The following is a 115,343-nucleotide window of genomic DNA, read 5'->3' as shown; positions in this document are numbered from 1 at the left end:
CACTTCTTTGGCATTCCATTTATCTTCAGCATACCGTGCCTGCCACTGGGAAGCAGGAACAGACTTGAGGAAGTCACTCGTCGTATTCTGATGTGATTTAAGTATTTCAATAAAGTTCCCATCAGGCACATGGTCAATATAGTGCTGGAAGGCCTGGGGATATTCATTCATGTCAGGTATATGCAACATATTTTACGCCCTTTCTTTTTCAAATTAAGATATTTGTACCATATAAAGGATCAATCAAGTATGACCGCTTTTCCCTGCTCACGCAATGTCTTTAAAGAGGTAAGCATATGATTTATTTGTTCATCGGAATGTCTTTCCCATGAACCTAATTCAGCAATAATCCTTAGAGATGATTTGGATCTGTAGGAGCGCGTCGGGTTTCCAGGAAACCTTTTGTCAGTAACGTTTGGATCATTTTCAAAATCACCGAGCGGCTCTACGATATAAATTCTTTCTTTTGAATTGGATGCTGCCAGCTCTGCACCCCATTTAGCTGCTTCAAGAGTTGCTGTGAAATAGATATGGTTGGATTTTTTGTCCTGATAGTTTGAAAGGTGCTGAGGTTCTAATAAGTCCCCAATTTTCAATTCAGCTTTTGTGCCATGAAAGAAAGGACCCTGATCCAAGACGTCTTTGTTATCGTGCATAAGTGGTCTGCCTCCTGTATTTTCGGCTTTGTCTACATCAGTATAGGGCAGTATTTTTGAAAAGAGTAGTCTGCAAATGTTAAAAAGAAAGTAGTATAATAAAGGTAGAGAGAAGAATGGGAGATGCGGCTTTGTTTTTACTCAGGTAAGTAACTGTCGCAAGGATCAGCACCATGCCAGCCGTCTGTGGAATAGTGAGGGCGTCACCAAGTAATAGAACACCAAAAAGTGAAGCAGTCACCGGTTCTACCATCGCAACCATTGAAGCAGTAGTGGCCGTTGTATGTCGGATTCCAAATACATACAGGATAAATGAAATCCCCCCGCCTAGCACGCCTATTAATATAAACCAGCCAATGTCTCCTGATGTTACTGCCTTTGCCAGCTGCTGCTGATCACTAATCAGAAACAAAATGATGCTAAAAGTGAAAAAGGCGATCGTCAATGACGTCTGTGGCTTTCCTGCATCAGAAGCATACTTAAAGCCGAAGATGAACATCGCATAGGAGAGTCCTGCAGCAAGACCTGCTGATGCACCGATCACACCTACAGAAAGTGAACCTAGATCATAAGCACCGGTAAGCATGATAATGCCGATCAGCACGCTGCCGATACAGCCCCACTTAAACCACGTGGAGCGCTCTATATGAAAGATAAAAGAGATTAACAGAACAAAGATGGGAGCAGTATACATTAATGTAGCTGCTACAGCCATACTTGAGTTCTCTATACTCAGAAAATAAAAAGTAAAGTTACCTGCAACGCCAACACCTGCAAGGATCGACCATGTTACAAGCTTCACTGACATGCCCCGGCTTTGCTTGAACCGCGAAAAAAACCAGATGGAGAAAAAGATCAGTCCAACAGCACCTCTGAAAAAGGAAATGACAGTTGCTTCCCATTCTTTTTCCATCAGGATATCGGCAATCCCACCACTAATTCCCCAGAGAACAGCTGCAATAATGATTAGCCACACACCTGAAAATTTCATGATTAGCCTCCTAGCAATCCGAAAACACGGGTTTAAATTACGAAAGTTTTACATAAATAAAACGAGTAAATTAATCCGTGTTGTTTTTACCACTTAAATGGTATTAGAGGTAATTCCTTCTAAGATCATTGGTTAAACATTGTATATTGAATTAAAATAAAATTTATGTTAAAGAAACGACAAAAGCTCATTTCCTCAGTGTTTCACTTGAGAAAATGAGCTTTTTTAACTAGAGAGTAGGATATAGACCCCAACAACAAGAACGAATCCTGCTGAAAAGAACAATGTTAAAGCGTATGTGTTCCGGTTTTTAAATTCATTCATACCGTTAATGACGAACGCAACGCCGACAGTCAGTAAGATATAGGGAGCTGTAACACTGACTTGATCTGTGATCATACCATAGGCGCATAGGAACATGCCGATCGCAATTAAAGTAAATTTGAGTATTTTCATTGAATGTTTCCTTTCAGGTCTAATCATTACACAATCAAAAATGCAACGAGGAACATAAATAATGTAGTGATGAGCAGGAGCTTGAAATACTCTTTCTTACCAGTTGCAGCCATCTCTGCCAGAGTGACAGCATTGGACAGTGCCAAAAAGAAGATCATACCCGATAGCATTGTATCTGTAACTCCGTTTGATGCATCCTGACTAAACAATGCGGAGAATGCCAGATAAATAATTTGTACGGAATAAAACAATGCAATCGCGTTAAAAAGAATCTTCAGTACCAGCAGATATTTGTTTCTGTTCTGCATGTTTTCCTGGAGTTTGCTGATCATATACTGCCTCCTTTTGCCTGCTGAGATTCCCGTTCAAGCTCAGCATCCGATTTGTAGTTTAATAACTTTGCAATATGTACGAACCCATAAATCAGCACAGCTGAAATTGTCCAGCTGATGACCTGTCTGAGCACGATGCCTTTATCGAAAGCTTCCACGCCGTAGTTCAGGATCAGCCACACTTTAATTGATGCCGGCAGAATCCCCTGAAAAGCAAAGCCGAGCGTTATCAACTTAAATATAAACAGGATTTTCTTTTGGTAGAATTCCTGTTTAAGAATATTCCGGTCTCTTCCCTGAAGTTCCATAACATCTGTAGCGAATAGCAGATAGAGCGGTTTATTGATGATGATGCTGAAAATGAGCAGGAGAGAAAGCGTAAAGCTGTAAATGACACTGTTCCAGAGCATTTGGATGGCTGATCCTGCCAAAACGTCTATCAGTGTACCAATTGCCAGCGTCACAATCATATAAATCCCTAAAAAGTTGACCTTCTTTAATACCATAAAACGAATTACACTATAGACTAAACCCGGAATTGTCGACACCAGCATGGCGTAGTAATCACCGATATATTCTCTTGAAGCATGCCAGATCACTAATGGAAAGACCGCGTAGCAGATCAAATCCCACAGCACGATATTTTTCTTCATGCTAAACCCTCTAAACTTAGGTGTGTAAGTGAATTAAATATGAAAATTAAGCAATGATTAAAGTTGAAAAGATACAAGACAATTCTAGCACAATTTTCCATCTGAGGATTACGTGTGATGAAAGTTCAATTAAAAGATTAGTTTATTGTGTTTCAATAGGTTAATGAATAGCTGACCTGAAGCGAATTGAAGTCAGATATCGTTTAGCCTGACAAAAACGGGGGTAATGATGAGAGGTATTCACAATCTAATATAAAAAATGCAGAAGTTCTGTTATCAAGGGAAGGCATGTGAGAAAGAGATGGACATTAGCAAGTATAAGGTTGAAAAGAATAAAAAATTGAAATTAAAAGATTATGATACGAAAGAAGATCATGGTATTGAGGAAAAAGAGCTTTCTGAAGAACGCCTGGCGGAAAGTATTGAAAAGCTGAAGGATTTGCATTGGCGCCTTCATGCTGAAGAGAAAAGAGGCATAGTGGTTGTATTACAGGCAATGGATGCTGCGGGTAAGGATGAGGCGATCAGCTATATTTTTTCTAATTTAACAGCACAGGGTTTGACGACGGCATCATTCCAAAAGCCTTCTGAAACGGAGCTTAAGCATGACTACCTATGGCGTATTCGTGAAGGCCTTCCAGCCAGAGGGCAAATCGGGATCCTGAACCGGTCACATTATGAAGAAGTGATATTTCCGAGAGTCCATAAAGATGAGCTGAAAGACGAGATGTATCCTGACGATATGAACAAGGATGAAGTATGGCCAATGCGTTTCCGACAGATTAATGATTTTGAACAGCACCTGTCGGAAAATGGTTTTGAGGTGATCAAATTCTTCTTTAACATGTCAAAAGAAGAACAAAGAGAGCGACTGCTTGAGCGCATGAAAGATCCCAAAAAGAACTGGGAGTTTTCTTTCAATGATGTAAAAGAACGACGACACTGGGATACATACCAGGAAGTTTTTGAAGATATGCTGAACCATACATCAACTGAGTTTGCCCCGTGGTATATCCTGCCGGCAGATGACGAGTTGTATTCCCGTTACATTATTACAGAAGTAATGGTTAATTGTCTGGAAAAAATAGATCCGCAATTCCCGGAGATTTCAGATGAAGATAAAAAGAAAATGGATGAAGCGATTAACGAACTGGAGAATGAAAAGAAATGATTAGACAACGAAAAGACTGTGCAGAGCAGTCTTTTTTTTGTGAAAAATGCTAGAGTGCTACATTGGAGCAATAGATAAATCTAATTCAATTCACATCCTTTTTCCGCAAATAACCTGCAATCTTCTCAATTAAAAACCACCCGAGCATAATCGCTAATACAGACAAAATAATAATACGTATAGATCCAATGGTTACATCAAAATTCTGCTCTGTAATTGAGAGCGTCGTATCCGAATATTTCGCAGTATATTGAAAGAACAGTGATTCGTCGCTGTATTGAAATATAGAAATAATGATTCCAATGACAATTCCGCTTATAAGAAGTATCCAGAATTTTTTCATTGTAATCCTCCTTAATTAGTCAGCTCTTACCTGACGTCTGTATAAAAAAATACTCAAAACTGCACTAATAACGATCGAAACTGCAACCTTTACATAGAAGTGGCTAACGAGTCCTTCTAGCACATATCCTCTTAACTTTTGGAATAATGTTGCCTCTGAAGTCCAGTCGATTACATATCCTATCCCAAGCATGCCGGGAAGGCTCAGTAATATGTAAAAAGCGATAAATGAAGAAGTAAACGTTTTAAGCTTCATATGATCCAATCCCCTAATCTGCTTGACATAAAAAGTAAAGGTGAATATGGTTAATTATACCACTTGTTAACCGTCAAATAAATTGAAGTTAGTTCGTTATATATTTATTCAAAAGAGGGAGGGATGCATAAGTGCCTTTTGATTTAGTAGCAATCATTTTTACATTTGTTGTCATGTTCCTGATTGGGTCCATTCTCAATATTCTTCTAAAGACAACCAGTAAACTGGACTGGAGTATGACGCTTCTTATTAGCCTGGGATTGGCTATTGTATTTGTAGGAATTCTTAATTCAAATTGAACCAAAGAAAAAAGTAAGAGCGAAAAGGTTAAATAAATACTTTTATCTAAAGATTTCAAGTTCTCCGTTTACAATCATTGAGCAAGGGAAATCCCTTAGAAATGAAATGACTGGGGGAGTTGGATGTTTTTTAATGATTGGGAAACGATAGGGAGAACGCTGCTGGTTGGTGTACTGGCTTACATAGGTTTGATCATGATCCTGCGGGTATCCGGTAAACGTACGCTTTCAAAAATGAATGCGTTTGATCTGATTGTAACTGTAGCGCTTGGTTCCACGCTTGCAACGATTCTCCTTAGTAAAGACGTTGCGCTCGCTGAGGGAATCACTGCATATTTTGTTCTGATCGCGATGCAGTACATCTTTACATGGCTATCAGTAAGGTCAGTTACGGTAAGTAAATTGATCAAGTCTCAGCCTGAATTGCTTTTTTATAATGGGGAATTTTACAGAGGTGCGATGAAGAAGTCACGCATCCTGGAGATAGAAATGTTGCAGGCAGCCCGTTCAAATGGTCTTAGTTCTTTTGAAGAAGTACTGGCCGTCGTGCTGGAAACAGATGGAAGTTTTTCTGTAGTGAAGAAAGAAGGTGGAGAGAGTGTTCAGTCCACATTACAAAACATTCAAAATTAAAGCATGTGACTCCACTTTAATCATTTTAAAAGTGGAGTTTTTCTCTGGTCTGAGATCACTCTACAATTACCAGCCCGAGCAGCGCAGCAAACTGAATCGCCTGTTGGGTGGAAACTTTACAACCCCTTAAGTCTTCTAGAGAAAGCATGAGTGAGTCAAAAGTGGAAGAACTTATATCAACCGCTTTGAGTGGAGTTCTTTCAAAATTCGTGCCGTTAAGATTACATACGTTAAATTCTACTTTCTTTAACACGCATTCATAGAAGTCTGAGCTTTCTAATAAAGCGTTTTGAAATTGGACTTTTTCAAGTTTGGAATTCCCGAACGCAGACAGATTCAGAATAGACTCTTCGATTAGCACGTTACCGAGACGTGAGTCCGTGAGGTCAGTGCCAACGAATTTGCAGTTGTTGAAGCTGGTTCGGTGGATCGAAGATTTGCTCAGATTGGCATTAGAAAAATCACAGTTTTCAAACTGAACGTCTGTCATGCTGATATGGCTAAAGTCGGTTCCGATAAAGCGGGAGTTCCTGATCATCATTCCGGACAGATTTACTCTGTGCAGCTCTTTATTTTCAAAATCAGCATCGTGTATCAGGCACTTGTCGAGCTCAGGATAATCCTCATTTAAAATATCGTTAAAATTTCTGATAGGTAGTTCACCTGGAATTTTAGGTTTTTCAATTTTCATGGAATGACCTCTTTCTATTAAACGGACTGAGGACGATTAATCCTTTTAATCTAAGTGTATGGAACAGTTGAATAAAAAAACAGTCTATATTTTTCAGGTTAGTTGTGTGCAAAGAATACGTGACCATTATACCCGCCAAAAAACCTCTCCCGCGACATAAGGAGAGGTCTGAGTGAAGACCGTTTAAAATAATACCCTCACTTTCACTAAATCCACAATGCTGCCATCATTCGCGCTTCTTGCATAGACCCATAGTTCTCCTGTTTGCGCCGAAGGGCTACGATCAAATTTCATCGGGATAGAGTATGATCCGAACGCGGGTCCGCCGGCAGATGTCTGGATCGGTGCTTCATTCGTTACGATCGTTCCTGAGTCATCAACAATTTTATACAGAATGGCACCTTCAAAAGCCCTTGCAAAGCCGGCGAGCATTGTACCCCGGCTGATTCTCGTAGCCGGCAACGGGCGAAAGACGACAATATTATTAGATGAAGGAAGTGGGATCAGCAGCCGGTAGCCCGGGAAGATGACATCCGGCGAGAGTCCAGGCCGCTGTGCATTTGCCTGTAGTAATTCAGACAGTGAAACTCCGAACATAGTGGCAATCCGATTAAGCGTATCTCCTGATTTCACCTGATAAACAAACGCCGGAACGAGAAGCATCTGATCAACAAAAATCAATCCTGGATCAGTCAGCTGCGTGTTAATCCCAAAAAGTAAATCGACAGTGGTGGAATAGCGCTGAGCGAGGCGATAGAGATTATTTCCCGGTGCGATGATATGATTCGTCTGGTTGGTCCCTGGTCTGGTCACGATAAGGACCTGCCCGGGGAAAATTAAACCTGGATCTGTAAATGGAGGATACAGTGCATTAGCAGATTCAATATCAGAAACGCTGCTCCCAAATCTTCGGGCGATCGAATACAGCGTATCCCCTGGCTGGACGGTGTAGACATGATGTGTACCACTAACGATGGGCATGTCATTTCACTCCTTCTCACATTAGATCCATATTCTTTTTAAGGTATTCATATTATTGCTGGATCGTTCCCTAAGTTAAAGACAATTTCCTCCCGATTTTATATGCATATGAAATCGTGTGGACCGCACCTGACACAGACAATATAGCGACCTTGACAGCTATGCTAGTACGTTATACTATATAGTGGTAGTAAGTATTAAATAGTACCGCTTGAATTAAAAAGATATCTAATATGCTTCATCCATAAAGGGAGGATCAAATGGACAATTTCAGGGAGATGCTGAAAGGCGTTCTTGAAGGCTGCGTGCTTGAGATCATCAGCCGTGGAGAAACTTACGGCTATGAAATTACTCAGCAGCTGCGTGAGCTTGGATTTACGGATGTGGTGGAAGGCACCGTTTATACGATCACGATGCGTCTTGAGAAAAATAATCTGGTCACAATCGAAAAAAAGCCTTCAACAATTGGACCGCCGAGAAAATTTTATACGCTTAATGAAGCAGGTCACGAATATCTGGAAAGCTTTTGGAGAAAATGGTCTTTCATCTCGGATAAAATGAATGAGGTTAAAAACCTGAAGAGAGAGGGAGGAGAAATGATATGAATATTTTCGAGAAGGTGGTTGGCAATCTGAATGATAAGCGTGAATGGAGAGCATTAGAAGAACGTAGTAAAGCACTTCCAGCTGAATACAAAAATGCATATGAAGCGATTAAAAAATATTTATGGATTGCTGGTGCACCGTCTGACTGGCAGGATACGAGACGTATTTTTGAAGGAATATTGGATTTATTTGAACAAGGCGCTGCTGAAGGCAGGAAGGTCACTGATCTCACTGGTGAAGATGTAGCTGCTTTTTGCGATGAATTGATTAAAGGTGAAAAAAGCTGGATAGATCTGCACCGTAAGAAGCTGAATGATCGGGTCAACCGCAACTGAGGATGAGAGTCAGAAATAATAGATACTAATAGCGTAGGAATAAGAGGCATGTGATGACTGAACATCACCTGTCTTTTTTTGTGTCTTTCTTTATATTCCAAATATATTTACATTGACTAAAATTTCCTTTGGATATATAGTTATATACAACACTATATAACCATAAAACATAAGGCGGTGATTTACGATTGAGCCACTCACTGAATGATAGTAAGCCGATCTTTATGCAGATCAAGGATCGGGTTGAAGACCAGATTGTGAATGATCAGCTGAAGGCAAATGATCAGATTCCATCAACTACCCAGCTTGTCAGCTTTTATAAAATTAATCATTTAACCGTCGCGAAGGGTATTAATCTGCTTGTAGATGCAGGCGTTATTTATAAAAAAAGGGGTGTTGGCATGTTTGTTGCAGAGGGGGCAAAAGAAATGCTGATTGAACAGAGGAAGAAGGGGTTTGTTGATCAATATATGTTACCTATGCTGCAGGAAGCAGAGAAGCTGGGCATATCTCAGGACGAATTAACAAAAATCATGAAACAGATGAAAGGACGGGGTGAACAGTGACGGCTGATATTCTGATTGACAAGGTTTCTGTTAAATATAAAAATTTCCATGCACTTGACAATGTCTCGCTGAATCTGGATAGAGAAAAGATCTATGGATTAATTGGCCGCAACGGTGCCGGGAAAACGACGCTTCTGTCACTGCTTGCTTCATTTGCAGAGCCGGATGAAGGGTCTATCCAAGTGAACGGACACCCTCTATTTGAAAATGCTGAACTGATGCAACAAGTGACATTTGTCTATGAGAAAGACCTCAAAGAAGAGTCAGAAAAAGTAAAAACCTACCTTAACGCAACAGCTGAATATAAGCCGAATTTTGATGCTGAATATGCGATGGAATTGGTTGAAACCTTTAATCTCCCACTGAATAAGCCAGTGTATAAGCTTTCAAAAGGGATGCAGTCTGTACTCAATGTAGTCATCGGGCTTGCTTCGCGCTCACCAATTACAATTTTCGATGAAGCATACTCCGGGATGGACGCACCGACACGCGAGATTTTTTATCAGCAGCTCCTGGAAGATCACGCACGTCATCCGAGAACAATAATTTTATCTACACACCTCGTATCTGAAATGGATTATCTATTTGAAGAAGCAGTGATTCTTCATAAGGGAAAAGTGCTTCTACATGAGCCTGTTGATGTTGTACTTGAAAAAGGAGCATCTGTCACTGGAGCTGCAGAAGTGGTAGATGAGTTTGTCAGCGGTATGAATCAGATTCACACACAAAAACTCGGCGGTACTAAGTCAGTGATGGTGATTGATCCGCTTAGTGAAGAGCAACAGGCCCGCGCCTCGCAATCTGGACTTGAAATCGGTCCTGTCTCACTTCAGGATCTATTTATTCATCTTACTAAGGAGGAGGGGCAGCATGGATCAAAGTAAACGCAAGGACTTAAAAATTGCTTTCGATATGACATTCATGCAGTTAGGCTGGTCAACGTGGATGATTGGAATTGTGCTGTTATTGTTCGTCGGGTTACAGGTTTTCACTGATTTTAAATTGGTATTAAATGATGAAGAAGCAGCTTTTCAGGGGTTCATTCACTTTATAGAAAATCCTTATAAAATTTTCATGCTGGTTGTCGGCATTCTGTCAGCACCAAAGTTTTTAAGCTGGTTTGTGAAAACGGGTGTCACGAGGAAAGATTATTTCACAGGCGCTGCCATTGCTTCGGCAGCACTATCGGCAATTTTTATGATCATTGCGCTCATCATAGCAGGAATAGAACAGCTGATTGCACCTGTTGATTTTGTGACATTTTTAGGTGAAGGCGCATCCTGGTTTCTGATCTTTATTGTCTATACATTAAATATCTTTGTATACTACCTTGCAGGATGGCTGATCGGAGCCGGGTATTATCGCTTTGACGGCTGGGGATTACTCTTTTATATTATCGGTGCACTTGTACTGATTTTTATGATGGACCTTCTCTGGTCTAATGAACTGGAGACACCACTGCACCGCTTGCTGTCGCTGCAGGCACCTGAAAACCTATCAATATTTATTTCATTCGGCATATCGTTTGTATTCATAGCGTTATCTCTGTGGGTGATTCGGGCGACAACGAAGAGGGTGAGGGTGAAGTTGTAGAGGCAGGTTGCGCAGAGTGATACGATTTACTTTGACTTTCGGACAATAAGCTCATAAAAAAACAGAAAGACCGCAAAACGCTTTTGAGCGCTTTCGGTCTTTCTGTGTGCGTGATTTATTCTAAGTTTGCATGTTTGCCATACATCGTATCAGAATCCAGTCCTTTTTTCTCCATAAAACGCAGAATCACTGCGTCAAAGAATAATAGAAGGGTTTGCTCGAAAAGGGATCCCATCGGCTGAATGGTTTCATATGCACTTTCCGATTGGTCTTTAGGAGAACCTGGCATTTTAATGACCTGGTCCGCGAGTTGTCCAATCGTTGAATCTGGGTTAATCGTGACGGCAATGACCATTCCGCCCAGACTTTTGGCCTTTTCAGCCATTGAGACTAAGCTTTTTGTTTCACCGGATCCGGAAGCGATGATCAGGATATCGTCATGTTCCAGGTTCGCTGTCACTGTCTCGCCAACTACATAAGCATCCAGCCCCATATGCATCATACGCATCACAAAGGATTTGCCCATGAGCCCTGATCTGCCGGCGCCTGCCACAAAGATTTTATTGGTGGCAATGAGCTGATTTACAAGCTGTTCAGCCTGCTCATCTGACAGTAAGTCTGCTGCGCGGCTTAACTCATCAAGAATGTCTTTGAAATAGTGAGTCGTCTGCGTCATAACAGATTACCCCTGTGTGATGAGTTCTTTCATTTTAGCAGCTGCAGCCTGCTTGTCGTCTTCTCCTGTAATGCCACCGCCAACGATGACAAGATCCGGCTGTGCTTTAATGACTTCCGGAAGTGTATCAAGCTTGATGCCGCCAGCAACAGCTGTTTTAGCATTTTTCACAACGCTTTTAATCGTTGCCAGGTCTTCAAATGAATTCTGGCCGGCTGCCTGCAGGTCATATCCAGTGTGAACACAGATATAATCTACACCAAGCTCATCCAGCTCTTTCGCACGAGTGGCAATATCTTTTACAGCAATCATATCAACAAGGATCTGCTTGCCCTGTTTTTTCGCTTCTTCAACGGCGCCTTTAATTGATGCGTCTTCAGCAGCGCCAAGAATTGTCACAATATCAGCACCTGCAGCAGATGCCTGACTTACTTCATAACCGGCTGCATCCATGATTTTCAGGTCAGCAAGTACAGTCAGTTCTGGGAACGCAGCCTTCATTTCTTTTACTGCTTTAAGTCCCTCGTTAATCACAACTGGTGTACCAATTTCTACTACGTCTACATGGTCTTCTACTTCCTTCACCAATTCAATGGCCTCTGGAATATTTACTAAATCTAATGCTAATTGTAATTTCATCGACAATCACTCCTAAACAGAATTTTGTGGTGTAAGGACTGATCATCCTTATTTCTTATCTTTTTGATGCACACTTATATTGCCGGCTTTTATAGTCAATATTGGCTCTACATGAAAAAGATGTTTCTCGTGAAGACCCTCAATATTTAAGCCGTTTTCGTAGTCTAATCCTAATCAGCCACATTATCAAACAAAGTGACTTATGCTATGTGCTGCCTTTATTTAAATGATCAGCTTCGTTTTTTACAGGCGACAATCACCCGTTTAACCATTTTCACACCGGGTAGATATCTACATATATCCTTTGAATCATCAACTATCTGAAAGAGGTGTTTGATCATGAAAAATGACTTAACAATACAGCATAAACTCGGTCTCGGAACCGCGCCGCTTGGCAATATGTTCAGAGATGTACCTGAAGAAGAAGCGCGGGAGACGATTCAATCTGCATGGGATGAAGGCATCCGTTATTTCGATACAGCACCGTTTTATGGAGCGGGATTAGCAGAGATCAGACTTGGAGAGGTTTTGTCATCTTATAAGCGGGATGATTATCTACTAAGCACGAAGATAGGCAGGCTTGTGCTGGATGAAACAGAAGAAAAAGAAGGGCTGTTTGAGTATGGCCGTAAGAATAAGATCCAGACAGACTATACAGAAGAAGGCACGCTTAAATCGATTGAAGACAGTCTGAAGCGTCTGAAAACGGATCGACTGGATATGGTGTATGTGCACGATATTTCACCTGACTTTCTGGGAGATGAGTGGATCACGAAGTTTGATGAAGCGCGACATGGTGCGTTCAAGGTGCTGGATCGCCTGAGAGATGAAGGTGTGATTAAAGCGTGGGGGCTTGGCGTTAATACGACGACTCCGATTGAAGTGGCACTTGAACTTGAAGAAGCACATCCTGATTTAAGTTTATCAGCTACTCAATACACGCTGCTTCAGCATGACCGTGCACTTGAGCGGATGATGCCGCTTGCGGAGAAGAGTGGAGGCGGACTTGTGATCGGCTCAGCATTTAACTCTGGTGCATTGCTGGGAGGAGATCACTTTGATTATCAGGAAATTACACCTGAGATTAAAGCACGTGTCGATAAATTCAATGAAGTCGCACTTAATCACGGGGTGAAGCTTAAGGATGCTGCGCTTCAGTTTTCAACTGCACATCCAGCAGTGAAAGCAGTGGTGACAGGGTCTACAAGGCCTGAACGCATTAAGGAAGATCTGCAGGCACTGAAAGCGGACATTCCGGCTGGTTTTTGGGATGAGTTAGTGGAAAAAGGACTCGTTTCAGCTAGAGCGGTTTTACCGGGGAAATAGTAGAATAAGATATGAAAGGGTTCCGGTATTGTGACCGGGGCTCTTTTTAGGTTGAAGTATCAAAAGCGAGTTGTAAAAATGTTTATATTTGTCGGTGGAGAGAAGGAATATATGGAATTTTAGAGAACTCTAACAGTGTATGGTCGAAAATGAATTTCTCCAGGTAGCGCAATTCACATCAAAATGATAGTGAAGGAGAGAGTATAATTGAAAGCATCATTTATACTCCGTCTTAGAGCTTTTTTGCTGGATTATGTCCTCATAATCTTTTATTTAATTGCACTATTGCTCTTAAGCTTGTTCGTTATACCTGATCTGCAGCACTTTTTTAATGGAGCATCTCTGTTTATGAGACAATTTGCAGGCTTTATGCTCGTGACTTTCCCAGTGTCTCTTTACTTCATTCTCAGTGATTCAAAAATCGGCCGTCAGTCTTTTGGGAAAAAGAAGTTAAGGATACAGGTAGTAGATATAAATGGAAAATCCGTATCAGTCTTACGTATGACATTTAGAACATTCCTTAAGTTTTTGCCATGGGAGCTCTCACATTTTTTTGTCTATCAAATCACTGCCGGTAATGATAATACAGCTTTTTTAATTGTATTCGGTGCATTGATTTATGGACTGATGTTGCTGTATATCCTGACAGCTGTTTTTACGAAAGACAGGCAATCAGTCTATGACACGATTGCGAAAACAAAAGTAATAAAAGTTTGATAAGAGGAGGAGTTATAATGAGTAAATATAGCCTGTTCGGCAAGTTCATAGTGCAGGAAGGGAAGCGGGATTTGCTGGCTGACATTCTATTAGAGGCGGCTGAATCAATGAAAGATCTTGATGAGTGCGAAGTCTACCTTGTGAGTATGTCTGAAAATGAGCCGGATGCAGTATACGTATATGAAACATGGGATAATGAAGAGGCTCATCAGGCTTCATTATCACTTGAAGCGACCCAGACGCTGATCAGTCGTGCAAAACCAATCATAGCTGGCATGGAAAGAATTAGTACACTTAAGACTGTGGGTGGGAAAGGAGTTTGAGTTGGATTGTTCCCTGTGATAAGAAACAATCACAACACAATTTATCCCACTTATAATAGTAAAAGGAATTGTGTTAACATTGTGTTCAGTACAGGGAAAGCATAAAAGGAGCCAACTCGCTTATGGGACAAATTTTACTCGGACTGCTTCTAGTATTCTTTAAAACAAATATCAATTTCTTAGATATCGGTATTGCATATTATTTAACTAACCTGATTGGATATATCCTGGTGTTTTTCGGCGTGAGAGCGTTAGGGAGGAAATATGAAAGCATCGAAAAGGTTCAACCATTAGTCGTCTTCATGATTTTTCATAGTCTTTCATTTCTCATTCTAAATGCTTCCGGAAACTCACCTTTAACACTTCCTCTCGATACATATTTGGCCATTATATCTTATGTGGGACTGGGCTTTGTCATCGCAGGGATGTTTATGGTATTCGTCATTACCTCCCGCCTGCTTGAAGGATTGGAGAATGAACAAGGCGAGACACCTCATACAAGAAGATTAAAAAGACTGTGCGCAGGGATGATGACTACATACGTTCTGGCAGGAATGTTTTATTTCCTTTTTTCAATGGTCCCGGAAATTACGCAAATATTAATGGGTGTTCTAATGCTTTTGAAGATTATATTCTTAGTAGAGTTTTATCATATTTTCCTGAAAAGTGAAGCTGGAGTAATTGAGGAAAGATAGAGGCGGGTCAACCAGCTTCTACCTTTCCATTTATTTGTTATAATAAAAGTGAACAAATCTTTTTAATCAAAGGAGAGATAACGATGAGTAAAAGCAGAGCTAAAAAACGGCGGCAGCATGCGGTAAGGAATGGTGCATTTGATGTGGAAATAAAGCGCGGTACACAGACTGACATCAGCACACATGTGAGAAAAACGAAGACAAAAAAGGAGAAGATTGAGCAGCTGAATCATAAGCATAACAAATCAACATCAGGGTGGAGGGTAGAAAAAGCTGCCTGATGGAATAAGGAGAATGAGGAAAGCAGATCCTGTCAGTGCTGAGCATTGATGGGATCTGCTTTTCTATTAGAAAAATTAGTTATTTCACGTTTATTTTCTTCGGCTCAACATTCCGTCAGAGCAGTTTTTGGAATTGCTTCATTTCCAGTGTCATGAACAGCTATTAATCGTTTAATCAGCTCTGTTGCGCCTGATATACTTCCTCGAAAGGCTGAACAACAACAAATCCATTCCCTTCAAACTTCATCTGCACGGACTCTCCGCTGCCTCGCCCGAATAAGCTTTTCAGCTGAATATCCGTTACAAACTCAGGCTCAAGGTTACCGGACCATGCAACGGTTGCATTTGGGTCTGTGAATACAGGCCTGCCAGGTGTAACGAGTAACGTGAGCGGTTCATAGTGGGATGTGAAAGCAACAAGTCCATTGCCCTCCAGACGGACATTGAACAGACCGCCTGCCATCATACCGGCCACACGGCGCATGAGTTTGATATCCCAATCAAGCCCATCCTGAAAAGCGAGCAGGTCATTTCCGTTAATAAAGATACTTTCGCCTTCCAGATCCAAAACGGTGATTTTCTTACCCATATCAGCTATATAAAGTTTCCCCTGTCCATTTGCCTTCATCAGCTGGGCGCCTTCACCACTAAATGCTTTCTTCATAAACTTACCCAGTCCGTGTTCAAGCATACCTTCACGTTCAAACTTAATCTTACCTTCATAAGAGATCATTGATCCTGCCTTTGCCCAGACCTGCCCATTCAGGTTCACTTCCAGCATACGATCGGTCTCAAGCTCAAAAAAATCACGCGCGCTTTCTTCCTGCTTTGTATTCTGTACAAATTGCTTGATGGAGTACTTTGACATTGAAATTCCTCCTTGGTTTGGATATTAGTCTATACGTTTGATTTGGGAAATGGTTTCGTTTGTTGTGGTGTACTGTTGCTATTAGGATGGCTTACTATGTCACTGTGGGGACGGAGGTTAGAGTGACATGAAATGTGCACGTCGGGGACAGGCTTGAAATACTTAACGTCAACTCTGTCCCAGACGTGCACATATGACGACAATTTCACCTCCGTCCCCAAAAAGTTAAGCGGTTTTTAAGAGGAATTGATTGTGTGCAGCGAGAATTTATAATAAATGGATGCTGAGAAAAGTGAAATCAGATAATAGGAGTTGTTTCTATGAGAATCGAAGATATTTTTACCGAATTACCAGTACTCGAAACAGAACGTCTTATATTGAGGAAATTAACGCCAGAAGATCTTGATGATATGTATCATTACGGCTCAAATGATGAAGTAACGAGATACGTTACGTGGAATACTCACAGGACATTATCCGACACTAAAGAGTTTGTTGAATTTGTCTTGAATCAATATCGAAATCATAAGGTTGCACCGTGGGGAATTGAGTACAAGGAAAACGGCAAGCTGATTGGAACCGTTGATTTTGTTTCCTGGCAGCCAAAAAATCACACAGCTGAGATTGGGTATGTCATTTCGCAGGATTACTGGGGCAAAGGGATTGCAACAGAGGCAGCGAAAAAAATCATCGAATTTGGCTTTGAAAATATGGATCTCGTCCGAATTCAGGCAAGATGTTTCCCAGAGAATGAAGGGTCAGAGAAAGTGATGCAAAAAGCGGGCATGTTGTTTGAAGGGGTTTTAAGGAAAAGCTTATTTATCAAAGGGAAGCACTGGGATGGAAAGGTGTATTCGATTTTGAGAGAGGAATTTACTTCTTCGTGAAGAACAAGGGAGAGGTACGAATGAGAAAATGGTATGGCACAGCTGCAGTTTGTTTGAATGAAAATAATGAAGTGCTAATGGTGAAAAGTCATGACTCGGATGCATGGGCGGTTCCTTCAGGTGGGATTGAAGAGGGTGAAACACCGGAGGAATGCTGTGTGAGAGAGGTGATGGAAGAGACGGGATATGAAGTTAAAATAACAGATCACCTGTTTATGAAGGAAACAATGATTAAAGGGATAGAAGTAAAAACCCATTATTTTAAGGTAGACAAAATCGGAAAAAGCAGAGGGATTGACGATCCTGACAAGATCATAGAATTAGCAGAGTGGATGTCGTTATCTCATGTAGAGGATATGAAACACGTCTACCCGGAGGATAAGAAGTTTTTGCTCGAAGTGATGAAAAGTTGAAACGAATTATTCTAGTTTTATATAAAGCACCTGCTTTTACATACTGTAATCGGAGTTCGAACTCTGGGGACGGAGGTTAGATTTACACGAAGTGTGCACTGCAGGGACAGATTTGAGATATTGAAACAACCTCTGTCCCTGCAGTGTGCATTTCATCGCACTTTAACCTCCGTCCCAGTATGTACATGCCGCTCAAACCTGCCAAAAATCCACCTGTAGATTAAATAGTAAGGAACACCTAAACCTATCCCGAATGTAATATAAATAATTCCCTGCACGACGCCATCCTTGGGCATGAACATACTATAATAGTATGAGAGAATGCTTCCTGTCAGCAGGATGTAGATTATCTTTAGAAACCTCAATTGTTTCATCACTCTTTCGTGGTTACTGATTATGATTTAAAAGCATCTTCTTAATCACTCTGATCTGCCCGCGGTGATTGATTTCATCTTCCATGACGTGATACCAGAACCAGTATTTATTATAGGCTACACCGTTTTCCCATTCACCTTCTTCAAACAGCCATTCTTCATTTTTGGATGCAAGAATGCTTAAAGTCTTTTTCCTAGTCTCTTCAAGTATATCTATGTAATGTTCCAGTGGCTGGTTTTTGATTTCATTGGTAGCTTCAGGATCAAGAAGCAATGCAGTTTTCCATTCAGATAACTCTTCTTCGTTAAAGTCTCTGTTTTCATGTGTGATCAGTTGGTAAACGAATTCTACTGAAGCAATGTGCATCAACAGTGCCGCAATTGAATTCGCACCATCATAGGCAATGAAATCAAGGTCTGACTGACTCAAATCTTTAATATCTTCAAGCAGCACCCCTCGTGAATACTCCAGCATAGAAACAAGCTCACCAACTTTTCCTTCAAATCCGTTTCTTTGTTTAATTCTACAATCCATATAAATCCCTCCTGTATATCAGCACATACATAATATTACCAGTAAATAAATGGAGAACAAGACTAATATTGAAAGTATAAATGATATAGTTTAGTAATATATATTTAGAGATTGAAATTGTATTTCCCGTGACACTATAAATGAAATAAGGTATAGTGGACTTACTAAATTAAAGGAGGGTTGTTAAAAATGTATTCAGTGAGACTACGCCAGCAAACTTTGAACAATCAGTAATTTCATATGTTCAAAGGCTCTGTTTTCATAAGCAGGGTAAACGGGAGAAGTCTGCACATTTTTAATAACCTTCAACGGATCAGTTTTTTGACGATGAAGAAAGGCAGATGAGGTCTGTCTTTCTTTTTGTATATAAAGGGAGACATTTTTTGGTGTACGCCCGTTTACCCGCAACCCGCAGAGCAGTCTGTGGGTTTTTTGTGATTACATTCCTTAAATTATTTTAAAAAAGGAAGTGTTATCATGGAAAGGTTAGTTTTGGAGTTAAAAGAGATAGAGGTATCGTTTTTAGATAAAATCATTCTGGATATAAAAAATCTTCGTATTCATCAGTTTGACCGGATTGGAATAGTTGGAAAGAACGGTAGTGGGAAAAGTACGCTTCTGAAGCTGATGAGTGGTGATTTGAAGCCAGACCTGGGCAGTGTAAATCATCAGATTGAGTTCAACTATTTCGAGCAGAAGGAAGCATCATTTGTAAGAGATGGTATTGATTTTAGACTACTTGGTCAGCTGAATGTTCCTGATCACGAGGAAGAACTCAGTGGTGGTGAGCAGACAAGACTGAAGCTCGCTCAGCTATTATCTGATTATCACGAGGGACTGCTTATTGATGAACCGACTACTCATCTTGATGCAGCAGGTATTGATTTTCTGGTTGAAGAGCTGAAGTATTATTATGGAGCACTTGTACTTGTTAGCCATGATCGCTATGTACTTGATCAACTTGTGACGAAAATATGGGAAGTGCATGATGGTCAAGTAACGGAATACACCGGGAACTACTCTGACTATGAGTTGCAAAAAGAGCTCGAGCGGCAACAGCAGCAGGAGCTGCATGAAAGATATCTGAAAGAAAAGCAGAGGCTGCTGGCGGCTGCAGATGAAAAGATGAAGAAGGCAAGTAAGATTACACAGTCGAAGCAGTCAGGTGCTAAAAAAGAAGTTCATGCCAACGCGAACCGGATGTATATGACAAAGCAAAAGGATACAAGTCAAAAAGCGATTCAAAAAACTGCAAAGGCACTTGAGAAAAGGGTGGAGCAGTTAGAAGAAATATTACCGGTCGAAACAGAAAAGCCTATTCACTTTCAACAGTCTAAATCACTTCGACTTCATAATCGTTTTCCGATTATGGCAGACCAGCTCACACTTAAATCTGGAGAAAAAGTTTTGCTAGAAAATGTGAGTTTTCAGTTTCCACTTGGAGAAAACATTGTAATCAGTGGTGCAAATGGTTCAGGAAAATCAACTTTGCTTAAGCATGTTGTGGGTCAGGGAGAAGGGTTGACGATCTCACCAAAAGCTGAGTTTGGCGTATACCATCAGCTTAGTTATCAAATAAAAGAAAATAAAACAGTGCTCGCTTTTATGAAAGAAAAGAGTGAATTTGAAGAAAGTAATATTCGTGCTATTTTGCATGAGATGAAATTTGTAGGCAATGATTTGATTAAAGAAGTCAACCAGTTAAGTGGTGGAGAATCGATCAGACTTCATCTTTGTCAGCTGTTCTCAGGTGCTTACAACATTCTGGTGCTTGATGAGCCGACTAACTTTCTGGACCTGGACAGTATTAGAGCACTTGAAACTTTTCTTCATTATTATGAGGGAACCGTTTTACTGGTCAGTCATGATCGGGAGTTTGTAAAAAGGGTAGCGGACTCAGTGTATAAGATCAGTGACAGAGATTTAACAAGAGTGAAATAATCATATAAATGGAGGAATGAAACATGAAACAATCTGAGATTATACATTTAGCGAAACAAGAAGGTTTGGTTTTATCAGAAGAGGTGTTCAAGATCAATGAGTCGGGAGTGGATTTCAGAGTTGGGCATGCAACAGATCAGCATGGTGACAAGTGGATATTAAGAGTTCCACGCCAAAAAGAGTCTATGAGACATGCAGATGTTGAGAAGCGTGGGCTGGATATCCTGAGTGAAAATGTCACTTTCGAGGTACCGAGCTGGTCAGTATTTACGAATCATCTGATTGCCTATAAGCAGCTGGAAGGCGTTCCAGCAGCTACAATTGATATGGATGAGCAAGCGTATGTATGGGGGCTGGATGAGCAGAACCCACCTGAGGCATTTTATCGTTCTTTAGGTAAAGCGATGGCGGAACTGCATACTTTGGACATTCGTCAATTCAAAGGTACAGGGATAAACATCATTGAAGGTAAAGGTATGAGGCCTGATATGAAAAAAAGAATGAATCATATTAGGGAGCATTTCAACGTTAACCCCGCACTTTGGGAGCGTTGGGAGGCCTGGCTGGCTAATGAGCGGATCTGGCCTGCACGTGCTGGTGTCAGACATGGCGATCTGCACCCGGGTCACATCCTGATTAATCATCAAAGTGCTGTAACCGGGTTCATTGACTGGACAGAGATTAGCGTGGGCGATGTATCAGTTGATTTTACAGCACATCTTCAAATCTTCGGAAAAGAAGGCCTGCAAAAACTGATTCATGCATATGACAATGCAGGTGGCCGAACCTGGTCCGGGATGCAGGAGCATATCGAAGAGGTCAAAGCTGCAGGCCCAATTATTGTAGCTGAATACGCACTTGTGTCTGGATTAAAGAACATGCACGAGATGGCGGTTCAGATGCTTGGTGCGGATGAGTAAATGATAAAAACGATGCTGCCTCTTCGGGGATCAGCATCGTTTTTCTTTAGCATCGAAAATTCAATTCGTTCTTGGTGGAGATAAGTATGTTCTATTGAATGGCAGAGGCGCAATGGAACGGAAAATAGAATGTTCTTAAAAAGTAAGATACCTTGGGGACGGAGGTTAAAGTTATATGAGATGTACACTGTAGGGACAGACATGATCTTTCTATGCGATCTCTGTCTCTTATGTGCATATTTTACCGCACTCTAAATTCACTCCCCAGCATTCAGTTCTCTCTCAATGTACTCACGGGCATCCTTAACAACGTACTTTAGTGCGATGCCAAGAGATAAGCTGACTATTGAAAAAATGATTAACGCCAATGGGTATAAGTTAGTGTTTCTGATCTCAGATGGATTCATATAACTGATAACTAATAGAAAAATAAATAATCCACTTATTCCGAAAAAAGCCTTGGACAAATTTTTAACTCTCTGGAAATACAGCATTAGTAAATACCTCCTAATATAATGAAAATTACGGGAGAATATACCCTTTAAAAATAACTTGTTTTATAACTTTTTTTCTTACTTAGTGGTATTTGAAATTTTAAAATACATAAGTAAAATCTTAACCCCGCATCGTCCACTAATTTCTTTCATCACTTTGACTAATAGATTTATTTTGTTTGAAACTCCCATAAACACCTATACAGACTCCTAATATCAAAATTAAATATGATGTTATAAGTCCATTATTAAGTAATAAGAACCCACCGACTATAGTTATATGAATGCCGAATAGTTGTATTTGAACTGCGGTAGGGTGTGTGAAATTAAGTGAGCTTAGAAAGGTGAATATCACTACAATTAGGAGAATCAAAATAAAAGTAAATATGCCAAGCAGTTCTGACAAATAAATAACCTCCCTTCCGTCATGTAACAAGATTATCTTAGTTTATCATGAGTTTTCATATGTGGTAATTAAATCCCTTTTCCTAGTAACTTTCAAATTGTTCTGCAATCCATAAAGTTACCAATGTAGTAATATATGAATTTTTCAAAAAATTTCTACCCAGAAGAACTATTGAAAGAGTAGAGATGGAATGAAAAAATGTTTGGACCTGTATTATTGTAAGTCCTGATGCTGGCTGCATGTGAAGACGCGGACTAAGTAGTGCAGGAAGAAAATCTGTCGGCATAGAGCCTGACATATAGATCTCTGGCAACGGCGCAATGGAGCGGCCAGTGGAATGGGCAGAGAATGTTCTGTCCAGTGAGGAATAATGTTTTTAATAGTTTCATCCTTTTAATTGTTACAGGGGAATTCTACAAGCTGTGCACGAAGAACATTCTGGACTATAACGAATAACCAAAATCAGAATGACTCCAATTTAATGTAAAGATATCTTTACTTTGATACGTGGGTTGATTATAATAAATGTAAAGATATGTTTACATTTTAGTTCCGGAAAGTAGTGAGAAGCATGCCGGTTAAGAACAATATCCAGAAGATCCGGAAAGAGAAAGGGATTAAGCAAATTAAAATGGCTGAAGATTTACAGGTCACCCGCCAGACGTTTACAGCAATCGAAAAGAATAAATACAATCCAAGTCTGGAGCTTGCTTTAAAAATCGTACAGTATTTTGATCTTCCTATTGAGGAAGTATTTATCCTGGAAGAGGAGGAATCCTGATGAAAAAGAAGAAACTGCAAAAATGGGGATTTACAATTGCTGCAATGGGAGGACTGGGGGGGATGATCCTTGGAACGCTTATTTTCAGTGGAGCTGACTGGTCAGCGATCCTGGGAGCATTGACAGCTTTCATCATAATCTTCGTAATTAATCTTTTGTATGTAAGATCAAAGAATGACCAGACTCCTGAAGTGGATGAAAGGATCGTACATAATATGCGTAAGTATTACGCTATAATCGCTAATGTGTTCCTGGGGATTCTTTTTCTGGCACTCTCTGCATTGACCTATATGGGTCATGAACAAATTTCACTTCTCTATCTTTGGATCTTTGTTGTGTCTTATATGTTTGTTAGCGGAATTGGCGCGCTTATTGTCAGTCGTAGATAAAAACCTTATAGCTGTTGCCTGTAAAAGAGAACACAACAATCATGCAATTTGATGCTTATAAATTGGTTAAATAAATTGTGTGGGAATTGTTCTAAGAACTGATATAGAACTTTTTTTATCTTACTGAAATTGCAGAAATAAGGAGAGGTTTAATGTCTAAGGAAAATAGAATTAAGAAGTGGGAGAAAGTTCGAGGGAAAGGGAAGAAAAATTACATTCTTTACTATGGGATCATAGGCTGGGGTGTAACAACAGGACTTTTATTTTTCCTCATAGGAGAAATCTTTGACCACGGATTAAGTCTATCGCAATATTTTACTGGTGACTGGATATCTTTATTCTCGAAAGGTTTGGTATCTTTCATGGTTGGTGGACTTTTATTTGGATATATTACTTGGGGAATGAATGAAAGTTACTATCATGATAAACATATTAAAAACAAGCTTTAACTTTTAATAAAGGTTAGAATAAAAAATCAAGATTCCTATTAGTGAAGTTGCATACGCACATGTGTGTGGATTGAAGGACATGAACGAGAAGACAGTTCACATGCTTGGTGAGGACGAGTAATTTATAAAAACTATGCTGTCCTAGCTAATAGAAGGCTTAAGAGATATATCTTTTGTGCGAGTGAGGTACTTTTTGAACGAAGTTCTCTCTAGAGTAATGAAAATGATTTTGAATATTATATTGCGCACGGCTGATTATGATATAAGGCAAAATTCATCTATTAAAAATCTGAAAATTTTGATATATTATTTATGATAAATTGTTTGGTGTGAGTCAGCCAGGATTACTCAGAGAAAGTCTGTTTATTGTTTTATACAATTTCTACATTTAGCATGCAGGGTTTTGCTGTTTTGAAAAGTAGTTTTATGCTTTTAAAAATTGGAGGCCGCAAAATGAAAACTCAGGTAAAGGGTAATCAGCTGATTATCGAGCGTACGCTTTTAGTTTCACAGGAGAGGCTGTTCCAGGCATTTACAACTTCGGAGGAGCTGGAAAATTGGTGGGGACCTGAAGGCTGGCAAACGAAGAATAAACGATTTGAGTTTGAGCCCGGAGGACACTGGCATTACTGCATGAAATGCGAGGATCAAGCTCAGGGTGATTTTTACGGAATGGAATCTTGGGGCCTTGGGCAGTTCAAAGAAATACACGCTCCTGAAAAATTTTCATACCAGGACATGTTCTCTGATGAAGAAGGAAACGTGAACACAGACTTGCCGGCAATGGAAATTGAAGTTGAGTTCATACCAGCAGATGGTGGTACAAAATATGTTGCGACGACAACACTTGACTCAGCAGAGGCACTGGAGAAAATGCTTGAAATGGGTATGGTAGAAGGGTTTAACTCACAGATGAATCGGTTGGAGCAATATTTAGCAAAATAGAAAAAATGGTCATCTGTTTACTGGAATTGAGAAATTTAAACAAAAGAAAATTAATGTAAAAGTTTATGGAGATACACAAATGATGTGGAATACAAAGTAGGGAGTATGCAAGCATGAGCCATAAACATTTAATAAAAGCGATCGGGATTTCATTGTTGATTTCTATATTTGTCTATTTAAATTTGGATATAGGCACAACAAATATGTTCATTTACATGCTTTTTGCATATGTAGTTTCGTTCATAGGCATTTATTTGATTTCTGTGTTGAGTGCAAAAGCTTATCTAAAGTTTATAAGGGAAACTGGAGTTAATTAAAGTACCTTTAATCCAACATTTATAACGCGGAGAAATGTTATTAAATTTTCACAGCCACTATACCGATCAGATTTCGAAAGCCACTTTCATTTGAGAGTGGCTTTTTGCATGACAAGTAAAATCATGCCAGAGATACATTTTGAAATTTATTTTATCTAAACCGCGCTGACATATTCTATATAAAGGTTATGTCGTGAAAAATTGATAATCTGTTTTAATTAAAGCCTGAGTTTTTGAATCGGAGTAACAACTTACTTCGTCTTTATAATCAGTTATTAAAAGGATTTTACTAAGTTAGAACTATGTCTTAAAACTTATAAAATCTACAACTTTAGTTTCCTCTCGTACATAAGAAATGTAATCACTGTTGTATATTTGTTACCATGGAACTAAGAATTCAACTTGGAGGTCTTTGATGAAAATAAAATTGGCAGGATTTATGTTCTTACTGGCTGTCGTGTTTTTGGCGGGGTGTCAGGAGCCGATTACGCCGGAAGAACGGTTAGGTGAATACGTGTCACATTGGAATGATGAAGCATTTGATGTGATGTATGAAGAATATGCAACCACTAAATCGAAGGAAACATTTAAGACGGATGAGATGGTTGATTATTGGAGTAAGGTGTATCAGGATATCGAAGTATCCAGTCTGGAAGTGTCGATGCAGGACATTCCTGAGGATACGGAGTGGGCAGAAGATGAGCCTGCTGAGATAGGGGTCGATGTTTCATTTGAGACCATGGCAGGACCTGTTTCTTTTGAAAAGCAGGTGACACTGATTCAGGAAGAGCGGGAGGAAGAAGTGAACTGGTATGTCGATTGGGCGCCTTCTTTCATTTTCGCTGAATATGAGCAGAATGATTCCATTGATATATCAACTGTACCGGGAGTGCGTGGAGAACTGCATGACCGTAATGGCAACCCGTTAGCGATCAACGGCTCCGGTTATCAGGTAGGCGTGGTGCCGGGTGAGTTGACGGATGAAGCGAAAAGCACATTAGCCGAGGAGCTGTCTATCAGTGTTGAAGCAATCGATGGTGAACTTTCTCAAGCATGGGTTGAGGATGATTTATTTGTGCCATTGAAAAAAGTGTCAGGCACCCAGCAGGAGAAAGTATCAGCGATCACTGAGTTGCCTGGAGTTTATTCACAGTCGGTTGGAATGAGAGAGTATCCATTTGGAGAAGTTGTATCCCATTTAACAGGATATATCGGTCCAGTCACTGCTGAAGATTTAGAGGAGCTTGAAGGTGAAGGGTATACATCCACTGACATGATAGGCAGAAGAGGTCTCGAACAATTATTGGAAGATCGATTGCGGGCAGAGTCAGGTGCCAGTATTGCGATCGTAAAAGAAGACGACACGATCACAGTTGCTGAAAAGGAAGCGCAGGATGGGGAGACGATCAAATTAACAATTGATGCGGATCTTCAGAGAACAGCTTTTGAAGCAATGGAAGGGCAGCCTGGGACAGCTGCAGCAGTTGATCCGGAAACAGGGGAAACGCTCGTACTGGCAAGCTCACCCGGTTTCGATCCGGCAGAGCTGGCACTCGGTATAAGTGGTGAACGCAGAGCCGAGCTTGAAGAAGATCCCGGTGATCCTTTAACGAATCGATTTTCAACTGCTTATGCGCCCGGATCAACGCAAAAGACGCTGACCGCTGCGATTGGAATGGAAGCTGACACGCTGGATCCGGCAGAAGGTTTTACGATTGATGGTGGATTGACCTGGCAAAAAGAAGGCTGGGGTGACTTCCGTGTAACGCGCGTTCATGAGACACCTAATCCGGTTAATCTGAATAAAGGTCTGGTTTTCTCAGACAATATTTATTTTGCTATGGTTGCACTGGATATGGGAAGTGAGACATTGATCGATGGACTGGAATCCTTAGGATATGAAGAAGAAATGCCATTTACCTATCCTATGCGTGTTTCTCAAATATCAAATGATGGAACGATCGGTTCGGAAGGTCAGCTTGTTGATACCTCTTACGGTCAGGGAGAAATGCTGACAAACATTTTGCATCTTGCTTCTATGTACGAAATTGTATTAACGGATGGAACAATGATGAAACCTTTACTGCTTGAAGAAGAAGAGCCTGAAGTATGGAAGGAAGGTCTTCTGTCAGCAGAAAATGCTTCAATTTTAAGAACTGATTTACGAGATGTTGTTACTGAAGGGTTCGCACAGCCTGCGAATATTGAAGAGGTCAGTATCGCAGGAAAAACAGGTACAGCTGAACTGAAACTTGCAGGTGAAGAATCCGGGAAAGAAAATGGATTTTTCGTTGCCTATGATGAAAACAATCCTGAATTCGTTCTTGCGATGATGATTGAAGGCGTTGAAGACCTGGGTGGCAGCACATACGTTTCTGAGCTTGCGACTGAGGTGTTTTTGAATCGATAGATAAGACATTGAGACGCGGTTTTTGCGTCTCTTTTTTTGTGGAAAGGTAGAGGCGGGACAGACCCGGGTCTACTTTTTGAAACGTTTTCCACTCCCTGTGACTCTAATAGACAAAGGAGTTGATCCTGTTGGAGCAAAATCTTGAAACAGTGAGGCGCGCAATTGAAGGTGACCGTTTTGCGCTGCAGGAGTTATTACATATCGAAAAGCCAAAACTGTACCGGATGGCTTACACATATGTGAGAAATGAAGATGAAGCAGTTGAAGTCTTTCAGCAGACTGTTTTGAAATGTATCGAATCTATTCATCAGCTTAAACGCCCCGAATTTTTCTCCACCTGGCTGACCAGGATCTGTATTAATGAGGCGTTGTCATTAAAACGAAAAGGGAAAAAACTGATTCATCTGACCGAGTTAATCAGACAGTCAGGTGCACAGGATTTTTCAGGAGAAGTCGTTCATGGTCTGGATGTGAAGGAAGCACTTGAAGCGCTGCCTGATAAATATAAAACCGTGCTGATCCTCCGCTTTTACAAAGATTTGTCGGTACAGGATATTGCGAATGTCCTGAATTGTCCGCTTGGCACGGTTAAAACCAATATTCACAGAGGGTTATCACAGCTGAAAACTCAATTAAAAGGAGTGTATGAAGATGACGCTGGAAAGAGATTCAATTAAATCTGCAATGGGATCCATTCCGTTACCAGAAGATCGTTTAGACATGATTATTGATCAGTCTGTTTTCAATCATACAGTAAGGAAAAAAAGAGGGAGCAGAGAGCATGTAAAACAACTTTCAGCCGCGGTACTTGTACTGGGATTGAGCGGTACACTGTTGTTTACAACGCCTGCAGGCCAGCAGATGATATCATATTTACCTTTTACAGAATCAGATTTCACAACAGGGTCCGGAGCTGGAGAGCTTAGTAGGCCTAAAGAGGCAGTATATTCACTGGATGAAGAAGTAAATGAGGAATTTGTGAAGATACATTTTACAGAAGTATCACTTATGGGTAATCAGGTTGATATTGCTTACCAGCAGATTGTGGATCCAGAGTTTTTAACGGAAATGATGGCTGTGGAAGCGGAGCTGTTTGCGATTGATAACCTTGGAAACGAATATGAAGTACCTTATAATAGCGGAACTGCTTATGGAGAAGGAACGAGAGAGGATCTTCACTGGACAGCCACATTACATGATTTAAGCCCACTTGCAGAATCAGTGACGTTTATTCCGATGGCTACTGTCAGTGAAGGAACGACTGTCCCGGATGGGTTTCATGAGATTTTTGAGTATGATGCGCTTAAAGTGAATCTTGCAGATGGCAGTGTGGAGATTGTAGAAAGTCCGGGGTTGCCTGAAGGAATGTATGATAGATGGTAAAAGGTGAGAGATGAAAAAACCTCTCACCTTTTTGAAACTTATGCCAGTCTTGAAACGTATTGAAGAAAACAAATATAATTTTGTAATATATGTAAAAACGTAACAAAGGAGAAGTTCATGTACTTATTTGCACTTATAGCGATTGTAATCATATTGTTTATCAGTTCTATTAATATTGAAAAATACTTAAAAGAGAATAACCGGCAAAATGAAGAGATCATACGACTTTTGAATGAGCTGAAGCGACACTCAAGTGGGTAATGATTGATCGATTTCATTTTTCATATTGATGGACTGTCAAAAGAAGTTTATGGATGGAGGAGGTTTTATTGTACATAGCGAAAATAGTGATTAGAATCCTGATGCCTTTTCTGATCTTATTCTTGTCATTTTCAACCATGATGGGATACATAGCTGAAACGATTTACCCTGCTTATCATCTGAAATGGTTTGCCATTGTGTACATGATTGCAGCCTATATTCTTCAATTTTTCAGGCCTGCAGTTGGGCTTGCGATGTTAGTAAGTGGGGGCGTTGTTTGGTTTTTGATCTGACTGAGTGCATGTGAAAGTGAAGTGGTGATGAGATGAGAAAAGTATTCGTATTTGCATTGTTTTATACGTTACTGTTGAGCGGCTGTACGTTCGGCGACCCTGATCATTATACGGTTTTCATCTTCCAGGGTGAAAGTGAGAGCTGGGAGGTTCAGCTTGAATATATTGCACATCATGAAGGAAACCGTCCTGAAGATAAGCTGCTGATTACTTTTCATGGTGAACTGCCTGACATTGAGGCTGAGATTTCTGTGACTGGGTCCGATATCAGTGAACGTGTTTCATTTCAGCAAGCAGAAGAGGATGTTCTGGCTTTGGATAAAAATGCAATAGAAGAAGTCATTCAAGCAAACGTAAATATGGATCATCCTGTGTCAGATCAGCTGGATATAGAAATCAGGTGGGACGGCAAAGAAGAGGTTGTTGTGCTGAGTTATTATACGGCTGTATCAGGTGATGGCAGGTTTCTTTGGTTTGATTGATTGTTTGATTAAATGATAAAAGCGGCACCTATATTCAATCAGGTGCCGCTTTTGCATATTGATTAATGGGCCATCATCTCATGAGCAATCTCTTCTCCACTCATTTCAGACGGATAATAAGTTGGCCAGTTTACGACTTCCTCAAGCAAAGCTTCACGATCATCTCCCCAGTACAGGTGGAAATGGTGAGAATCAGTTGGTGAGATGCTGTGGTCGCTGAATTGAATGTAACCAGGCATTGCTCCTTCTAGTTCATCTACAAGCTTAAGAATATAACGCACGCCGCGATTTCCTGCTTCATACGTTAACACTTCGTAGCCGTCATATACGTATACGCCGGAAGACTGTTCGCCATCTTCATAAAAAGTGAAAGTATCGTCCTCAATGATCATACGATCTATATCAGTCACATAACCTTCTGTGTAATAATTTTTGTATTCTTCATTCGTTTTTTTGCCATCTTCGGCTTTATGTTCAAATACTTCATCAAGAGTGCCGTCCTGAAGATAAGGATAGACTGACTGCCAGTCGCCTTCCCAGTCAGAAAGTGTGCGGTCTTTGATTTGACCATCTTCAAAATATCCATCGTAAATCTTTTGGGCTTCTTCATCGTGTTCGTGACTGTGATCATGATCATGATTTTCAGCTTCCACAGAGGGTGAAGCAGAGAGTGCAATATTCAATTGCTCAAGATTTCTTCTCATCAATGTGAAATAATCCTCATCATTTGCAATGTCATCATCTGTCAGAACTGAGAGGTTATGCAGTCTGAGTGTTTGTGCACCAATTTCATCTCTGACGACTTCGGCGATTTTAGTTGTTATGTTCTGTTCGAAAAATACGTGCCGCAATCCATATTCATCAGCGGTTTCAACTAATGTCTGCAGTTCCTTCTGAGACGGCTCCTGTGTTGGACTTAATCCGGAAACTGCAATTTGATGAATACCATAAGCTTCTTCCCAGTAACCATAAGCAGCATGTGAGACAATAAAATGATTGCCGGATGATGATTCAAATCCAGTTGAGAATTCATGGTCGAGTGCTTCAAGATCCTCTCTTAGTGCTTCGAAATTTTCGCTAAATAAACCTTCGTCTTCCGGTTTCATTTCTATCAGTATATCTTTTATATTCTCAGCCATTTCAATCGAAAGGGTTGGATCAAGCCATATGTGTGGGTCATTGTCTCCGTGGTCGTGGTCGTGGCCATGATCATCTCCATGCTCGTGATCATGTGAACTTTTATTTAATGCAATGCCATCAGCAGCTTCTACAATTTTTACATCTTCGGTATCAATAGCTTCAGCGATACTGTCAGCGTAACCTTCAAGACCGGCTCCGTTCATGATAAAAGCATCTGCTTCAGCAATTTCAATCACATCCTTGGAGGTGGGCTCATATGTATGTGAATCGGAACCGGGTGGAAGAATTGAGTTTACCTCTGCTTCATCGCCGGCAATACGTTCTGCGAAAAACTGTAATGGATAGACCGTAGTATAGATTGTAAGGGAAACTGAAGAATCAGTAGATGAAGCTGAATTCTCACTATTTCCACACGCAGCAAGTGCCAGGGCACTTAATAAACTTAATGACATAAACCATTTTCTATTCATAGTTCTCCTCCTTTTAAAAGTACAAAGAGAACTATATCGTAATCATTACGATTTGTAAATAGGAATGATTCTTTTTTTATAGGGGTTTTACTGTAGACATTTAATAAAATGCGTTGCTCTAGTCAATTGAATTCCTATTAATAGCACTCACTAGACTATGTTCAGGAAACAAAGTTACAATATACAGCAAGAAGATGACAACTAGTCATTTGTTTAGTGAGCTTGCCTGTTCGTTTATCAAGTTATAAATAAGAATAGATAGAGTCCTATCAAAAATTGACCAGGCACCAACAGAGTGTAAATTCCGGAAAGGAGATGATTGTATGAGAGCGGTACAAGTAACAGGATACGGAGATGTTGATCAGTTAAAGTTAGTGGACATTCCCAGGCCGGAACCTAAAGAAAATGAAGTGCTTGTAAAAGTAAAGGCATGCGCGATTAACAATACAGAAATCTGGATGAGAGAGGGCGCATATGGAACAGGCTCTAAATCGGGCTGGCGTCCGGAAGGTGTGCAGTTTCCCCGTACACCTGGATCAGATATAACTGGAGATATTGTTAGTGTTGGTGACCAGGTAGACAAATCGATGGTCGGAAAAAGTGTGGTACTATTTCCGTTTACTTCAAGTGGAGAAGAGGGGACTGAACATATCTCTGAGGATATGTCCTTCATAGGATCAGAATACGACGGGGGTTATGCTGAATATGTAGTTTGGCCAGCTGAGCTCTGTTATGACATGCCTCTTGACACTTATCCTGAAAGCGCCGTTTTTTCAGTGAGTGGTTTAACGGCATGGCACATGGTCAAACAAATTCAGGTTCAACCTGGTGAGACTGTGATGGTAACAGGTGCAAATGGCGGAGTTGGATCCCTGAACGTTCAAATTGCCTCTAAAGTATTTGGCGCTAAGGTGATTGCCATTGTTGGTGATTTAAAAGATGAGGAAAAAATGAAGGATTTAGGCGCAACGCATGTTTTATCTTATCAATCTGATCATCTTCCTGAGGACATTTTAAAAGTAAATGGTGGCCCGGTTGACTCGGTTTTAGATGTGGTGGGAGATGCTTTATTTGAGACATCTCTTCAGGTGTTAAAGAAAGGCGGGAAGTTCTGTACTTCCGGATCTGCAGGCGGTCAAAAAACTAATCTTGATTTCAGAACTTTGTATCTGAAACATATTACGATGTATGGCTCAGTGCTTGGTACAAGATCAGAGTTCAAAGACATGCTTCAGGCGATATCAGAAGAGAAAATAAAGCCAGTCATTGACAAGAGCTTTCCTTTAGAAGAAGCGAAAGAAGCCCAGGTTTATTTTAAAAGTAAGGGGAAGCTTGGTAAGATTTTATTACTGCCTTAAACATTTAGAATGAAAAAGTCTCCCTGTTCTGTAAACAACCGAACCTTTACAGGTCAATCGTTTACGCAGGACAGGGAGATTTTTTTATTAATTAAAACAATACAACGCCAATTACGATCAGATACGAAGCAATTGCCAGTAAAGAAGGCAGAAGATAAGTGAAATTGTTACGTGTATGGTCTCTTTTCACAATTACCATCACTAAAACAGTTAACAGGAAACCAACGATTGAAATATAAATTAATTCATTGCTGGTGTCTCTCCAAATACTTCCCTCGAAGTAAAATACATCCCCAATCGCAATCACTAATATATTGAACACGTTACTGCCGAGGATTGCACCGATTGCCATATTAACATTGCCCAGTCTTAAAGCCATGAATACGCCCATCGCATCTGGAAGTGATGTAGCCAGAGCAACCAGAACGCTTCCTACGACCGTTGCGCTGATGCCGGTACTTTGTGATATCGCATCACCGGAGAGAGAAAGAGCACTTCCGAAAATAAAAATAGCGATGGCGTATATGACAAACCTTTTTACCGCGTGACGAATAGACGGATTATCTGAGAGCTTCGTTGGAGGGATTTCTTCAGATGGCTCTGGTTCTTCCTGTGTTTTAGAAATAAACCACATGCCAAATACATAGATCAGGGTGACGATCAAACTTGTCAGACCAATATTGAATAATGAAATATTAAAACTAGTGATTAAGCCGATTGCCGTGACTACACACAACAGGAGAGCAATCATACCCGTATAGACATGAGTATGGGAGGCACTGAGAAACAGGCGTTTCTTTCGGAAGTAAATATCCAATACAAACAAAACGAGTGTGTTAAATATGATACTTCCCAGGCCATTACCTACTGCAATATCGGCGTTCCCGATCACACTTGCTGAAACTGTCGTCGTTAATTCAGGTAAAGATGTGGCGACAGCAAGAAGAAGCGTTCCAGCTAAGAATCCACCGAGCTTCGTTTGTTTACTAATCGTATCCGCATGTCTGGACAAATGAATCGCAGAATAAGCAGATATGATCGCAGAAATAATAAAAATACTGATATATAACCATGTCATAAGATTGTGAACTCCTTAGATTAATTGCTAGTTACAAATCTGATAATTAAGCAGGGGAGTTTCAAACCCTTATAACTTTTATCGAAATGTAAAGAAGTGAGCATAAGGGGCATATACCCATTCGTATTCGTTCTAACACATTACTGCTTCGAATTGCTCCCTGAGTCACAAACAATTCCACGCAATGTGATTCCTTAGTCAGTCACCAATGGCAGAACCGGGACAGGCACGTGTCTACCTCAACCGCCTGAACCCTTCAAACTTCTCTTGCCAATATGAGTTTCCTAAACTGGTGATTTGTACGCCATCACCATCGTTTGCATGGATAAACTGATCGTTTCCAATGTAGATTCCTACATGGGAAATGCCAGTTTTATAGGTGTTTTCAAAGAAAACTAAGTCTCCAGGCTCCGGAGAGTTGACGGCATAGGAACGCGCGTGTTGATCTTCTGCATTCGTACGACTGATCACTAAGCCAGCTTCTCTGAATACATAATAGACGAATCCGCTGCAATCAAATCCATCAGGAGCAGATCCGCCCCATACGTAAGGGATCCCAAGCTGTATCATCGCAATATCAATCACATTTTGTACCCGCGATGAGTTACTAATAGAATATGTATCTATAGCAGCGGGAGCATTAACATCAAAACTGACACTTAATTGTTGTCCCGGCAAAATTAAATTCCCGGAAAGATGATTCGTTTCCATCAGCTCAGCAACTGTCGTTTCATGTTTTCTGGCAATTGAAGCTAAAGTATCACCGGATTTTACTGTATAAATGCTGCCTCTAACCGTTTCCGGAATATCTCCATTTGAAGTTGCCGGTACCTTCAGTACTTGATTTGTAATAATTACATTTGAGGGAAGGTGGTTAAGCGTCTTAAGCGTATTGACATCTGTATGATGTTCAGTCGCAATACTCCATAATGTATCACCTGAACGTACTTTATATATACTTGTACTCTCTTCAGCTTCAGCCACAAACCCTGCAAAGGAAAAAATAATAGCTAGTGTCATCATAACCGCAGTGATCTTCATTCTAACTCCTCCAATTCGCAGATGATTTGTAAGAGTAGTATAACCAAGTTTTTGAGATTTTAACTATTGTTGGTAGAAAAAGGATAGAGGATGGAATATATCGTAATGAAATTAAAGAAATATACCCTGTGTCTGCTATAACACTTACAAAATCTCACTCGCTTATATCATGCGACTATATTATGAGGGAGTTGTGTTCAGCACAGGGACATATACGATGTTCAAAACAAGCAGGTGAAAATTCGCTGAAGTCTGAAGTATTGAAGGATCAGCCATGCATGACGACCTTCTTTTGAGCGGGGTGATTGCAGGGAGGAAAGTTTTTTAATAAATTCTTTGTCGCAGGCGCAACGATTTCCCGTATCTCTATAACATTCATCATGGGCTTTGCACGCGGCATCAGTTTTATTTATTGGGTCTCCTGGTCCGCTGCATCCCGGTCCGCACCAGCGATAACCCGGAAGTACACAAAATTTAAGCCATTTGTATCTTTTTTTACGGCGCACGAACAATCACCTCCTTTACCGAATGGATATTGAATAACCGGACGTGGATCCCATCCTCTCAGGTTATGTATCTGACTTGTACACCTTCATCTCTATTGATAAAAAACTAGAATAAAATTATTCTCTTTATTAATAAGGTATGATAAGAATTGAAATATGTATGGTTGACTGTCAGTGTCTGTATAAATTATTAACTGTGTAAATCGTATTTAAATGAAAAGCTATGTTAAAGCCCAATGTTGTTTTAGCACAGCTGTGATTGCAGCGTAAGGCGGCGACTCCTGCATGAGAAGACGGTTAGGTGAGACCCCGCAGAGCTTCAGCTCGAGGAGGCTCACCGCCGTCCGTGCGCGTCAGCCTGAAGCGGAAATCAACAGCCAACTTTAACACAGCCAAATGAAAAAAGGTGCAGCCCTCTGCAAGGCTGCACCTTTTACTTATAAGAAAAACACTACAAACCCCTGTAAATAAATCTGCACCATCAAATAAAACGCGATGGCAAATTTATAGTTAAATAGAAAACTATTCTTTACAATACTTAATCCATTCACCGCACTGAGCACGATGGTTGGCAGAATAAGCGGTGAAATCATAATGGAAATTACGCTTCCCGATGTAATGCCAAGTAACACAATCTCAGGTGGATAAGGCACCTCAACACCCTGCAGGATGCCTGATACAAGGACGATCACGGTTAGTGGTCCGAGACCGATAAAGCCTAAGATAATAACGACGAAAGGCAGTACCCACAGGAAATTCAGGAAAGGAACGGCATCAGACACAAAAAATAATCCATCTACTATATATTCCCCGTAACCCGACTGATTCATGGCATCAATTAAAAATCCTGCAGCCAGTAGGATAGAGAACTGCTGCGCCTTGTTTGGAATGCCTGTCTTAGCATATTCTCTTCCATTTTCGATTATTTTGCCTGGTTTATTTCGAATGATAAAGTTCAGAATAACCCAGACAATAATGACGATTGGAATAATCAGCAGAAGACTTGTATCCCAAAGTGCATTTAATAGAAAAATAGATCCGAACAGAGTAACAAATAATATAATAAAATCGGTTACGTTGTGATTCCCTTTAGGATCCTGTCTCTGATTCTCCGTAATTTTCGCAAGCTGTTCCTGAATACCCTCAGTGAGATCAATTCCATAGTGGCGCTCCTGAAAATATGAAAAGAGGACAGCCAGCAGTACTCCGGCAAATGAGATGAAAAAGCCCTGAAGGATCGATAACCCTAATGAGGCGCCGAGTGCATCAACGGCAAAGATAAAACTTGGAATGCTCACAACCCACATGGTGGTTAATGCGAATGCGCGAAGCAATGCAGTTCCTTTATAGTTTTCCCATGCTTCTCCCTGCTGATCACTCAGAAAACCATTGATCATTCCGTAAACCATTGGGATTGCCCCAAACAAGAGGAAGTAAGAGATAATTTGCGTAATCACCAGCATACCAAAATAGAATTTCCGGCTTGTATTGAGAAGATTCTGTGCGTAATTAATCACGGATTCTATATACGGCTTCTCTTCCAATACCCAGCTGATCACCGGCACAATAAGCAAGAGTGCAATCAGTCCGCTCATCACTGTGAACCCGGATACACTTGCTTCTAAAAGAGACGTACCGGCAGTGAAATGGATGATAATTGCAATCATAAAAAGCATAAGTGAAATAGAAGCCTGCTTAATAGGTAGAAAAAAATAACCGATCACGAAAGCTGTAAGTCCGAATATAGAGAGTGGCATTGTCAGAGAATCAGCTTGTATCAGAGAGACAATAAAGTGTGTTAGTACGTATAAAAGTATAAAAAGGGTATAGCCCGATTTAGCGGTTTGTTTCATCACAGATACTCCCATCTGCTTATAATATGTCCTTACATATCGTAGCATATGAATGATAGAGTATCTTGTAAGTTGTTTGAAACAGGTGTTTCAGAGATTTAGAGTAGCTAGTTATTGTGAAAGTATTCAGATCAACCCGTACTTTCATAGTCAAAAATGGTAATATGGAAAATATTATTATGTGAAAAGAGGCTGGATTAATGCTGACAGAGCGCACGATAATCGAAGAGGTGAATGAATTAGATAGTGAAGAAATTAAGGCGCTTTCTACCGACCCTACAGTAAGAAAATATCTTGGCGGTGTTCGAAGTGAAGGAACTATCCCGTTCATTTTAAAAGAAATGCTACGATCAGATGACACATCAATATATCTGACAATCAGAAATAGAGAGACTCATGAATTTATAGGACTCGTGTCTTTGGATCCTCACCATGAGGGAGAAGATATCGAAATTTCATATCAGTTACTACCACAGTGGTGGCGGAAGGGATTTGGGAGTGAGGCAGTAATAGAAGTATTGAAATATGCCTTTAATGAATTGATGCTGGTTAAAGTTGTTGCTGAAACACAGAGCGCAAATCATTCTTCCTGCAGACTATTAGAAAAGGTCGGGATGACCCTGGGCAAAAAGGTAATAAGATTTGGTGAGGAGCAGAGTATTTATTTCATACATAGACATTAATAAAACCCAACCTTAGCTTCTTTAAGCAGAAGCAGAGATTGGATTTTATAGTGATCGTTAATCAGTTTTGTTATTGACTAACTATATCAAAACACCTTCTTTTGATCCCGGTCATCACTAATCAGCATGACAGCTTCCTTAAACCGCTGTGCATGAATAATCTCCCGTTCTCTTAGGAAGCGAAGTCCATCATTTAGATCGGGGTCATCTGACTGATCAATGATCCACTGGTAGGTGGCACGTGCTTTTTCTTCCGCAGCGATGTCTTCGTAGAGGTCAGCAATTGGATCGCCTTTTGCCTGGATATAGGAAGCGGTGAAAGGGACACCCGCAGCGTTGTTGTAAAAGAGGGCGCTGTCATGGCTGACGTAGTGCTCGGCAAGCCCGGCTTCTCTGAGCTGATCCGGGGTCGCGTCTTTGGTTAGTTTGTAGATCATTGTGGCAATCATCTCAAGGTGGGCAAATTCTTCTGTACCAATATCGGTTAATAGTCCGATCACTTTGTCAGGAATCGTGTAACGCTGATTTAAGTAACGCAATGCTGCTGCGAGCTCACCGTCAGCTCCCCCGTACTGTTCCATTAAGTATTTTGCGAGCGTGGGGTTGCAGGTACTTACTTTCACAGGGTACATCAGTTTCTTTTCATAGCTCCACAAATCGCATTCCTCCTAACTGTCTCAGACCTGCCATGGCCAAGGTGCTTCGGCCCAGGCCCAAGGCGGTTGTTCCTGTACTGGCATTCCGAAACGAAGTGGTCCATAACAGGCTTCAAAGTCAGTTTTCAGCCTGTTGCTGTAGGCAGCATAGTAGTTGTATTGCTGTATAGCCTGCGCATCATCCTGATGAGTGTCGAGATATAAAACCAGTTCATAAATGACAAAATCAATTGCCTGTATTGCCTCAAGTTTTACGTAATATTCTTTGGGCAGCTGCTTTGCCAATGGGTGAACCTCCTTTACTTTCTGTAGGGGCTCTCATAATAATCAAAAAACGGCTCCCACAGTGTGCCTTTTTGCAATGCTTCCAGAGGAGGAAACTGAGGATAATCGGGCGGCTGAAAACCGGTTAACACATTCGGCGGGACCACGAACACTTTTGGGCCGAGCGGTGGACAGGGATCGAACCTTCCTCTAAACGGTAAATAATATCGTCTGAACGGATTTTGTTGCTGAGACATAGTAGTCCCTCCTGTGAATTCAGATTACCTGATGAGTATATGCAGGGAGGGTGGGGGATAGAAGTTAGGAAGCAGGGAGACGAGAGGGATATGACCTGTGATTACCGGGGTATGACCTGAAAAACAGTGAATGTGACCTGAGTTTTTTAGTTTCTGACCCAAAAATTCAGTTTTTCGAAAAATGTGACCTAAGGATCGCCGGATATGATCTGAAACCAGAAGAATCTGACCTCTAATTCAGCGGATGTAACCTGAGATACTCCGGGCCTATGAGCAAACAAAAAAGAACCGCCATCACCGGCGGTTCCCAATCAATCTATTATCGCTGTTCCAGACGTGCAATACGTTCATCAAGGTCAGGGTGAGTAGAGAATAATCTCATTACGCCACCTTTACCACTGATTTTCATTGTTGCAACAGCTGAATCATCAGTACGATCTTTTACATTTGCCCGGCTTACTTGCGCTTTCAGTGAACGAAGCGCGTGTGCCATTTTATCGTTACCGGCTAAGTCGCCGCCGCCACGGTCTGCGTGAAACTCACGGTGCCTTGAGTATGCACTTACGACCATGCTTCCAAGAATTGAGAATAGAATCTGGAAGATGATTATTGCTGCGAACTGAACCACAAACTGCAACTCTTCACGTACAAAACGGCTGACAACGATTGCCACGATGCGTGCCAGGAATACAACGAATGTATTCACAACGCCCTGAAGCAGCGTCATTGTGACCATATCTCCGTTTGACACGTGCGCTACTTCGTGTGCGATAACGCCTTCTACTGCATCATCATCCATGTTATCAAGTAACCCCTGAGATACCGCTACAAGTGATTTTTTCTTAGATGGACCTGTGGCAAATGCGTTTACTTCAGGAGAAGGATAGATCCCAACCTGAGGCATATGCGTTAAGCCGGCAGCGCGTGAGAAGCGGTGTACTTTTTCAACAACTTCACGTTCCTGCATTGACAGACTGCCATCCGGGTCTAAAACCTTTACCTTCATCATCCATTTAGCCATCATGCGTGACATAGCGAGTGAAATGAATGCTCCGGCAAAACCTACGAGTAAACTGAATACCCCAAGTGAAATGAAATCAATACCTAGTCCGGGTCCACCTGTCTGGAATGAACCATTAATTCCTGTATATGAAACAATGAGTGACCAGACGATCACAATTGTCGTCATGACAAGGATGTTCGTTAATAAAAAGAGTAAAATTCTTTTGCCCATTTATGCGCCTCCTAATAGCTTAGTTTGTGATAATTGTAGCATAGTTTCTTTTAAAAGGCGTGATTAAAGAATAGCTGAAAGTTCTTTCATTAAAGCGTCTCAATTGTTTGCGTGAAAGATGGTCAGTACAATGAAAACATCTGAACGAACATATTAAACTTTTGCATATAGACAGGAGATTAAAAATGAATAAACCAGTCATTATTGTTGGAGCAGGAATAAGTGGAATATATACTGCATCTTTACTCTCGGCGAAAGGAATCAAGTGTAAAGTCATCGAATCAAGAGACAGAATAGGCGGAAGAATACTGACTGAAGAGGCTGCCGGTGCAAAGTTCGACCTGGGACCAACATGGTTCTGGCCGCAGCACGAGCCTCGCATTACAGCGCTAGTCAAAAAACTTGGGTTGAAAACATTTACGCAGCATACTGCGGGCGACCTTTTATTTGAACAGTATGCTGATCATCCGGCTCAGCATCACACACTGCCGGCTCACGCGGTAGAACGGTCGGAGCGGATTGAAGGTGGAATCTACTCTCTTATTGAGTCGATTGCTGAAACGTTACCTGTTGAGACAATCAAATTGAAGACCCAGGTGACTGCCATCAAAATGAATGCCCATCATGAGATGACTGTAAATGTTTTAAATGATGATGGAGAAGACAGGACATTGGAGGCATCCTCTGTCGTTCTTGCACTTCCCCCACGGCTTACGAAACGCATCTCATTTGAACCTGAACTTCAGGAACTTTCTGATCTGCCAACCTGGATGGCAGGGCAGGCGAAAATGATTGCAGTGTATGATCGTCCATTCTGGCGTGAAAAAAATCTTTCAGGTCAGGCTATGAGCTGGACGGGACCACTTCAGGAAATTCATGATGCCTCTCCAATTAAAGGACCAGGTGCTTTGTTTGGCTTTTTCAGTTTAACGGCCAAACAGCGTCGTGAAATGGGTGAGGAAAAAGTAAAGAAACTGGCCCTCGAGCAATTGATCAGACTTTATGGCAGTGAAGCTGAACAGCCCGTTGCTATATTATACAAAGACTGGTCAGCAGACGCTGATACAGCAACAGTCGAAGATGCGCTTCCGCTGACGGATTTCCCTCAGTATCATCCGCTGGAAATAACGGGAGAATGGCAGGATAATCTTGTCTTCGCAGGAACTGAGACGTCTTCAGATTCCGGCGGTCATTTAGAAGGGGCAATCCGTTCAGCAGAGCGGGCAGTAAGAATCATATTGGAGCGGAATTAACTTGCAAATCAAACAATAAAAAACCCTATTGTACTGGTAGCGCTTACCCATTTACACTGATCTGTGAATTGAATCACAAAATTTACATGGAATTCAGGATGGTGAAGTATGGAAAAGTCTACTATAGATAAGTTATTAAGCGCGGCGGCTTTAAAACGCGATTTACTTAAAGAACAGCCCAATCACTACATCGTACGTGCAATGCTCGCAGGCATGTACGTTGGAATGGCAGTCGTCATGGCGTTTCGTCTGGCACAGCCATTTTATGAAGCAGCATCACCAGCTACTTATTTTATTAATGCGATTTTCTTTGGCGTAGCATTTTGTTTAATTTTATACGGAAAAACTGAACTGTTTACATCGAATACAATGTATATGGTCGTCGGTGCGATGAAGAAAACGACCAACTGGATGGACATGCTGCGCGTATGGGGCGCCTGCTATCTTGGTAATCTTGTGGGTATTATATTTTTCACAGGATTAATTATCATGACCGGGTTATTCGCGACAATGGATCCAACAGAATCTTACTTGATCACAGCAGCTGAAAAGAAGATGAATCTCCCGTACTCAGAGATGTTTTTCAGAGCGATCCTTGCAAACTGGCTCGTCTGCCTTGCCGTCTGGATCCCGCTTCAGGTAAAAGATGATATGTCTAAAATTGTACTGATGGTATTATTCGTTTTCACCTTCTTTATCTCAGGGTACGAACACAGCATTGCCAACATGGCTTTATTCTCGATCGCACTGACTGCACCACATACGGCACTTGTGACAATGCAGGCTGCAGTTGAAAATGTGCTGATCGTCACGCTCGGCAACATCGTCGGCGGCGCGTTCTTCGTTGGGGTACTGTACACGTATCTAAATTCTGCGAAGAAAGAAAAAGAATTAACAGCGAAATCAACTGCTAAAGCATCTTCACCTAAAGCTGCTTTGGAAAAATAAATATCTAAAATAGAACAGCTCAAATCCTGCGGGTTCATTATACGCAAGTGCAGAGCTGTTCTTTTTTTTGTTAAAAATTATTTAAATTATCCGAAACCTTTTCAATTTTTCCACGTAATACCTTTTAAAAAGGGAGGGATTGGATGAAGTTGCGTTGGAAAGCACTTATATTGGGGTTTATTGTTATGTTAGTATCTGCAGGTGTTTATTTAATATTCTTTCAGCAGTCAGTGACCCCTGGGGTAGCTGGAGATATTGAAACTGAAGAAGGACCAGAAGTGCCGGAAGAACTAGTTACTCAGAATTTAGTTGCGTTTGCTAAATTGTACGGATTCATAAAGTATTTCCACCCTAGTGATGAAGTGGCTGATTTTGACTGGGAAGGGTTTGCTTCATATGGAGCTAATCAGGTAAGAAATGCTGAAGATACCGAGGCTCTGATGACACAGCTGGAAACCCTGTTTCAACCGGTTGCTCCAACGTTAATATTGACGACTGATCAATCCTTTGACCCTAATAAAACAGACATAGCAAACTTACTTCAGAAGAATCAAGGCCAATATATTTTCTGGCAGCACAGAGGGATCACTACAGATTTTACAACTGCGATCTACCGCAGTTCTGAAGATGTTTATCAGAGTGACAGAGTTATATTTGAAATGGAAAATGAAGAAGCAGTGCTTGATGATCCGGTTTTTGAAATGGTACCTGCAGAGGAAGAATATCTTGCAGAAAAGCAGTTAACAGATGATATAACAGCTTTCTTTCCAGTAGTGCTTCCTTACGGAGAAGAAGGCAGTTTAGGAACTACGGATGAATCAAAGGATGCATTTAAAGCCTTGAAGGATGAAGTGATTGCTGCGAAATTTGGTGGGACTTCGGTTCAAAGCGTGCATGGGCGTTTAGCGGGTGTGATCCAGACGTGGAATATCTATCAGCACTTTTATCCTTATTTTGATGTGGTGGACGTCAACTGGGAAGAGCAACTGCCTGTATTTCTCAGCCTTGCAGAAGAGGAGCAGGGTCATGAAGATTATACGGCTGTTTTAGAGGACATGATTGAAAAAGCTCAGGACGGACATTCAATGGTGATCTCTCGCAAATCATCATACGGAGATACACTACCGATACGTGTTCATGTTATTAAAGATGAGGTTATTGTTGTTGAAGCTTTAGAGGATTCTCCGTTTAAAGCGGGCGATATTGTTCTGAAAAAAGATGGAACTGCTGCAAAAGAACTGATGAAGAATCTGATGGATAAAACCTCTGGTTCTCCTCAATACAAAGAGGCGTTAGCTGAAAGAATGTTTGTGATTGGAGATTCCCATACAGTAATAGAAGTTAATCGTGATGGTGAAATAATGGAATTAAGTGCTGAAAATGGATCTTCTTATCTAGATTCCACATTAAAGGTTCACGAACCAGTTGTGGAGCTGGAGGATGGTATATATTATCTTCCTCTTTATCAGAATGTGCCGGAGGAGAAATATGCTGAATACTACGAAGAGCTTGCCAGCGCGAAAGCTTTGATTTTGGATTTGAGATATTACCCTTCTTCATCTGCAATTGAACTGTTTGGGCATCTGGTGAAAGAACCGCTCCCAACATCTCAATTCCTTATCCCTCAATATGTGCTGCCTGATCAGGAAGGGGAAATCACATATGAGGATGGTTCATGGGAGCTTGAACCAAAGGAGCCTGTATTTGACGGCGAGATGATCTTTTTATCAGATGGGTTGGCTATAAGCTACGCAGAAACACTGTTAGGCATTGCTGAAAATAATGAGCTGGGTACAATTGTCGGGCAACCATCCGCCGGCACTAATGGAAATGTGAACGGGTTCAAACTGATGGAGCATATTACAATTTACTATACAGGTATGAAAGTGTTAAAAGGAGATGGATCACAGCATCATCTGATCGGTATTCAGCCTGATGTGCCGGTTAATTATACGCTTGAATCAGTGAAGAACGGTAAAGATGATTTTATAGAAAAAGCGCTTGAAGTATTGGAAGAAAAGCTCGGAGATCACGAATAATGTCCTGAATATTAAAAAGCGATTCTGTCACTGATTAGTGACAGAATCGTTTTTCATTTATTAGGTTAAAATACAGTCGGCAGGTAATTTTTGTATAGTTAAAGAATAATCCGAAAAGTATCAACCGAAGAGCAGTTTTTGCCTTTGACCAACATATTTCCCTTGCTTTCAATTCATTTATCACTCTAAAAACTCATGATAAGCGGTAAAAAGGTTTCCATAGACCCACTGAGTCTCTCTCTGTTAGGATAATATAGCTGCAAAAAAATTGCACAGGTGGTGTAGGAATGGACAATCGATTTAAAGAAGCGGAATTTGCCACGTGGGTTGGTATTGTTGCAAATACGCTGTTAACGATATTAAAAGGTATATTTGGATATATTTCCGGAAGCCGTGCGCTTGTCGCTGATGCCGCGCATTCTGCATCAGATGTGGCAGGTTCCGTTGCTGTTCTGGCAGGGCTGCGAACAGCGAAAAAGCCGCCTGATGAAGATCATCCATATGGACATGGGAAGGCAGAAAATATTGCAACGATTATTGTAGCAATTCTGCTCGTTGTTGTAGGTATTGAAATCGCGACATCTTCAGCAGGTGTGTTTTTCGGAGAAGTCCCAAAAGCGCCAGGGGGCATTGCATTAGTCGTAATTGTGTTTTCAATTGTATTAAAAGAGGCGCTATTTCATTATAAGCACCGTCTTGCGAAAAGAATCAACAGCTCAGCTTTAATGGCTGAAGCCTGGCATCACAGATCTGATGCGCTTTCTTCCATTGCTGCATTCCTTGGTGTCTTTGGTGCGATTATGGGGGACATGTTTGACTTGACGTTTTTGCTGTATGCCGATCCGGTTGCTGGATTAGTCGTTTCGCTTGTCGTCATTAAAATAGGTTTCTCTTTAGCAAAAGAAGCAAGTTCGATCATGATGGAACAGGTGCTCGATGCAGATAGAACCGATCCATTTGTAAAAACTGTTCTCAGTATACCGGGTGTTAAAAGAGTAGACAAATTGCTTGCCAGAACACATGGTCACTATATCGTCATCGATATTAAAGTCAGTGTGGATCCTTATATCACTGTAGAAGAAGGGCACCGTATTTCTAAAAATGTAAAACGTATACTCCTTGAGCAGCATGAAGATGTGAATCAGGTGCTCGTTCATATAAATCCATTTAACGAAACTGACTAATACGCTCGTCTATGCATGATGCAGCTGAATAAGGGTATCGATATGGTAAGTTCAATTATTCTGTAAGCTTATCTCAACCGCGAAAAATTCGTGTTAAAAGCGCATGACCAATATATTCAGAATAAATATACCGGACGGATGATGAACGAAAGGAGCTCTTTTTATGGCTGTGATCGAAACAGATGTACTGATTATAGGAGCAGGGCCCGCGGGACTGATGGCTGCGAATGTGATGCAGAAAAGAGGAGTAGACTATGTCTGTCTCGAGAAAAAGCCCGGACGATCTGTCTTATCAAAAGCACTCGGTATACAGGCAAGATCGCTTGAGCTGTTTGAATTTCTCGGTGTCAACAAACCATTTCTCAAAAGAGGATACCCGGGCCCAGGTGCGAAGCTTCATTTAGCCGGAAAGCACCCATCATATGTAGAGATGTATCATATCAAAAGCAGATATCCTTATTTATTAATTATTCCACAGCATGAAATAGAAGAAATTCTTGAAAACCATTTAAACGACAGAGGCGGGGAGATTTCCAGAGAGCATGAAGTGCTGGATATCGTACAGAAAAAAGAAGGCGTATATGTTACTGCTGCTCACCATGGGAAAACAAAAACCTATTTAGCTAAATATTTACTTGCATGCGATGGCGCACATAGTAAAGTACGTAAGGAGCTCGACGTGCCGTTTGAAGGTGAGGATGAAGGCATTACTTTCTTTACGGGCGACGTTGAAGTGCCTGAAATGAAGGAAATTCATATTAATCTTCACCTGAACGACCGTGGAGCAGCTGCGTTCTTTCCATATAAAGATGGAACATACCGCGTTGTGGGGTTTGACCGAACCAGGCAGGGCGGTCCACGTAAGAGAGAGATGAAGCTGCAGGAACTTCAGGATACGCTGGATACGATTTTGGACAAATCTTATAAAGTGGAGAATCCGAAGTGGCTCGCTTATTTTGGGACCGCACACAGACAGGTGCCGAATTATCGTGTAGGGAATGTGTTTTTCGTCGGTGATGCTGCACACGTGAATAACCCACTTGGTGGCCAGGGAATGAATATTGGTTTAGAGGACGTGGGTAACCTGTGCTGGAAAATCGATACCGTGTTAAAAGGCTATGCAGGCAACCCGTTCCTGGATACTTACCACGAAGAACGCGCGCCTGTTGCAAGAGAAGTGATCAGAAATACGACAATGGAACTAAAACTGATCGACATGAAGGGACTGCTCGGTAAAGCGCGAAACTGGTCAGGAAAAGCAGTACTGACACAAGGCTGGGTACAGTCAAGGTTTGCAAATGAGTTATCACATGTTCACAGTGACTATGATAAAACACCAATCAATCAGTCTTTCAAAGATCAGTCATTGTCACGAAAAGCGATTCAGGCAGGAGAGCGTGTGCCTGATCAGATACTTTTTAATGAAGGAACAACAGATGAACGACTTTATCCGTTGATTCAGCGGATTGGTTACGTCTGTCTGATCTATATCGATTGCTATGAGCAGGACCTGATTGACTATGCGTACGAGTTTGCAGAGAAAGCAAACCAGGCATTTCCGGATATGCTAAAGGTGTATCTTGTTGCCAGAGGCGGAACAGTCTTAACAGGACGGGACGAACTCCCAATCATTTACGACGTTCACCGCGACCTGGACAAAAACCTCGGGATGCAAAAAGGAAGCACACTCTTTATCCGTCCGGACGGACACGTCGGCTTCCACGATGGATCAGCCGATGTGAGAAAAGTGATGGCGAAATTGAAGCGGTATTTTATTTAATACGAGTTATTAGTAATTAAGGAGCCGTAACTGGCTTCTTTTTTTGTGGGCTGTTTAGAAGATGGAAAGGACAACGAAAATTGTTGATTGCTACCGGGTGCCGGGATGATTGCTACAAGTTTCCGGGTGTATCGCTACCTCTCAAGCGAGGAATGCTACCGCTCAGGCAGGAATCACTACATCTTCCTCCACGGAAAGAAGCAGCGGTTTAAAAAAACTTTTAAAAAAAGTGATCCAAAACTAAATTGTCTTCGTTAGCTGTTCAGAGTTAAAAAAAACTGTTCAAAAAGGAGACATATCATGAAAAACAAAAAATTACTTAAAAGAATTGCAGCACCAGTATTGGGACTATCATTAATCGCACCAACAACAGGGCTTGCGGCAGAGGAGCCGACAGCCATTACACCGGCTTCAGATTTACGATCAACACTGGATCAGTTACTTTCAGAACACTATGTACTGGCAGTAAACGCAATGGTCAAAGATTACAACGATGCGCCGGATGAAGAACAGGCATATGCCGCACTTGAGCAAAATGCGCTGGATATGACACCTGCCATTGAATCAATCTACGGAGCAGAAGGTGCTCAGCAGTTTGAAGAAATCTTTGTAAATCATAATGATTATTCTCCGGACTTTGTGGAAGCGGCACAATCAGATGACACTGATATGAGAGCAGCAGCAGAGGCGGAAGTTGAAGAATTTACACAGGAATTTGGCGGTTTTCTTGCCACTGCAACTGAAGGGAATCTTCCTGAAGAAGCAGCAGTAGAAGTACTTGTTGCTCACGAACAGGATGTCATCAACGCGTTTGACAGTTATGTAGAAGGTGACTACGAAGCTTACTTCACACACTTTATGGAAGGCTATGACAGAATGTTTGATATCAGTAAAGCATTATCTGTCGCAATCGTTACGCAAATGCCTGATAATTTTGAAGGATCAACAGCAGATTCATCAGCAGCTGATTTAAGATCTACTTTAAACAACGTTGCCGCTGAACACTTTGCACTTGCGGTAATGAGCATGCAAAAAGGTGTAAGTGGAGCTCCTGACTATGACTTCGCAACGTGGGCTGAAGATATGAACACAGAAGAGTTCACTGCAGCAATCGGTTCAATTTATGGTGAAGAAGGTGCTGCACAGTTCAAGCAGCTATGGACTAGCGAACACATTAACGCTCAGGCAGACCTTGTCAGTGCAACGGTAGCAGGAGATGAAGAAGGCGTTACAGCAGCGAAAGAGAGCCTGTCAATGTTTACTGAAGAGTTTGGGATGTTCCTTGCGACTGCAACTGAAGGAAATCTTCCTGAAGACGCAGCGATCTCTTCATTAAAAACGCATGAAGATCAGGTTGTAGCAGCATTTGACGCTTATGTAGCTGAAGACTACCAGACAAGCACAGATACATTCCGTGAAGGCTATGCATTCATGTTTGGTGTAGGTCAGGCGCTTGGAGACGCAATTGTGAAGCAAATGCCTGATCAGTTCGCTTCAGACATGCCAGCTGATATGCCTAACACTGGTCTTGGTGGAGCAGCAGAACAGCAGACACCAGTAGCAGTATGGATTGCACTTGCAGCAGCAATGCTCGCAGCAGCAGGATTTGTTGTGAAAAAGAAAACAGCTAATCAGGAATAAGTAAATCAATGAATGAGCAGAAGAGCGGATTTTCCGCTCTTCTCTATTCATATCATTGGAGGAAACAGCATGAAGAAAAAGTTATTTGTATTTTTATCTGCAATTATATTACTTGGGGTTGTCAGCTATCAGGCGATCGCAATGAATCAGACAGAGGAAGTTAACGTTTCACAGGGAAATCAGGATTCGCAGGACAATTTAAAAGAAGAGATTGAAGAAGAGACTGCCAAAGCCACAAAAGCGGTCGCACATAAGGGAGACGAATTTGTTCTTCTTGACTCTTTAAAAAAGCGCCAGGCAGAGCTTGAAGAACAATTAAAGATTCAAGAAGAGGGAATTACACCTTCACGTATTCAGATTCCAAGCCTTGATATTGACACAGGCGTCATTCCGGTTGGACTTCTTGAAAATGGTGAAATGGAAGTGCCGGAGGAAACAGATGTAACGGGGTGGTATAACCGCGGTGTCCAGCCTGGTGAAACAGGGAACTCCGTCATTGCAGGCCACGTAGACAGTAAAGAAGGGCCAGCGATTTTCTTCTATTTAAAAGACATAGAGCCCGGGGAAGAAATCATCGTAACGGATGAAAATGGTGTTGAACTGACATTTGAAGTAAAAACAAAAGAAAGTTATCCGACAGACGAATCACCGATTGAAAAAATCTTCGGACCGTCTGACAAGAGAAACCTGAATATTATTACATGTACAGGTACATTTGACCGTGACCAGCACCTGTATCCTGACAGACTTGTTATTTATACTGAACTCGTTTCTGAGAACGATCCTTCAGGAGAATTGAAGGTTCCCAAAGCGCCTGAGAACGTAGTGTCTGAAGCAGGCACAGTTTCATGGCACGCAGTCCGTAATGATACGGTCATTGGCTACCGCGTGTACAAAAAAACTGAGAATGATGCACGTTTTGTCCACGTAGCCAGCGTTTCAGCACATGAACGTAAAAGTTATTTTGACGAGGAAGGCCAGGCGGGGGATCAATATTACGTAACCTCTGTGAATCTGGAGAACAAAGAATCTGCTCCTTCTGTAAAGGTTGAGCGATGAATGTATTGATGACCGAAAAGTGTGTTTGTGCACTTTTCGGTTTTTTGATGAATCATCATGATGTGTTTTAAGTCCCGAAGCGTCGAATATCAACTCTTGTAAGGCGAATCGCAACGTTTAAACACTGAACAGTCTCTATTAAGAAGCGAAAAACACTGTTCAAACGCTGAATCAACATTACACCTCTAAATATGAGAGCCCATCATTCACCATTCCATTGATCATCGTTGCCATTTCATTTGTTGATTTGTCGGCATCATTCGCAAGCCATTCTTTGATCACATGAATTGCCCCACTGATGACAAATGTACTTAAATACTTAGATTCTTCTTGGTGTACGCCATTTTCTTTCATCCAGTTATTCATCATATAACGTCGAGTCAGTTCCATGATTTTCTTCTCGAAGGTTGTAGAACTGTTGTGATTCAGCAGCGCCTGAATCACAAGCTTGTGCTCAATCATATAATCCAGTATTTTTTCTGTTATTCGAATGGCTTCTTCATCCAGCTCAGCGCTATATCGCTGAAGATAGCTGTTCATATCTTCGATGATTTCTTCTTCGATCTTATTCAGCAGGTCAAGGTGATCCTGATAATGTGTGTAAAAGGTAGAGCGGTTAATGTCGGCGATTTCACATATTTCTTTCACAGTTACAGATGAAATCGGTTTTTGTGCAAGCAGTCCAATCAGACTTTCTTTCAGTACCCGTCGTGTATATTTTTTTCGCTGATCCAATTTTTTGTTCAAATCATACCATCCTCATGTTAAAAATTTGTGAAAATCCAACATTTAATAGACGACGTGTTGGAAAACTGACAGAACAAAACAGACTGTCTGTTGAATACCCAACACAGTGTCAATATAATAATAGAATGCAAAGATGTGCGATGCAAGAGAGGATGACGCTTTATCGACTGGACATCACGGGTAATTCAACATAAGAAAAGGATCGTCATTACGTTTTTTATCATCACAATCATCAGTGTGGCAGCTCAATTTGCTGTATCTGTAAATTACAATATGGCAGATTATCTGCCTGATGACGCACCGTCAATCGAGGCGGTTGATATCATGCAGGGTGAATTTGACGAACCTGTACCGAATGCGAGAGTGATGATTCAGGATGTCACTATTGCTCAAGCGCTTGATTATAAAGAGCAGCTCGAAGGAATTGATGGAATCAGCAGCGTCACATGGCTCGATGATGTCATGGATCTGACTGTTCCGCTTGAAATGGCAGATGATGAAATGATGTCATCTTACTACCAGGACGAGGCAGCGCTGATTTCCATTACAATTGAAGATGAAAGAGAAGTGGAAGTCACGAACGCAGTGTATGACCTGATTGGTGAAGAAAATGCACTGACAGGTGAAGCGGTCACGACTGCAGTTTCTCAGCAAATGGCCGGTGACGAATCAATGTACGCAGCGCTATTGCTTGTTCCGATTATTATTCTGATTCTGATATTGTCGACGAACTCATGGATTGAACCGGTATTTTTCTTAACAGCAATCGGTGTATCGATTCTGATCAACTTAGGAACAAACATATTTTTAGGAGAAGTTTCATTTATCACACAGTCAGTCGCTCCGATCCTGCAGCTGGCGGTGTCGCTCGACTATGCCATATTCCTGCTTCATAGTTTTTCTGACTACCGTAAAAAAGTGGAGGATCCGACTGTTGCGATGAAGCTTGCGATGAAACGGTCTTTTCCTGCAATCATAGCGAGCGCATCTACGACATTTTTCGGATTTATGGCGCTCACATTTATGGAGTTTGGCATCGGGTCAGATTTAGGGATTAATCTCGTAAAAGGTATCCTGCTAAGTTTCATCAGTGTCATTATCTTTTTACCGGCACTGACCCTCATGTTTTATAAATGGATTGACCGGACAAAACACCGTCAGTTCATTCCAGACTTTAAAGGTGTAGGGAAACGTGTCATTAAGTTCAGAGTGCCAAGTTTGATACTTGTACTGCTGCTCATTGTCCCAGCCTTTTTAGCTCAAAACAATACGACGTTTATTTACGGAGCCGGGGAGCATCCGGAAAATACCCGGGCAGGTCAGGATGCCATTGCAACTGAAGAGGTTTTTGGAAAAGAAACGCCAATGGTGCTGCTGGTACCTGCTGAAGACAGAGGGACAGAGGAAGAACTTGTCCGCGAGCTTGAAACGCTAGAGCACGTCTCAGGTGTTATGTCATATATCAATATTGCTGGAGCAGCCGTTCCACCGGAATATCTCGACGAATCCGTAACGGAACAGTTCTATTCAGAACATTATGCAAGAATCACAATTTTTGCAGACACTGCAACGGAAGGTGAGGCTGCATTCTCACTCATTGAAGAAGTCAAAGAGACTGCGGATCGCTATTACGATGACACGCATTTGCTCGGTGAAAGTGTCACTTTATATGATATGAGAGAGATTGTTCAGAAGGATAATACGTTAGTAAATATCATGACAGTTGTGACGGTTGCATTGGTTTTACTCATTACATTCCGTTCACTCTCAATTCCGGTTGTGCTGTTAATTACGATTCAGGCATCAGTTTGGATCAACCTGGCAATTCCGTACTTTACTGATGCGCCGCTTGTCTATATCGGCTATCTGCTGATCAGTACGATTCAGCTCGCTGCTACAGTGGACTACGGCATATTATTTACAGAGAATTACTACAAACTCAGGCAGGAAATGCCGGCACTTGAAGCGATTAAGAAAACAATTGATGAAAAGCTGTTTGCGATCTTCGTATCTGCTTCAATTCTTTCCAGCGTCGGCTTTATTCTCTGGCTGACTTCAACCAACCCGGTGGTCTCTTCAATCGGCTTACTGCTTGGAAGAGGGGCGCTGCTGGCGTTTATCATGGTTGTATTCGTTCTGCCGGCACTGCTGGTGATTTTTGATAAAGTGATTGAAAAAACAACATGGAAAGCAAACTTTTATAAGGGGAAATGACAATGAAATTTAAACGCACAAGCGCAGGTTTTGCAGCATTTCTACTGGCAATGCCAGCGCTTCTGGTCTCAGCAGAAACACAAAATACTGCTGAAAACAACGAACAGGCAGGAGAAGGCGCTTTTGATAAAAAAACAGAAGTCGTCTATGCAACGCTCGATGCTGCCGGTGATCAAAAGGATCTTTATGTCGTCAATAACTTCACTGTCAGTAACTTCGGTGAGATTACTGATTTCGGTGAGTATACCAGCGTTCAAAACCTGACTGACCTGACACCAATTGAACAGCAGGAGCGTCAGATCACACTGAACGCGCAGGAAGAAGAATTCTATTATCAGGGTAACCTTGAGAACCGTGCCCTGCCATGGGATTTTGATATCAGCTACTCGTTAAATGGTGAAGCTGCAGCTGCTGATTCCCTGGTTGGTCAGGAGGGGGCGCTCAAGATTCAAATTGATTCCTCCCAAAACACTGCCGGAGAAGAACTCTTTTTTAACAACTATATGGTTCAGATCACAATGACATTTGACGGTGAGCGGGTTAAAAATATCGAAGCGACTGATGGAACAATTGCAACTGCCGGTAAGAATAGACAGGTGACGTTTACCGTGCTGCCAGAAAAAGAAGAAAGCTATACAGTCAGCGCAGATGTAACGGATCTTGAAATGGAAGCGATTGAAATTGCAGCCGTCCCGTCATCGATGTCCATTGATGAACCGGATACAACAGAAGTGAAAGAGGAAATGACATCACTTTCTGATGCCACTGCTGAAGTGAATAACGGCGTGGGTGAGCTGCAGACCGGAATCGCTGAGCTGAATAATGGTACAGCGAGCCTGTATGACGGATCAGCGCAGTTCCGGGATGGCATCACGCAGCTTTCGCAAAATGCCGGTGGATTAATAGAAGGATCATCTTCTATTCAGCAGGCATTAAATCAGATGAGTGAATCTGTCGGAGCGGGTATTGGCGACGTTGATACAAGTGAATTCAGTGAGCTTCCGGGCGCATTCAGACAGATCGCCGGCGGACTTGATGAAGTAGGAACCGGTCTGACAAACTTAAGCGGAAGCTATGAGCAGGCTTACCATGCGCTCAATCAGGCCATCGCAGGGATGCCTGAACATCATGTGAGTGAAGCGGAGATCGCAGCGCTTTATGAAAGCGGAGCAGATGAAGCAACAGTCAATAAGCTCGTTGAAAGCTATCAGTCATCACTTGCTGTTAAAGAAACATACAGACAGACGCAGGAAGCATTTGCAGCCGTCCCTGGTGCACTTTCAGGTAGTACAGGTGCTTTAGGTGAAATGAGCAGTAGCCTGCATACGATTGCTGACCAGCTTGAAAATGGACTCGCAGCAACCAATATGGATGAATCACTGGGTCAGCTGCAGCAGGGACTTGCAACGCTCGCAGCAAACTATGCAGAATTCCATTCAGGATTGAATGAATATACCGGCGGCGTCAGTCAGCTTGCAGGTTCATATGGGGAGCTGCACAGTGGACTTGGCGGATTGACAGGCGGTACTGATGAGCTTAAAAATGGTGCAGGCGCGTTATACAGTGGAACATCAGAGCTAGCCTCAGCTACAAGCGAGCTGCCGGATCAGCTTCAGGTAGAAATTGATGCGATGCTGAGTGAATTTGATAAATCAGATTTCGAGCCGGTTTCATTTGTATCTGAGGAAAATGAAAGTGTTGAATCGGTTCAATTTGTCATTAAGACAGACAGCGTGAAGAAAGAAGATGCTGAAGAAACAGAAGAAGAAACTGTGGAAGAGAAGAGCTTCTGGGATCGTCTGCTGGACCTTTTCAGATAAAGGGTTCGTGGAAAAACGTTTAGGGTTCGTAGAAAAATGTGCGCGGTTCGGAGAATAGCCGCTGCTGTTCGTAGAAAGACAGGTCGCGTTCTTAGAATAAACACAGATGTTCGCGGAATCATGTCTAAATACCTACATGTTAGATGTACAATTTCATAACCATCTTCCGGCTGACAGGCATAATTCACCTGTCAGCTTTTTATCATTAAATTATTATCACAACAGCTTTACAGTTTACTTTTAGAACATTTGTTCGTATAATAAAAGTAAGAGGAGGAATGGTCATGAAAGAAAAATTGTTCCGCTACTGGAAGCAGGGGCTTGTGGTCAAAATGATTTATATGAAAAGTGATGGCGTTTGTTCAGAACGCAGAGTTTTAATCAGGAAGCTTGGAGATACATCATTTACAGCATTTTGCCTTAAAAGAAGAGCGGTTCGGACTTTTCACTATGACCGGGTACTCTCTATGAAACCTTTGATTAAAAAAGAAAAACTGATTATTTAATCATGTGAGAAGAGTCCTCTCAGAAGATCACTATTGAAGGCTGATCTTATGAAAGGACTCCTTTTATTACCTATTGTTTTCCTCTTTTTCTTCTTCCATTTCTCTGATCGTTTCATACCGCTGACGCTGTCTGTATCCGTACGTTGAAGATAACACAACTTCTTCATCTTCAAGCGCTGAACCAAGAGCACCAATGATCGTTGCGACACTGGTAGCCGTCCATGCAATATAAAAATAATTGATGTACCCTGTATCAGGTGAAACCTCTGATTGCAGAAGGCTCATTGGAATCAGCACCATCACTGCAATCGAAAACAGTATGAACAGCAGCCCGTAATAAAGACATACTGAAGTAAATAAGGTCAGAAATGTTGTCGCATTATACAGTTTTCTAATGTGGACTTCTTTCTCAGTCACTCTCTTTTTTTCCCACAGGTTATGAGCAGATATTATCCAGAATACCATTGCCAGAATTGAGATAACCGAGAGCATGAACATGCGCCATACACTGTAATCGTTACTGAGAAGCCACAAAGTAGGAAATACAAGTGCGTAAGTACCGGTTGTAAATGCAATCATGATTACCTTTTTAAACGAAGGGAACATCGCCCAAGGCTGATTAGCCCGAACCATGCCGGTAACAAGTCTCAACATACTTCCACCGTAGGAATTCACTTTAAATTGAACATCTATATTCTCTGTCCCTTCAGGCGTTTCTCTTTTAATTGGTGAAAGCTTATCAATGCCCCTTCTCCCGACCAGACGCTTTGGATCTCTATTTTTCAGGTTTCTATCTTCCTGCTGATCTTTATGCTCCAGCCGTACTTCCGCCTTTTCACGTCCTTCTTCAGTACTCGTGTAAAACATCTCATTGACCAGCTGAAGAATCGAATCTCTTACCCTTCTTGCAAGTGGCACAGCGCCTAGTCCGGGTAGGCTGATCAAAGCGACACCTTCCTCCTGATAAGCTTCAGCTATAATCGCTTTCTTCATTTTTAAAAGTGGAAGGTCCGTCAGGGCGACAGTGAAATCCCATTCATTTTCAGATCTTTTTTCAATAATCGATTTCATGACTTCATCTGACTGATCAGTTCCTCCTGTTAACGAATCGACTTTACAATCAATCTTCCATTTCCGCGTATCATCCACATAATATGCCAACAGGTCAGGCAGATCGCTTTTGATGGTCCCAACCAGTTCACTGGGATAGCCGGGAGCAGTAATTAATCCCAATGTATAATATGAATCGCTCATCGTATCACCACCTCAGGTATGTACTTTCTATTCCTTTAACCTAAAATGATGTAGTTAAAAACTTTAATTTCCAATTAATCGAATTTATATTAGATGTATGTGAAAAAAAATGATGAATTTTTGAAGAATCAGATGAAGATCACTGTTTTTTATCGATGACATTGTACAAATTACATTGATTAAAATAGTTGGGATTAATCTATTGACCTTCACGTTGCGTAAAGCCTTATGCTTAATTTGTCAGGAGGGGTGCAGATGGAATATACGGTACATCAACTTGCAAAGCTGTCTGGTGTGAGCGGCCGCACACTCAGATATTATGATGAGATTGGTCTATTGAAACCTGCAAGAATGAGTTCTTCAGGCTATCGCATTTACGGCGGAAAAGAAGTGGATCTGCTGCAGCAGATTCTGTTTTACCGGGAGCTCGATGTCAGCCTGGAAGAGATCACAAAAATCATTCATCATCCGGACTTTGACCTGGTTCCGGCTTTGCAGCAGCATATTCAAAAACTGCAGGATAAACATGCCCGTCTTGAACAGATTATTTCAACCGTTCAAAAGACGATTGAAAGTAAAGGAGGAGGCATTTCGATGTCAGATCATGAAAAGTTTGAGGGGTTTAAGCAAAAAATGATCGATGAAAATGAAGAGAAATACGGTAAGGAAGTCCGCGATAAATATGGTGATCAGTTAATGGACGACAGTAATGCTAAAATGATGGGGCTGTCAGAAGCAGATTACGTGCGTATGAATGACATTGAAAAATCGTTTATTTCTGAACTGAAAAAAGCATATGAAACAGGTGACCCTGCTTCAGCTGAAGCGCAGAAAGCAGTAGACCTTCACAGAAAGTGGCTTGCCTTCACATGGCCGAAATATTCAAAAGAAGCACATGCGGGTCTTGCAGATATGTATGTGAGCGATGAACGGTTTACTGCATATTACGATCAGCACATTAAAGGCTTAACAGTATTTTTGCGTGATGCGATTTACGTTTATGCAGGTAAATAATGTACAGGAGCGAATCTCTTGAACGTGAAGAGGTTCGTTTTTTTGTGCATAACATGCTGAGATGGAAAACCATAGCGCACTATTTTTCATAAAATACTTTACAGAAAATTTGGCTTTTTCCTAAAATAGAGTTGTTTTTTTGAACAAAGTATAATAAAATTACTGACATTATTAAAACCAACTAAATTTATCAGGATTAAGGGAATTGGAGGTTGGCAGGTTGAGTGATTCAGTTATTGAGATAAAAGAGCTTTCTAAAAGTTATCCGGGCAGTGAGAAAAGAGAACAGGTATTAGAAAATATTCAATTTAATATTAAAAAGGGAGAAACGATTTCAATACTGGGTCAAAGCGGGTGTGGAAAAAGTACGCTGCTGAATTTGATTGGAGGATTCGAAACACCAGATAAAGGTAGTGTGAATTTTAATGGTGAACCAGTTACCGAACCGGGCAGAAAAAGTGTCATGTTATTTCAGCATTATGGTTTGCTGCCATGGCGGTCAGCGTTGAAAAATGTAGAGCTTGGCATAGAGGATCTGCCACTCAGTACGGGTGATCGTAAAAAACGTGCGCTGCATTACTTAGACATGGTTGGTTTGGCAGATAAGGCAGATCGATTTCCGCGTCACCTCTCAGGTGGGATGCAACAGCGTGTAGCAATTGCAAGAGCGCTTGCCATTGAACCTGAATTACTTTTAATGGATGAGCCATTTGGTGCGCTTGATACTTTTAACCGTTATTACTTGCAGGATGAACTGTTGAAGATTCAAAAAGAAGCAAAAACAACTGTAGTACTCGTTACACATGATATTGACGAAGCAATCTATCTTTCCGACCGGGTGATGGTCATGCGCTCTAATCCAGGGCACATTCAGAAAGAAATTAAAATTGATTCATATAAACCGAGAGACAGGAGCAGTGACGATTTTCAGTATTACCGGAAAATGATTTTGGAGGAGTTCCAATTGGCCAGCTCAAAACCGCCAATTGAATATAATATTTAACCGGATGGAGGAAAAGAAATGAAACGTCAAAAATTGATTAGCCTTAGTCTTCTTTTAGCTGTATCGATGGTGTTAAGTGCGTGCGGTAGCAATGACAGCGGTGAAGGCAGTTCAGATAAACCTACAATAAAGCTTGGGTATTTACCGATTACACATGCAGTACCTCTGTATATTGAAGCCCAGATGAATGAAGAGGAGGATCAGCCGTTTAATATTGAACTGGTTAAATTTCCGTCGTGGCCAGATTTGATGGATGCATTGAATACGGGGAGAATTGATGGTGCTTCAGCACTTGTAACTGTTGCTATGAGAGCAAAAGAGCAGGGAATTGACCTGAAGGCAGTAGCGCTTGGTCATCGTGATGGTAATGTGCTGATTGCTGCAAATGAAATTGATAGTGTTCAGGACCTTGTCGGAGAAACGTTTGCTGTTCCTCATAAATTCTCAACTCACAATGTTCTTTTATATCAAATGCTGAAGACAGAAGGCGTGGCATATGAAGATGTGGATGTTGTAGAAATGCCACCGGCTGAAATGCCTGCTGCACTTTCAGAAGGAAGAATCGCTGGTTATGTTGTAGCAGAACCATTCGGTGCCCAGTCAGTTGTACTGGAGACAGGAAAAGTTTTATATCAGGATAACGAAGTATGGGAGAATTCAGTCGATTGTGCACTAATCTTACACAATGATTTTATTCAGGATAATCAGGAGACTGCTCAGGCGTTTGTAAATAGCTATGTAGAAGCAGGTAACAAAGCGGAGCTGAAGGATGACCATGTAAAAGAAATTTCATCAGAATACATGGATGTAAATGATGAAGTAATGGATCTTTCATTTGAGTGGATCTCTTATGATGACTTAAGAATTCCTGAGGATTCCTATGAACAGCTGAGAACATATCTTAAGGAGATGGGACTGACAGATAACCCGCCTTCCTACGAAGAATTTGTAGACCAAACTCTAATAGACGAAGCGATGTGATTGGATGAAATGGCTTAAAAAATCTGGAAATGTATTCATTGGTGCAACTATCATCATAGCCATTTGGCAGGTGACTACGATGTTGACTGATATGCCGGAAGCACTTCTTCCTACACCGTTAATGGTCGCTCAGGGCATTGTCAGTCTGATCGCTGATGGTACATTATTCGAGCACCTCAGTGTCAGCATGCTGCGTTTTTTGGCAGGGTATCTTTCAGCTGTTGTACTGGCTGTTTTTCTGGGCCTTCTGCTTGGCAGGATGGAAAGAGTATGGGCGGTCGTTGACCCGATCGTTCAGGTGTTAAGACCGGTGTCACCAATTGCATGGTCACCTTTTATCGTCCTGTGGTTCGGTATTGGTAATGCACCAGCGATCGTAATTATTTTTATTGCGGCATTTTTCCCAGTGCTGCTGTCAACGGTTTCAGGTGTGAAAAAGGTTGATCAGACCTATTTAAAGCTTGCTAAGAACCTTGAAATCAAACAGCCGCAGCTCATGACTAAAATCATCTTTCCTGCTGCTTTCCCATCTATTGCAAATGGTCTCCATATTGGATTAGGTACCGCCTGGATCTTCCTCGTCTCAGGGGAGATGGTGGGATCTCAGTCAGGGCTGGGATATTTAATTGTGGATGCTAGAAATCTGTTGAGACTTGACCTGGTCCTTGCGGGCATTATATTCATTGGAATTTGTGGATTGCTGCTTGATAAAGGAATCAGATTGTTTGAGAGATGGATTGAAAAGCAGTGGGGCGTAATACCGAATGATCAGAAATAATAAAAGACAGAGCATCATGTCTCTGTCTTTTATTACACATTAATCCACTTCAACGACTGAAAGTTCATCAACATTTTCATCGCAGTGTGGACAATAGTAAGCAATATTCACTTCTGTCCGACATTTTTCATGAATTAATTTTTTATAGCATTTATCCAAATTTGCTCTACCCCATAAAATAATTGCGTTAAAAACATCTTCAAGATCTTGACCGCTCTCAGTGAGGTTGTATTCATAGCGTGGTGGATGGTCGGAGTATAGAGAAGCTGAGATCAAGCCGCTGCTTTCTAAATACTTCAGGCGATCCGAAAGGAGATTGGATGAAATTCCATTCAGTCCTTTTTTCATTTCACTGAACGTTTTTCGGCCAGTCAAAATTTCATGAACGATCAGTAATGTCCACCGGTCACCGATGATATTTAACGTTTGGGCGATGTTACATGGTAAGTCGTATGTTGCTTTCATTGTCGTCCCTCCAGGCTATTTTACATTATCTAGAGCATAACATATTTTAAATTCGTAACAAGGTTGATTTTTTGAACTTAGTATAATAATATAACCCTAACAGCTAAAGCTGATTATTTTTATCGGAATTATTCAATTTTAAAAAAGGAGCGGTTAAAATGAGTTTATATTTAGTGGAATCAACTTTAAAAAAGGCGATCAGTCATAAGGAAGGTTTTGAGAATGAAACATCAGCATTAAAAACATCGTTTGCATCAAATGGGATTAACCTGATAGAAGTTCAGGTTTCAAAAGATTTCAGCCGAGTGTTCTATATTTTTGAAGCAGATGTAGCTGACCAGCTTGAATCTTTACTTAAAGAGAAAAATATTCAAGTTGATTTATTAAAAGAAGTCAGAATCGTCGGAAAAGATCTGGATGAAGTGAAGAAGGAAGCGAACAACGTAAATTATCTCGTTGAGTGGAATCTTCCGGAGGATCTGACGATGGATCAGTATTTAGCACGCAAGAAGAAAAATTCAGTTCACTATGCAGAAGTACCTGAGGTATCATTCGCAAGAACGTATGTATGCGAAGATATGTCGAAATGTCTCTGTTTCTATGATGCACCGGATGAAGATGCAGTAAAGCGTGCGCGTGAGGCTGTTAAGACACCACTTGACTCCATTACAGAAATTAATAAGTAAGTCGCATCTCCTCCGGGAGGGCTAGTCCCGGAGGTTTCAAGCATGCATGATGAGATGGGAGGCAATAAGATGCTGAAAGAAAACACAGAGGTTGAAAAAATTGTAGCACCTTTAATAAGCAATAAATTGAAGCCTCATGTGAAAAAAATAGATTTGGAAGCATTTTATGCAGAAGATTATTTGAAAAGCTTAGGAGAGGCAGGGTTATTACTTTCTCCCGGTCAGGTTACTGCAGAAGTGGTTGCAAGAGAAATGGCAGTTGTAGAAGAAACAGCGAAAAGCTGTATGACAACCGCGTTCAACCTGTGGTGTCATTTGGCATCGCTGACATATATACGCAGCAGTGATAATCAGCTGTTAAAAGACGAACTGCTCAAAAAGCTGGAAGATGGGTCTACACTTGGGGCTACCGGGCTTTCTAATCCAATGAAAAATTATGCAGGTTTAGAAATGCTGCATTTAACAGCTGAAAAGGCTGATGATGAGTACATCCTGAATGGAAATTTACCTTCAGTATCTAATTTAGGTCAGGATCATTGGTTCGGTGTAGTTGCATCCGCTGATGAGAATCATGAAGTAATGGCGCTTGTACCTTGTTATACCGGTGGACTGACACTGAAGGAGAAAGCTGAGTATCTTGGTGTGAACGGAAGTGCTACGTATGCCTGTCAGTTCCGGGACGTTCATATCCCTGCGAAATATGTGATTTCTACCGATGCGCAGAGCTTTGTTCAAAGCATTCGTCCATACTTCGTGCTCTATCAGATCCCGCTAGGCTTTGGTGTAACGGCTGCTTCTATTCAGTCTATTGAGAAGGCTTCAGCTAAACAGGGTGGTGCGAACGCCTATTTATCTGTCCAGGCTGATGAGCTGTCACAAGAACTTAAGCTGCTTCGAAATCGGGCTGACCATTTAATCGCAGAAAATGACTGGCAGGAGATCCTAAAAGTTCGTCTTGAAACAGCACAACTTACTTTAAAAGCTGTTCAGGCGGATATGCTGCACAACGGAGGTGCAGCTTACCTTCAAAAAAGCCATCCTGCACGAAGGCTCAGGGAAGCTTACTTTTTAGCAAATCTCACGCCTACCATCAGACATCTCGAAAAATTGTTGGCTAACTAACAGAAACGTCGCCTAATGCGGCGTTTTTTTTATTCGATTAATTGACCTTGTCGTGCACCACATAGTTTAAGATAAACACAGGGGGCTGGTCATGATGTACAAAGTACGTGAATTTGCTGAAATTACGGGTTTGAGCAGAGAGACACTTCGATATTATGCAGAGGTCGGCCTTCTTGAGCCTGCTTACATAGATCCGGAAAATCGTTACCGTTATTATGACGATGGGAGCTATTTTTTAGCGAGCCTGCTTGTGAAGTTGAGGAGTTTCGGCTTCAGTATTCAGGAAATGTCTGAAGTGATGAGAGATGAATCTTTTGAAAACCTGGAAGCTATGCTGAAGCAGAAGCGGCAAAAAATATTGAATGAAATTGAGGAAATGAAGGCTAAGATCGAAGAAATTGATCAATTTTTAGAATCTGGAAAGGATGATGAAATGTGATTACGTGGAAAGAAGAAATATTAATTGATGCGAATATTGAACACGTGTGGGACTTGTTCACAGATAAAAATATTAAGAGAATTATGCCAAAGGTCATGTCACACGAACTGGTAGAAGGTGAAGAAACGGAGGCAGGCGCGAAGCACCAGCAAACCTATAGTGAAGGTAAACGTGTAGAAACTTACACAGTGCATACTCTGGCGTATGAAGATCATGAAAATGAGAAATTCAAGAAAATCAGCTTTGTGTTAGGCAAAGCGTTTGATATTACTTTTTCTTTTAGATTGTTAAAAGAAAGTGAACAGCAGACCAGGCTGATTTATGAGGGAGTTAATAAGGGAGCTAATTTTGTTGGCAAAGCAATGATGAAGCTTGCAGGCAAAAAACAGGATAACAAAGTGGTCTTTGAATTCCTTGAAAGAGTGAAGAGTGAAGCTGAGCGCACTTCCTGAGTATAAGATTGAAAATTCTTAATTTAAAAGATTGTATTGACTTATCCAACTGAATCACTTATATTTCAACAATCATTAATAATTAAATACACATCTTCTTATGATGAGAGGCGGAGGGACTGGCCCTTTGAAGCCTCGGCAGCGGACTCGAGCGTTGAGTACTGTGCCAATTCCAGCAGGCGTTTGCCTGAGAGATAAGAAAAGTTGTTTGCTTTTATTAGCCTCTTCTTTTTCTTATTGGAGAGGTTTTTTCTGTGTCTGAAAAACCTGTTCGTATTTTGCTTTAAGAGAAAGTAATACATTCGGTAAAGTCAGGACACGAAAACGATAGATAGGAGGCTTTTTTTATGGAACAGGAAACAATGAAGAGCAATCCGCTTGCTCTTATACCCTTTGGTGTTTTTATTTTACTTTTTATCGGATCAGGAATTTTAACAGGTGACTTTTATTTCATGCCTGTATTAGTAGCATTGTTCACAGCGATTTTAGTGGCAATGTTAATGAACAGAAAGACAGATTTTCAGACGAAAACGATGCAGCTTGCTAAGGGTGGCGGCCATCCGAATATCATCCTAATGGTCGTGATTTTTCTTTTAGCCGGTGCATTTGCTTCAGTAGCAGAAGGTGCAGGTGCAGTTGATTCAACAGTCAACCTTGGGCTGTCACTGCTTCCTCAGAACCTGCTGATTGTCGGGCTGTTTGTAATTGCGTGTTTTATTTCAATTTCAATGGGAACTTCAGTCGGAACAATCGTTGCACTTGCACCAATCGGTCTCGGGCTTTCTGAACAGACTGATATTGGGGTTGCATTAGCGATGGGTGCAATCGTCAGTGGTGCAATGTTTGGTGATAATCTATCAATCATTTCTGATACCACCATTGCAGCTGTGCGTACACAGGGTACGAAAATGAAAGATAAATTTAAGGCGAATATTTTTATTGTTCTGCCTGCAGCAATTATTACAGCAATCATCTTTGGGGTAATGACAACAGGTAACAGCGCTTCTATTGATGGGGATAACCCTTATAATCTTGTTCAGGTACTGCCTTATCTGGGCGTCTTGATTTTTGCTGTAGCCGGTGCAAATGTGATTCTGGTTTTACTTGGCGGAATCATCTTTGCAGGTGTTGTCGGTCTGGCGCTCGGACAATACAGTTTTATGGACTTAATCGGGTTGATTGGAACAGGTTTTTCAAATATGCAGGAGCTTGCGATGATCGCGATTCTGCTTGGAGGACTTGTTGAATTAATCAGAGCAAACGGCGGAATTGAATTCCTGCTTCAGTCAGTCACAAAGCGTGTGAAGACGAAAAAAGGTGGGGAAGCTGGTATCGCCGGACTTGTGAGTACAGTAAATCTGGCTACAGCGAATAACACCATTTCGATTATTACAGCAGGACCACTCGCAAAACAGATTTCAGATGAGTACGGAATTGATAACCGCAGATCAGCCAGTCTGCTCGACATTTTCTCAAGCTCTGTACAGGGTATAATCCCTTATGGTGCGCAGCTTCTTGCCGTTGCAGGTGTAGCAGGTATTTCGCCGGCGGAAATTGTACCATATTGTATCTATCCGATCTTGCTTGCTTTATCAGGGGCAATCGCGATTGCGATTCAGTTTCCACGTTTTAAAAAGAAAGTTGCTTAACAGATAAATGTCCGTGTGGTCACCATGCTGGTGTTTTTCATATAGTTAATTATACGCTGACCCCCAAAAGTTCAACTTTTGGGGGTCAGGTCACTTAAATGTGGCTACGTTATTAAAGAGCAACTTTAATCTTTTCTTCCATATCAAACGGCTCTGTTGTGGATTCAAAGCGCTCTATTACACGTCCATCACGATCAACTAAAAATTTCGTGAAGTTCCACTTAATAGAATCTCCAGACATATAGTGAGGGAAACGCTCATTAATGATGGAAACCAATAATTTTGAGGTAGGGTGAGTCATATCAAAACCCTGAAAAGGTATTTGTTCAGTCAGATAGTTGAATAGTGGAGATGCATCCTGATCTCTCACATTAATCTTCTTGAAGATAGGAAAGTTCACACCGTAATTCATTGAGCAAAACTGTGTAATCTCTCCGTCGTTAAGCGGCTCCTGCTCAGCAAATTGATTCGAAGGGAAACCGAGTATCTGCAGCCCTTGTTCCTCGTAACGCTCCTGAAGCTTTTGTAAATCTTCCAACTGTGGAGTGAAGCCACATTTAGTCGCTGTATTAACAATTAATAAAAGTTTTCCCTGGTATGAATCGAGACTTTTTGTAAAGCCGCTTGATGTTTTAACCTTAAAATCGTAAATAGTCATTCGTTCTATCTCCTTAGTGGACAATCTGAACGTATTGTTCAGGCTGCGTATTCAATTTTGTAGAGGTTTTTATACCTATATCCTTTATTGATATAAAGTAAACCCAAAGAACTAAAATTAATTTATATATAGTTAATTTTAACCTTTTTTGGGTGTGTTGAATGATTGAAATACCTACTACTCATAACACCTTTCACAAGAGAGTTCGTAATACATTTTGCATGCATTCATACAATAAGCATTAAAGATCTCTCGAAGGGAGTCATATGTTTTTAAAACAAAGCATGGCGATCATTTTCGGAAGCCTTTTGTTAAGCATCGGAATCAACTGTTTCTTAGTACCTCATCATTTACTTGATGGCGGCATAATCGGACTTGCGTTAATTGTTCATTATTATTTCGAAGTACAGGCAGGTCTGGCAATGATCCTATTAAGTCTGCCGCTTTTTATATATGCATGGTTCTTTAAAAGAGTGTATTTTTATAATAGTCTGCATGGCTTATTGGTTTCATCGTTGTTAATAGACTGGCTATCGCCGCTGAGAACATTTATTCATATGCCGATTTTTCCAAGTATGATGACAGGGGGACTGTTCATCGGTTTCGGTATAGGACTTATGCTGCGTTTTGAAACGAGCACAGGTGGCACAGACCTGTTGGCTCATATGGTTTCGAAAGCGACATCTATAAATGCAGGGGTTCTTATTTTTATCATAGACGGCATTGTTGTACTGCTTGGGTTTAAAACACTTGGACTTCACACATTTTTATATTCGTGCGGAGTGATCACAGTAGTAGGTGCTACTACCGCACTAATCGTACATAAAAAAAGAATCGAGTGACCGGATATTTAAAAAGATCGTGTCCTAAAGCGACCTTTCAAATTGCCTGCTTAAAGTTTCTTGCCAAATCGAACTCTTTCATGTAAGATATCAATATTCAATATATAGTATTGATTGTTTATGAAACAACTACATATAGTGTTGCCAGAAGATAAGATGCGAGAAATCGCTTAAAAGGGAATCCGGTGAGAATCCGGAACTGCCCCCGCAACTGTATGTGCTGACGAAATGAACAGTCCACTGTATAAGAAAGCTCTAACGGGTGCTTATACGGGAAGGGTTCAGAGTAGAGTGACGCACAAGTCAGGAGACCTGTCTTATTTTTTGTTTTCATTTCTTCGGGGTGTGAGGAAAGAAACGATGGCTTTATCAGACAGGTTCTTCTTGTGGACTGTGCTCTTATAATGCAAATCGTTTATCTTACCGCCTATTCCGATGGGCGGTTTTTATTTTGTACTTTTCCTTTTAATCTACCCTTGAAATAGTTGTAGATAATTCTAGCAATCCCCAGCAGCCTCTTGTAGTGGAGGACGTAGACTCCCGCCCCAGGAAGGGACAGGTGAGACCCCGCAGGCGAAGCCGAGGAGGCTCACCGCCCGGGGGCAGGAAAGCGAAGTCCTCCACGGAAAGGGGCTGCGGTGTCTGCTGAAAACCTAGTAACTTATATAAATCGGAGGGGAACAACATGACAGCAATACAAAAACAAATCAATCTCAATCAAACACTGCAGACAATCAAAGACACTGCAGTTGAATACAAACTGGATGCAACAGAATTGATGGCACAGCTCTCACACCGGGAAGACACCGCCAGAGACTATGCGATGCATTATGCACTGAACAATGTCGCGATGGATACACCTGACTGGACGTTTTTAGCAGCGAGATTATATCTGGATGAACTGTATGAGCAGGCGTCTTCAAACAGAAAATATGACCCGTCTCAAAAATACGGGGACTTCCATGAACTGATTGAAACCTTAATACATAAAGACATTTACAGTGAAGAGCTCAATACTTATTCAACAACTGATATTCATGAACTGGGCCGGGTGATTGAACCTGAACGAGACCATCTCTTCAATTATATCGGCCTGTTTCTTCTTGCCGACCGCTACCTGGCACGCGATCATGACCGCAATCTGTTCGAGCTGCCGCAGGAGCGTTTTATGGTTATTGCCATGCTGCTGATGAAAGATGAGGAACCATCGAAACGTCTCGGGTTTGTAAAAGAAGCGTACTGGGCGATGAGTAACCTTTACATGACAGTCGCTACACCAACATTATCAAACGCTGGTAAAAAAAGTGGACAGCTTGCTTCATGTTTTATTGATACTGTGGAAGATTCGCTGGACGGCATTTACACAAATAACTGGGATATCGCAAGGCTCAGTAAAGACGGCGGCGGGATCGGTGTGTATTACGGAAAAGTGAGAGCGCTTGGTTCTGATATTAAAAAGTTTAAAGGGAATTCATCAGGTGTGATTCCGTGGATTCGTTTGTTAAATAACACGGCAGTCAGTGTTGATCAGCTTGGTCAGCGGCAGGGAGCAGTTGCTGTCTATCTGGATATTTTTCATAAGGATATGATGAATGGATTCCTGGACCTGAAAACGAATAACGGTGATGAAAGAAGAAAAGCGCATGATATTTTTACAGGTGTCACAATTCCGGACTTGTTTATGCAAAAGCTTGAAGAGACAGATGAAACGGGTCGCAGCATTGGAGAATGGCATACGTTTTGCCCGCATGAAGTGAAAACGACTATGGGATGGAAGGATGAACAGGGTCAGCCGCTCGGGTTGGAAGATTTTTATGATGAAACGGATCAGAAATACTTTACTGAAAAATACGAAGAGGCAGTGAACCATCCGCTGTTGCCGAGAAAAACGTACCGTGCAATGGATATGATGGCACGTATTATGGTGTCGCAGCTTGAGACGGGAACGCCATATATGTTTTACAGAGATGAAGTAAATCGACAAAATCCAAATAAGCTTCAAGAGGGCCGGACGTCTATTTACTGCAGTAATCTATGTACTGAAATTGCACAGAACATGTCTGCAACAACCATTACAAAAGAGTTCGAAGATGAAGACGGGAACATTGTCATTGTCCGAAAGCCGGGAGACTTTGTTGTGTGCAATCTGTCATCTATTAATCTTGCGCGTTCAGTTAAAGAGAACGTACTTGAAAGACTCATACCGATTCAGGTAAGAATGCTTGATAACGTGATCGATCTGAACAATATTTCTGTCGGTCAGGCACAGCGAACGAATAAAAAATACCGTGCGATTGGTCTTGGTACATTCGGTTGGCACCATCTGCTGGCACTTGAAAATATCCAGTGGGAATCTGAGGAAGCCGTTCAATACGCGGACAATTTATATGAAACCATTGCTTTTGAAACGATAAAAGCATCTAAAGATCTTGCAGAAGAGAAAGGGCAGTTCAGCCAATTTAAAGATTCTGAATGGCAGAGTGGACGCTATTTTGAAAGAAAAGGCTATCACGCTGAAAAGTGGAGAGGCTTACAAAAAGAAGTTGTTGAAAAAGGTGTTCGAAACGGCTGGCTGATGGCAGTGGCGCCTAATTCTTCAACAGCGAAAATCGGTGGTTCCACAGATGGGATTGATCCCATTTATGCGGTCGAATATGCCGAGGAGAAAAAGAATTTTAAGTTTAAAGTCACTGTGCCGGATCTTGATCACAAAACATACAGCTACTACAAAAAGAGCCGTCATGAACTGGATCAACTTTGGAGTATCCGTCAGAACGCTGCCCGTCAGAAGCATATCGATCAGTCGATCAGCTTTAATTTTTATGTGAAGCATACGATTAAAGCGAAAGAACTGCTGAATATGCATATGGAAGCGTGGAAAAACGGTCTGAAGACAACGTATTACGTTAGAAGTACATCACAGGCTGAGATTGATGAATGTGAAGCTTGCCACAGTTAAGGAGGAAAATGATGACACAGACACTTAAGAAAATGAAGCTGCTGAATCCGGTGCACCCGAATAAATCAACCGGGATTATTAACGGTGAAAATTCAGGGTTGTTAAACTGGAATGATATTGCCCACCCGCAAATGTACGATCTGTATCAGACACTGCTATCAAACTTCTGGAAAGCGCAGGAGATTAATATGCAGGATGATATTAAACAGTGGGATCAGCTGAGTAAAAAAGAGAAGGATATCTTTCTTCGTATCAATACGCAGCTTGCTTCACTCGACAGTCTGCAGACGCCCACGATGAATCAGGTAATGGATTATGTCACTGATTCAAGCTTTAAGGCCATATTTGCTGTTATTTCACAGCAGGAAGCAGTGCATAATGAATCTTATTCATATATTCTGAGCTCGCTCGTTCCGGTTAGTGAACAGAATCAGAGATTTAATGAAGCCAAAAACGACCCAATTGTAAGAAAGCGTAATGAATATATTTTAGAAGCTTACGAACAATTCCGGGAAAACCCGACACCTTCAAACTTATTTAAACTGGCTGTCAATTCAATCAACCTTGAAGGGATTTACTTCTATGCGGGCTTTGCATTCTTTTATCATCTGGCACGAAACCAGAAGATGCTGAAAACGAGTACGATGATCAGCTATATTCAGCGTGATGAGATGCAGCATGCTTATTTCATGTCACAGTTTATCAGAATTCTTTTAGCGGAGAATCCTGAGCTGAATTCGGCTGAAAATATAGATTATATTTATCAATCTATTGGCAGGGCGGTTGAACTTGAAAAGGAATGGTCACGTGAAATTTTAGCGGAGATCGAGGGAATTGATCTGGACGAATTTGAGCTCTATGTGGAGTATCTGGCAAATAAACGCTTAAGGCAGCTTGGTCTTGAGAATGCATTTGCAGAACTGAAAAATCCGATGCCGTGGATTCAGGTGTTCAGTGATGAAATGATGAATGAGACAAAATCAGATTTCTTTGAGCAGAAGTCCAGAACGTATACAAAGGTGTCGTCTTCCAATGGATTTGATGAGCTTTGAACATTATGATAGTTTATGCAAGCAGGACAGGAAATACAGAGCAGCTGGCCTGGCTAATACAGAAAGAACTTGGACGCAATGGTTTGGCTGCTGATTATACAAGAATTGAAGATTTTGATTTGAATCAGCTGTCTTTTTATCAGGCATGTATAGTTGTCACTTATACCTGGGGAACCGGTGATGTACCCAAAGAAATGGTTTCATTATATGAAGCGTTTGAGCGCAAAGAGGTTTCAGAAATGGTGACCGCTATAGCTGGTACGGGCGATCAGTGCTACGCTCACTTTTGCGGTGCAGTGGACCGGTTTCGGGATATGTTGTACGTTCATAGTAATCTTGCAGTAACCCTGAAGGTGGAGCTTTCCCCGCAGCGCTCTGATGGTGAGAAGTGCGGGATGTTTGTAAAGAAAGTGGTTGAAAGACTTTATTCAGATCCACTTCTTACAACTATTCTCTCACGTTAAATATGAAATGACTTAGGCCGGGCAGTGTTCACTCGCCCGGCCATTTGCTGTCGTTATCCTTTAGCAGACCGAGCAGCTGTTTCCTGCGATCTGACAGTTGTTTTACAGCAGATTCAAATTCTTGTTTCTCGTTTACAGGTATTCCCGCCTCACTCAGTAAAGCGATGTCAGGAATAGGCGGTTCTTCTTTAGCTGATCCAATATGCGTGCCGTGTAAAGTCTGAAGATAGTCATCAATTGAAGACCTGTTTTCTTTCAAAAGTAAAGCATTCGGCCAGTAACGTTTTGGCACGCTGTGATAGATCACTGTGATTGCTTCATCGAGCGCAGCGACAGCCACAACTCCTTCTGTCTGCGCATTAATACTGTGATAATGGTGAAGGATTGGGTAAGCTTTATGCTGAGCTGTCAGCTTACTCAGTTCAGTTGAAAAGGAATTAAGCAGCAGATCGAGGTTATGCAGGTCTTTCCCATTCCAGGCTGAACGGACGATGTCTGCGCCACTTTTACCGATTCCGCTGACACTTTGTGCGAAAGCCCTTTTCTGCGTAACTGCTTCCAGCACTGATAAAAGAAAAGTGACTGCGAATGTAATTGAAAACATCCCCGTACCAGTTGCTATAATCGTCATCATTTTCCAATTGTTCCCATTCGGAACAATCTCTCCATTACCAAGTGTGAAGAACACATATCCGGTAAAATAAATATGATCCATAAAATCTGCCGGGAGACCATTTTCTGTGTTGAAGAGAGCGCCGTACTGACTGGCGAAAACAAATGTCCAGCCTGACCAGAAAAGCACGACCCAGACGATGATGATCATTACAAGGGCAAGCGGTCCGGCAAGACTTAATATTGTTGAATTTCCACCACTGATCAGCTTCGTCACACGCCAGGTCACGTTAGCCAAATTGTTTGTTATAGGACCTGCGCCACCTTCAATCCATAATGTCGTCCAGATAAAATCAATTAATGCGATGACCAGGAGAGTAATCCCAATCCACATATATAGTTCATTCACAATGCAACCTCCTAATATGTATCTCATAGTTTGGTATTTCCTTAATCAGCAGTTTTAAACTGTGTATATTAAAGGGTATTGAAACAGGGAAGGCTATTGTTACGTATAGTCATTAAAGGATGGTGGAGTGAAGGATGGAATCGAAAGCTTATTTGGAAAATGAATTAAACAGGATTAAAAGATGGGAAAAAGATCAAGGTGGAGGATGGTTTTGGGATAAGCTGATGCGTGTCCCATTTAAACTGCTGGACAGGGTGACACCGAAATTTATTCAGAAAAAAATCGGTACACTGCTTGATGAAATTGGTAGTTTCATTCAGACAGGCGGACGCTACCTTGCCAGTGAAAAAAGGGTATACCGGTTTTTTGAACACACAACTGGTCATCATATCCAATCGAAGGAAGATTTTCAGCACGTCCCGGTTGAAGATATGAAAAAAGCTTCATTGAAAGTCGGGACGCGTATGAAAAATACTGCAACTGTTCAGGGAGCAAGCACCGGTGTCGGCGGCATCTTCACTTTGGCCATTGATATCCCTGCCATTCTGACCATCTCCCTTACGACATTGCAGGAAATTGCGATCATGCATGGATACGATCCTGACGATAAAAAGGAGCGCGTCTTCATTATTAAATGTCTTCAATTTTCAACGTCTGATGTTGTTGGGAAAGAGGCAATTTTAAAAGAACTTTCAAATTATCATCATGGTGCAAAATCAAATGATGTCATTTCACAGATTCAAGGATGGCGTGAAGTTACACTTACCTTTACAGAACAGTTCGGATTGAAAAAACTGCTTCAAATTGTGCCGATTGCAGGTATTCTCATTGGTGCGTTAATTAACAGAACGATGATAGATGAGCTTGCTGAGACTGGTACGATGCTGTATCAGAAGCGAAAAATTATGGAGCGGCTGGAGGGAGCGGAGTAGAACCGACTTTGTGGAAAAGGCGTTGGGCGGCGGTCAATCCGACGGTCAAATTGGCTGATGCAACAGTCGGCGTGGCTGTCACGACCGTTGTCGGCCGAAATACGACCGTCAACCCGGGTGTATCGCGCACTCATCAGCGCTCATACAACCGTCAGTGGGCATCATACAACATTTCATGTGCTTATCCCTCTTGATGCTCTTAGGAAACAGGATTTTAGTTTCTTAAAGGCATTAGGAGAGATGGTGCAACAGTCAGTTTGCGGTGATACGACCGTGGTTGGAGCTGTCACGACCGTCGGCGGTCGAAATACAACCGTCAATCCGGGTGTGTCGCGCACTGGGCAGCCACGATACAACAACACACAGCCCTCTACTTTTTGCATTCCCCACTGAACTCTTTTAAACTAAATCCATAACCAAATACTGGAGGAATTAACATGAAGTCAGTACATAGCGATATTCTGCAATTCAGAGGGACGCACTACGATTTTGGTGTATTTCAGGGGAAGAAACTGAAAGATTCATTAACCGTTAGAAATAGAGAAAAGCAGTGGAAGGTCAGAATTCCGCGTTTTTCTGTAAAAGAGCAGGAAGTGAAGGATGCCATTACAAAAGTGGCGCCTGGTATATGGGATGAATTGATTGGTCTCAGAGATTCACTTGAATGGCCGATGGAGCGTGTCATGATGGAGTTCGGGGGATATCGGACAGATTATAAGCGGTCGGGATGTTCGATTTTAACCGGTGATAATTATCTGATCAGAAATTATGATTATATGCCGAAAACGTATGAAGGGCGCTACAGCTTTTTTCAGCCGTCTGATTCGGGGTATGCCATTGCAGGTCCAACCCAGAGAATCACTGGCCGTATGGATGGAATGAATGAACATGGACTGACAATGGGCTACAATTTTATGCATCGCAAAAAGCCCGGGAATGGTTTTATCTGCTGTACGATTGGCCGTCTGATTTTAGAAACGTGTGCCAATGTGGATGATGCGGTTGCGATGTTAAAAGAGATCCCGCACCGTCACTCATTCAGTTATACAGTGCATGATAAAAGCAACCGGACTTATGTAATTGAAACTTCTCCTCGAGGTGTAGCGGTTCGGGAGTCCAATGTATGTACGAATCATTTTGAGATCATGAAGGAAGAAAACAGAAATCATCTGGTAGATTCAAAGAAACGTCTTGATGCTATGAATGAAAATCGGAAGCATCTTAAAACGGCATATGACGCATTCCGGCTGATGAATGATACGGATAAAGGTGTGTTTTCAGATCTTTACAGTCAGTGGGCTGGTACGATTCATACGTCAGGCTACCTTCCGCAGGAGAAGAAAACGTGGTTCGCACTGGGCGGGGACCAGGAACCGGTAGAGTTTGACTTCGCAAAGTGGCTTGATGGGGAAGATGTAATGCTTGAGAAAATCACGGGCGAAGTAAATACGGATATTCCTTTTGTTCATATGGACGAGGGAGCGTATTGGAGTGCGAGGAAGGATAAGGCGATAAAGTAGGCCGACATCCATGTAATGATATGAATAGCTTGTGATGTTTAACAACTCAGTATATTCATTTGATTTATATTTCCATTGACTAAGGAGGAATATTAATGTTCATTTCTATCATTGTCTTTATTACTGCAAGTATTGGACTACTTCTATTATTTAATTGGTTAATGGGTTATAGGAAAGGAAATATAACGATTGATTTCGAAGAGCGCTATTTCAATCAAAAAGAATATGTAGAAGCGATTAAAAATAAACTTGAAAATGAAGGTAGAGAAGTTTATTACGAGGGAAATGGCAGATTTAAGATAGATGGAAAACATTATTTGTTTATTGAGAGAAATGTGAGCATGGGGGGAGTCCCGATGCAAAGGACCATCCTGAAACTTGATGAGTGATTTAATAAACACACAGGGAAAATGGTCACGTGATTCTTCCCTGTATATGTGCACAAAATCAACGATATTATTTAATATAGCTATAAAGTAAAAGTCACTCGCTCAGGCAAGTGACTTTTTCAATCCGGCCAGTCCCCACCTCAGTACGTCCTGGTCACCGGTATCCTTTGCATAGCGTAAAAGCACGGTCATAATAAAGACTGCTTTGAAGCGGGCGAGTTCATGGGTCCGCTGATTTACGTCTCCATAAGCTTCAAAAAAATCTTTGCGCACTTCAGGGGTCATACATGCATATGCGATAGAAAGATCAACAGCGGGGTGGCCGATATGTGCATCTCCCCAGTCAATGATGCCGGCCAGGCGGCCATTGTATACAATCATATTCTTCGGATGCAGATCTCCGTGGAGAGGAGTGGTGCCCGTCGCGTTCTCCCATTCTTCGAGCTGGTCAATATAAGATAACAGTTTTTCATAGAATACTCCCGGAATGACTGATGAAGATTGTTCAGCTATATCGTAAAAGTGATTTTTCCTGAGCTTAGTGGACAACCGCTGCAGATGATCCGGATCAGCATCCACTTTTTCTGAGGGGAGTGAATGCAGTTTTTTCAGGAAAGTACCGATTTGAACAGCATGCTGATGTAGAAAATCAGTATTTGTTTCTTCAGTTAATACATGTCCTCTAATATTTGAAAATCCTACATACGGGTAGTCATCATCTTCAGCCTCCCTATAATAAGCTAATGATGGATATTCAAATTCACTTTTGAATTCAATTTCAGTCAGACTTCTAAGCATTCTGGTTTCAATTCTCATTGCTTCAAACCCCATTTGTCTGCGCGGAAACCTGAATACCCACTCTTCATTGACTTCATAGACAGTGTGATCAAACCCGGTTCCACAGTTTTTAATACCGACTGGCTTTAACTCTGGAAATGCACGTTCAATTTTCTGTTTTGCTTTCTTCATTGAAACCGGATGTGTAGCTTCCCATGGCTTCATCATTCATCACTCTTTCTTTCATCGTCTTAGTTATTTCATCATAACGGCCCTAAATGGAAAAAAGAAGGTGTTTCCTTTAAAAACTTTCAGTCTCAAGTGTATGCCAGTCTCATGGAGGGAATAGTTCACTATTGGAATTTACATACAAGGGAGAGAAGAACATGAGTGTAACAAAATCAAAGAATATTCAGCAGATGTTTCAGGATGTTCGTGCTTATAGCGAGAAACTGGTTGCCGGTATGGAGATTGAGGATTTCATCCTGCAGGCCGATTCTTTCGTCAGCCCGACAAAATGGCATCTGGCTCACACAACCTGGTTTTTTGAAAAGTTTGTTTTAACAGAGTTTATGAAAGGATATGAGCCTTTTAATGAACAGTTTTTCTATCTGTTCAACTCGTATTACGAAACAGTAGGGAAATTTCATCCGCAGTCTATGAGGGGACTGATATCCCGCCCAACTGTGAAGGAAACAATGGCTTATCGTCAGTATGTAAACGACAAGGTAAATGAACTATTGGATACAACCGAAATGACAGACCATTTATATGAGTTGATCGAAATGGGGCTGCAGCATGAACAGCAGCATCAGGAATTAATTTTAATGGATATCAAGTACAACCTTTCATTCAACCCGTTATTTCCTGCTTTATTTGAACCGAAGGAATCGACGAATGTTCAAGCACCTGAGCTGTCGTTCACCTCATTCGAAAAGGGAATGACGAAAATCGGTACGAATGGGGAAGAATTTGCTTTTGATAATGAAACGCCGTGTCACGATACTTTTCTCAATGGCTGTCAAATTGCCAATCGGCCTGTAACGAATCGGGAGTATCTGTCATTCATTGAAGATGGCGGTTATGAGAAAGCAGAGTTGTGGCTGTCTGATGGCTGGCAGCTTGTGAAAAAAGAGCAGTGGGAGGCGCCGCTTTACTGGGTGAGAAATGACGGAGGATGGTCATATTTCACACTAAGTGGATTGCAGCCGGTTGATTGGGAAGCGCCGGTCACACACGTCAGTTATTATGAAGCGGATGCTTACGCACGCTGGGCAGGGAAGCGCTTGCCTACCGAACAGGAATGGGAACATGCGATGAAGAATGAGGAGATAAAGGGAAACTTTATGGATCATGACCGCTATCAGCCTGATGCTCATTACCACGGCGCTCGATTTGAGAAAGCATTTGGTGATGTGTGGGAATGGACGCAGAGCCCATATACGCCTTATCCGCGCAGCAAACCGCTCGATGGTGCGCTTGGTGAATACAACGCAAAGTTCATGTCCAATCAGATTGTGTTAAAAGGCGGATCATGTGTCACGCCGCTTTCGCATATCAGACTGACATACAGGAATTTTTTCTATCCCCATATGAGATGGCAATTCAGCGGGATCAGACTTGCGGATGATCCTGTAGAATCGTGATCGTCCAGCGCCTTGCAGTATACTTCTGCAGGGCGCTTAGTCTTTTGACCTAAAAGTAACATCTTTAGTCGTGATTTTTCGCCTGTTATTGTGTTAGTACAGTAAACGTATATAACAGATTTAGAATTTTAAAGTCTAATATAAAAGCAATGGTTGCGATTACAATAGCATATGTTAGATCTGTATTACTATAAAACAGATGCTGTAACACAAAAATCTCTTTGCGTTATGAAATGGTCTGTGATAATCTTTAACTGACAATTGAATTAATTTGTTTACTGGGGGAGCCGTATGGCTGAGACAGGATTGATCTGAACCCTTTGCACCTGATCTGGATGATGCCAGCGTAGGGAAGTTTGCTTACATAGTGTGACTTCATGTAATTGCCGCTTCCTAAAATAGGTAGCGGTGTTTTTTATTGTAAAGTAAAAAAGGAGGCAGACAATGACTGAAACATGGTACTTCCTTGATTCCGGCCATGGGACACCGGCTTTTAATATGGCGATGGATGAAGTGCTGTTGAATTGGCACAGTGCAGGAAAGATTCCGCCGGTACTAAGGTTTTATGGATGGGAGCCTGCAGGTATATCAGTAGGATTTTTTCAAAAAGTCGGCGGCAGTATAGATCTTGAGAATGCTGAAAAGTACGGTGTTGAGCTTGTGCGGAGACAAACCGGTGGCAGAGCTGTGCTGCACGACCAGGAACTGACCTACAGTGTGCTGATTTCTGAAGATCATCATGCAATGCCGAAATCGGTAAAAGAGGCTTATCTTGTTTTATCCAGAGGAATTCTTGAAGGTTACCGGGAATTGGGAATTCCAGCTGAATTTTCGATGCCTGAAGAAAAAAAGAAGCAGGCGGGTTCTGCAGTCTGTTTTGAGGAACCATCCTGGTATGAGCTGATGGTGGATGGCAAGAAAGCAGCCGGCAGCGCACAAACGCGTAAAAAGGGTGTCATCCTCCAGCATGGTTCAGTACCAATTGAGATGGACCTTGAAAAATTATTTGATTTGTTTATTTATCCGAGTGAAAAAGTGAAAGAACGGGCACGCCGCGCTTTTACCAAACGGGCAGTAGCGATTAATGATGTGCTTGATCGTCCTGTTTCATTCGATGAAGTGAAGGACGCATTTAGAAAAGGTTTCGCAAAAGGGCTTGAAATTGACCTGGAGCCTTTTACACCGCCAGAAGAGATGTTAAATGAGGCAGCAGAGCTTGAGAAGAAGTATAAGAGCGAGGAATGGAGTTATAAGCGGGAAGGGAGACAGAAAATATGACGAATGCAAAAGAACACGTACGTAAACCGGAATGGCTGAAGGTGAAGCTGAATACGAATGATTCATATAAAAAGCTGAAGAAAATGATGCGTGAAAAGAACCTCAACACAGTTTGTGAAGAGGCGAAGTGCCCGAACATTCACGAGTGCTGGAGCGAGCGGAAAACAGCAACATTTATGATCCTGGGAGATACTTGTACGCGAGCTTGCCGTTTCTGTGCGGTCAAAACGGGATTGCCAAATGAACTTGACTGGGGAGAGCCGGAGCGTGTAGCTGAATCAGTTGAAATGATGGGCTTGAAGCACGTCGTTGTAACAGCTGTAGCCCGTGATGACCTGAATGACGGAGGTGCGGCAGTATTTGCCGAAACGGTACGTGCGATCCATCGCCGTCTGCCTAGCTGTACAGTAGAAGTACTGCCGTCGGATATGAAAGGTGATTACGAGAGCCTTCACACGCTGATGGACAGTGAACCTGATATTTTCAATCACAATATTGAAACGGTGCGCCGTCTGACGAAAAGAGTCCGTGCACGTGCGATGTATGACCGTTCCCTTGAACTGCTTGAGCGTGTGAAAGAAATCGCGCCAAACGTGCCGACAAAATCAAGTATTATGGTTGGACTGGGCGAAACGAAAGAAGAGCTGATTGAGGCAATGGATGATCTGCGTGCACACAAAGTGGATATCCTGACGCTTGGACAGTATCTGCAACCGACGAAAAAGCATCTTGATGTCGTGCGATACTACCACCCGGATGAATTTGCAGAGCTGAAAGAAATTGCACTATCAAAAGGCTTTAAGCATTGTGAAGCAGGGCCGATGGTACGTTCTTCTTATCATGCAGATGAGCAGGTAAGTGAAACATCCGCTCAGCGCCGGATTAAGTATTTAAAAGGTGTTGAAGAGGATGGAAGAACAGTAGACAGCCTGCAGTAAATATAATTGAATACAGTTAACCCACTGGGGGAGTCGATCGAATCGACTGAGACGGACTTAAGTCCGGACCCTTTGAACCTGATCTGGATTATACCAGCGTAGGGAAGTGGCCGTATGCGTGAATCTATTAGTATACGCCGCTTTCCATATATGGGAAGCGGCGTTTTTTTATTGGTGAAATTTTTTCTCAGCCAAGCTAAAAAATTTTTTGAAGGAGTGACGTGAAATGACATTTTGCAGAGAAATAAGACAGGAGTGTAATCAGCTTTGGGAAGAGAGTTTTGAACACCCTTTTGTAAAGGGAATTGCGGATGGAACATTACCGATAGACACATTTAAGTTTTATGTCATGCAGGATGCGTATTATTTGGAGCATTTTGCAAAAGTGCAGGCAATTGGCGCTGTAAAAGCTAAAGACCTGAAGACGACAAGGAGCTTTGCGCATCATTCAGAACAGACCTGTGCGGCAGAAATGGCGCTCCACGAATCCTTTATGGATCTGCTCGGCGTAACTCAGGAAGACTGGGCAGCATTTGAACCTTCCCCTTCAGCGTACGCTTACGTTTCACATATGTACCGGTCGGCAGAAGGGGAGCTTGCAGATTTACTTGCTGCAATCTTGCCGTGCTACTGGCTTTACTATGAGATTGGCGAACGATTAAAAGAAGCGAAACCTGATCAGCCAATCTATCAGAAATGGATTCAAACCTATGGTTCAGAATGGTTTGGTGAACTTGTAGAAGAGCAGATTAACAGAATGAATCAGTTAGCAGAAGAACTTCCTGCTGAACGGATCAAGGAGTTGAAAAACCACTTTAGAAGAAGCAGTTATTATGAATGGAATTTCTGGGAACAAGCTTGGACGATGGAGTTTTGGACAATTAACAAAAAGGAAGGTGCCGCTCATGATTAATGAAGTGAGAAAAAAGAAACCACTGATCCACTGTATAACGAATTACGTTGTCGCAAATTTTCAGGCAAACGGGTTGCTGTCGCTCGGTGCATCTCCGGTGATGGGTGATGAGGTTGAAGAGGTAGAAGAATTGGCATCAATTGCTGATGCACTGTCATTGAATATTGGTACTTTGAATCAGCGATCCGTTAAAAGCATGATACTTGCAGGAAAGGCAGCTAATCAAAAAGGCATTCCGATTGTGCTTGATCCGGTAGGTGCCGGTGCAACGCGTTATCGTTTGTCAGTCATTGAGCAAATATTAAATGAAGTAAAGATTTCCGCTTTGCGATGCAATACCGGTGAGTTTGCAGCCATTATGCGAAAAGACTGGGCTGCTAAAGGAGTGGACGCAGGTGAAGGGGACGCTGATATTTCTGACCTTGCTGTACAGGCTGCGAAAAAGTTTAAGTTGATCGTTGCTGTTACAGGAGCAACAGATGTCATAACGAATGGTAAAGTTGTCCATGAAATTAAATCTGGACATGCTATCATGTCGTCTGTTACTGGTATGGGGTGTTTGCTTAGTAGTGTAACAGCAGCTTTCCTGACAGTTGAAGAATCAGCAGATGCGGTTGCAAAAGCCATGCAGTTTTATGGAGAGGCTGGTGAAAGAGCTGCGAAAGTTTCACTGGGTCCAGGAAGTTTTAAAACTGCTTTTATAGATACGCTTTTTTCATTGGCTGAAAGCGATCTGCACAAAGGAGGTAAATTGAATTGAAACAAGTACTGACAATTGCAGGGTCTGATTCCGGGGGCGGAGCGGGTATTCAGGCAGATATCAAAACGTTTCAGGAACTGAGTGTATTTGGAACCTCAGTTATTACGGCAGTGACGGCACAAAATACGCTTGGCGTGACCGATGTTGCACCTGTGCCTCTCAATAATATTCAAAAACAGCTGGAAGCAATCGGTGAGGATTTTGAGATAGCGGCTTTGAAAACAGGTATGTTATTTGATGCTGAGACGATCGAGTTAGTGGCGAAATATATTAAACATTACAACTGGCAGAATCTGATTGTAGATCCTGTCATGATTGCTAAAGGGGGTGCCAGTCTGTTAAAGGAGGAAGCCTCGGAAGCGTTGATCATGGATCTTTTACCACTTGCAGCAGTTGTCACACCCAATATTCCGGAAGCAGAGGCACTAAGTAATATCAGGATTCACGATGAAGAGTCAAGAATGGAAGCTGCAAAAGCAATCCTTTCAACCGGTGTAAGAGGAATACTGATAAAAGGCGGCCATGGAAAAGAGTCTGATTTTGCTGAAGATTTTTATCTAGATCGGCATGGCAGGATGTTGATCCTGAGGGCTCCGCGAAAAAAAACTAATCAGACACATGGAACGGGATGTACATTTTCAGCTGCGCTTGCAGCAGAATTTGCTAAAGGTAAGTCAATCGAAGAAGCATTTTTCATCGCAAAGCAGTTTGTTCACGCCGCTATAACGAATCCTTTGAATATTGGCGCAGGGCATGGACCGACAAATCATGCGGCCTATCGGAGTAATTCTTCAAAGGAGTCGATTCAATATGTACAGTAAACCTTCCATATACTTTATTCTAGGGACACAAAACGCAGTCAACCGGGACCCTCTCAAACTTTTGGAAGAAGCATTAAAAGGAGGGATTAATTATTTTCAGTTAAGAGAAAAAGGATCCAATGCACTCGTGGGACGTGAGCTAAAAGAGTTCGCACTAAAATGTCAGTCATTATGCCGGTTACACAATGTTCCTTTCATCGTAAATGATGATGTTGATCTTGCCCACGACATTCAAGCAGATGGTATTCACGTGGGACAGGAAGATTTATCTGCAGCATCTGTGAGAGCGTACATTGGAAAAGGGATGACGCTTGGTGTTTCGGTACATTCAGTTGAAGAAGCAAAAAGAGCTTTGGAAGATGGAGCAGATTACCTGGGTATGGGTCCGGTATACGGAACTAACAGTAAATCAGATGCAAAGAAACCTTCTGGCGTTACGAAAATTGAGGAAGTGAAAAAGCGGTTTCCTGTTGCGCAGGTTATCGGGATAGGAGGCATCACATCTTATAACGCAGGTCCAGTATGGGAGGCTGGAGCGGCAGGAATTGCAGTTATTTCTGCAATTGTTGATGCAGAAAATATTGCTGAAGAAATAAGGCGTTTGAAGATTTCTTGTACGGGTGTGGAGTAATGAATACTAAAAAACTTGTTTTAATGGCAATGTTAGTAGCCATTGCTGTTGCCGGATCAGCGTTTGTTTCGTTCCCGGCAGGTGTTGCCAGAGCTTACCCTGTTCAGCATGCGATAAATGTTGTAGCGGCAGTCTTATTCGGTCCGGGACCTGCGATCGTGATTGCCTTCATGACTGGTTTTGTTCGCATAGTGACCGGGACCGGATCGCTTCTTGCATTTCCTGGAGGGATGATTGGAGCCGGTTTGGCTGGCATCTTTTATGCAGCTTACGGTCGTGTCTGGCTGGGGGCAATTGGAGAAATCATCGGTACAGGTCTTCTGGCATCATTGATTGCAGTTCCGTATGCAGCAATTTTAATGGGAACTGAAGCAGCAGTTTTCTTTTTCATGCCAGGATTTCTTTTGTCTAGTATTAGTGGCGCCTTGATTGGACTCGTTCTAACAAAGAGATTGAGAGTTGGCGAATCTACAAGGAATTTAAAAGATAGATAAAAAATAAATGTTTTTCACTGTATACGTGGGATCCGGAGCATTTTAGTAATATTCCTATAAAAAAATTTCCAAATAACCCTTTTCAATTATACCTATTAAGAGTATGATAATTACAAAAAAAGGAACGAATCTATGCCCTACTCTAATTCTTTAGAAATTGAAAATATTCTCACAGCTGTCGACCATAACTTAGTCATCGCATTTATAGATCTTAATGGACACTTTGAATATGTGAATGATAATTTCTGCAGAAAAACACAATTTTCGTCTGAAGAATTGATTGACCAGCATTTTTCTATGCTTCTTCCTGATTCAGGTTTTGAAGACCAGGTTTCAGAAGCTTTTAAAAAAGTTCGATCAGGTGATATCTGGCAAGGAGAAGTGCTGAACAGAAAAAAAGACGGAACGCTTTACTGGGTGCATTCAACGATTGTTCCTCTCCTGGATGAAGAAGGCAAACCGGCCCGTTACTTCACCTATAAAAACGATATTTCGGATCGCATTAAAATTGAAAAAAAACTGAAAGCGACTGAGAAACAGCTGGAGCTTTCAGTGAACGAACTAAATTATTTAAAGCATGTTTTAAATCAGTCATCAATTGTAACGATCATTGATCATGACAGGCATATTCTGTATGCGAATGAACAGTTTGAAACACTGATGAATTGCCGTGCATCTGATATTATCGGAAAGAGCCTTGACGTGCTGAATGCCAGGTGTCATCCTGACTGCTTTTATGAAGAAATGTGGCAAACTGTCCGAAGTGGAGATATTTGGTCAGGTGAAGTACAAACTCAAACGATAGATGGAGAAGCCCGTTGGACAAACACGCGTATTTTTCCCTTTATTGATTACGGTGAAAATGCTCACCGGTATATCTTTGTGAGCAATGATATCACTCAGATGAAAAATGCTGAGCAGCTTGCTCTACGCTCAGAAAAACTTTCAGTATTGGGTGAACTTGCTGCAGGGATTGCCCATGAAATCAGAAATCCGCTTACTTCTCTAAAGGGTTTCACTGCTTTATTAGAAGAAAGAGAAACTGAGAAAGATAAAAAAGCTTATATTTCAGTACTTAAATCAGAGATTGACCGGATTGAATACACGGTGAACGAGTTAATGATGCTTGCGAAACCTCAAAAAGTAGAAATGAAGCTTGTGAAAATTGAGGAGCTCGTTCGCAGTATATGTATTTTCCTTCAGCCCGAACTTGCATTGAAAAATATCAATTTGAGCTGCGATGGGAATAGTCCTTCAGCTGAAGTGTTATGTGAAAGTAATCAGATGAAACAAGTCGTGATGAATGTGTTGAAAAATGCAATCGAAGCAATGAGACAGGGAGGACACATTCACATTTCCTATCGCTATAAAGAAAAAGAAATGTCAATTGTGATTAAGGATGATGGAGACGGAATGCCTGAAGAAATACTTCAGAAGATCGATACGCCTTTTTTTACAACGAAACAAACCGGGAATGGTCTTGGAATTCCGATGTGTCACAACATTATGAAACTGCATCATGGAGAAATGAAAATCTCCAGCATCGTAGGGGCAGGAACAGTCGTTGAATTGGTACTCCCGTATTAAATAAAAAACGTTCAGCTCAATTCGCTGAACGTTTTTTAAACGGGCTTTTCTGTGAAACTGATTGTCTGTCTAAAAAGTTTTTTCAGATCAGTTGGATCGGTGACAGCCCGAATCATGGCATTAATATAATCAGTTCGGTCAAGCTGGTCATACTGCCATTCGATTCCTCTGGAGCGGGCAAATTCATGAAGAAACGAACGAATCGTCCGGCCGTTTCCTTCCCGGAAAGGATGGAGCATGTTCAGTTCTGATTTAAAATAAGCCAGCCTTTTAGCGGCCTCATCCAGCGTCTGCCACTGCTGTTCAGCAGAAAGCGCCTGGAAGATTTCCCGGGCATAGCTGTCTATAAACTGAGCCTGACAAAAACGAGTGTTGCCCTTCATCAGCTGAACAGTGCGAAACTGACCGGCAAAAGGGTAGATGTCCTGAAAAAAATGACGGTGCAGATCTTTAAAACTCTGGATATCAAATGAAGAAACTTTATATTGCTTTCTGACAAACTCTGCAGCACGCAGTGAAAAAGTAAGTGCTTCAGCTTCCATCAGTGAATCTTCATCCTTCACGCCAAGCAGATTGTACTTCAGCAGGAAATCATCATTTTCACTGCTGACATACTTATCCACGTGCTAACAGATCCTTAATGACTGAAGGTGTGATCGGCTTATCTGCATTCACAATCTCCAGCACTTTCTCCTGCAGTCTCTCGTTTAATGACAAGTTTTCTAAGTGCAGATTTTTCATAATTCGTTTAAACTCCGGTGACTCGATTTTAACATCTTTCATTCAGCGATTCCCACCTTTAAAAGAGTTCCTATACTGCTATTATATCATGAAATGTAGGGATTATTAGGAGTTTCATCAGCTCCAGCGGCTTAAAATACGGTTGATTAAAATTAAAGAAATAAAGGTGACTACGACCCCGATCATCATTCCTGCTGTCTGGGCGGTGCCCTCTGCCATTGCTCCTGCTGCAAGTAATTCTTCGCTTAGTTCATAAACAAAAAAGCCGACTATAACGGAGATAATCAGATTGATAACACTCCACGTCAGTTTGAATGAAAGTGGTTTTGAATCAAATGCCCCCATCTGTTCTTTGAGATAGGATTGAGCTTCATCAAGAGAAGTGTATTCACCTGCCAGCTCTTCATCACTGTAATAGTGGCTATTTTGCGATTTTGAGCTGAAAAACACATAATATTTATCGTCTTTTTTTCGGATATCATACTTCTGTATCCCAACGACACCTTTTTTAGTTACTCTTTTAGTTCTGGTACGTATTTGTTCCATATCAGTATCCTCTTATCAAAAGTATTTGGTTAATCATATCGTAACATAAATAGAAATTGCATTCGTATTCAACTCCCAAGCTATGAGTCTTCATCTAAAAAAACTATTTTCATATTGTATTTTATTGAGCGATCCGCTAATATTTAGAAATAGTTTACAAAATCAGTTAACATCAGGAGGAAAGATAATTGAATCAACAGGGGATCAAATCAGAACGAGAAACAGTCTATTTTATATTGGCTGTTATTTTCAGTGTGCTTGTGTACATTGCAGCAGCTGTCTCGATTATTGGAATTGGTATAGCTCTTGCTATATTTGCAGTGGTGCTATTTATGAATGCTTTAATGCTTGGCTCTATCCGGGGAAATGGTGTTAAAATCAGCGAAAGGCAATTTCATGATGTATACGAGCGTGCAGCAATTTTATCTCAGGAGATGGGCTTGAAAAAAGTTCCTGACTTCTTTGTGATTCACTCTGAAGGAGCGCTAAACGCATTTGCTACAAGGTTTTTTGGACGCAATATGATTGTACTGTATTCAGAGGTATTTGAACTTGCAAGACAAAAAGGTGAAGAAGAACTCGACTTTATTATTGCACATGAGCTCGCTCATATTAAACGTAATCATGTGTGGAAAAACATCTTGATTCTCCCGGCGCAATTTGTCCCTTTTTTATCTCAGGCATACAGCCGTTCATGTGAATATACATGTGACAGAGAAGCTGCTTATCAGATTAAAAACGTTGATGCAGCCAAGCGTGCACTTACACTTTTAGGTGTTGGAAAAGTGATGTACCTGGAAGTGAATGAAGATGCTTACCTTGAGCAGATTCATTTGGAGTCCAATGGAGCAGTTTGGCTCAGTGAAGTATTATCAACTCATCCGCTTTTGCCGAAAAGAATTTTATCAGTAGAACGCTTTATGAATCCATCAACGACTTATACTTATCGTCAGCAGCCAGGAAGAATTGCTGTAGGCGCTGGATTGTTATTTGGAGGGCTTGCAGGTGCTTACGTTGCAGTGGTCGTCACTATCACGGTTTCCGGCCTGGTATTTGCTTCTCTGATCCCTGATGAATTGAGCGCAGCAGATGATGAGTTTTATGAAGATGTTGATTTTAGAGCCACACCCTTGATGGATGCTGTAAACGCAGGGGATATTGATTTAGCCTCTTCTTTAATTAATGAAGGAGCAGATCTGGAAGAAACTGATACAGAAGGTTCTACTGCCCTCATGTATGCAGCATATAATGGTGATTTTGAAATGCTTACATTGTTACTCGAAGCAGAAGCAGACCCTAATACGCAGGATGAATATTCTACACCACTAATGACAGCAGTCAGTTATGATGACCGTGAGCTGGCTTCTTTACTAGTGGAGTATGGAGCTGATCCATCAATGATTGACCCGTATGGTGATACGCCGATGGGATATGTTGGAGCATCTTCTGTTGAAGAGTTTTACGATTGGCTTGAACAATAAGTACAACGGATCAGCCGCTGAGATAAGCGGCTGTTTTTTGTAAATATTAATCGGGGAATTGTTCTGCCAAATGAAGTTGTTATGATAAGATGAGTGAATAGTCATTCAATTTTTCGAATAAAGGGGAGATCTGCATTGTCAGAAATATGGTCAAGAATTACATCTGTGATGAACGCTAATCCGGAGCCGATTCAGAATGAAAATGTCAGGTATGAGTTTCAGCTGAAGGAAGGGGAAGCTAAACAGCTCGTGCTGAAGCATGGTGCGGCCTCTATTGAAGAAGCGGGGGCAGCTGAGCCGAATTGTACATTGAAGCTGAGCGAAAAAGATTTAGTGAAAATGGTTGAAGGAGACTTAAGTGCTTCAGGTGCATTCATGTTTGGAAAGCTGAAGGTTGAAGGTAAGATGGGGTACGCACTGAAACTTGAATCTTTACTTGCTGAGTATACATTTTAATCACTAACCGGAATCGTCAAGCGGCGATTCCGGTTTTTATCATACGACTTCAAGACCGATCACCTGATCAAATGAGATGGTTTTTTTCATATGACCTGTTGTCGTCATCAAAATATAGCGCTGCTGATAATTGACCAGCGTAATGATTCCTTTTACGCTTTCCCGTTTGTGATGTTCGAATACTTTCAGGTCAACTTCCTGTCTGAATTCGAGCGCTTCCTGGATACCGAGAAAAATCATTTCAAACATTTGCTCATCAAGCTCAGGCTTGGTTTCCTGTTCAATTTCTTCATAAAAATCCTTCAGCATCTTTACATGTTCGGGAAGCATCATGGAAGTCCATTTAATTGTGCCACGATCTTTGTTCATTTACTTCACGCCCCTTTATACCATTATAGGAACGTTTGTTCTGTTTTGTAAATAGGAAAGTGCTGGATGATCGTCATTTATTTATTCTATAAGCTATGTTAAAGCCAAGCCCAAGGTTGTTTTAGCACAGCTGTGATTGCAGCGTAAGGCGGCGACTCCAGCATGAGAAGACGGTTAGGTGAGACCCCGCAGAGCTTCAGCTCGAGGAGGCTCACCGCCGTCCGTGCGCGTCCGCATGAAGCGGAGATCAACAGCCAACTTTAACACAGCCATTCTATAAAAGAACGACACGATCAAAGTCTTTATAATTCTGTAAACGGAAATCTGCCAGTTCACTTTTATTTTGAAACAGGCAAGTGTGCATCCCGAGTCGTTTTGCCGGAATGATATCGAGTTCACGATCACCAATTGCAAGATCAATTTGATACTTGTAATGAAGGTATTCATAGGCAGCCGGGTCCGGTTTACGCGGAAATCCATGGTCAGCGGTGACAATTTCCGAAAAATATTTTGTGAAATCGTAGTGATCGAGGACATGAAGCGCACCGTTCAAATCCTTATGAGTCATGATGACATTACATTCCGCCTGCTTCAGTATTTCTTCCAGGTGTTCGAAAGGGGGCATCTCCTCAGGCGATATGCTGCTGATCAACCGGTTATATTCTTCGATTTGTGATGGCGTCATATTGAAAGTGCTGATTGCATGGGAAGCCGATACTTTCAACTCCGTGTAACAGGCTTCTTCAGACACTTTTCCGTTCAGCACCCGGCTCATCCTTTTTGCATAGGCAGGATAAGTATTAAACAATGTACCATCATAATCCCACAGTATTCTCATGTATAACTTCCTTTCACTTATTAGATGTGATGTTTAGTAAACCTTATCATAAATAAAAGATGTGAATCATTTTTCATATTTTTGTTTAAAATAAGGAGGACTTAAGTCACTTATTGTCGAATAATTCTGACAGGGAGGTGTGGTTATTGATGAAAAGCTTCATATTACTTACAGTGATTGTGATGCTATTGTTATTGTCCGGATGTGCACCGGAAGAAAGTGCAGTAGCTGACATTGAAATGAAAAGTAAAGAAGAGCTATCAGTCATGACTGATTCCTACACCCGTGAAGACTATCGTCATGCGTTGAGTCATGTGATGGATTCAGCAGAAACCTTTGAAGTAAATCCTATTCTTAAAAAATGGATCATCAGAACGCTTGCAGAAGAAGCTCTATATTATCATGATGACTTAACTGAAGCAGAAATATTAGCTTTGTCCAAAGAGCGTTTATCTGAGGATCAGGCCTGGAAAAAAGCCGCTGAAATAAAATACGGAATCGTAATCAGTGATGATGAATTAAATGATTACATAGACAATATCACGAAATCATATGAATCACCTCTCCAGCTGGCATATGCTGATATACTGGGTTTAACAGTTGAACAATTGAATCATGAATTTGATCAGGATGTTTACGAAAAAAACTTATTGTGGGAAAAGCTGAAGCCGGAGCTCGAAAAAGCATATGAGACGAATGATCATCATGAGCTTGTTGAAAAATTCAATAAAGAAGTTAAAGAGGCAGGGGAATAATTGTTTTAGCCTATCGTTAGGAGTGGTTGTTTGTTAGAAATTATATTATGTCTTATGCTGCTCGCAGTGCTGTATGCAGTATTAAGAAAAGGCAGCAGAAAATTGATGTTTACTGTACTGGGTTATTACATCATTCTGTCTGTCGTTTTTATCATTGGTTTGAATCAGATTGATAGTAATTACCAGCTATATACTGACCCTGTGGATGGAGGATTTGCTGCTAAATTTAATTGGGTAGCGACTTTTGCTTATCTTTATATCATTCCATTTATTATTCTTTTATCGTATAAATTATTTAAATGGGTGAACAAAGCGTTTCATACGGCCTTGTCACGCATTGCGATGAAGTTTGTGCTGATTGCATCACTGATATTTGGCGGTTACATAGCAATGTTTGCTTTCGTACTGACTTTTTACGGGTTTGCACCGTGATGAACAGGCCCCATGGAGGTTTACAAAACGGCGGTCGCTCATCGCCCTGGAGTCCCCGCCTTCCACTGCAATGAACCAAAGTTTCCAATAGAATATCGTGTAATGAAAAGAAGGTGAAACTCAGCAAAACAGAGCGTCACCTTTTTTATTTTTCAGTGGTTTAGCTCTTCCAGGGCAGTTTTTTGTATCATGCAGCTAAAGAAATATAACCAGCTACGAAGAAAACAAATGCTGAGACTATAATTGAGATGACTCCGTAGAAGGTCTTATTATCCTTCAGGTTTTCAATTCCTGTCATCAGTAATAACAGTGCGAGCGGGAACATATAGAGGGGTATGACTGTACGGTCACCAGTTAAAAAACTGTAACCTGCAACTGCAATAACTAATGCACTTAATAAAACTTTAATCAAAATTCTCATAAGACCCTCCGTAAAAATTGTTATAGACTATATACGCTCTAAAAGCTTCCCGGGTTTCACCAGATCATGAAACATTTCAGTTAATGAATCGTATGATTAGAAAAATAAAAAACTGAGGTGGCCGTGTTGAGAAAATGGTGGGAAAAGAAAACATCCCGTTCTAGGAAGCGTCGCAAAGAAGGAAACTATAACTTTTTGATTTTCTAATTGATGAGATGATCTGGCTTCCGGAGATCGTCATCTTGCCGTTGCGTCTGATATACTGGCTGTTCAGAGGGGTAGGGAAAATATTCAGAGATGGATTTGATTTTGTTTAATCGATAGGTGTGATCGTTGTTGAGTCAATTTGAAAAATTATATTCGTTCTTTATCATTGGAGCTGTAGCGCTTGGGCTCTTACTCAGTCAGTCGACAGAAATTAGCCCTTATACAGAGAAGGCAATCCTGCCACTTCTTGCATTCATGATTTATATAACGTTTTTACAGATTCCGTTTAAGGACTTGAAAGCCTCGTTTCAAAATAAAACGTTCAGTTTAGCGTCTTTACTGATCAACTTTGTCTGGACGCCGGTTTTTGCATGGCTGTTAACTATGGTGTTTCTGCCTGATCAACCGGCACTTGCCATTGGATTAATGATGCTGTTAGTGACCCCATGCACAGATTGGTATCTGATTTTCACAGGCATTGCGAAAGGGAATACGGCACTGGCAACAGCGATCCTTCCGCTTAATTTAATTCTGCAGATTATTCTTCTGCCTGTTTATTTGTTCATCTTTTTCGGAGCGAGTGAAACAGTGGATGCTGCTTACTTAGCTGAAGGTGTCTTATGGGTACTGATTATTCCATTTGTTATGGCGCAGTTAACAATGGTTTTGGTGAAGAAGAAAAGCCTGTTATCCAGCTCGACGGTACAAAACCTGCCAACAGTTTTACTGTTGTTGGCAATTATCGCGATGTTTGCAGCGCAGGGAAACAGTCTGTTTGAGCACGCAGGCATCCTTGTGAATATTTTGCCAGCGCTGGTCATATTTTTTATTGTAAACTTTTTTATCAGTCAGAAAACAGGTCGTCTATGCAAACTTCCAGCAAAAGATCGCGTAAGTCTGACGATGACTACGATGGCCAGAAACTCACCGCTTGCGCTGGCCATTGCAGTCGCAGCTTTTCCAAGTGAACCGCTTATTGCATTAACCTTAGTCATTGGGCCTTTAATTGAACTGCCTGTATTGGCACTTATAACAAAAGTACTTCTGAAATTGAGCAGCAGAAACTGATCGTTTTTAACAAAACAGAGCTCCCGGAGTCGATTCCGGGAGCTCTGTTAAATTAGCATATTGTATCTTTAGGCTTTGGATTCTTCAACCCGAAAATCGGTCTGATAAATAATGCAAGTCCAGTTCCGAGCATAGCCATGATAGCCCATACCCAGCCGTGAAGACTGAACGATGCAATTCCGCCGAAGTATGCACCAATGTTACAGCCGAATGCAAGACGTGCACCATAACCCATCAGCAGCCCGCCGATGATGGAACCGGCTGCAATACCAGGTTTAATTTTACCAGGCTTGAATGCACCAGTTGCGGCTGCTGCAATGAACGCACCAATGATGATCCCGAAATTCATTACGCTTGTTGAGTCTGCAAGAATTGAATTTTGAAGCTGTTCAGCATTACCCTGCCAGTAACCCCATGAAGCAACATTTACGCCAAACATTTCAAGAAATTTTGATCCCCAAAGAGCAAAGGCAGATGTAATTCCCCATGGATTCCCTCTGATCGTGAGCGTTAATGCATTTAACAAGGCCAAAATGATCGCTGCTGCGAAAAGCGGCCACGCACCACGGAAGACTTTTTTGAATCCTGTAGTTGTAGGCAATGGTTTCATTGCCGGTGGGTTCTTCTTGCTGGCAATAAATTTAAGTCCGAAATAAATGGCTGCAAAAAGTCCCATCTGGACGACCCATGCACCAAAAAACCCAAGATTGGTAGATTCGGCTAAAGAGAATGGTTCAAGTGACCATGTTTCCTCCATCCAGAATGTGAAATGATATGCTCCAATCACAGAACCTGCAATAAAACCGATCAGCGTAAGGATCATAGATGAGGAACCCCCGCCAACTGAATAGAGTGTGCCTGAAGCGCAACCGCTCCCGAGCTGCATCCCAATGCCAAAAATAAACGCGCCAAAAAGTACGCTAATTCCAACTGGTGATACATAACCCGAAGGCGCGGTACCGGTAAAACTGAAGCCGGTGCTTAAGATGACTGCAAATAACGTTGATGCCACAGCGAGCATCACCATATGTGCCTGAATACCCTGCACATTACCGACGGCCATTAATCTTCTGAAAGCAGAAGTGAAACCGAATCGTGCATATAAAAGTGTTAAACCGAGTGCAATTCCGACCAGGAACAGTATGCTCTGAACCGCGTCAGTTGTAAAAAGAATGATTGCAAATAAAGCGATTGCTGCCACGATACCTAATAGTACAAAAGGTTTTTGCATAGGCGCAAGATCTGTTACGACCGTTGTGCGACCGCGCTGCCACCCTTTAGGTGTTTCCTGAACCTGTTGAGCCAAAGTGAAAACCTCCAATTCCTATTTGTATGATAGGGATTAATTTAGCACAGGTTGTATTTAGATGTAAATGTTAAAGCACTGCAGGAAATTTAATCGATCATACAATATACCTTGCATTACAAGATACCGTCATTTATATTGAGTATATACCTTGTAATACAAGATAAAGAAACGGCGGGATGCTGATGTCTCAAACTCAAATGATGAAAGGTATTCTTGACGGATGCCTGCTGGCGATTATTCGCGGTAAAGAAGTGTATGGATACGAAATGGCTGAACGACTGAGTGAGTATGGATTCGGTGAAGTAAGTGAGGGGACCATTTATCCGCTGCTGATGAGAATGCAGCGTGAAGGACTGGTTTCTTCAATTAAGAAGGCATCGACAGCCGGTCCGAAAAGGAAGTACTACTCTCTTACTGACAAGGGACACGAAGAGCTCGAGGCGTTCCTTGAAAGATGGAAGCGGTTAGAGAAAAGCGTAAATGAAGCAATCAGACAGGAGACAAAAGAGGGGAGTGAAGGCAGTGCCTGAATTATCAAAGGAAAGCCGGAGATTTATTGATGACCTTAGACTTTATTTATTTTCATCGGGTAAAAATGATCAGGAGATAAAAGAAATCGCTGAAGAGCTCGAAGCTCACTTAGAAGAAGCAGAGAGAAACGGGAAGCCGATTGAACAAGTGGTTGGTGAATCGCCAAGGGAATATATGGAGATGATTTCAAGCGAAATGAAGTTTGACAAAAAAGCCTGGCTTAAATATGTTCCGTTAATTATCTTCGGCGCTATTTCATTTTCTGTGATCGGGCAGTTGATGGAAAATATGAGACTCAGCTACAGTTATGTGTTTGTTGGTGGAAGTCTTGCTGTCAGTATTCTCTTTATTCTGCTGGTATTCAGCGTGTTTAAATACACTGCGAGCAGACAGGTCTCAAGGGTTAAGGAATTCCTGCTGATGATGATCCCGATATTTGTTAATATGGTGTTATTCATGGCACTGATATTCTGGGATATGTACACTGAGCTGCCAGGCATTGAATTGGGTGTAACAGCGAGTATGATTGTTGGTGCAATACTCTTTGTGATTTTAATAGGAATCTCAGTGTGGGCGAAAACAGCAGTGCTGCTTGTGATGCTTGCAGCTGTGCATGTGCCGGATCTGTTACTTAAAATGACATCATTAGGGTTAGAAGCGAGACTGATCACCGGTCTGCTTGCGACTTATGCAATGATTGGTTTGTATTTCTTCTATACAGTTAAAAAAATGAAAAAGACAGAGGCTGTAGAGGGATAAGCGGGATTAAATTTAATAAGGAATTTATTTGCAGAGTCATCCGCTTCTTCCTTTCGAAGTGGATGATTTTTTATCGAGCAGACTTCTCTGCTAAATGGTAAAGTATAGAAAAGTTCCATAGGGGAGTGGCAGGATGTTCTTACATAAAATCGATGAAGAAGTTTCGCTAAAACTTGTTGCAATGAACGACGCAGAAAGATTATTCGAACTGACGGACCGTTCAAGACATTACTTGCGGGAATGGCTACCATGGCTGGATGGTACAAAAACAGTTGAAGATACACGTGATTTTATTACGTTCAGTATGAAAGGACTTGCTGCAAATACCAGTATGACAACGATGATCCTGTATAAAGGTGAGATCGTCGGTGCTGCGTCATTCAATGAATTGAACTGGACGAATAAGGTCGCATATATCGGGTATTGGCTCGATCAGCATTATCAGGGGAATGGGATCATGACGCGTGTAGCTAAAGGGCTGACAGATTACGCATTTGATGAACTGAACATGAACAAAGTAGACATCCGGGCAGCTGTTGAGAATCATAAGAGCAGAGGTGTACCAGAGCGTCTCGGGTTCAAACTGGAAGGAACGCTGCGTCAGACAGAGTGGCTGTACGACCATTATGTGGATTCTGCAGTGTATGGAATGCTTTCATCTGAGTGGAAGGATAAAGTATAGTGAAAAAATAAAAAGTGCTCACTTGGATGAGCACTTTTTATTTTTTCTCCAGGTGGAACCCGAGCTTTGTTAGTGCTCTTTCAAGGTTTGTTTCCACATCAAATTTAGTGAAGTCTACGCTCGACTGATTTGCCTGCATAGCAGTTTCAGGGCGAATACCCGTCAGTACAGCGTGAACGCCTAATAACTTCAACAGGTTTACAATTTTCAGGAGAGAGCCGATCATCAGTTCATCCACCTCAATAATACCGGACAAATCGATCACCAGATGATCCAGGTCAAGCTCCTGGCTTCTGCTGAGCGTCAGTTCAATGATTCTTTCCACTCTGATCACATTAATACTACCTATAATTGGTAGTACAGCTACACCTTTTGTGATAGGTACGATCGGAACAGATAAGTTATCAATCTGTTTCTGTGCTCCATCAAGCTCCAAAACGTATGACAATAAAGAACTCATTGTCTCCAGCAGCTCAAGATGCTCTTCAGAAAGCTGGAATGGCTCAGTATCCAAACCACAAATTGTTCCGTAATTTTTTCCATCGCCAAAATAAATTGGAATACCAATAAAACTGCCGCTACCAAGGTTCTGAGTCACACCGAGATCCTTAGTTTTTTCATGCTGCGTGATATCTGAGATCATGATAGGTTCATTTCCATGATCAACGCTGACTTTACAATATGTATCTTCAAAAGGAAGTTTCTCCCCGGCTCTTAACAGGGTTTCATCCTTATTCACCACTTTAATAATTTCATTCACCTTTTGATCGTTCTTAGCAATGAATAACGTATTGATATCCAGAATACCGGCAATCATTTTCAAAATAGAATCGGCGGCTTCATCAAAGTTTTTGAATTTGACGGAGTTCACTCTACTTATATTCATATATAAACCCTTTCTTTATTAAAAAAATCTGTTCTTTAAAGTATTCAATTCCCTTAATTTTAACCCAATAAACTTAGTTTGGTCATTATTAAATGTAAAAAAATTTCTGAATATATAAAAGCTGACGGAAACTGCTGTTTCCGTCAGCTTTAGTTGCGTTACGACTGGTGAGCCATCTCTTTCACCTGATAAAGTGGAGGAGGAATCAGCCAGCCTTTTTCCTTGCTGAGACGCAATGTTTTTGCGGCAAATGCCACTTTTTCTGTGTGAAACTTTGCAAACATTAATCCCACGTCTTCACGGATACACTGGGTGATCATCTGACTTGCAGCTGTCATGGCAGCGCCTGTACTCATTCCAACAGAAACAATGATTTCCGGATCCTGAAAGCGTGCCCCGTCAGGTATTTGATCAATACTCGCTTTGGCACGTGCCGGTGGTGAAGGAGGTACCTGAATCTGGTGCTCAATAAGCAGCTCTTCAAGCTGGCGGCTTTCATCCTGACCCAGTTTGATCGCTTCTTCAATCAGCTCTCTTAATTCACGGTCTCCTGCATGATTCAGCAACGTCTGATTAGCAGCAATACTGGATTTTGCACTTAACAGTGCAGACCATACCCCATAGATTTCTCCGTAATGTAATGGTTCATTTTTTGGTGACCCACTTAATATTCCCATGATGATCCCCCTTTGTGAAATTGACTTTAACAGTCAAGAGTATTATGCACTTCTGTGGTTTAAATATTCGATGCCGGGTAGTTAAATAAGACAGACAATTTTTGGAGGGATACGATGAATCAAATAAAAGCTCTAATACTTAACGCTTCGTTAAAATCTTCTGATGAAGAATCCAACACGGGTTACATGGCAAAAGAAGTGGCAGCCATTTTAGAAAAAGAAGAAGTTGAAACAGAAATTTTGCGGTTAGCTGATTATCACATCGCTTATGGAATAGACACAGATATGGGAAATGGTGATGAGTGGCCGCAGATTTATGAAAAAGTAAAAGAAGCAGACATTGTCATGATTGGAACACCTCTTTGGATCGGTGAAAAAAGCAGTCTGGCAACTGTTGCGATGGAAAGGCTGTATGGCGGGAGCAGTGACACAAATGAGAAAGGGCAGGCTGTTTACTACAACAAAGTAGGTGGTGTGTTAGTCACAGGAAATGAAGATGGTGCAAAGCAGGCGGCTGCTTCTGTACTATATGGATTATCACATATCGGTTTCGTCATTCCGCCCAATGTTGATGCTTACTGGGTAGGAGAGGCAGGGCCAGGCGCATCGTATATTGAAGCGGAAGGATATAAGAGTGAATTTACTCAATCGCACATACAAATGCTTGCCTATAACACATTACATTTAGCAAAAATACTAAAAGAAAATCCAATCCCTGCTAAAGGAAATACGATGTAACTTGAAGCGGCTCCCCTGAGGGCCGTTTTCTTTTATGAAAGGCTATGTTAAAGCCCAATGTTTTTTTAGCACAGCTGGTGATTGTAGTGGAAGGGGACGACTCCAGCAGGAAAAGCGTGACAGGTGAGACCCCGCAGACGCATCGCGTCGAGGAGGCGAGAATGGCGCCATAAAACGGCACACCTGCGGAAAGCGTTCCCCTGCAGCGGAAATCAACAGCCACCTTTAACAGAGCTTTAGGAAAAAGAAACAACTTCTGCCGGTGGGGAAATTGCTGTAAAATAGAATAAAAAGCATTCAGTTGCTACGGAGACGAGAGGGCTGGTCTTGTGAATGACTACAGCGATTTAGCTGAAAGTATTAGATTTGATAATGATTATACAATTTTAGCGGCTGCGCATGAATGTTCTTTAATCGGTGTTGGCCGAAGTGCAGCGGTTTTCAAAATAGAAAATGAGCAAAAAGTGATCAAAGTGTTTTTTCCAGGCTTTGAAAAGACTGCAGCAGAAGAAGCGGAAATTTATCAGCTTCTTTCAGGAAGTGAGTTTTATCCGGCTGTTTATGATGCAGGGAATAATTACCTTGTCATTGACTATGTGGAGGGTAAGACCTTGTTTCAGTGTTTAAATCAAGGGGTTTTTATTAAGAAACAGCACATTGAGGAGGTGGATGAAGCGCTTGGTGTTGCCCGGAATGCTGGATTAAAGCCATCAGACGTCCACTTGCGTAATATTATTTTGAAGCCGGATGGTCATATTATGATGATTGATCTTGCAAGATTCAGGCAAAATAAGGACTATGATCAGCAATGGGAAGATCTTAAGCGTGCGTGGACATTTTATAAAAGCTGGTATTTCCCAAAGAAAATGCCGGAACGATTATTAAATGGAGCAGCATTTATGTATAAAAAAATTATGATGCCAATGATTGAAAGGTCGGCGAAATCTGGAAATGAGTAAACTCGAAATAACAGCATATTTGTGTCTTGCTGGTGGGATGCTGGTTTGGCTGTTAATCCTTGTAAATGATCGAATGACACCTGTAGATTTATTACTTCCTATTTTCGGTGCGGTTGGAGCAGCATGTGCGGCGGCTGACAGAAGAATATGGCTTTCGATTGTAAACGGCCTAGTCATGATTAGTCCGCTACTGCTGTTACTCGCAAAGGAATTATTACGCTGACGAATTGACACGTATATTTGATTAGTATTTCAAAACTGTTAGTGAAATGGCTATAATTTTGGTAGTATAGAACTAAACATTTTAAATACATATAACAAAGGTGATCATATGACGGACAATAATCACAGTGCGAATATTAGCGGACTGCAATTTGATTGGGATTTACAAAATGGAAAGTTTCTTTTTGAACAGGAGGATGCAGTTTTATTCTGGATAACAAGCGCTATGAAAGAGTTTTTCGATACGATAGAGGAAATTTCAGGTGAGGAAGCTTCCACGCTTGTGTTTGAAGCCTCGGGATATCGTCAGGGTGCAGTTGTCGGAAAGTATTTCGAGGATTTAAAACATGTGAAAGTAGAAGAAGCTGCTGAAATGATTACCTCCACTTATGCAGCAGCAGGGTGGGGATATGCGCATATTGAAGATCTTGATATGGAATCAAAGACATTGAGAGTGAGACTGAAAGACAGCTGGGAATATAAAATTAACAAAGCACAGGGGAAAAAGCGCAGAGGGAATTTCCTGCCTGCCCACTATGCGGGAATTTTCAGTATGTTTTTCAACGAAAATGTCTGGTTTGAGATTAAAGAAGATCAGCTGGCAGGTGCAGAATCTACAGTGATCGAATATTTCCCATCAAATGTTACGATTTCTGAAAATATTCATGCACTTTCAAGAAAGAAAGAGTCACAGCAAATTCTTCAGCTTGAAGCGATGGTGGAGGATAAGACGCGTGATTTGAAAGAGTTGATCAAACAGATTTCTTCTCCGATTATTCCTGTGCTTGAAGGAGTTGTCGTTGTGCCGCTGCTCGGAAAGTATGATCAGGAACGCGCAGAAGAGCTCGTGTTTAACACCTTGAGTAAGCTTCCATCTTATCAGGCAAGTTACCTTGTGCTTGATTTGACAGCGCTTGATGATGATATCGATAATCTGACCACCAGTCTGCTTGAAAAGATTAGCGGTGCGGCTTCACTGATCGGTACAGAGACAGTGCTGGTTGGTCTGTCAGCAAAACTGAGTATGACGATTGCAGAATCCGGGATTAATATTTCTGATTTCCACTGCTTCCAGACACTGCAGCACGGAATTTATTATGCGCTCAGTCAACAGGGTAAACAAATTATTTGATAAAAAGCTTCAGCATTTGCTGGAGCTTTTTACATAGGCAAAATCCATGGTGTTTCCTTGTGTCTTGACAGGAGTAAAGTTAGAATAATGTTAACTGTTCTTAAAGGAGATATGACTGATGACGAAACGTGCGTTAATAAATATTGATTATACGAATGACTTTGTAGCAGAAAATGGCGCTTTGACTTGCGGAAAACCAGGTCAGGCAATTGAAGAAAAGGTCGTGCAACTGACAAGAGAGTTTCATCAAAATAAAGATCTCGTTGTATTCGCAATTGATCTTCATGAAAAAGAAGATCCTCATCATCCTGAGACCAAGCTCTTTCCACCGCATAATATTCGTGGAACAGAAGGAAGAAATCTTTATGGGTCGCTCCAAAACTTATATGATATGATTCAAGGTGATAAAAATGTGATATATATAGATAAAACGCGTTACAGTGCTTTCGCTGGAACAAACCTTGAACAACTGCTGCGTGAACGGGGCATTACGGAAGTGCACCTGATCGGTGTATGCACGGATATTTGTGTGCTGCACACTGCTGTAGACGCTTATAATCAGGGTTTTAACATTGTTGTGCACAGGGAAGCGGCAGCCAGCTTTAACCAGGCTGGTCACGAATGGGCGCTTGATCATTTTGCCTCGTCGCTTGGAGCGGAAGTAAGGTAATTATAAGGAGCTAATCGTTAATGGATACATTGGGCAATTACACTGATGACAGTCTGATGCTGCATACAGACCTCTACCAGATCAACATGGCAAAAACATATTGGGAAGACGGCATGCACGAGCGCACTGCCGTTTTTGATCTTTATTTCAGATCGCTTCCTTTTGGGAACGGTTATGCGGTTTTTGCCGGTCTTGAAAGAGCGCTGGATTTTTTAACGAATTTTAAGTTCACCGAGTCTGACCTGACATATTTGCAATCAGAAGTGGGGTATGAAGAGGAGTTTATTGAATTTCTCAGAAACCTGCGCTTTTCAGGTACTGTTCGTTCAATGATCGAAGGCGAGCTCGTTTTCGGCAATGAACCGATTATGCGTGTCGAAGCACCGCTTATTGAAGCACAATTAATTGAGACAGCTTTGTTGAATATTGTGAACTACCAGACACTTATTGCGACAAAAGCTTCGCGGATCAAACAAGTCGTAGGGGATGAAGTACTGATGGAGTTTGGTACGCGCCGGGCCCATGAACTGGATGCTGCGGTCTGGGGGACGAGAGCTGCATATCTCGGTGGGTTTTCTGCAACAAGTAACGTCCGGGCGGGTAAAATGTTCGGTTTGCCAATTGCCGGCACGCACTCCCATGCAATGATTCAAGCTTATCGTGATGAATATATTGCTTTTAAAAAATATGCTGAAACTCATCAGGACTGCGTCTTTCTGGTTGATACGTATAACACACTCAAATCAGGTGTACCAGCAGCCATTGCAGTCGCAAAAGAAATGGGTGATCGCATTAACTTCAGAGGGATTCGCTTAGACAGCGGAGACATTGCCTATTTATCCAAAGAAGCCCGCAAAATGCTTGATGAAGCCGGTTTTGAGGATGCGAAAATTATTGCCTCAAATGATCTGGATGAGTACACGATACTCAACCTTAAAGCGCAGGGAGCAGTCGTGGATATCTGGGGAATTGGTACAAAGCTGATCACAGCCTACGACCAGCCTGCACTTGGAGGCGTATATAAACTGGTATCTATTGAAAATGAGCATGGAGAAATGGTTGATACGATTAAAATTTCAAGTAACGCTGAAAAAGTTACCACACCAGGGATGAAACGGGTGTACCGCATTATAAACAGGGTAAATAATAAGTCAGAAGGTGACTATATCACGCTGGAAGGTGAAGACCCTCAGGCGGAAGATCATTTGAAGATGTTTCACCCTGTGCATACATTTGTAACAAAATTCGTGACAAATTTCGAAGCGAGAGACCTTCATCAGACAGTGATTGATAATGGGGAGCTTCAATATGAACTTCCGTCACCAGAACGCATTAAGCAGTACCTGGCAGAAAACCTGCAATTACTGTGGGATGAATACAAGCGTTCAATGAACCCGGAAGAATATCCGGTAGATCTCAGTCAGCAATGTTGGGATAACAAGATGCGCAACATTCAGGAAGTGAAACAGGCAGTCAGAAATGCACATGCAGCACAATAATGTAATGAGGTGATAGTTGTGGCAACACTGCAGGACCAAATCGTAAAAGAAATGGGTGTTAATCCTGAGATTGATCCCCGGCACGAAATTCGACGCAGCATTGATTTTTTAAAGGATTATGCAAAAAAACATACATTCCTCACATCATTTGTATTAGGTATCTCTGGTGGTCAGGACTCGACATTGGCAGGGACGCTTGCGCAAATGGCTGTAAATGAATTGAATGAGGAAGCAGGAGAAAAGGAATATACGTTTATCGCATTGAGACTTCCTTATGGTGAGCAGGCGGACGAGCAGGATGCAAAAGATGCGATCAGCTTCATGAAAGCTGATGATACAGTCATCATTAACATCAAACCAGCTGTTGATGCCGGTGTGAAATCACTTGCGGAAGCAGGTGTGCAGCTGAGCGATTTCGTCAAAGGCAATGAAAAAGCCAGAGAGCGTATGAAAGCCCAGTATGCTGTTGCAGCTATGCGGAACGGAGTAGTAATCGGCACGGACCACCCGGCTGAAGCCATTACAGGTTTCTATACGAAACATGGAGATGGAGGCGCAGATATACTCCCATTATTCAGGCTGAATAAGCGGCAGGGAAAGTTGTTGCTGAAAGAGCTTGGAGCACCGGAACACCTTTATATGAAGGCACCGACAGCAGACCTGGAAGACGACCGCCCGCAAGTTTCTGACGAAGAAGCGCTGGGTGTTACTTATGATGAAATCGATGATTACCTTGAGGGTAAACAAGTAAGTGAAGATGCAAAAAAAACGATCGAAAATCATTATCTGAAGACGCAGCATAAGCGTCACTTACCAATCACGGTATTCGATGATTTTTGGAAATAATGGTTAGTTTCAGCAAGGCTGGTCCATAATGGTAATAGCCTGATTCGCCCTGCTGATTCTTTACAACCGGGTTGAAGAAGGTATCCTCTTCGCCCGGTTTTTGTATGCTAAGAATACTTACTGCTTAACATTAGTTGTAAGTAACTCTTATTTCTATTATTCTAAATAGAGTGTTATTAATAGGGTCAAACAGGTGATATCACCTTAAATGTATAGAGAAATCAAACTGGAAATGGGAGGGAATACCATGTATCACCAAAAGTTAGAGCAGGTTTTGATGAATATTGAACGTGTCATGATCGGGAAAAGAACAGTGGCTGAGTTAAGTCTTGTTTCATTATTGGCCCAGGGACACGTGTTGCTTGAAGACGTACCCGGCGTAGGGAAAACGATGATGGTTCGTGCACTTGCCAAATCTGTAGGTGCTAAGTTTACCCGCATACAATTTACTCCGGATTTACTTCCCTCAGATGTTATCGGTGTTTCGATCTATAATCCAAAAGAAATGACTTTTCAATTCCGACCGGGCCCAATCATGGGCAATATTGTGCTTGCTGATGAAATTAACCGTACGTCACCAAAAACGCAGTCTTCTCTTTTAGAGAGTATGGAGGAAGGCAGTGTGACAGTTGACGGATTCACTCATAAGCTGACTAAACCATTTTTCGTCATGGCCACACAGAATCCGATTGAATATGAAGGTACTTATCCGCTGCCTGAAGCGCAGCTTGACCGTTTTCTTCTGAAGATGCAAATGGGTTATCCGGATGCTAAAGAGGAGATGGAAGTACTAAATCGTATTCAACTCGCGCCGCCAATCGATGATCTGCAGCCCGCAATCACTTTAGAAGAATTGCAGCACCTTCAGGACGAAGTCAGAAAAGTAATTGTAGATGAAAAAATTAAAGAATATATTGTGGATCTGGCTGGAAAAACACGGGACCATGCGAATGTATATCTTGGCGTAAGTCCCCGTGGATCAATTGCACTGATGAAAGCAAGCCAGGCATATGCAATGCTGCACGGGAGGGATTATGTCCTGCCTGATGATGTACAGTTCTTAGTTCCTTATATTTTCGCTCACCGTATGATTCTGAAATCGGAAGCGAGATACGAAGGCATTGAACCAGAAGAAGTAATAGAACGGATTCTTGCCCGGACAAGAGTTCCAGTTCATCGGATGGCTAAGTAATGAAAATACGAATCCTGCTTGGTATTGCAAAAGTTTTGCTGGTTGCAGTGCTTTTAGTTGGTACATTTTCATATGCCATGTTTCAGGGAGGATTTGTCAGCTGGTTTCTGTTTTACAGTTTTCTTCCATTTGGGCTGTATTCTTTAATGATGATGGTTTATCCGTTGAATGACTTCAATGTAGTCAGGGTAATTAAATCTAAAGAACTAAAAGCCGGAGCAAATGTAGCTGTGAAAATTCACTTGAAAAGGTCGCTCCCATTTCCACTCTTTTATTTAGTAGCTGAAGAACATATAACAGGGGAGGCCTTTCAGCAGGGAGATACAGCCAAAAAACTTGTTCACCCCTGGTTTAAGCGTGAAATTGTCTTAGAGTACGAGATTCAGGATGTTCCGAGAGGTGAGCACACATTTGAGAGCCTGGAATTAAAAACAGGAGATTTCCTGGGTCTCATCCAAAAGTCGGATCATCTGGAACAATCACAGGCGATTCTTGTATACCCTTCTTATGTCACGCTTGATTATCAACCTCTGCAAGCGAGATTCGATCAGGGTGTTTCTTCATCAAATGTGAGAATTCAACAGGATACTACACTTGTAACGGGTGTAAGAGATTATGAAACGGGAGACCGCGTGTCATGGATCCACTGGAAATCCTTCGCCCGTACAAATGATTTGAAAACGAAGGAATTTGAAGAACGCAAATCGCATGACGTAATGGTCGTCCTTGACCGCACACCAAGTCAGGCGTTTGAAGATATGGTTGTGCTGACAGCGTCAGTGATCAGAGGTGTAATTAGGAAAGGTGCACAGGCGGGCTACTTCTCACAGGGTGAAACCGTTCAATATGCACCGCTTAAAAGTGGAGAGAGTCATCAAAGGCAAATAGACTATTATCTCGCTAAGGTTCAGCCTGATCAGAGCGGTTCCTTTGAAAGTGTTTTGAAGCAAAATGCATCTGCAATTTCCAAAACATCAGCGCTGATACTCATTACTTCTCAGCTGACAAGAGAAAGAATTGATGAGATCAGCAAGGTTTCCAGAGATAGTCAGGCACCAATGATTCTATTTGTGAAACATCCTTCTGTGAGGTTAAGTCAGGATCACAGACAGCTCGCAGGATTGGCAGCATCAAAAGGGATCGTTTTAAGAGAATGCGATAAACGGCAATTCTCATCAGTTTTCAAGGAGGTGAAGCAGGCGTGAAAACAGATTACGGCTGGGAAGACGTCGCTACACTGATTTTATACGTCCTGAGCTTCTTTCTCCTTTGGGAGTGGCTAAGACCGGTTGAGCAAATCACTGAAACTGCAAATGTGCATTTCTTTATCATTTTTGCCGGTTTGTCACTCCTTCTATATTATTTTGAATTAAATTGGATTATTTCCGGGGCAATAAAAGCGATGTTCATTTTAGTTGTGCTGCAGTATTTGTATTTCGATGTGCCGTTCTTCGGTGAAGGGGAATGGTTTGGTGAACTAACTGCATTGGTAGGAGAAAGTGTAGTTCTGACCGTACAGCAAAACTGGAGTGGGGTATCAGATTTGTTTCGCAGTTTGTTATTTTTTGTGCTGCTATGGCTAACAGCGTATTTGATGCATTACTGGCTGGCAGTTCGAAAACAAATGTTTTTATTCTACCTGTTTACCGTTGTATACATCACAATACTGGATACTTTCAGTCCGTATGATGGAAGCATGGCAATTGTAAGAGTGATTCTGTTTGGCTTTATGCTAATGGGGTTACTCGGGCTTCAAAGAATGGCAGATCACGAAAGAATCACTCTTTCGATGGGGCAATTGCAAAAGTGGCTGATTCCGCTTGCTGCCCTCATCGCCTTCAGTTCAGCGGCTGCATATGCTGCACCAAAGTCTGAGCCAATCTGGCCTGACCCTGTTCCATTTCTTACTTCATTCAGTGATGGCTCCGGTGTTGGTTCAGGCGGCGTGAATCGTCTTGGTTACGGCGTTGATGATTCAGAGTTAGGCGGTTCTTTTGTAGGTGATGAAACAAAAGTGTTCGAAGCGACCGTCCAGGGCGAACAATACTGGCGGATTGAGACAAAAGATACTTACACCGGTAAAGGATGGGAGCAATCCCGAGAGGCAGAAAGTTTAACACCTTTCAGCGTGAACGAAGCTGTTCCATTAACATTATCTGCGATCGACGAAGAATCTGAAACGCAAACTGTATCTGTTGATGTCGACCTCACCTATAATCATCTTGTGTATCCTTATGCACCTGATCAGGTTATTAATGGTGAGGCGGATGAATTGCGTTATAATCCGGTTTCTGACAAAGTCACGTCTTATGAAGACGGTGATCTTGTGGAACTGAGTGAATATGAATGGGAATTCCGCGAGCCAAGATACAGCTTGCAGGCTTTGAGAAATACCACCGGCTTAGGTGAGAATGCAGGATCCATGGAACAATACTTACAGCTTCCTGAAAATGTACCTGAAAGAATTCGTGAGCTTTCTTTAGATATTACTGAAAGTGAAGATAACTGGTATGACAAAGCAAAAGCGGTTGAAGGTTATTTCTCAAGAAGCGGCTTTGTCTACGAGCAGGAAGATGTCCCTGTACCAGAAGGCAATGAGGACTATGTAGACCAATTTCTTTTTGAAACGCAGCGGGGATATTGTGATAATTACTCAACTGCAATGGTTGTCATGCTGCGATCAATCGATATTCCGGCCCGCTGGGTGAAAGGTTATACGGGCGGGGAAGTACTTGAGAACTTAGGAGATGGACGTTCAATTTACGAAGTAACGAATAATAATGCCCATTCATGGGTCGAAGTATTCTTTCCGGAAATTGGATGGGTACCATTTGAGCCTACAGTTTCATTTTCAAATAATATTTCTCTGAACTATGATCTTGATTTGGATACAGATGATGACACAACAGAAACACCTGAACCGGCTGAAACGCCAGAGCCGGAATCGCCGGAACCGCTTGAGGAAGATACAGGTGCAATTGGACAAGTTGATGAAGATGGCTCATCCGGTACAGGTGGGTGGACAGCTTTCAAGACTTTTATATCTGAAAATCGTCTGATGTTATTTTTGGTAAGTGTTTTGCTAGTTGCTGTTGGAACTGGTCTTTACAGAAACAGAAACCGGTGGATGCCGTATGTGCTGATTCGTTATTACCGATCACAAAAGGGAAGTGAAGTATATCCGAAAGCTTACAGCTCACTCCTGAAACAGTTGAGACGTTACGGGCTCAGAAGAAAAGAAACTCAGACATTAAGGGCTTATGCAAAAGAAGTGGACAACTTTTTCGGCACGCATGAAATGAGCCGTCTGACGGATCAATATGAACGGATTTTGTACCGTAGTGAAGACCCGAAGGATAAATGGTCGAATATGCGCGAATTGTGGGAAGATTTAATTAAAAAGACAACAGGTTGACCGGGCATGTGCAAGGCGTTAAAATGGTGAAAATTAAAGACAATTTCATAACACCCCTTCATATATGTCCGATAATATGGGTCGGATGTTTCTACCGGATCACCTTAAATGGTCTGACTATGAAGGCGGTCTTTTTAAGATTTCTCTGTTAGTTTGTCTGTTGACCTACGCTCCAGGCGGACGCTTTCCGCGGCCGGGCGCTGAGCCCCTCAGGCTTCGCCGTGAGCGGTCTCACCTGTCCCTTTCCGCCGCAGGAGTCGCCGCCTTACGCTTCGGTCAACGCTGTATATGAAACAGAATCTTAAAAAAATGTAAGAGTGCTATTTGTTGGTGTTAAACCTTCTTAAACTTTTACCTTTGTAAAAAGACCGCCTTGTTAAAACGCTTGAAGGGAAGAAGAGGATGACTCTTTTTCGGACAGGCGTTTTTTCTGTTTTGAGGGTGTAAATGTATAGATTTTAAATAATTGAATGAGGTGACCATCGATGCTAGGTAAAGAAGAAATGCACGGTCAGGAAATGATCGTAGTACTTGATTTTGGTAGTCAATATAATCAGTTAATTACACGCCGTATCCGTGAGTTTGGTGTGTATAGTGAGTTACACCCGCATACGATTACTGCTGAGGAAATTAAAGAATTGAATCCTTCGGGCATCATTTTCTCTGGTGGACCGAATTCTGTTTATGATGAGAATTCGTTCCGTGCTGATGAGCGTATTTTTGATCTTGGTATTCCGGTTCTGGGCATCTGTTACGGGATGCAGCTTATGACAATGCACTTTGGCGGTAAAGTTGAAAAGGCTAAAAATCGTGAATATGGGAAAGCGGATATTCAGGTTCAGGAAGCTAAAGGTCTGTTTAAGGACCTTCCTTTAACGCAGTCAGTGTGGATGAGTCATGGAGATCTGGTTGTTGAAGCGCCGCCGTCATTCGATGTGGTTGCAACGAACCCTTCATGTCCGGTCGCATCAATCAGTAATGATGAGCAGAAGCTTTATGCGGTTCAATTCCATCCGGAAGTTCGTCATTCTGAACACGGTAACGAGATGCTGAGAAATTTTGTGTTTGATGCATGTGGCTGCACGGGTGACTGGTCAATGGAAAACTTTATTGAAATTGAACTTGAAAAGATCCGTCAGGAAGTTGGAGATCGCCAGGTGCTGTGTGCACTGAGCGGTGGGGTGGATTCTTCAGTTGTAGCCGTACTGATTCATAAAGCAATCGGCGATCAGCTGACATGTATTTTCGTTGATCACGGCCTTCTTCGTAAAGGTGAGGCAGACAGCGTAATGAAGACATTTGCTGATGGATTCAATATGAATGTCATAAAAGTAGATGCACAGGACCGTTTCCTGAACAAACTCAAAGGTGTATCAGATCCTGAGCAAAAACGTAAGATCATCGGAAATGAATTCATTTATGTTTTTGATGATGAAGCAACGAAACTTGATGGAATTGACTTCCTTGCACAGGGGACGCTTTATACTGACATTATCGAAAGTGGTACTGCGACTGCACAGACGATCAAATCTCACCATAACGTGGGTGGTCTGCCTGAAGATATGCAGTTCAAACTGATTGAACCGTTGAACACACTTTTCAAAGATGAAGTGCGTGCGCTGGGAAGTGAACTTGGTATACCCGATGAAATCGTTTGGCGCCAGCCTTTCCCTGGACCGGGTCTTGGTATTCGGGTGCTTGGAGAAATTACAGACGAAAAACTGGAAATCGTTCGTGAATCAGATCATATTTTGCGAGAAGAAATTAAAAAAGCGGGACTTGACCGTGATATTTGGCAGTATTTCACTGTGCTTCCTGACATTCGAAGTGTCGGTGTAATGGGTGATGCAAGAACCTATGACTATGCCATCGGTATTCGTGCAGTGACATCAATTGACGGTATGACATCTGACTGGGCGAGAATTCCATGGGATGTTCTTGAGAAAATCTCTGTCCGATTAGTAAATGAGGTAAATTCAATTAACCGCGTGCTGTATGATGTGACGAGTAAGCCACCTAGTACAATTGAGTGGGAATAACGAATATTACCATTAAAACTATTATATAATGTTCGTATTTTATATTGACGTCTCTCTGACACGTTGTTACAATAACATCATCAATTAAATAATATTTCGTCGTATAACGTCGGGGATATGGCCCGAAAGTCTCTACCAAGCTACCGTAAATAGCTTGACTACGCAGGTTGTTATGAGTTCATTGTGAGCTTTTTTCACCCTTTTAGTCATCCCTGAACGACGAGTGTGCGTTCAGGGATTTTTTCGTTATACTTCGTATTTTCGGAGGGAACAGCAGTGAAGAAGTATTTTCAGTTTGAAGAATTAAACACGAACTACAAGCGTGAATTCATTGGAGGATTAACGACTTTCCTCGCGATGGCGTATATTTTGGTCGTTAACCCATTAACGCTGACACTGGCAGACGTTGAAGGTTTGCCTGACGCAATGCGTATGGATTATGGCGCTGTATTCGTAGCTACTGCGCTTGCAGCAGCGATCGGCTCACTTGTGATGGGGGTGCTTGCCAAATATCCAATCGCACTTGCGCCGGGTATGGGGTTAAATGCTTTTTTTGCTTACTCCGTTATCCTGACACAGGAAATTCCGTGGCAGACAGCTTTAACGGGCGTTTTATTTTCAGGACTTATATTTATGGTTTTAACAGTTACAGGCGTACGTGAAAGAATTATTAATGCGATTCCGGCAGAATTGAAATTTTCAGTTGGAGCAGGGATCGGGCTTTTTATTACATTTGTAGGTTTTCAGAATGCTGGAATTATCGTTGGCAACGACGCGACGCTTGTAGCGCTTGGTGATCTTACGCAGGGAAACACACTGCTTGCAATTTTTGGTATTTTTATCACTGTTATTTTAATGACACGTAAAATTAAAGGCGGTATCTTCTTCGGGATTGTGATTACAGCAGTTGTCGGAATGATCGTTGGTTTAATAGACCGTCCGAGCGGCTTTATTGATCCGACACCACCAAGTCTTGCACCGACATTTGGTGCAGCATTGGAGCCGATCTTCTCAAGCCCTGGTGACTTATTTACGGTCCAATTGTTAGTTGTCGTCTTAACTTTTCTATTCGTTGATTTCTTTGACACTGCAGGAACACTTGTTGCAGTAACGAATCAGGCAGGCCTGATGAAAGACGGAAAGCTGCCACGTGCAAATCGCGCCCTTTTTGCAGATTCAACAGCAACTGTATTCGGAGCAGTACTTGGTACGTCTACAACCACTTCTTACATTGAATCTTCTGCGGGCGTAGCAGCGGGCGCGCGTACAGGTTTCGCTTCAGTCGTTACAGCAGTGCTTTTCATTTTATCTATATTCTTCTTCCCATTGCTGGAAGTGATCACAAGTGCAGTAACAGCACCAGCTTTAATCATCGTTGGGGTGCTTATGGTTTCAGCGCTTGGTAAAATTGACTGGACACGCTTTGAAATTGCAGTACCGGCATTTCTGACAATTATCACAATGCCACTTACGTACAGCATTGCATCAGGTATTGCGATTGGATTTATCTTCTATCCGATTACGATGCTTGTCATGGGCAGAGGTAAGCAAATTCACCCAATTATGTACGGTTTATTTGTAATCTTTGTGCTTTACTTCATGTTCCTGTCGTAATATGCTAAAAGAGCTGCTTCCGATTTATTCGGACAGCTCTTTTTTAAATTCAACGATACAAACTCGAAAGTAACTTATACTTTAAATAATGGTTATGTTATAGTTCAATGTGATTTTTGCACAGCTGGAGCGGAAGTCAACAACCAGCTTTACCATAACCTGAATAATAAACGGGCGGATGTGATGGACGTGAGCTATATAGTAAAAAAAATACTGAATAACAACGTGTTGATTGCTGAATTAAATAGCTCAGAAGTCGTCATGATCGGCAAAGGGATCGGCTTTAAGCGTCAGACGCAGTCAACTATCAGTGAAGAAGAAGTTGAGAAGCTTTTTGTTCTGCGTAACGAAAAAGAGCAGGATCAGTTTAAAAAACTGCTTCCATATGTAGAAGAAGATTTATTAAAAGTCATCATTTCCTCTATAGAGTTGATCCGGGAGCGAACACAAACTTTTTTAAACGAGCATATTCATGTGGCGTTAACTGATCACCTTATATTTGCTGTTAATCGGCTGATGAGAGGGATGTCGATTTCGAATCCGTTTCTACTTGAGACGAAAGCGCTTTACCCTTACGAATACGAAATTGCAAAAGAAGTTGTACAGTTAATCAATGATCGTGCTCACATTTACCTGCCTGAGGGCGAGATTGGTTTCATTGCGCTGCATATCCACAGTGCGATGCTCAATCGGAATGTACACGAAGTGAACTCTCATTCGCAGCTGATCGGACGGCTAGTACAATTGATTGAAACCCAATTTGATGTAAATCTCGATAAAGAAAGTATTGACTACATGAGGTTGGTCAGGCATCTGCGCTATACCGTGGAGCGGGTGGTGCGGGGAGAAAAAGTTGATGAGCCGGAAAAAATCGCTTTGCTCTTGAAAGAAGAATACCCGATGTGCTATAATCTCTCATGGAAACTGATAAAAATTATGCAGCAAACATTGAAAAAACCTGTTTATGACGCAGAAGCGGTCTATCTGACCATGCATCTGCAGCGTATTCAGACCAAAATGAAATAATACATTTACGTGTTACTGATACGATCAGGCATGAGTAAATGAAGAATTCCCGTTTGACGGGATACGTGTACCCTCACGTATATTCTTCTTTTACTCATGCCTTTTTTGTTTGCTGTGTAACACAAAAAGGAGGAAATAGTATGTTTAAGAAGTTTTTTGGTCAGCTTCAGAAGATTGGTAAAGCGCTTATGTTACCAGTTGCGATTTTGCCGGCTGCCGGTCTGCTTTTAGCATTCGGTAACGCTTTGCAAAATGATACGCTGACAAACCTTGCGCCATTTCTGACAAGCGACTGGATTGTTATGGTGGCAAGTGTCATGGAGAACTCAGGTGGAATTGTTTTTGATAACCTTCCATTATTATTTGCAGTAGGGGTAGCGATTGGACTCGCTGGCGGTGACGGTGTTGCCGGTCTTGCAGCAATCGTAGGTTACCTGATTATGAACGCCACAATGGGAACAGCGCTTGGTCTTGAGCTTGCGGATGTAACCGGTGAAGGAGTAGACCCGGCCTATACGTTAATGCTTGGGATCCCGACACTTTCATCCGGTGTATTCGGTGGTATCATAGTCGGTGCGCTTGCCGCTTACATGTATAATCGGTTCTTTAACATTGAACTGCCTACTTATCTAGGATTCTTCGCAGGTAAACGGTTTGTTCCAATCGTAACAGCTGCATCTGCAGTTGTGTTAGGTCTTGTGATGATTTTTGTTTGGCCTGTGGTACAGGAAGGGCTGAATGCATTTTCAAACCTTATGCTGAATTCAAATCTTGCCATTTCAGCATTCGTGTTCGGTGTTATTGAACGAGCACTGATTCCGTTCGGTCTTCATCACATTTTCTATACACCGTTCTGGTTTGAATTTGGTACTTATGTAAACGCAGCGGGTGAAACGGTCCGTGGAGATAACTCAATCTTCCAGGCTCAGATCCGTGACAATGTTCAGGATCTTACTGCAGGTACGTTTATGACTGGTAAGTATCCTTTCATGATGTTTGGTCTTCCGGCAGCAGCGCTTGCAATTTATCACGAGGCGCGTGCTGAAAAGAAAAAGCTTGTTGCAGGGATTATGGGTTCAGCTGCACTGACTTCATTCCTGACAGGTATTACAGAACCTATTGAATTTGCATTCCTATTTGTTGCACCAATCCTGTTTGCAGTACACGCGGTATTTGCAGGTCTTTCATTCCTGACTATGCATTTACTTGATGTAAAAATTGGTATGACCTTCTCTGGTGGTTTAATTGACTTTCTACTATTCGGAGCTTTGAATCCTCAGACTAACTGGTGGCTAGTATTACCGGTAGGCGCAGTATTTGCTGTGATTTATTACTTCGGTTTCCGTTTTGCGATCCGTAAGTTTAATCTGGCAACACCAGGTCGTGAGAAAGAAGAAGATGGCGATGAAAATCCGCGTGCAGCTTCTTCTAAATCGGATCTGCCTCATGACATTTTGGATGCAATGGGTGGATCTTCAAACATTGCAAATCTTGATGCATGTATTACGCGCCTTCGCGTACAGGTTAAAGAACCATCAAAAGTTGATAAAAAAGAATTGAAGCATCTTGGTGCTTCAGGTGTACTTGAGATCGGTGACAACATTCAGGCGATTTTCGGTCCGCGCTCAGACAGTTTAAAACATCAGATGAAAGATATTATGGAAGGGAAAACACCACGGCCTGTAAAAGTTGATGCTGAAAAAGAAGTGAAAAAAGAAATTGAAGAAACAACGGCTTCTGCAATCCAAAATGATCAACCTTTATTACAGGATTTCATCTCACCGTTAAACGGAGAAGCAGTTTCGATTACTGAAGTTCCGGATCAGGTATTCTCAGGCAAAATGATGGGGGATGGTTTCGCAATTATCCCATCTGACGGCATTGTGCATTCGCCTGTGAACGGTAAAATAGTAAATGTCTCACCAACAAAACACGCTGTAGGTATTGAATCTGAAAATGGACAGGAAATCCTGATTCATTTTGGAATTGATACAGTTAAGCTGAATGGTGAAGGATTTACTGTTCATGTAAATGAGGGTGACCAGGTTAAAGCGGGAGATCTTCTGCTTGAAGCAGATCTTGATCAGATTAAAGACCGTGTTCCTTCTATTATGACTCCAATTGTGTTTACGAACTTAATGAATGAAGAAACTGTTAAAGTGAAGAAATCCAGAGTTAATAGAGGAGATTCTTCTATTATAGAAGTGAAATAAAACTTATCGCCGTACTGGTTGTGAAACTGGTACGGCGATTTTTAAATTTATAGTCTTTTGTTTTTTGTACAGCGGATGGTTGAAGCGTGAGAAGGCAGCTCAGGCACGTGAGATATTCATAGTCTGCTCAGTATCTGAATGTTGGAATCAAGCAGCCGGCTTTAACAGCTCATTATTAAAAAAGGATATATCATGCGGATCCGGGAAAGAAAAATAGATGGTGTTCATTGAAAAATGGCACTTGAATAAAATGCTAAAAATATTTATCGGATAAGTATTGCAATATTCAGAATTAAATTATATAATTGAAATGCTCTTAAAGGTTTGACTTATTTTATGGAGGTGTGATAGATTAGTAAAGTTCTCTTTTGAAGAGGCGGGCATTTTTAATATGATCGCTAATGCTTTTTTCTTTTCTCTTTTTTAATGTGAAGATTATCATTAAAAAAAGAAATTAAAAAAGTTTTAAGAAAGACTTTACAAAATATCAAACACCATGATATGATAATCAAGTCGCTTACGAGAGACGCGCTTCAATCAGAAGCATTTGAACCTTGAAAACTAAACAACCAAACGTCAACGTTTAAGATTTTAAGTCT

The 115,343-nt window shown here is 41.6% G+C and carries 125 protein-coding genes and 6 riboswitches (1 of these 131 running past the window's edge); of the genes, 86 read left to right on the top strand and 39 right to left on the bottom strand.

Translation table 11 applies throughout. The features are described 5' to 3' along the window. The 6 genes from E2626_RS11485 to E2626_RS11460 form a co-directional block, all read right to left on the bottom strand. Positions 1-189 carry the beginning of a DinB family protein gene (locus E2626_RS11485; RefSeq protein ID WP_134381909.1) on the bottom strand. Its footprint begins 330 nt before the window's first position, so the window shows 189 of its 519 coding nt (coding positions 1-189); it begins with the start codon at positions 187-189; its stop codon lies beyond the left edge, outside the window. 50 nt (positions 190-239) lie between these two features. Beyond that, on the bottom strand, positions 240-656 hold the full coding sequence (arr, locus tag E2626_RS11480) for an NAD(+)--rifampin ADP-ribosyltransferase (protein WP_134381908.1): 417 nt from the start codon (positions 654-656) through the stop codon (positions 240-242). A gap of 79 nt (positions 657-735) precedes the next feature. Next, positions 736-1,647 (bottom strand): DMT family transporter, encoded by a 912-nt coding sequence (locus tag E2626_RS11475; protein ID WP_134381907.1) that lies wholly within the window; start codon positions 1,645-1,647, stop codon positions 736-738. Positions 1,648-1,872: 225 nt separating this feature from the next. Next, positions 1,873-2,103, bottom strand: a complete 231-nt coding sequence (locus tag E2626_RS11470) for a hypothetical protein (RefSeq protein ID WP_134381906.1) — start codon at positions 2,101-2,103, stop codon at positions 1,873-1,875. 26 nt (positions 2,104-2,129) lie between these two features. After that, on the bottom strand, positions 2,130-2,435 hold the full coding sequence (locus tag E2626_RS11465) for a hypothetical protein (RefSeq protein WP_134381905.1): 306 nt from the start codon (positions 2,433-2,435) through the stop codon (positions 2,130-2,132). Continuing rightward, positions 2,432-3,088, bottom strand: a complete 657-nt coding sequence (locus E2626_RS11460) for a VC0807 family protein (protein ID WP_134381904.1) — start codon at positions 3,086-3,088, stop codon at positions 2,432-2,434. Before E2626_RS11460 ends, E2626_RS11465 begins: the two co-directional genes overlap by 4 nt. 301 nt (positions 3,089-3,389) lie before the next feature. On the opposite strand from E2626_RS11460, the gene E2626_RS11455 reads away from it, so the two are divergent. Then, a complete protein-coding gene (locus tag E2626_RS11455) occupies positions 3,390-4,259 on the top strand; it encodes a PPK2 family polyphosphate kinase (RefSeq protein ID WP_134381903.1) in 870 nt (289 codons plus the stop codon). A gap of 85 nt (positions 4,260-4,344) precedes the next feature. Here the strand turns inward: E2626_RS11455 and E2626_RS11450 are convergent, their stop codons facing one another. Next, positions 4,345-4,602 carry a hypothetical protein gene (locus E2626_RS11450; RefSeq protein ID WP_134381902.1) on the bottom strand — a complete coding sequence of 86 codons (258 nt, stop codon included), beginning with the start codon at positions 4,600-4,602 and terminating at the stop codon, positions 4,345-4,347. Positions 4,603-4,617: 15 nt separating this feature from the next. Beyond that, a complete protein-coding gene (locus E2626_RS11445) occupies positions 4,618-4,857 on the bottom strand; it encodes a hypothetical protein (RefSeq protein ID WP_134381901.1) in 240 nt (79 codons plus the stop codon). 131 nt (positions 4,858-4,988) lie between these two features. Here E2626_RS11445 and E2626_RS17210 point away from each other — a divergent pair, with 131 nt between their 5' ends. Together E2626_RS17210 and E2626_RS11440 are read left to right on the top strand one after the other, a co-directional pair. Beyond that, positions 4,989-5,156 (top strand): hypothetical protein, encoded by a 168-nt coding sequence (locus tag E2626_RS17210; RefSeq protein ID WP_166786796.1) that lies wholly within the window; start codon positions 4,989-4,991, stop codon positions 5,154-5,156. Positions 5,157-5,279: 123 nt separating this feature from the next. Then, a complete protein-coding gene (locus E2626_RS11440) occupies positions 5,280-5,789 on the top strand; it encodes a DUF421 domain-containing protein (RefSeq protein ID WP_134381900.1) in 510 nt (169 codons plus the stop codon). A gap of 55 nt (positions 5,790-5,844) precedes the next feature. Here the strand turns inward: E2626_RS11440 and E2626_RS11435 are convergent, their stop codons facing one another. After that, positions 5,845-6,480, bottom strand: coding sequence for a pentapeptide repeat-containing protein (locus tag E2626_RS11435; protein ID WP_134381899.1), 636 nt, complete (start codon positions 6,478-6,480; stop codon positions 5,845-5,847). 183 nt (positions 6,481-6,663) lie between these two features. After that, a complete protein-coding gene (locus E2626_RS11430) occupies positions 6,664-7,461 on the bottom strand; it encodes a LysM peptidoglycan-binding domain-containing protein (RefSeq protein ID WP_134381898.1) in 798 nt (265 codons plus the stop codon). Between the two features lie 260 nt (positions 7,462-7,721). Between E2626_RS11430 and E2626_RS11425 the strand changes: the two genes are divergently transcribed. The 5 genes from E2626_RS11425 to E2626_RS11405 all read left to right on the top strand — a co-directional run bounded on the left by E2626_RS11425 (position 7,722) and on the right by E2626_RS11405 (position 10,560). Further along, a complete protein-coding gene (locus E2626_RS11425; RefSeq protein ID WP_134381897.1) occupies positions 7,722-8,066 on the top strand; it encodes a PadR family transcriptional regulator in 345 nt (114 codons plus the stop codon). Next, a complete protein-coding gene (locus E2626_RS11420; protein WP_134381896.1) occupies positions 8,063-8,401 on the top strand; it encodes a DUF1048 domain-containing protein in 339 nt (112 codons plus the stop codon). Before E2626_RS11425 ends, E2626_RS11420 begins: the two co-directional genes overlap by 4 nt. Before the next feature lie 188 nt (positions 8,402-8,589). After that, entirely contained in the window at positions 8,590-8,967 is a 378-nt protein-coding gene (locus E2626_RS11415; RefSeq protein ID WP_134381895.1) for a GntR family transcriptional regulator, read from the top strand. Continuing rightward, entirely contained in the window at positions 8,964-9,851 is an 888-nt protein-coding gene (locus E2626_RS11410; RefSeq protein ID WP_134381894.1) for an ATP-binding cassette domain-containing protein, read from the top strand. Before E2626_RS11415 ends, E2626_RS11410 begins: the two co-directional genes overlap by 4 nt. Continuing rightward, complete coding sequence (locus E2626_RS11405) at positions 9,838-10,560, top strand: hypothetical protein (protein ID WP_134381893.1); 723 nt, start codon at positions 9,838-9,840, stop codon at positions 10,558-10,560. The genes E2626_RS11410 and E2626_RS11405 overlap by 14 nt, the downstream gene beginning before the upstream one ends. 115 nt (positions 10,561-10,675) lie before the next feature. Here E2626_RS11405 and hxlB read toward each other — a convergent pair whose 3' ends face one another. Beyond that, the gene (hxlB, locus tag E2626_RS11400) at positions 10,676-11,236 is read right to left on the bottom strand and encodes a 6-phospho-3-hexuloisomerase (protein ID WP_134381892.1); all 561 of its coding nucleotides are present in this window, start codon (positions 11,234-11,236) and stop codon (positions 10,676-10,678) included. A gap of 6 nt (positions 11,237-11,242) precedes the next feature. Further along, complete coding sequence (hxlA, locus tag E2626_RS11395) at positions 11,243-11,875, bottom strand: 3-hexulose-6-phosphate synthase (RefSeq protein ID WP_134381891.1); 633 nt, start codon at positions 11,873-11,875, stop codon at positions 11,243-11,245. Between the two features lie 339 nt (positions 11,876-12,214). Here hxlA and E2626_RS11390 point away from each other — a divergent pair, with 339 nt between their 5' ends. The 5 genes from E2626_RS11390 to E2626_RS11370 all read left to right on the top strand — a co-directional run bounded on the left by E2626_RS11390 (position 12,215) and on the right by E2626_RS11370 (position 15,217). Then, the gene (locus tag E2626_RS11390) at positions 12,215-13,201 is read left to right on the top strand and encodes an aldo/keto reductase (RefSeq protein WP_134381890.1); all 987 of its coding nucleotides are present in this window, start codon (positions 12,215-12,217) and stop codon (positions 13,199-13,201) included. Positions 13,202-13,408: 207 nt separating this feature from the next. After that, entirely contained in the window at positions 13,409-13,918 is a 510-nt protein-coding gene (locus tag E2626_RS11385; RefSeq protein ID WP_134381889.1) for an RDD family protein, read from the top strand. A gap of 17 nt (positions 13,919-13,935) precedes the next feature. Next, a complete protein-coding gene (locus E2626_RS11380; protein ID WP_134381888.1) occupies positions 13,936-14,241 on the top strand; it encodes a putative quinol monooxygenase in 306 nt (101 codons plus the stop codon). Positions 14,242-14,363: 122 nt separating this feature from the next. Next, complete coding sequence (locus E2626_RS11375) at positions 14,364-14,936, top strand: hypothetical protein (RefSeq protein ID WP_134381887.1); 573 nt, start codon at positions 14,364-14,366, stop codon at positions 14,934-14,936. An 83-nt stretch (positions 14,937-15,019) separates the two neighbouring features. After that, positions 15,020-15,217, top strand: coding sequence for a hypothetical protein (locus E2626_RS11370; RefSeq protein WP_134381886.1), 198 nt, complete (start codon positions 15,020-15,022; stop codon positions 15,215-15,217). Positions 15,218-15,392: 175 nt separating this feature from the next. Here the strand turns inward: E2626_RS11370 and E2626_RS11365 are convergent, their stop codons facing one another. After that, positions 15,393-16,085, bottom strand: a complete 693-nt coding sequence (locus E2626_RS11365; RefSeq protein ID WP_134381885.1) for an AIM24 family protein — start codon at positions 16,083-16,085, stop codon at positions 15,393-15,395. A 320-nt stretch (positions 16,086-16,405) separates the two neighbouring features. On the opposite strand from E2626_RS11365, the gene E2626_RS11360 reads away from it, so the two are divergent. Next, on the top strand, positions 16,406-16,972 hold the full coding sequence (locus tag E2626_RS11360; protein ID WP_134381884.1) for a GNAT family N-acetyltransferase: 567 nt from the start codon (positions 16,406-16,408) through the stop codon (positions 16,970-16,972). A 20-nt stretch (positions 16,973-16,992) separates the two neighbouring features. Continuing rightward, positions 16,993-17,385 (top strand): NUDIX hydrolase, encoded by a 393-nt coding sequence (locus E2626_RS11355; protein ID WP_134381883.1) that lies wholly within the window; start codon positions 16,993-16,995, stop codon positions 17,383-17,385. A gap of 387 nt (positions 17,386-17,772) precedes the next feature. Here E2626_RS11355 and E2626_RS11350 read toward each other — a convergent pair whose 3' ends face one another. Next, a complete protein-coding gene (locus E2626_RS11350; RefSeq protein ID WP_134381882.1) occupies positions 17,773-18,294 on the bottom strand; it encodes a DinB family protein in 522 nt (173 codons plus the stop codon). Between the two features lie 477 nt (positions 18,295-18,771). Here E2626_RS11350 and E2626_RS11340 point away from each other — a divergent pair, with 477 nt between their 5' ends. Then, positions 18,772-20,235: an Msr family ABC-F type ribosomal protection protein gene (locus E2626_RS11340; RefSeq protein WP_134381880.1), complete on the top strand. Its 1,464-nt coding sequence runs from the start codon at positions 18,772-18,774 to the stop codon at positions 20,233-20,235. Between the two features lie 23 nt (positions 20,236-20,258). Then, positions 20,259-21,155: a macrolide 2'-phosphotransferase gene (locus tag E2626_RS11335; protein WP_134381879.1), complete on the top strand. Its 897-nt coding sequence runs from the start codon at positions 20,259-20,261 to the stop codon at positions 21,153-21,155. A gap of 257 nt (positions 21,156-21,412) precedes the next feature. On the opposite strand, the gene E2626_RS11330 is transcribed toward E2626_RS11335, so the two are convergent. Then, on the bottom strand, positions 21,413-21,649 hold the full coding sequence (locus tag E2626_RS11330; RefSeq protein ID WP_134381878.1) for a hypothetical protein: 237 nt from the start codon (positions 21,647-21,649) through the stop codon (positions 21,413-21,415). A 977-nt stretch (positions 21,650-22,626) separates the two neighbouring features. On the opposite strand from E2626_RS11330, the gene E2626_RS11325 reads away from it, so the two are divergent. The 10 genes from E2626_RS11325 to E2626_RS11280 all read left to right on the top strand — a co-directional run bounded on the left by E2626_RS11325 (position 22,627) and on the right by E2626_RS11280 (position 29,765). Next, positions 22,627-22,836: a helix-turn-helix transcriptional regulator gene (locus E2626_RS11325; RefSeq protein WP_134381877.1), complete on the top strand. Its 210-nt coding sequence runs from the start codon at positions 22,627-22,629 to the stop codon at positions 22,834-22,836. Beyond that, the gene (locus E2626_RS11320) at positions 22,836-23,225 is read left to right on the top strand and encodes a hypothetical protein (protein ID WP_134381876.1); all 390 of its coding nucleotides are present in this window, start codon (positions 22,836-22,838) and stop codon (positions 23,223-23,225) included. The genes E2626_RS11325 and E2626_RS11320 overlap by 1 nt, the downstream gene beginning before the upstream one ends. A 152-nt stretch (positions 23,226-23,377) precedes the next feature. Beyond that, positions 23,378-23,674, top strand: coding sequence for a hypothetical protein (locus E2626_RS11315; protein ID WP_134381875.1), 297 nt, complete (start codon positions 23,378-23,380; stop codon positions 23,672-23,674). Between the two features lie 453 nt (positions 23,675-24,127). Next, positions 24,128-24,619, top strand: a complete 492-nt coding sequence (locus tag E2626_RS11310) for an SRPBCC family protein (protein ID WP_244094307.1) — start codon at positions 24,128-24,130, stop codon at positions 24,617-24,619. Between the two features lie 732 nt (positions 24,620-25,351). After that, positions 25,352-27,346: a penicillin-binding transpeptidase domain-containing protein gene (locus tag E2626_RS11300; RefSeq protein WP_134381872.1), complete on the top strand. Its 1,995-nt coding sequence runs from the start codon at positions 25,352-25,354 to the stop codon at positions 27,344-27,346. A gap of 128 nt (positions 27,347-27,474) precedes the next feature. Continuing rightward, complete coding sequence (locus E2626_RS11295) at positions 27,475-28,023, top strand: sigma-70 family RNA polymerase sigma factor (protein ID WP_244094306.1); 549 nt, start codon at positions 27,475-27,477, stop codon at positions 28,021-28,023. Then, entirely contained in the window at positions 27,998-28,729 is a 732-nt protein-coding gene (locus tag E2626_RS11290; RefSeq protein ID WP_134381871.1) for a hypothetical protein, read from the top strand. Before E2626_RS11295 ends, E2626_RS11290 begins: the two co-directional genes overlap by 26 nt. A gap of 117 nt (positions 28,730-28,846) precedes the next feature. After that, a complete protein-coding gene (locus tag E2626_RS17205) occupies positions 28,847-28,990 on the top strand; it encodes a YneF family protein (RefSeq protein WP_166786801.1) in 144 nt (47 codons plus the stop codon). Positions 28,991-29,058: 68 nt separating this feature from the next. Beyond that, positions 29,059-29,283, top strand: a complete 225-nt coding sequence (locus tag E2626_RS11285) for a hypothetical protein (RefSeq protein WP_134381870.1) — start codon at positions 29,059-29,061, stop codon at positions 29,281-29,283. Between the two features lie 32 nt (positions 29,284-29,315). Next, positions 29,316-29,765 (top strand): hypothetical protein, encoded by a 450-nt coding sequence (locus E2626_RS11280; protein WP_134381869.1) that lies wholly within the window; start codon positions 29,316-29,318, stop codon positions 29,763-29,765. A gap of 62 nt (positions 29,766-29,827) precedes the next feature. Here E2626_RS11280 and E2626_RS11275 read toward each other — a convergent pair whose 3' ends face one another. Beyond that, positions 29,828-31,375: a metal ABC transporter solute-binding protein, Zn/Mn family gene (locus tag E2626_RS11275; RefSeq protein ID WP_134381868.1), complete on the bottom strand. Its 1,548-nt coding sequence runs from the start codon at positions 31,373-31,375 to the stop codon at positions 29,828-29,830. A gap of 323 nt (positions 31,376-31,698) precedes the next feature. On the opposite strand from E2626_RS11275, the gene E2626_RS11270 reads away from it, so the two are divergent. Further along, on the top strand, positions 31,699-32,733 hold the full coding sequence (locus E2626_RS11270) for a zinc-binding dehydrogenase (protein WP_134381867.1): 1,035 nt from the start codon (positions 31,699-31,701) through the stop codon (positions 32,731-32,733). Between the two features lie 91 nt (positions 32,734-32,824). Here E2626_RS11270 and E2626_RS11265 read toward each other — a convergent pair whose 3' ends face one another. The 4 genes from E2626_RS11265 to E2626_RS11250 form a co-directional block, all read right to left on the bottom strand. Next, the gene (locus tag E2626_RS11265) at positions 32,825-33,811 is read right to left on the bottom strand and encodes a sodium:calcium antiporter (RefSeq protein ID WP_134381866.1); all 987 of its coding nucleotides are present in this window, start codon (positions 33,809-33,811) and stop codon (positions 32,825-32,827) included. A gap of 234 nt (positions 33,812-34,045) precedes the next feature. After that, positions 34,046-34,852: a C40 family peptidase gene (locus tag E2626_RS11260; protein ID WP_134381865.1), complete on the bottom strand. Its 807-nt coding sequence runs from the start codon at positions 34,850-34,852 to the stop codon at positions 34,046-34,048. Between the two features lie 221 nt (positions 34,853-35,073). Then, positions 35,074-35,358: a phospholipase gene (locus E2626_RS11255; RefSeq protein ID WP_134381864.1), complete on the bottom strand. Its 285-nt coding sequence runs from the start codon at positions 35,356-35,358 to the stop codon at positions 35,074-35,076. A 437-nt stretch (positions 35,359-35,795) separates the two neighbouring features. Beyond that, complete coding sequence (locus E2626_RS11250) at positions 35,796-37,211, bottom strand: hypothetical protein (RefSeq protein WP_134381863.1); 1,416 nt, start codon at positions 37,209-37,211, stop codon at positions 35,796-35,798. A gap of 200 nt (positions 37,212-37,411) precedes the next feature. On the opposite strand from E2626_RS11250, the gene E2626_RS11245 reads away from it, so the two are divergent. Further along, positions 37,412-37,894, top strand: coding sequence for a GNAT family N-acetyltransferase (locus tag E2626_RS11245; RefSeq protein ID WP_134381862.1), 483 nt, complete (start codon positions 37,412-37,414; stop codon positions 37,892-37,894). An 86-nt stretch (positions 37,895-37,980) separates the two neighbouring features. On the opposite strand, the gene E2626_RS11240 is transcribed toward E2626_RS11245, so the two are convergent. From E2626_RS11240 to htpX, 4 genes are all read right to left on the bottom strand, one after another. Further along, positions 37,981-38,550 carry a manganese catalase family protein gene (locus tag E2626_RS11240; protein WP_134381861.1) on the bottom strand — a complete coding sequence of 190 codons (570 nt, stop codon included), beginning with the start codon at positions 38,548-38,550 and terminating at the stop codon, positions 37,981-37,983. 21 nt (positions 38,551-38,571) lie between these two features. Then, positions 38,572-38,835 carry a spore coat protein CotJB gene (locus E2626_RS11235; RefSeq protein ID WP_134381860.1) on the bottom strand — a complete coding sequence of 88 codons (264 nt, stop codon included), beginning with the start codon at positions 38,833-38,835 and terminating at the stop codon, positions 38,572-38,574. Positions 38,836-38,849: 14 nt separating this feature from the next. Continuing rightward, positions 38,850-39,071 carry a spore coat associated protein CotJA gene (locus tag E2626_RS11230; protein ID WP_134381859.1) on the bottom strand — a complete coding sequence of 74 codons (222 nt, stop codon included), beginning with the start codon at positions 39,069-39,071 and terminating at the stop codon, positions 38,850-38,852. 319 nt (positions 39,072-39,390) lie between these two features. Then, entirely contained in the window at positions 39,391-40,305 is a 915-nt protein-coding gene (gene htpX, locus E2626_RS11225) for a protease HtpX (RefSeq protein WP_134381858.1), read from the bottom strand. 185 nt (positions 40,306-40,490) lie between these two features. On the opposite strand from htpX, the gene E2626_RS11220 reads away from it, so the two are divergent. From E2626_RS11220 to E2626_RS11190, 7 genes are all read left to right on the top strand, one after another. Continuing rightward, entirely contained in the window at positions 40,491-41,558 is a 1,068-nt protein-coding gene (locus tag E2626_RS11220; protein WP_208528144.1) for a flavin monoamine oxidase family protein, read from the top strand. A gap of 108 nt (positions 41,559-41,666) precedes the next feature. After that, positions 41,667-42,506, top strand: a complete 840-nt coding sequence (locus E2626_RS11215) for a formate/nitrite transporter family protein (protein ID WP_134381857.1) — start codon at positions 41,667-41,669, stop codon at positions 42,504-42,506. A gap of 143 nt (positions 42,507-42,649) precedes the next feature. Next, positions 42,650-44,545, top strand: coding sequence for a S41 family peptidase (locus E2626_RS11210; protein WP_134381856.1), 1,896 nt, complete (start codon positions 42,650-42,652; stop codon positions 44,543-44,545). Positions 44,546-44,832: 287 nt separating this feature from the next. Beyond that, on the top strand, positions 44,833-45,729 hold the full coding sequence (locus tag E2626_RS11205; protein ID WP_134381855.1) for a cation diffusion facilitator family transporter: 897 nt from the start codon (positions 44,833-44,835) through the stop codon (positions 45,727-45,729). Positions 45,730-45,892: 163 nt separating this feature from the next. After that, positions 45,893-47,509 carry an FAD-dependent monooxygenase gene (locus E2626_RS11200; RefSeq protein WP_134381854.1) on the top strand — a complete coding sequence of 539 codons (1,617 nt, stop codon included), beginning with the start codon at positions 45,893-45,895 and terminating at the stop codon, positions 47,507-47,509. A gap of 300 nt (positions 47,510-47,809) precedes the next feature. Then, on the top strand, positions 47,810-49,150 hold the full coding sequence (locus E2626_RS11195; protein ID WP_134381853.1) for a copper amine oxidase: 1,341 nt from the start codon (positions 47,810-47,812) through the stop codon (positions 49,148-49,150). A gap of 69 nt (positions 49,151-49,219) precedes the next feature. After that, the gene (locus E2626_RS11190) at positions 49,220-50,209 is read left to right on the top strand and encodes a class F sortase (RefSeq protein WP_166786800.1); all 990 of its coding nucleotides are present in this window, start codon (positions 49,220-49,222) and stop codon (positions 50,207-50,209) included. A 177-nt stretch (positions 50,210-50,386) separates the two neighbouring features. Here E2626_RS11190 and E2626_RS11185 read toward each other — a convergent pair whose 3' ends face one another. Continuing rightward, a complete protein-coding gene (locus E2626_RS11185) occupies positions 50,387-50,956 on the bottom strand; it encodes a TetR/AcrR family transcriptional regulator (RefSeq protein WP_134381851.1) in 570 nt (189 codons plus the stop codon). Positions 50,957-51,229: 273 nt separating this feature from the next. Between E2626_RS11185 and E2626_RS11180 the strand changes: the two genes are divergently transcribed. The 3 genes from E2626_RS11180 to E2626_RS11170 all read left to right on the top strand — a co-directional run bounded on the left by E2626_RS11180 (position 51,230) and on the right by E2626_RS11170 (position 55,496). Beyond that, complete coding sequence (locus E2626_RS11180; protein WP_134382035.1) at positions 51,230-53,170, top strand: efflux RND transporter permease subunit; 1,941 nt, start codon at positions 51,230-51,232, stop codon at positions 53,168-53,170. Positions 53,171-53,172: 2 nt separating this feature from the next. Then, a complete protein-coding gene (locus E2626_RS11175) occupies positions 53,173-54,990 on the top strand; it encodes a YhgE/Pip domain-containing protein (protein WP_166786799.1) in 1,818 nt (605 codons plus the stop codon). Positions 54,991-55,274: 284 nt separating this feature from the next. After that, positions 55,275-55,496 carry a WYL domain-containing protein gene (locus E2626_RS11170; protein ID WP_134381849.1) on the top strand — a complete coding sequence of 74 codons (222 nt, stop codon included), beginning with the start codon at positions 55,275-55,277 and terminating at the stop codon, positions 55,494-55,496. A gap of 66 nt (positions 55,497-55,562) precedes the next feature. Here the strand turns inward: E2626_RS11170 and E2626_RS11165 are convergent, their stop codons facing one another. Then, a complete protein-coding gene (locus E2626_RS11165) occupies positions 55,563-56,750 on the bottom strand; it encodes a hypothetical protein (RefSeq protein WP_134381848.1) in 1,188 nt (395 codons plus the stop codon). Between the two features lie 255 nt (positions 56,751-57,005). Between E2626_RS11165 and E2626_RS11160 the strand changes: the two genes are divergently transcribed. From E2626_RS11160 to E2626_RS11145, 4 genes are all read left to right on the top strand, one after another. Further along, entirely contained in the window at positions 57,006-57,764 is a 759-nt protein-coding gene (locus E2626_RS11160; RefSeq protein ID WP_134381847.1) for a MerR family transcriptional regulator, read from the top strand. Between the two features lie 220 nt (positions 57,765-57,984). Next, on the top strand, positions 57,985-58,767 hold the full coding sequence (locus tag E2626_RS11155) for an ABC transporter ATP-binding protein (protein WP_134381846.1): 783 nt from the start codon (positions 57,985-57,987) through the stop codon (positions 58,765-58,767). An 18-nt stretch (positions 58,768-58,785) separates the two neighbouring features. Further along, positions 58,786-59,748: an ABC transporter substrate-binding protein gene (locus E2626_RS11150; RefSeq protein WP_134381845.1), complete on the top strand. Its 963-nt coding sequence runs from the start codon at positions 58,786-58,788 to the stop codon at positions 59,746-59,748. A gap of 4 nt (positions 59,749-59,752) precedes the next feature. Then, positions 59,753-60,526 (top strand): ABC transporter permease, encoded by a 774-nt coding sequence (locus E2626_RS11145; RefSeq protein WP_134381844.1) that lies wholly within the window; start codon positions 59,753-59,755, stop codon positions 60,524-60,526. Between the two features lie 39 nt (positions 60,527-60,565). Here E2626_RS11145 and E2626_RS11140 read toward each other — a convergent pair whose 3' ends face one another. Then, the gene (locus E2626_RS11140) at positions 60,566-60,991 is read right to left on the bottom strand and encodes a winged helix-turn-helix transcriptional regulator (protein WP_134381843.1); all 426 of its coding nucleotides are present in this window, start codon (positions 60,989-60,991) and stop codon (positions 60,566-60,568) included. A 158-nt stretch (positions 60,992-61,149) separates the two neighbouring features. On the opposite strand from E2626_RS11140, the gene E2626_RS11135 reads away from it, so the two are divergent. From E2626_RS11135 to E2626_RS11115, 5 genes are all read left to right on the top strand, one after another. Beyond that, positions 61,150-61,677: a DUF4242 domain-containing protein gene (locus tag E2626_RS11135; protein ID WP_134381842.1), complete on the top strand. Its 528-nt coding sequence runs from the start codon at positions 61,150-61,152 to the stop codon at positions 61,675-61,677. A gap of 42 nt (positions 61,678-61,719) precedes the next feature. Then, entirely contained in the window at positions 61,720-62,799 is a 1,080-nt protein-coding gene (locus E2626_RS11130) for an acyl-CoA dehydrogenase family protein (RefSeq protein ID WP_244094305.1), read from the top strand. Between the two features lie 91 nt (positions 62,800-62,890). After that, complete coding sequence (locus E2626_RS11125; RefSeq protein WP_244094304.1) at positions 62,891-63,238, top strand: MerR family transcriptional regulator; 348 nt, start codon at positions 62,891-62,893, stop codon at positions 63,236-63,238. Then, complete coding sequence (locus E2626_RS11120) at positions 63,235-63,690, top strand: SRPBCC family protein (RefSeq protein ID WP_134381841.1); 456 nt, start codon at positions 63,235-63,237, stop codon at positions 63,688-63,690. The genes E2626_RS11125 and E2626_RS11120 overlap by 4 nt, the downstream gene beginning before the upstream one ends. A 95-nt stretch (positions 63,691-63,785) precedes the next feature. After that, positions 63,786-63,891: riboswitch (SAM riboswitch) on the top strand. A gap of 146 nt (positions 63,892-64,037) precedes the next feature. Beyond that, complete coding sequence (locus E2626_RS11115; RefSeq protein ID WP_134381840.1) at positions 64,038-65,339, top strand: Na+/H+ antiporter NhaC family protein; 1,302 nt, start codon at positions 64,038-64,040, stop codon at positions 65,337-65,339. Positions 65,340-65,451: 112 nt separating this feature from the next. On the opposite strand, the gene E2626_RS11110 is transcribed toward E2626_RS11115, so the two are convergent. Next, positions 65,452-65,997 carry a glutathione peroxidase gene (locus E2626_RS11110; RefSeq protein ID WP_134381839.1) on the bottom strand — a complete coding sequence of 182 codons (546 nt, stop codon included), beginning with the start codon at positions 65,995-65,997 and terminating at the stop codon, positions 65,452-65,454. 266 nt (positions 65,998-66,263) lie between these two features. On the opposite strand from E2626_RS11110, the gene E2626_RS11105 reads away from it, so the two are divergent. From E2626_RS11105 to E2626_RS11090, 4 genes are all read left to right on the top strand, one after another. Next, complete coding sequence (locus tag E2626_RS11105) at positions 66,264-66,839, top strand: YitT family protein (RefSeq protein ID WP_134381838.1); 576 nt, start codon at positions 66,264-66,266, stop codon at positions 66,837-66,839. Positions 66,840-66,976: 137 nt separating this feature from the next. Further along, a riboswitch (cobalamin riboswitch) is annotated at positions 66,977-67,173 on the top strand. A gap of 351 nt (positions 67,174-67,524) precedes the next feature. Further along, positions 67,525-69,798, top strand: coding sequence for a ribonucleoside-diphosphate reductase subunit alpha (locus E2626_RS11100; protein ID WP_134381837.1), 2,274 nt, complete (start codon positions 67,525-67,527; stop codon positions 69,796-69,798). An 11-nt stretch (positions 69,799-69,809) separates the two neighbouring features. Continuing rightward, positions 69,810-70,850, top strand: coding sequence for a ribonucleotide-diphosphate reductase subunit beta (locus tag E2626_RS11095; protein WP_134381836.1), 1,041 nt, complete (start codon positions 69,810-69,812; stop codon positions 70,848-70,850). A 5-nt stretch (positions 70,851-70,855) separates the two neighbouring features. Then, positions 70,856-71,314, top strand: a complete 459-nt coding sequence (locus E2626_RS11090; RefSeq protein ID WP_244094315.1) for a flavodoxin domain-containing protein — start codon at positions 70,856-70,858, stop codon at positions 71,312-71,314. Between the two features lie 28 nt (positions 71,315-71,342). Here the strand turns inward: E2626_RS11090 and E2626_RS11085 are convergent, their stop codons facing one another. Then, positions 71,343-72,335: a potassium channel family protein gene (locus E2626_RS11085; RefSeq protein ID WP_208528143.1), complete on the bottom strand. Its 993-nt coding sequence runs from the start codon at positions 72,333-72,335 to the stop codon at positions 71,343-71,345. Between the two features lie 134 nt (positions 72,336-72,469). On the opposite strand from E2626_RS11085, the gene E2626_RS11080 reads away from it, so the two are divergent. The 3 genes from E2626_RS11080 to E2626_RS11070 all read left to right on the top strand — a co-directional run bounded on the left by E2626_RS11080 (position 72,470) and on the right by E2626_RS11070 (position 75,176). Next, positions 72,470-73,267, top strand: coding sequence for an EcsC family protein (locus tag E2626_RS11080; protein ID WP_134381833.1), 798 nt, complete (start codon positions 72,470-72,472; stop codon positions 73,265-73,267). Positions 73,268-73,704: 437 nt separating this feature from the next. Then, positions 73,705-74,787, top strand: coding sequence for a C45 family autoproteolytic acyltransferase/hydrolase (locus E2626_RS11075; RefSeq protein ID WP_134381832.1), 1,083 nt, complete (start codon positions 73,705-73,707; stop codon positions 74,785-74,787). Between the two features lie 95 nt (positions 74,788-74,882). After that, on the top strand, positions 74,883-75,176 hold the full coding sequence (locus tag E2626_RS11070) for a hypothetical protein (protein ID WP_208528142.1): 294 nt from the start codon (positions 74,883-74,885) through the stop codon (positions 75,174-75,176). Positions 75,177-75,278: 102 nt separating this feature from the next. On the opposite strand, the gene E2626_RS11065 is transcribed toward E2626_RS11070, so the two are convergent. Next, positions 75,279-76,178 (bottom strand): phosphotransferase family protein, encoded by a 900-nt coding sequence (locus E2626_RS11065; RefSeq protein ID WP_166786798.1) that lies wholly within the window; start codon positions 76,176-76,178, stop codon positions 75,279-75,281. Positions 76,179-76,339: 161 nt separating this feature from the next. Between E2626_RS11065 and egtB the strand changes: the two genes are divergently transcribed. The 9 genes from egtB (at position 76,340) to E2626_RS11020 (ending at position 85,021) form a co-directional block, all read left to right on the top strand. After that, entirely contained in the window at positions 76,340-77,599 is a 1,260-nt protein-coding gene (gene egtB, locus E2626_RS11060) for an ergothioneine biosynthesis protein EgtB (protein WP_134381830.1), read from the top strand. 270 nt (positions 77,600-77,869) lie between these two features. Then, positions 77,870-77,969: riboswitch (TPP riboswitch) on the top strand. A 74-nt stretch (positions 77,970-78,043) separates the two neighbouring features. Further along, a complete protein-coding gene (locus E2626_RS11055; RefSeq protein WP_134381829.1) occupies positions 78,044-78,877 on the top strand; it encodes a lipoate--protein ligase family protein in 834 nt (277 codons plus the stop codon). After that, positions 78,874-79,815 (top strand): lipoyl synthase, encoded by a 942-nt coding sequence (gene lipA, locus E2626_RS11050; RefSeq protein WP_134381828.1) that lies wholly within the window; start codon positions 78,874-78,876, stop codon positions 79,813-79,815. Before E2626_RS11055 ends, lipA begins: the two co-directional genes overlap by 4 nt. A gap of 16 nt (positions 79,816-79,831) precedes the next feature. Further along, positions 79,832-79,937: riboswitch (TPP riboswitch) on the top strand. Between the two features lie 104 nt (positions 79,938-80,041). After that, the gene (gene tenA, locus E2626_RS11045) at positions 80,042-80,728 is read left to right on the top strand and encodes a thiaminase II (RefSeq protein WP_134381827.1); all 687 of its coding nucleotides are present in this window, start codon (positions 80,042-80,044) and stop codon (positions 80,726-80,728) included. Further along, positions 80,721-81,488 (top strand): hydroxyethylthiazole kinase, encoded by a 768-nt coding sequence (thiM, locus tag E2626_RS11040; protein ID WP_134381826.1) that lies wholly within the window; start codon positions 80,721-80,723, stop codon positions 81,486-81,488. The genes tenA and thiM overlap by 8 nt, the downstream gene beginning before the upstream one ends. After that, positions 81,479-82,309, top strand: coding sequence for a bifunctional hydroxymethylpyrimidine kinase/phosphomethylpyrimidine kinase (gene thiD / locus E2626_RS11035; protein ID WP_134381825.1), 831 nt, complete (start codon positions 81,479-81,481; stop codon positions 82,307-82,309). The genes thiM and thiD overlap by 10 nt, the downstream gene beginning before the upstream one ends. After that, complete coding sequence (gene thiE / locus E2626_RS11030) at positions 82,299-82,940, top strand: thiamine phosphate synthase (RefSeq protein ID WP_134381824.1); 642 nt, start codon at positions 82,299-82,301, stop codon at positions 82,938-82,940. The genes thiD and thiE overlap by 11 nt, the downstream gene beginning before the upstream one ends. Next, positions 82,940-83,434: an energy coupling factor transporter S component ThiW gene (gene thiW / locus E2626_RS11025; RefSeq protein WP_134381823.1), complete on the top strand. Its 495-nt coding sequence runs from the start codon at positions 82,940-82,942 to the stop codon at positions 83,432-83,434. Before thiE ends, thiW begins: the two co-directional genes overlap by 1 nt. A gap of 132 nt (positions 83,435-83,566) precedes the next feature. Then, complete coding sequence (locus E2626_RS11020) at positions 83,567-85,021, top strand: PAS domain-containing sensor histidine kinase (protein WP_134381822.1); 1,455 nt, start codon at positions 83,567-83,569, stop codon at positions 85,019-85,021. 35 nt (positions 85,022-85,056) lie between these two features. On the opposite strand, the gene E2626_RS11015 is transcribed toward E2626_RS11020, so the two are convergent. From E2626_RS11015 to E2626_RS11005, 3 genes are all read right to left on the bottom strand, one after another. Continuing rightward, positions 85,057-85,644, bottom strand: coding sequence for a Fic/DOC family protein (locus E2626_RS11015; RefSeq protein WP_134381821.1), 588 nt, complete (start codon positions 85,642-85,644; stop codon positions 85,057-85,059). Further along, on the bottom strand, positions 85,637-85,804 hold the full coding sequence (locus E2626_RS11010; protein ID WP_134381820.1) for a Zn-dependent hydrolase: 168 nt from the start codon (positions 85,802-85,804) through the stop codon (positions 85,637-85,639). Before E2626_RS11010 ends, E2626_RS11015 begins: the two co-directional genes overlap by 8 nt. Before the next feature lie 75 nt (positions 85,805-85,879). After that, the gene (locus tag E2626_RS11005) at positions 85,880-86,308 is read right to left on the bottom strand and encodes a hypothetical protein (protein ID WP_134381819.1); all 429 of its coding nucleotides are present in this window, start codon (positions 86,306-86,308) and stop codon (positions 85,880-85,882) included. A gap of 188 nt (positions 86,309-86,496) precedes the next feature. On the opposite strand from E2626_RS11005, the gene E2626_RS11000 reads away from it, so the two are divergent. Together E2626_RS11000 and E2626_RS10995 are read left to right on the top strand one after the other, a co-directional pair. Continuing rightward, on the top strand, positions 86,497-87,789 hold the full coding sequence (locus tag E2626_RS11000) for a M48 family metallopeptidase (RefSeq protein ID WP_134381818.1): 1,293 nt from the start codon (positions 86,497-86,499) through the stop codon (positions 87,787-87,789). 135 nt (positions 87,790-87,924) lie between these two features. Continuing rightward, on the top strand, positions 87,925-88,245 hold the full coding sequence (locus E2626_RS10995) for an SCP2 sterol-binding domain-containing protein (RefSeq protein ID WP_134381817.1): 321 nt from the start codon (positions 87,925-87,927) through the stop codon (positions 88,243-88,245). A 39-nt stretch (positions 88,246-88,284) separates the two neighbouring features. Here E2626_RS10995 and E2626_RS10990 read toward each other — a convergent pair whose 3' ends face one another. Further along, a complete protein-coding gene (locus E2626_RS10990; protein WP_134381816.1) occupies positions 88,285-88,614 on the bottom strand; it encodes a YolD-like family protein in 330 nt (109 codons plus the stop codon). 274 nt (positions 88,615-88,888) lie between these two features. Beyond that, positions 88,889-89,452, bottom strand: coding sequence for an HAD-IA family hydrolase (locus E2626_RS10985; RefSeq protein WP_134381815.1), 564 nt, complete (start codon positions 89,450-89,452; stop codon positions 88,889-88,891). 149 nt (positions 89,453-89,601) lie between these two features. Here E2626_RS10985 and E2626_RS10980 point away from each other — a divergent pair, with 149 nt between their 5' ends. Together E2626_RS10980 and E2626_RS10975 are read left to right on the top strand one after the other, a co-directional pair. Then, positions 89,602-90,207: a hypothetical protein gene (locus tag E2626_RS10980; RefSeq protein WP_134381814.1), complete on the top strand. Its 606-nt coding sequence runs from the start codon at positions 89,602-89,604 to the stop codon at positions 90,205-90,207. Positions 90,208-90,237: 30 nt separating this feature from the next. Beyond that, the gene (locus E2626_RS10975) at positions 90,238-90,639 is read left to right on the top strand and encodes a hypothetical protein (RefSeq protein WP_134381813.1); all 402 of its coding nucleotides are present in this window, start codon (positions 90,238-90,240) and stop codon (positions 90,637-90,639) included. 187 nt (positions 90,640-90,826) lie between these two features. On the opposite strand, the gene E2626_RS10970 is transcribed toward E2626_RS10975, so the two are convergent. Continuing rightward, entirely contained in the window at positions 90,827-91,060 is a 234-nt protein-coding gene (locus tag E2626_RS10970; RefSeq protein ID WP_134381812.1) for a DUF3953 domain-containing protein, read from the bottom strand. A 336-nt stretch (positions 91,061-91,396) separates the two neighbouring features. Here E2626_RS10970 and E2626_RS10960 point away from each other — a divergent pair, with 336 nt between their 5' ends. Next, a complete protein-coding gene (locus E2626_RS10960; protein WP_134381811.1) occupies positions 91,397-92,335 on the top strand; it encodes an arsenic resistance protein in 939 nt (312 codons plus the stop codon). 52 nt (positions 92,336-92,387) lie between these two features. Here E2626_RS10960 and E2626_RS10955 read toward each other — a convergent pair whose 3' ends face one another. Continuing rightward, a complete protein-coding gene (locus tag E2626_RS10955) occupies positions 92,388-93,641 on the bottom strand; it encodes a YeeE/YedE family protein (RefSeq protein ID WP_244094303.1) in 1,254 nt (417 codons plus the stop codon). 185 nt (positions 93,642-93,826) lie between these two features. Here E2626_RS10955 and E2626_RS10950 point away from each other — a divergent pair, with 185 nt between their 5' ends. From E2626_RS10950 to E2626_RS10940, 3 genes are all read left to right on the top strand, one after another. Then, the gene (locus E2626_RS10950) at positions 93,827-94,174 is read left to right on the top strand and encodes a PadR family transcriptional regulator (RefSeq protein WP_134381810.1); all 348 of its coding nucleotides are present in this window, start codon (positions 93,827-93,829) and stop codon (positions 94,172-94,174) included. Next, a complete protein-coding gene (locus tag E2626_RS10945; RefSeq protein WP_134381809.1) occupies positions 94,167-94,934 on the top strand; it encodes an HAAS domain-containing protein in 768 nt (255 codons plus the stop codon). Before E2626_RS10950 ends, E2626_RS10945 begins: the two co-directional genes overlap by 8 nt. Before the next feature lie 133 nt (positions 94,935-95,067). Beyond that, positions 95,068-95,616, top strand: a complete 549-nt coding sequence (locus E2626_RS10940; RefSeq protein ID WP_134381808.1) for a GNAT family N-acetyltransferase — start codon at positions 95,068-95,070, stop codon at positions 95,614-95,616. Between the two features lie 37 nt (positions 95,617-95,653). On the opposite strand, the gene E2626_RS10935 is transcribed toward E2626_RS10940, so the two are convergent. Together E2626_RS10935 and E2626_RS10930 are read right to left on the bottom strand one after the other, a co-directional pair. Further along, the gene (locus E2626_RS10935; protein WP_134381807.1) at positions 95,654-96,502 is read right to left on the bottom strand and encodes an STAS domain-containing protein; all 849 of its coding nucleotides are present in this window, start codon (positions 96,500-96,502) and stop codon (positions 95,654-95,656) included. Positions 96,503-96,660: 158 nt separating this feature from the next. Further along, positions 96,661-97,179, bottom strand: coding sequence for a DUF3231 family protein (locus E2626_RS10930; RefSeq protein ID WP_134381806.1), 519 nt, complete (start codon positions 97,177-97,179; stop codon positions 96,661-96,663). 114 nt (positions 97,180-97,293) lie between these two features. Between E2626_RS10930 and E2626_RS10925 the strand changes: the two genes are divergently transcribed. From E2626_RS10925 to ptsG, 14 genes are all read left to right on the top strand, one after another. Beyond that, complete coding sequence (locus E2626_RS10925; RefSeq protein ID WP_134381805.1) at positions 97,294-97,917, top strand: flavodoxin family protein; 624 nt, start codon at positions 97,294-97,296, stop codon at positions 97,915-97,917. A gap of 329 nt (positions 97,918-98,246) precedes the next feature. Then, a complete protein-coding gene (locus E2626_RS10920) occupies positions 98,247-98,876 on the top strand; it encodes a protein kinase family protein (protein WP_134381804.1) in 630 nt (209 codons plus the stop codon). Further along, a complete protein-coding gene (locus E2626_RS10915; RefSeq protein ID WP_134381803.1) occupies positions 98,869-99,099 on the top strand; it encodes a hypothetical protein in 231 nt (76 codons plus the stop codon). The genes E2626_RS10920 and E2626_RS10915 overlap by 8 nt, the downstream gene beginning before the upstream one ends. A gap of 108 nt (positions 99,100-99,207) precedes the next feature. Continuing rightward, a complete protein-coding gene (locus tag E2626_RS10910; RefSeq protein ID WP_134381802.1) occupies positions 99,208-100,230 on the top strand; it encodes an STAS domain-containing protein in 1,023 nt (340 codons plus the stop codon). A 118-nt stretch (positions 100,231-100,348) separates the two neighbouring features. Next, positions 100,349-100,900 (top strand): cysteine hydrolase family protein, encoded by a 552-nt coding sequence (locus tag E2626_RS10905; RefSeq protein ID WP_134381801.1) that lies wholly within the window; start codon positions 100,349-100,351, stop codon positions 100,898-100,900. A gap of 20 nt (positions 100,901-100,920) precedes the next feature. Beyond that, positions 100,921-102,399 carry a nicotinate phosphoribosyltransferase gene (locus E2626_RS10900; RefSeq protein ID WP_134381800.1) on the top strand — a complete coding sequence of 493 codons (1,479 nt, stop codon included), beginning with the start codon at positions 100,921-100,923 and terminating at the stop codon, positions 102,397-102,399. Between the two features lie 18 nt (positions 102,400-102,417). Beyond that, positions 102,418-103,245: an ammonia-dependent NAD(+) synthetase gene (gene nadE, locus E2626_RS10895; RefSeq protein WP_134381799.1), complete on the top strand. Its 828-nt coding sequence runs from the start codon at positions 102,418-102,420 to the stop codon at positions 103,243-103,245. A 247-nt stretch (positions 103,246-103,492) separates the two neighbouring features. Continuing rightward, positions 103,493-104,437: an AAA family ATPase gene (locus tag E2626_RS10890; protein ID WP_134381798.1), complete on the top strand. Its 945-nt coding sequence runs from the start codon at positions 103,493-103,495 to the stop codon at positions 104,435-104,437. Beyond that, positions 104,437-105,642 (top strand): DUF58 domain-containing protein, encoded by a 1,206-nt coding sequence (locus E2626_RS10885; RefSeq protein ID WP_134381797.1) that lies wholly within the window; start codon positions 104,437-104,439, stop codon positions 105,640-105,642. Before E2626_RS10890 ends, E2626_RS10885 begins: the two co-directional genes overlap by 1 nt. Next, complete coding sequence (locus tag E2626_RS10880; RefSeq protein ID WP_134381796.1) at positions 105,639-107,852, top strand: transglutaminase TgpA family protein; 2,214 nt, start codon at positions 105,639-105,641, stop codon at positions 107,850-107,852. Before E2626_RS10885 ends, E2626_RS10880 begins: the two co-directional genes overlap by 4 nt. 38 nt (positions 107,853-107,890) lie before the next feature. Beyond that, positions 107,891-107,992: riboswitch (purine riboswitch) on the top strand. Positions 107,993-108,337: 345 nt separating this feature from the next. Further along, positions 108,338-109,891 (top strand): glutamine-hydrolyzing GMP synthase, encoded by a 1,554-nt coding sequence (guaA, locus tag E2626_RS10875; protein ID WP_134381795.1) that lies wholly within the window; start codon positions 108,338-108,340, stop codon positions 109,889-109,891. 79 nt (positions 109,892-109,970) lie between these two features. Further along, positions 109,971-110,072, top strand: a riboswitch (purine riboswitch). Between the two features lie 95 nt (positions 110,073-110,167). Then, positions 110,168-111,505, top strand: a complete 1,338-nt coding sequence (locus tag E2626_RS10870; RefSeq protein ID WP_134381794.1) for an NCS2 family permease — start codon at positions 110,168-110,170, stop codon at positions 111,503-111,505. 183 nt (positions 111,506-111,688) lie between these two features. Then, complete coding sequence (gene glcT / locus E2626_RS10865) at positions 111,689-112,531, top strand: glucose PTS transporter transcription antiterminator GlcT (protein ID WP_134381793.1); 843 nt, start codon at positions 111,689-111,691, stop codon at positions 112,529-112,531. Between the two features lie 140 nt (positions 112,532-112,671). Further along, positions 112,672-114,744 carry a glucose-specific PTS transporter subunit IIBC gene (gene ptsG / locus E2626_RS10860; RefSeq protein WP_134381792.1) on the top strand — a complete coding sequence of 691 codons (2,073 nt, stop codon included), beginning with the start codon at positions 112,672-112,674 and terminating at the stop codon, positions 114,742-114,744. Positions 114,745-115,343 lie beyond the last annotated feature (599 nt).

Source organism: Jeotgalibacillus salarius, from assembly GCF_004405125.1.
GTDB classification, from domain to species: Bacteria; Bacillota; Bacilli; order Bacillales; family Jeotgalibacillaceae; genus Jeotgalibacillus; species Jeotgalibacillus salarius.
This window is presented reverse-complemented; position numbering and strand designations above follow the sequence as displayed.

Coding starts and splice junctions, on each gene's coding strand:
- arr (WP_134381908.1), bottom strand. CDS start 656: ATGCACGATAACAAAGACGTCTTGGATCAGGGTCCTTTCTTTCATGGC.
- E2626_RS11475 (WP_134381907.1), bottom strand. CDS start 1,647: ATGAAATTTTCAGGTGTGTGGCTAATCATTATTGCAGCTGTTCTCTGG.
- E2626_RS11470 (WP_134381906.1), bottom strand. CDS start 2,103: ATGAAAATACTCAAATTTACTTTAATTGCGATCGGCATGTTCCTATGC.
- E2626_RS11465 (WP_134381905.1), bottom strand. CDS start 2,435: ATGATCAGCAAACTCCAGGAAAACATGCAGAACAGAAACAAATATCTG.
- E2626_RS11460 (WP_134381904.1), bottom strand. CDS start 3,088: ATGAAGAAAAATATCGTGCTGTGGGATTTGATCTGCTACGCGGTCTTT.
- E2626_RS11455 (WP_134381903.1), top strand. CDS start 3,390: ATGGACATTAGCAAGTATAAGGTTGAAAAGAATAAAAAATTGAAATTA.
- E2626_RS11450 (WP_134381902.1), bottom strand. CDS start 4,602: ATGAAAAAATTCTGGATACTTCTTATAAGCGGAATTGTCATTGGAATC.
- E2626_RS11445 (WP_134381901.1), bottom strand. CDS start 4,857: ATGAAGCTTAAAACGTTTACTTCTTCATTTATCGCTTTTTACATATTA.
- E2626_RS11440 (WP_134381900.1), top strand. CDS start 5,280: ATGTTTTTTAATGATTGGGAAACGATAGGGAGAACGCTGCTGGTTGGT.
- E2626_RS11435 (WP_134381899.1), bottom strand. CDS start 6,480: ATGAAAATTGAAAAACCTAAAATTCCAGGTGAACTACCTATCAGAAAT.
- E2626_RS11430 (WP_134381898.1), bottom strand. CDS start 7,461: ATGCCCATCGTTAGTGGTACACATCATGTCTACACCGTCCAGCCAGGG.
- E2626_RS11425 (WP_134381897.1), top strand. CDS start 7,722: ATGGACAATTTCAGGGAGATGCTGAAAGGCGTTCTTGAAGGCTGCGTG.
- E2626_RS11420 (WP_134381896.1), top strand. CDS start 8,063: ATGAATATTTTCGAGAAGGTGGTTGGCAATCTGAATGATAAGCGTGAA.
- E2626_RS11405 (WP_134381893.1), top strand. CDS start 9,838: ATGGATCAAAGTAAACGCAAGGACTTAAAAATTGCTTTCGATATGACA.
- hxlB (WP_134381892.1), bottom strand. CDS start 11,236: ATGACGCAGACGACTCACTATTTCAAAGACATTCTTGATGAGTTAAGC.
- hxlA (WP_134381891.1), bottom strand. CDS start 11,875: ATGAAATTACAATTAGCATTAGATTTAGTAAATATTCCAGAGGCCATT.
- E2626_RS11390 (WP_134381890.1), top strand. CDS start 12,215: ATGAAAAATGACTTAACAATACAGCATAAACTCGGTCTCGGAACCGCG.
- E2626_RS11380 (WP_134381888.1), top strand. CDS start 13,936: ATGAGTAAATATAGCCTGTTCGGCAAGTTCATAGTGCAGGAAGGGAAG.
- E2626_RS11375 (WP_134381887.1), top strand. CDS start 14,364: ATGGGACAAATTTTACTCGGACTGCTTCTAGTATTCTTTAAAACAAAT.
- E2626_RS11370 (WP_134381886.1), top strand. CDS start 15,020: ATGAGTAAAAGCAGAGCTAAAAAACGGCGGCAGCATGCGGTAAGGAAT.
- E2626_RS11365 (WP_134381885.1), bottom strand. CDS start 16,085: ATGTCAAAGTACTCCATCAAGCAATTTGTACAGAATACAAAGCAGGAA.
- E2626_RS11360 (WP_134381884.1), top strand. CDS start 16,406: ATGAGAATCGAAGATATTTTTACCGAATTACCAGTACTCGAAACAGAA.
- E2626_RS11355 (WP_134381883.1), top strand. CDS start 16,993: ATGAGAAAATGGTATGGCACAGCTGCAGTTTGTTTGAATGAAAATAAT.
- E2626_RS11350 (WP_134381882.1), bottom strand. CDS start 18,294: ATGGATTGTAGAATTAAACAAAGAAACGGATTTGAAGGAAAAGTTGGT.
- E2626_RS11340 (WP_134381880.1), top strand. CDS start 18,772: ATGGAAAGGTTAGTTTTGGAGTTAAAAGAGATAGAGGTATCGTTTTTA.
- E2626_RS11335 (WP_134381879.1), top strand. CDS start 20,259: ATGAAACAATCTGAGATTATACATTTAGCGAAACAAGAAGGTTTGGTT.
- E2626_RS11330 (WP_134381878.1), bottom strand. CDS start 21,649: ATGCTGTATTTCCAGAGAGTTAAAAATTTGTCCAAGGCTTTTTTCGGA.
- E2626_RS11325 (WP_134381877.1), top strand. CDS start 22,627: ATGCCGGTTAAGAACAATATCCAGAAGATCCGGAAAGAGAAAGGGATT.
- E2626_RS11320 (WP_134381876.1), top strand. CDS start 22,836: ATGAAAAAGAAGAAACTGCAAAAATGGGGATTTACAATTGCTGCAATG.
- E2626_RS11315 (WP_134381875.1), top strand. CDS start 23,378: ATGTCTAAGGAAAATAGAATTAAGAAGTGGGAGAAAGTTCGAGGGAAA.
- E2626_RS11310 (WP_244094307.1), top strand. CDS start 24,128: ATGAAAACTCAGGTAAAGGGTAATCAGCTGATTATCGAGCGTACGCTT.
- E2626_RS11300 (WP_134381872.1), top strand. CDS start 25,352: ATGAAAATAAAATTGGCAGGATTTATGTTCTTACTGGCTGTCGTGTTT.
- E2626_RS11290 (WP_134381871.1), top strand. CDS start 27,998: ATGACGCTGGAAAGAGATTCAATTAAATCTGCAATGGGATCCATTCCG.
- E2626_RS17205 (WP_166786801.1), top strand. CDS start 28,847: ATGTACTTATTTGCACTTATAGCGATTGTAATCATATTGTTTATCAGT.
- E2626_RS11280 (WP_134381869.1), top strand. CDS start 29,316: ATGAGAAAAGTATTCGTATTTGCATTGTTTTATACGTTACTGTTGAGC.
- E2626_RS11275 (WP_134381868.1), bottom strand. CDS start 31,375: ATGAATAGAAAATGGTTTATGTCATTAAGTTTATTAAGTGCCCTGGCA.
- E2626_RS11270 (WP_134381867.1), top strand. CDS start 31,699: ATGAGAGCGGTACAAGTAACAGGATACGGAGATGTTGATCAGTTAAAG.
- E2626_RS11265 (WP_134381866.1), bottom strand. CDS start 33,811: ATGACATGGTTATATATCAGTATTTTTATTATTTCTGCGATCATATCT.
- E2626_RS11260 (WP_134381865.1), bottom strand. CDS start 34,852: ATGAAGATCACTGCGGTTATGATGACACTAGCTATTATTTTTTCCTTT.
- E2626_RS11250 (WP_134381863.1), bottom strand. CDS start 37,211: ATGAAACAAACCGCTAAATCGGGCTATACCCTTTTTATACTTTTATAC.
- E2626_RS11245 (WP_134381862.1), top strand. CDS start 37,412: ATGCTGACAGAGCGCACGATAATCGAAGAGGTGAATGAATTAGATAGT.
- E2626_RS11230 (WP_134381859.1), bottom strand. CDS start 39,071: ATGTCTCAGCAACAAAATCCGTTCAGACGATATTATTTACCGTTTAGA.
- htpX (WP_134381858.1), bottom strand. CDS start 40,305: ATGGGCAAAAGAATTTTACTCTTTTTATTAACGAACATCCTTGTCATG.
- E2626_RS11220 (WP_208528144.1), top strand. CDS start 40,491: ATGAATAAACCAGTCATTATTGTTGGAGCAGGAATAAGTGGAATATAT.
- E2626_RS11215 (WP_134381857.1), top strand. CDS start 41,667: ATGGAAAAGTCTACTATAGATAAGTTATTAAGCGCGGCGGCTTTAAAA.
- E2626_RS11210 (WP_134381856.1), top strand. CDS start 42,650: ATGAAGTTGCGTTGGAAAGCACTTATATTGGGGTTTATTGTTATGTTA.
- E2626_RS11205 (WP_134381855.1), top strand. CDS start 44,833: ATGGACAATCGATTTAAAGAAGCGGAATTTGCCACGTGGGTTGGTATT.
- E2626_RS11200 (WP_134381854.1), top strand. CDS start 45,893: ATGGCTGTGATCGAAACAGATGTACTGATTATAGGAGCAGGGCCCGCG.
- E2626_RS11195 (WP_134381853.1), top strand. CDS start 47,810: ATGAAAAACAAAAAATTACTTAAAAGAATTGCAGCACCAGTATTGGGA.
- E2626_RS11190 (WP_166786800.1), top strand. CDS start 49,220: ATGAAGAAAAAGTTATTTGTATTTTTATCTGCAATTATATTACTTGGG.
- E2626_RS11180 (WP_134382035.1), top strand. CDS start 51,230: ATGGCAGATTATCTGCCTGATGACGCACCGTCAATCGAGGCGGTTGAT.
- E2626_RS11175 (WP_166786799.1), top strand. CDS start 53,173: ATGAAATTTAAACGCACAAGCGCAGGTTTTGCAGCATTTCTACTGGCA.
- E2626_RS11170 (WP_134381849.1), top strand. CDS start 55,275: ATGAAAGAAAAATTGTTCCGCTACTGGAAGCAGGGGCTTGTGGTCAAA.
- E2626_RS11165 (WP_134381848.1), bottom strand. CDS start 56,750: ATGAGCGATTCATATTATACATTGGGATTAATTACTGCTCCCGGCTAT.
- E2626_RS11160 (WP_134381847.1), top strand. CDS start 57,006: ATGGAATATACGGTACATCAACTTGCAAAGCTGTCTGGTGTGAGCGGC.
- E2626_RS11150 (WP_134381845.1), top strand. CDS start 58,786: ATGAAACGTCAAAAATTGATTAGCCTTAGTCTTCTTTTAGCTGTATCG.
- E2626_RS11145 (WP_134381844.1), top strand. CDS start 59,753: ATGAAATGGCTTAAAAAATCTGGAAATGTATTCATTGGTGCAACTATC.
- E2626_RS11140 (WP_134381843.1), bottom strand. CDS start 60,991: ATGAAAGCAACATACGACTTACCATGTAACATCGCCCAAACGTTAAAT.
- E2626_RS11135 (WP_134381842.1), top strand. CDS start 61,150: ATGAGTTTATATTTAGTGGAATCAACTTTAAAAAAGGCGATCAGTCAT.
- E2626_RS11130 (WP_244094305.1), top strand. CDS start 61,720: ATGCATGATGAGATGGGAGGCAATAAGATGCTGAAAGAAAACACAGAG.
- E2626_RS11125 (WP_244094304.1), top strand. CDS start 62,891: ATGATGTACAAAGTACGTGAATTTGCTGAAATTACGGGTTTGAGCAGA.
- E2626_RS11115 (WP_134381840.1), top strand. CDS start 64,038: ATGGAACAGGAAACAATGAAGAGCAATCCGCTTGCTCTTATACCCTTT.
- E2626_RS11110 (WP_134381839.1), bottom strand. CDS start 65,997: ATGACTATTTACGATTTTAAGGTTAAAACATCAAGCGGCTTTACAAAA.
- E2626_RS11105 (WP_134381838.1), top strand. CDS start 66,264: ATGTTTTTAAAACAAAGCATGGCGATCATTTTCGGAAGCCTTTTGTTA.
- E2626_RS11100 (WP_134381837.1), top strand. CDS start 67,525: ATGACAGCAATACAAAAACAAATCAATCTCAATCAAACACTGCAGACA.
- E2626_RS11095 (WP_134381836.1), top strand. CDS start 69,810: ATGACACAGACACTTAAGAAAATGAAGCTGCTGAATCCGGTGCACCCG.
- E2626_RS11090 (WP_244094315.1), top strand. CDS start 70,856: ATGATAGTTTATGCAAGCAGGACAGGAAATACAGAGCAGCTGGCCTGG.
- E2626_RS11080 (WP_134381833.1), top strand. CDS start 72,470: ATGGAATCGAAAGCTTATTTGGAAAATGAATTAAACAGGATTAAAAGA.
- E2626_RS11075 (WP_134381832.1), top strand. CDS start 73,705: ATGAAGTCAGTACATAGCGATATTCTGCAATTCAGAGGGACGCACTAC.
- E2626_RS11070 (WP_208528142.1), top strand. CDS start 74,883: ATGTTCATTTCTATCATTGTCTTTATTACTGCAAGTATTGGACTACTT.
- E2626_RS11065 (WP_166786798.1), bottom strand. CDS start 76,178: ATGAAGCCATGGGAAGCTACACATCCGGTTTCAATGAAGAAAGCAAAA.
- egtB (WP_134381830.1), top strand. CDS start 76,340: ATGAGTGTAACAAAATCAAAGAATATTCAGCAGATGTTTCAGGATGTT.
- E2626_RS11055 (WP_134381829.1), top strand. CDS start 78,044: ATGACTGAAACATGGTACTTCCTTGATTCCGGCCATGGGACACCGGCT.
- lipA (WP_134381828.1), top strand. CDS start 78,874: ATGACGAATGCAAAAGAACACGTACGTAAACCGGAATGGCTGAAGGTG.
- tenA (WP_134381827.1), top strand. CDS start 80,042: ATGACATTTTGCAGAGAAATAAGACAGGAGTGTAATCAGCTTTGGGAA.
- thiM (WP_134381826.1), top strand. CDS start 80,721: ATGATTAATGAAGTGAGAAAAAAGAAACCACTGATCCACTGTATAACG.
- thiE (WP_134381824.1), top strand. CDS start 82,299: ATGTACAGTAAACCTTCCATATACTTTATTCTAGGGACACAAAACGCA.
- thiW (WP_134381823.1), top strand. CDS start 82,940: ATGAATACTAAAAAACTTGTTTTAATGGCAATGTTAGTAGCCATTGCT.
- E2626_RS11020 (WP_134381822.1), top strand. CDS start 83,567: ATGCCCTACTCTAATTCTTTAGAAATTGAAAATATTCTCACAGCTGTC.
- E2626_RS11010 (WP_134381820.1), bottom strand. CDS start 85,804: ATGAAAGATGTTAAAATCGAGTCACCGGAGTTTAAACGAATTATGAAA.
- E2626_RS11005 (WP_134381819.1), bottom strand. CDS start 86,308: ATGGAACAAATACGTACCAGAACTAAAAGAGTAACTAAAAAAGGTGTC.
- E2626_RS10990 (WP_134381816.1), bottom strand. CDS start 88,614: ATGAACAAAGATCGTGGCACAATTAAATGGACTTCCATGATGCTTCCC.
- E2626_RS10985 (WP_134381815.1), bottom strand. CDS start 89,452: ATGAGAATACTGTGGGATTATGATGGTACATTGTTTAATACTTATCCT.
- E2626_RS10980 (WP_134381814.1), top strand. CDS start 89,602: ATGAAAAGCTTCATATTACTTACAGTGATTGTGATGCTATTGTTATTG.
- E2626_RS10970 (WP_134381812.1), bottom strand. CDS start 91,060: ATGAGAATTTTGATTAAAGTTTTATTAAGTGCATTAGTTATTGCAGTT.
- E2626_RS10950 (WP_134381810.1), top strand. CDS start 93,827: ATGTCTCAAACTCAAATGATGAAAGGTATTCTTGACGGATGCCTGCTG.
- E2626_RS10940 (WP_134381808.1), top strand. CDS start 95,068: ATGTTCTTACATAAAATCGATGAAGAAGTTTCGCTAAAACTTGTTGCA.
- E2626_RS10935 (WP_134381807.1), bottom strand. CDS start 96,502: ATGAATATAAGTAGAGTGAACTCCGTCAAATTCAAAAACTTTGATGAA.
- E2626_RS10930 (WP_134381806.1), bottom strand. CDS start 97,179: ATGGGAATATTAAGTGGGTCACCAAAAAATGAACCATTACATTACGGA.
- E2626_RS10925 (WP_134381805.1), top strand. CDS start 97,294: ATGAATCAAATAAAAGCTCTAATACTTAACGCTTCGTTAAAATCTTCT.
- E2626_RS10915 (WP_134381803.1), top strand. CDS start 98,869: ATGAGTAAACTCGAAATAACAGCATATTTGTGTCTTGCTGGTGGGATG.
- E2626_RS10910 (WP_134381802.1), top strand. CDS start 99,208: ATGACGGACAATAATCACAGTGCGAATATTAGCGGACTGCAATTTGAT.
- E2626_RS10905 (WP_134381801.1), top strand. CDS start 100,349: ATGACGAAACGTGCGTTAATAAATATTGATTATACGAATGACTTTGTA.
- E2626_RS10900 (WP_134381800.1), top strand. CDS start 100,921: ATGGATACATTGGGCAATTACACTGATGACAGTCTGATGCTGCATACA.
- E2626_RS10890 (WP_134381798.1), top strand. CDS start 103,493: ATGTATCACCAAAAGTTAGAGCAGGTTTTGATGAATATTGAACGTGTC.
- E2626_RS10885 (WP_134381797.1), top strand. CDS start 104,437: ATGAAAATACGAATCCTGCTTGGTATTGCAAAAGTTTTGCTGGTTGCA.
- guaA (WP_134381795.1), top strand. CDS start 108,338: ATGCTAGGTAAAGAAGAAATGCACGGTCAGGAAATGATCGTAGTACTT.
- glcT (WP_134381793.1), top strand. CDS start 111,689: ATGGACGTGAGCTATATAGTAAAAAAAATACTGAATAACAACGTGTTG.
- ptsG (WP_134381792.1), top strand. CDS start 112,672: ATGTTTAAGAAGTTTTTTGGTCAGCTTCAGAAGATTGGTAAAGCGCTT.